The sequence below is a fragment of the Bacillus sp. FSL K6-0268 genome (assembly GCF_038005425.1).
Lineage (GTDB): Bacteria > Bacillota > Bacilli > Bacillales > Bacillaceae_G > Bacillus_A > Bacillus_A thuringiensis_S.
The window spans coordinates 4431639-4546981 of the sequence record NZ_JBBOTF010000001.1; the positions used below are offsets into that span (position 1 = coordinate 4431639).

The following is a 115343-nucleotide window of genomic DNA, read 5'->3' on the forward strand; positions in this document are numbered from 1 at the left end:
TCAGCTTAATTGATAATGGTCATGGTATTAAGCAAGAAAACTTAGCCCGTGTTACAGAGGCCTTTTATACAACGAAACAAGATAAAATTGGTCTGGGTCTTACAGTAGCGAATCGAATTGTCGCCGAGCACCTTGGTGAGTTACATATTTCAAGTGAAAGAAATACTGGAACGAGAATAGACATTATTCTGCCAAGGAAGTGTGGAAATACTGAAATTCAAGTGGAAGAAAAGCTAGGAGTTACCATATGAATAAAGGCTATATATTTAAAAATGAAGAAATAAAGGCGTTGAAAGTATTTTTAAGTTTATTTTTTATTATATTTTTTGTGTATGATCTTGCCTATGAATTTATCGTACCTTTAATCGCGGGAGAGCAAGAAGGCGTAGGAAAGTTTGAAGGTAACTACTCAGCTTAGTTAAACAAAAAAGCATGCCAAATACATGTTTCCTGTTCGAAAACATGAAAAAGAACACACTCCGATAAGAGAAAGAATCTATATGAAATAGAAACATTCTCTTACGAAAGAGTGGTATTCCAAGGAACCGTTCCGGTTTTTAACACCTGACTTATCGCTTGTAATACTGATTGATTTTGTTTTTTCATGGTGCTCATAAAACTACGTATGTGGCAAAATGATTCTGCACCTTCCTTACTTCGAAACGTCCCAGACACTTTTTGTTTGACTTTCGTCATCCGAATATCTCGCTCCGCTTGATTGTTATCAAATGGAATATCTGGACTTTCTAAGAACGCTAGAATTCTGTCCGCATACTTAGCAAAGCGATTCCATAAATTTTGAGAAGGCGTCTGTTTTCTTTTCTTTTTTTGTTCTGCAGAAGGCACCTGTTTGCCTTTCAATATGGCCTGGTATGCGGCAAACAGATTCTTTTTCTCTATTTCTGGAATATTTCCCTTGTATTGCTTTTTTATTGTCAAAGCTTGTGTAAGGAATTCTTTCATTTGTTGTGCCCATGTTTCTCCGGTACTATCTATAATCCCTTGCAAATCTCGCAAGAGATGGGCATTACATAAAACATGACGACAATCTGTATACACATCATACGGTTTCCACCCATCATGCATAGCAATTCCAGAAAAAGAAGGCAAGATTTCACCTGCATCCATCGCTTCTTTTCCGCGTTTTTCATGAATATGTTGAAATGTCACCTCCGGTGTACTCGCAGTATGTAACCATTGTGTTTTATTTTCTACTCGCATACCGGTTTCATCAAAATGGACAACAGAAGACTGCAGAATCTGTTCTTTTACTTCTTCGAGAAACGGCCGCAATTGAGCAGAAAAAGCATGGGTATGATTGACTAACGTCCCTTCGCTTATCGAATGTCCAAAACAATCTTGAAAGAATTCTTTTGTTCGTTTCAAAGAAAGGCATTGATAATGTGTTAAATAAGGAATCAGTGTTTTTATATTTGGACCATATTGAACAGGACGAGAGACAGTAGAGGGAAACTGGGATTCTTGGATAGAATGGCAATGTGGGCACTCTTTTTGTTCCACTTTATGTTCTGTGACTTCTATCAGGATAGGTGGTAAATCATACACTTGGCGAATGCGGTATCCTTTTACAGGTTCATGTTTTAAGGACGTGTGACAACAAATACAATGCGTAGGAGAATAGGTAATCATATTGTCAGGAGTCGTTGTCAAATGAAGTGTATGTCCTTTGTGGCCCAACTGGCCACCGGTTTGACGCTGGGATGATTTTCGCAAACTTTTTGTAATAGGCTTACGAAAACCATCTGTAGAGGGTGGTTTATGACTATTTGTAGAGTTTTTTTTTGAACGATTTTCTAATTCTTCTATACGCTCTTTTAAATTCTGTATTTGACTTTCTAATTGATGAACAAAATCGTAAATAGCTTGAGGTCCCTTTTGATAGACAGCTAGAATTTCTTGTTTTTTCAACATAAATACCACCTCCTTGTCTGATATATCTAGTATTCACACAAAAAGTACATATCAGACTAGTAAATGAAAAAAGCCTCCGTGAGGAAGCTGAGTAGTTACGTTTGAAGATGGTTTAGGTTTATGGCTTTACTTTTTGATGGTAGTATTGTTTTGCATTGGAATATACTTTATGAAATGGAAGAATGTTTTTGCGGTAAAGTATATTATTCTAATTGGCTATAATGTATTAGATTGTATCCACAACATTATGATTTATTATGGTAGCGATGCGGAATTTGACGGTGGAAATATAGTAGAAGTATTTTTTATTTTGTTTGCACCAATCTTTGTGAATAAAAGATATTTCTGGTTAGTTCCAGCGATACTTGTCGGGAAGTACGCTTTTACAGGAATCATTATTCAATCTTCTCTCGTTTTAATCCCAATGGCATTATATAGTGTATTTACTATTATATGTTGGATTATATTTTTGAGGGTTCAGTCTTACGTTCGTACGCTTGAGATGATGGACAAAGAAATAAAACAAACAGAAAAACTAGCAGCTGTTGGAAAGATGGCAACGGTTATTGGTTATAAGATTAGAAGACCTTTAGCAAACTTAAAAAAACTTGTGAATAAACAAGCAGACAAGCATCCAGAGGATAAAATTTATAGTGATATTATGAAACAAGAAGTAGATCGGATTCATATAATTGCTACAGAACTTAGTGGATTTGAGAAATCTAAATCACTAGAATCAGAAACTCATAACATACAAGAAATTATCTCTTATGTTATTCGAGTTATGGAAAAGCCTGCTTTAAAACAAGGAGTCCACATACAAGGTATTTACAGTAAAGACTTACCATCAATTACATGTGATGAAAAACGATTAAAACAGGTCTTTTTTAATTTAATTAAAAATGCAATTGAAGCAATGTCAGTTGGCGGAACAATTACGATTAAAGTTACTGTAAAAGAAGGAATCATCGTTCAAGTGAAAGATGAGGGATGCGGCATTCCGAAAGATAAAATTCCAAAGTTAAACGAAGCCTTTTATACAACGAAAGAAACAGGAACTGGTCTAGGTTTAGTAGTTACAGAAAAAATTATTAAAGATCACAACGGTAAAATGAGTTTTGAAAGTGAAGTTGGGGTTGGAACGACGGTTGAGGTTATGTTACCACTGCATTAACTACAAAAAACATCACTTATTTGGAAGTGATGTTTTTTTATTTTATCCCGCTATTTGCCGGGCAGCCCGATTGGTGAGGGCTGATTAAAGTTTCACTTTATCTATAAAGAATGTATGATGTGTTTTTAATATCAAAATGTTTTTTGAAAGTTTTCATTATGGATTTTCCGGGGGGAATTTAGACTATAAAAATTAATTATTTTTTTCTAAAAAAACTATTTTCTTTTTTGGGTTTTAATGGTATATTCAAAACACGATAAATAAATTCCTATATTTGGCACACTATTCGAAAGGATAGGTCGCAAAGCTAAGAGTCTAAAGTAATGAAAATTACTATGATAGTCTGGTTGCAGTTTGGATTTTCACACATAGTTGTATGTATGAAAATCGAAGAGGCAACTGGACTTTTTGTTTTCTTAAAAAAAAATAAATGGGCACACTGTTCGAAAGAATAGGTCGCAAAGCTAAGAGTCTAAGGTAATGAAAATTACTATGATAGTCTGGTTGCAGTTTGGATTTTCACACATAGTTGTGTGTATGAAAATCGAAGAGGCAACTGGACTTTTTGTTGTCTCAAAAAAAATAAATAGGCACACTGTTCGAAAGGATAGGTCGCAAAGCTAAGAGTCTAAGGTAATGAAAATTACTATGATAGTCTGGTTGCAGTTTGGATTTTCACACATGTTGTGATATATGAAAATCGAAAAGGCAACCAGGCTTTTTATTTTTTCAGAATACACATTATGATTGTAAATTTAGTCGATTAATACATTTAATGTTCGGAATATTCGGTGCATAAAAAGCGAGGGAGGGAAGTACATTGCAAAATCAAATAGGGAAATTTGGGCGTATACTTCTCGCTGGAGGAATATTATTTACACAAGTTGGTGTGCTAGACTACTCTGCAACGAAAGTTTATGCGGTTACAAATGACGAGCAAGGACGTTTTATCGTTCATATGGATAAACAAGAAATAAAAGTTGATGAAAATGTAGTATTAAAGATTACAAATACAAATAAACAAGATGCTAATATCGAGCTGAAATTATCTAATGAGCAGCTCTTTAATGAAGAAGAAACGAAAAAAATGAATGAAAATAATAAAGCGATTCAAAACATTTCAGTAACAGAAGATCACATTGTAAAAATTGAAAAGAATGAACAAAGTAATTTTATCGGTGACGTATATGTAGTCATTCAAATGAAAAAAGCTGGAGAGTACAAATTTGAACCGATAGTGAAGTTTGAAGGGAATGAAAAGAAAATTGAATCTCCTTCTCTACATGTTGTAGAGAAAAAAGAGGCTTTAAATGTAGCTATTTCTGATGAAAATCCAAAGGCTTCAGAGGAAGTTGTGAAAAAAGAAAAAAATGAAAAAGTAAAAGTATCGGAAGAAAATAAAAAACAAGAAATAAAGCCTACTAATGCTGAAGTTCCAAAAGAAACGAATACTTTAGAGAAAGAAAAGGTTAATGAAGAACTCGTATCAAAGGAAAATGAATTAAAAGAGAGCAATAAGGTAAACGAAAATAATCAGGAATTACCTGCTATTCAAGCTGAGAAGGTATTAAAGAGCCAATCTCTACTAGCTGCTAGTCCTGTTACAAGTATTCTTAGATATCCAAATGTAAAGGTAATAAATAATAGAACAGGTGAAGGGCCTTCTATCCCGGGTAAATATGCTTTTAGATTTGTTTGGAGCCCACAAGTAACATATGAGGTAAAGGGTAGTAGCAATGACAGAACTGGTCAAAGTCAATATACATTTAGAAATTCAAATAGAGAACAGTACGTATTAGTAAAAAAAGCTGGTGAATATCAAGGGAAATGGATTGATGTCCGTATTAATATTCACTCTATGACAGCTTCATCTGTAGATGTTAAAACACCAATAACTAAAGGTGATGCAAAAAACTTTTTACAATTATATGGGAACGGAAGGTCAGGACAAACTTATAATGCTTCCTTTGAATTTTATGAACACGGAACAAGTAAAAAAGTACCATTAACGGCAATGTGGAATTTCAAAAGGATAAATAGTTATAAAAATGTAACGTTACGTAATGATGGTAGTCATTTAACGAATTTATACGTGTATGATACGAGTTCAATTAGGTATCAAGACAAAGGGAATAATAAAATAGAGTTTTCTGGAACAGCAGGCCCAGTAGCTACTCCAGAAGCAGATATGACAATTACATTTGATAATTTAACAGAATTACCGCTAGAAGTTAGATTAAATGCTTCAGGTGTTAATGTATCATACGACCAATTAGCGATTGCACAAATTGAAATTCCAGCTCCAAGTGTAATAGGAGATATCGTGGAAGATAATTCCCGTCAACTTTCTTATAAGGTATATCAAAATATGCCTGCTCAATCGAAAGATATTCACTATGCGAAATCTTTTGTATTAGAAAGTGAAGTGAATAAGGATTTTACTGTGAATGATGTTTCCATTCAAGATGTGGAAAGTGGAGATGATGTAAGTAGCTTCTTTGATATTAGCAGGAAAAACAATAAGGTCACTGCGGTTGCGAAAGCAAATGCGCTAAAAACAGAAGAATTCAACGGGAAAATTTACGAGATGACAATTACAGGTTCTCCTGTAAAAGGTGCTGATGTAATGAAATATTATAAAGATGGTTATCTTGAAATACCGGTGTCAGCTAAAAACTATTTAGATGACGATAAGAATGGGCAAGATAGTAATCGAGATGGAATCGCAAAAATAAGGTATAAAGGTATTCCGACTGGGAAACCAGTCCCACAAAAAGTAGTGCAAGGAACAGATTTAACAAAAATGGATATTTCTAAATTTGTGACAGATTTATCTGTAGATACGAATTTGGATGTAGATAAACCAATATCAGTAATGAAGTTAATCAATATTCCGGATACAAAAACAATAGGGAATCATACTGTAACGGTTGTAATTGAAACGAAGCAAGGTGTACAAGCGGAGATTCAAGTACCGGTTACTGTCGTTGATGGGACTTTAAAGTTAGTAGACGTACCAAAAGAAATTACCTTTGGAGATGTAACAATTCCATCGAAAACAACGACATACACACCGAAGGCGATTTCAAATTCTTTAAAGGTAACCGATAATCGTGTTAAAAAGCAAAAATGGAGTGTATATGTAAAGGAAATTACACCATTAACTTCAGCGCAAAATGACACATTGACGGGAGCATTGATTTACAAACGAAATGGAAAGGATACACCTTTAAGTAATTCTAGTATAGAAGCATTCTCGTATACTTCTAAAAACGACGAGGAGGTTTCATTAAATTGGAAGGAAAACGAGGGAATTCATTTACAAGTAAAACCAGGGCCGAATGTCAAAGCAAATACAAAATATGCTGGACAGCTAGAATGGACATTAACCGATGCTCCTCTCTAAAAATATATGAAATATATAAATTTTAGAAAGGAGAGAGTAATGAAAAAAATAGTTGGTATTATCGTTTCCACAGTTATATGTGTGCCGTTTCTTATGGCAAATGTAGTAACGGCTACAAGTACGAATTCAAAAGCGGGTATTACATTTTCGAATAGCTATACACCAAATACATCAACTGATCCGACAAAGATAAATACAAAAAAAGAGACATTTGATAAAAATAAAAATGGAGATAAATATTTACCGAAAACAGGAGGCCAGACACGGGACTTCAAACAATATATAGGATTGTTTTCGATTGTTTTATCTCTATATGTATTCAAAAGAATTAGGGGAAAGCAAGTGTATTCAAAATAAAAAATAGATGAAAACAGAGAAAAGGGGAAGGTACATATGAAACTAGCAAAATTAGCATTAATCGGTGCAGTATCATTAACATCAGTTGCAGCAGTAGGAACTTCAGCATTTGCGGAAGAGAAAGCAAATATGAAATCAAAAACCGATGTAACGTTTATTGAAGATACAAGCACAACAGATCCAAACAATCCAGAAAATCCAAATGAAAAAGTTACACCAGAGAACCCTGATGACCATGAAAAAGGAACAAAAGGTCCATTAAGTATTAACTACGTTTCTAACTTACACTTCGGCGAGCAAGTTATCTCTGGTAATGATCAAACGTACTTTGCAAAATTGGATAAAGTGAAACAAGGGAGCAAAACAGTTGAAGTACCTAACTTCGTATCTGTAACAGATAACCGTGGTACAAATGCAGGATGGAAATTGAAAGTAAAGCAAAATGCACAATTTAAAAGTGGTAATAGTGAGTTAACAAATGCAGCTTTAAGCTTAAGTAACCCAGCTGTAAATTCTGTAACTGATGCACAATATGCACCTACAACATTTAAAAATAAAGTAACGCTAGCTCCAGGTGGAGATGCGGTGGAAATTACTACTGCCGCAAAGAATAAAGGTATGGGTGATTGGACGACTGCATTTGGTAAAGGAACAGAACAAGGTAAACAGAGTGTGAGCTTATTCGTACCAGGTACGACGGCGAAAGAAAAAGGTGCGAAATATTCAGCTGAGTTAACTTGGACTTTAGAAGATACACCAAACTAAGCTTATACAAGATTGAAAATTAAGAATGACTGAATTTTAAAAAATGATTATAAAGGGGTATAAAACTATGAAACTAGCAAAAATAGCATTAATTGGAGCGGTAACATTATCATCAGTATCAGTAGGGACGTCTGCATTTGCAGCTGAGAAAGATGGCGGGAAATTAGACTCAAAAGCATTTATTAAATTCGAGAAAAATACAGATAAAATTGATGTTGTTAATCCAGAGAATCCAGATGAAACTGTAGATCCAGTTGATCCAGATAAAAAAGGTACAGATGGTCCACTAAGTATTGATTATGTATCTAACTTCAACTTTAAAACACAAAAAGCATCAGGGAATAACGAAATCTACTTTGCAGAATTAGATAAAGTAAAGAAAAAAGTAGACGGTTCTGTAATTGACGTGCCGAACTACGTTCAAGTAACAGATAATCGTGGTACAAATGCTGGATGGCATTTAACAGTAAAACAAAATGGTCAATTCAAAACTGCAGATGATAAAGCGTTGGATGGTGCAGCATTAACATTAAAAAATTCAGCTTTGAAATCAAACGCAGGTAGCGACGCACCAACAGCAGAACAATCTATCACATTAAATCCAAGTGGTGCAGCATCTGATTTAATCGATGCAAAAGAAAACCAAGGTATGGGTACATGGGTAAATACGTTTGGTAAAGATGCAACAGAAGCGAAACAAAGCGTAGAGTTATCTGTACCAGGTAAAACGAAAAAAGAACAAACACAATATACAACTTCACTAACTTGGGAACTAACAGACGCTCCTATGTAAGTAAGAGGAATTTTAAGATAAAAGAGGAAAATGAGAAGAGATAAGGGAATGGCTTTAACCTTATCTCTTTCTTGTCTATAAAATGGATATGAAGGGGACTACATAAGAGATGGTAAAAAAACTATTTACTAGCTTACTATTAATTACATTCTTCATGGTAAACGCTTTTTCAGTATATGCGGCTGAAATGAAATTCGCTGTGACAGCAGTTATACCAGAAAATCAAATTGATAAAAATCAAACGTATTTTGATTTGAAAATGCAACCTGGACAAAAGCAAACAATTCAAGTCCAAATGAAAAATGATACGAATAAAGAAGTTGTGGTAGAATCGTTTGCTAATACAGCAATTACGAATAGCAATGGTATTACAGATTATAGTACAGTAGAACCAAAAACGGATTCTACTTTGAAATATCCGTTTTCTAAAATTGCTAAAATGCCAAAAGAAACGAAAGTCCCAGCTAACAGCATAGTGACAGTTGATATAAACTTGGAAATGCCAAGTGAGTCGTTTGATGGTGTTATTTTAGGTGGTTTATACTTTAAAGAAAAAGAAGATGAGAATGCAAAGAAAAAAGATGAAGGTGTGCAAATTGAAAATAAATATGCATACGCAATTGGCGTTGTTTTAAAAGAGACGGATGCTGAAGTAAAACCAGACATGAAATTAAACGAAGTAAAGCCAACACAAATTAACGGGCGTAACGTTGTTACTGCAAATTTACAAAACGTAAAGCCAGCAATGTTAAAAAATTTAAGTGTTGATGCAAAGGTATATAAAGAAAAAGGTACAGACGTTTTATTTGAAGCGAAAAAAGAAAATTTAAGAATGGCGCCAAACTCAAACTTTGATTACGCTATTAGCTGGGAAAACAAAGCGTTTGATCCAGGAATGTACCGAGTAGAAGTGAAAGCCACTGATGGCGATCAAAAGTGGGAATGGACGAAGAAATTTACAATTGAAGGAAAGACAGCCGATAAGTTAAATGATACAGCGGTAGAAGCGAAAAAAGACTACACGCTATATTACATTATCGGCGGAGTACTACTGGTAATTATATTATTAGTTCTTGTGTTCTTCTTAGGTAGACGTTCTAAAAAAGAGGACGATAACGAAAAATAATATATTGATAGTGTAAAAAGAAAATAATGGATGTTTTACTATGAAAAATATATAATGGCTTTGTCTGTTATTTGTTGTAGTTCATTTATATTTCTATTTGTTGACCCGAATCTCGGGTCTTTTTTTATGGAATGAATTGCTATATATCAGTAATGAGAAAAACAGAGTATACAGCACTTGCAGTAATTCCAGGGGTAATATAAAGGGATATAGCATCTCCTCTGACAATTGGGTTTCCAGTTGTAATACTAGTCCAAGTTACAGTAGCGGGACCTACTGCTGGAGTAGGATTAAATACTTGAATTTGTCCTGCTCCGCTATCCGTTGGTTTAATAGAAAATACCATAGTTCCGGTAATTTTGTCAGTAGTAGTTAAGGTAATAGTAGATAGGATGTAGCTAGAAGTAGGGGATGTGAGGTTTGTTGGGACATTTCTGCAAATATTAATCGTATAAACAGCAGCAGGTAAATTATTTATATTTATAGACGCAGAAAAGCCAACTATACTACCGGCTCCAGCAGTGACATATGGGATAACATTGGAGTCAATTCCAGGAGAACCCGCTATACGTTGAAAACCAGCATTTGTTCCCTGAAAAACAATACTTTTTGCTGAAGCACTACCGGCAGATCCCATGGGTCCGGTGTTCCCCGTAGGTCCGGTACTACCGGTAGGTCCACTTTCTACTAATATGATATAATCCGGAGATACATTTGGAAATCCTTGAGGTGCATCCTTTTTTACAACATAGCCACTGCCCGTATAAGTGACAACTTGTCCTTTTTTATAGTTGGGGGCCGCTGCTAGACTGAAGGTGGTAGTACTTTGGAAACCAGCTCCAGAAGGTCCAGCACTACCAGTAGGTCCGGTAGCCCCAGTAGGCCCGGAAGGTCCAGTACTTCCGGTAGCCCCGGTGCTACCAGTGGGCCCAGTGTTTCCGTTAGAACCACCACTATTGCGTCTGCCATCGCAACTAAAACAATTACGTTGATACATGTACGTTCTCCTTTCTATATTTTGAAAATCTAGTTTTAAAAATAGAACTACTATATGTATATTACGGATTCTATATTTTTGTGTGGCTGATCGTATTTTGTGTCTAGATTTCAAAAATAGCGGTAGGAGAATTAAGTAGTGTTAGAGCCACCATTTCTCCTGCGGAAGTAAAATAACATCCACATCAAAATTCTCTTTAAACCAATCATACATCAATGTCTCTTTCACTAAATATTCAGAGGCAGAGTGTGACACCCCAATTAGAGACATATTCGTTTCTTTTACATAATCCATAATGAGCGAGTATTTATGTCGCCCGTAATCATTGTCGATATGGCAATGGATTTCTCCTGTAATATATGCTTCGGCACCTTTTTTTTCTGCTTCCTTCATTAAAGATACAACATCGCCACATCCAGCGATAATTGCGATTTTTTTGATGGAATCATGTCGTTTACCTTCGAAGTCTGTGTAAGGGATCTGGAAGAGTTGTTTTAGATGTTTTTGGAGTGCTTCTGTTGATGTTTCATCTATTTCACAAATAAGGCCAACTGGTTCTTGTTCTGGACCTCCATATGCAAAGTCGTCCACTACAGTAGCGTTTAATGCTTTTGCAATTGAAATACTCGTTCCATGCGTTTGATGAAAATCCATTGGTACGTGACATGTATATATAGAAAGTTGTTTTTCTTTTATTCCTTGCAAATATTTTTCAGGAATTGGTATGAAACCGCGGCCTGATCTTCCAATTGGATCACCGCACTCCATTACAAGGGGATGGTGCATAAAGAGTAAATCACCGGGTGTGGATTGTGAAATGAATGTTTCAAGAACGTCATCTGTAGGGAATACAGCTAAAAATACTTTGTTTACATTTTCAGATCCGTGCATCATAAGGCCGTTAAATAAATCTACAAAATTTGCTTCGAAAAATTGTTGCCAAGGAAATTTGATAGGATCATATACGGCTGGGATAAATCGACTAAAGGCACTATCTTTTCCGTATTTTTCAATTTGAAATAAGTGATCGAGTGATTGCTCTATTTTTTTTAAGGCTGGCATGTTTAATAATCCTCCTTAAGATGATTCTTGCTTTATGAGTTGTTTGTATTCTTCGTAGCGAAATAAGAAGCGATAGGAAACAAATAAAGCCTAGAATCCAGCCGATAGAAGGAGAATAGGGAAGTACATGCTGTAATAGCATTTCGCTAGAAATGAAGAAACTACCAAATAGACTTAATAAAATAGGATATCGTTGTAGTTTGAACACGGATAGCAAACCTCCTTTCTCCTGTATGAACTACTCATAAAAGCTCGATTGCTGAAACTTTATCACATACATTGTATATTAGTCTTAATTTTCTGTATATAAATTTTAAGAAAAATGGTGATACAATATATGAATGATAAGAGAAGAGAGGATGAAGATTAACATATGTACGTTACTGTAACAGAAGCAGCATATAAAAAGATTATGGATACGATTCCAAGTGAAGCGAAATATATAAAGTTATTTTACGATAATGAGGGTTGCGGTTGTGTCATGAGCGGAATCATCGATTTAGTAGCTGTAGCAGAGAAAGATGAGCGCGATGTGGATATTGAATCAAGCACAATGAATTTTATCGCTGATCGTACAAAGCTTGTATTTATGGACGATAAGTTAACGGTTGATTGGCATGAAGGTGGAGGAACTTTTCAGTTGAAGAGCCCAAGCCAGTTTTATAATCCAAATATGAAATTACACGTTCGAGTATAGTAAAGGAAAGGTGATTCCAAAATGTATTTTGGAATCACCTTTTTTTATTTTATAAGTCGATATATTTGGGAAGTCGCCGATATAAATGGAGTTGCGCCAATATAATTTCATTTACCAAAACGTTTCATATTATAAAAAGTTTTTTCACATAATGAAATGTACACATGATTGAATTTTCTGTATAATTTTCTTTGCGGAGGGGATACGCATGAGAAGATGGGGAATTGAGTTATTAATTTTAAGTGTTGTTATTATTTGGGGGATTAACTATACAATTGCGAAGTATGGACTTTTAGAATTTACAACAATTGAGTTTACCGCACTTCGTATGATGGCGGCGGCACCGCTCCTGTTACTTCTTACTTTTTTTATTGAAAAGTCGGTTTATATGGAGCGAAAGGATATACCTAGATTAATCATCGTTAGCGTTGTAGGTATTGTACTGTATCAAACGTTATTTATGGAAACTGTCAAATATACATCCGCTACAAATGCCTCTTTACTCATTTCTATTTCACCTATTTTTACAACTGTATTTGCGATTTTTCTGAAACAAGAAAAGTTTTCTTCTCGAAAGCTCATAGGTTCTATCATTGCCTTTAGTGGTGCAGCATTAGTTTTAGTAGCAGGACATTCACTTGCTAGTTCTTTTTATGGCAATGGAATTGGACTTATTACATCAATATGCTGGGGGCTTTATCCTGTTTTAGCAGGACCATTAATTAAAAAATATTCAGCACTACGTGTTACCGCATGGTCAGCCTTAGTTGGCGCGATTCCGCTTTTATTGTTAAGTGGACCATATGTATTTATAATGCCATTTCACATTACACACGGAATGACACTATTCGCCTTACTATATTCCATTTTCTTTGTAACAGTATTCGGCTTAGTCATGTGGTATGTTGGTGTTCAAAAAATTGGGGCGTCACATACGATGGTATATATGTATATAACGCCGCTTGTAGCTGTTTTATTTGCAGCTGTCTGGGCAAATGAATATGTATCGTTTCAACAAATCATCGGTGGAATTATCATTTTTGTCGGTTTATGGTTTGTGAAATCGGAGAAAGTAAAAGTTCATTCTATTGCAGGGGAACCTATATCAAAATAGGAAAACAGATCACCTATGATCTGCTTTCCTATTTTTTTATTTTTGGTAAGAAGATGAGAAATAAGATAGCAGTAATAAGTGGAATTAAGTTTAAAAATGGAATACGGAAGAGTGTAATAAGAATAATACCTGGAAGAAGAACACCGAGGACAGCGTAAAAAATGCTATGGTTTTTCGTGTACCAATACAATGAAAGTCCGATAAGTGCAGGGATAATGAGGTGAATGAGAGCCATTAAAAAATAAATCATTAGACGCCCCCTTTATTTGTGTGCTTATTACATCATATCCGTATGTTCATAGATTGATATCATTTTTTTCATAAATGGACGAAAAAAGTTTGGAAAACCGTCACAAAATATGAGAATATGATGTTCGAAATCTTGTATAATATTATTTCCTAAAAACATTTAAACAACATAAACATACGGTTTATGTTGTTTTTAATTTGAGTGAAATGGATGTAAGGAATATGAATTTGAAAGAAATTTTTTGTTGAATAGATAAGAACGAATGAAGAGAGGTACAGCATGATTAGTATGTCACTAAGATCATTTAAAATCCAATCGTATTATATACTAGGTATTTTGTTACTAGGTTGGATGTTAACACCGTTTTCAGCACACTTTTTAGGCGCTGGAATTGGGCTTATTGTAAGTATGTATTGCGTTTGGCTTTTAGGGAGAAGAATTGAGAAGCTTGGAGATAGTATTGTAAAGAAGACGAAAGCACCGACACTCGGTATGTTTAACCGTTTTGCAGCTGCCATTTTGGGTGCTATTATTATGTACGAAATTGAGCACCACATGGTTATGTGGGCATTTGCAGTAGGGATTATGGGTGGTTATTTCTTAATCGTTGTGAATTTAGGATACTATAGCATGAAAGATGAGAAAGAATTAACGAAGAGCTAAAAAAGATAAAAAGATAAAAAACCTCTTTTGGATGGAATAGAGGATCCAGCGAGGGATAGAAGCGGTCAGAGCCTCTTTTAGCCTCATGCGATGTGAAACCAGAGAGATGTAATGAGTAGGGATATAATTTATATGTTCGAAACCGTGATTTGTCCCTGTGGAAATAGGTTTACTCTGGGATAAGTGATTCAGTGATGGATAGTACAACAGGAAGCGAAACTTTGCCTGAAATGCAGGTTTCTGCTTCTAATAAGTTAACATGAAATCACGTATTAGTAGGACTTTTATGTTCTTTAAAAAATTTGGATATAATACAACAAATTATTCCGATAATTAGAATAATATATTTTATCGTTTCACTTGTATGCTCAAATAAATTAACGTTAAGCATTACAAGTCCCCAAAAAATTTGGATCGCTCCGTAAATGAATAAAATTTTTCCTGCACGAGAAAAATTTTTCATAGGCTTCACCCTTTCCTGTATATGTAAATTGTATCATAAAAAACTAAAAATGAATGAGTATAAAATGAATTTTCTGTAATTTATTGAACTAAGTCACAGATGAAGAGATTAACGTTTCACTTTATATAAGATATAAAAAGAAGCTTACGTAAAAACGTAAGCTTCTTTTTTATGTAAGTGTGTGTAACCGTTAAGCCGCATTGGGTTTTGTCGGTGAGTACGCGAAACTTTACGGTTACACGACACTTATTCATATGAGTAAAGGGTTATTCCAACAGAAAGTGTTAATTTAAGCGATTGGGCCGCCTAAGTTAATAATATCTTCAGAAACGCTTTCGAACTTTTTGAAGTTCTCTTTGAATTCATTTGCAAGCTCGATTGCTTTTGCTTTGTAAGCAGCTTTATCAGCCCAAGTTTGTTCAGGCATTAACACTTCGTCAGGTACACCTGGTACGTGAAGTGGAACTTCAAGACCGAAGATGTCATGTTTAGCTGTTTCAGTTTTTGCAAGTTCACCGCTTAATGCTGCTTGAATCATTGCACGAGTATAACCTAAGTTCATACGTTTACCAACGCCGTATTCGCCGCCAGTCCAGCCAGTGTTTACTAGGAATACTTTCGCATCGTGTTTCTCGATTTTTTCACCAAGCATTTCAGCGTAGCGAGATGCATCAAGTGGTAAGAATGGTGAACCGAAGCAAGTTGAGAATGTAGCTTGCGGAGATGTAACACCGCGCTCTGTTCCTGCTAGTTTACTAGTGTAACCACTTAAGAAATGATACATAGCTTGCTCTTTTGATAACTTACTGATTGGAGGCAATACGCCAGATGCATCAGCAGTTAAGAAAATAATAGTATTTGGGTGTCCAGCAACACTTGGCAGTACGATATTGTCGATCGCATGCATAGGGTATGCAGCACGAGTATTTTCTGTTAAAGTAGTATCGTTGTAGTCTGCGATACGCGTTTGGTTATTAATGATAACGTTTTCTAAAACGGATCCGAATTTGATTGCATCGAAAATTTGTGGTTCTTTCTCGTGAGAAAGGTTTACACATTTTGCATAGCAACCGCCTTCAATATTGAATACACCGTTATCAGACCAACCGTGCTCATCATCACCGATTAATTTACGGTTTGGATCAGCAGATAAAGTTGTTTTACCTGTTCCAGATAAACCGAAGAATAGTGCTACGTCACCTTCTTCACCTACGTTTGCAGAGCAATGCATAGAAAGAATATCTTGTTCAGGTAGTAAGAAGTTCATAATAGAGAAGATTGATTTTTTCATTTCTCCAGCGTATTCTGTACCACCAATTAGTACAATACGTTTTTCGAATGAAACCATAATGAATGCTTCAGAGTTTGTACCGTCAACAGCTGGATCAGCTTTGAAATTCGGTGCAGAAACAATTGTGAACCCTGACTCATGAGTTGTTAATTCTTCTTCAGTTGGACGAATGAATAATTGATGTACAAATAAATTGTGCCATGCATATTCATTAATAACTTGAATTGGTAGGCGGTAATTGCGGTCAGCGCCTGCAAATCCTTTGAAGACGAATAACTCTTCTTTTTCTTTTAAGTATTCTAAAACTTTAGTATATAATTTATTAAAATGTTCTTCAGAAATCGGTTGGTTCACAGCTCCCCAAGCAATTTTGTCAGCAACCGATGCTTCTTTCACAATAAATTTATCTTTAGGAGAACGTCCTGTATATTTTCCTGTTGAAGCAGAAACGGCACCAGTAGAAGTTAATTTCCCTTCATTTCGCATTAATACTTTTTCCACTAATTGCGGAACACTTAGTTGAATCTGTGCATTGCTTCCGTTCAATAATTCGTGTAAACCAATTTGGACATTCACAGTACTCATATTTATATACCATCCTTTTCATTTAATGAAATATTTCTCGTAATCCCCAACAAGAGTATAACACAATTATATAAATAATGTATACTATTTATTTCTTTTTGTTTGTGTGAATGTATTATTTCCCTATTAATATTTCATTTTAGGCGTATTGAGAAAAACTTTCAGGAAAATGTGAATATTAATTGACAAATGAATATCATTTCTTTAGTATAGGTTGGGACGGATACTCTCTTATCCCGAGCTGGCGGAGGGACAGGCCCGATGAAGCCCAGCAACCTCACTTGTATTGATAAATGCAGGTGAATAGGTGCTAAAACCTGTGCGAGGCTACAGGTCTCGAACGATAAGAGCGAAGGGCAAAAAGCAGTATGCAAGTAGCAAATTAAACCTTTCCTCTATGTAAAGTAGGAAAGGTTTTTCTGTATGCTTGTGTGGGAGAATAAATGTATGTCGCAGTTTGTGGCAAATTAAGGATGAGTTCCGTACAATATATACAATTACTGTAGGGAGGTTTACCACATGACAAAAAAACGTCATCTGTTCACATCTGAGTCTGTAACTGAAGGACATCCAGATAAAATTTGTGACCAAATTTCTGATTCAATTTTAGATGCGATCTTATCAAAAGACGCAAATGCACGTGTAGCTTGTGAAACAACTGTAACAACTGGTTTAGTATTGGTAGCGGGGGAAATTACGACTTCTACTTACGTAGATATTCCGAAAATCGTTCGTGAAACAATTCAAGGCATTGGTTACACACGCGCAAAATACGGATTCGATGCAGAAACTTGTGCTGTTTTAACATCTATCGATGAGCAGTCTGCTGACATCGCTATGGGTGTTGACCAAGCGCTAGAAGCACGCGAAGGTCAAATGACTGACGCTGAGATTGAGGCAATTGGTGCAGGAGACCAAGGTTTAATGTTTGGTTTTGCATGTAATGAAACACAAGAATTAATGCCACTTCCAATCTCGCTTGCTCACAAATTAGCTCGCCGTTTAACTGAAGTACGTAAAGATGATACATTATCATACTTACGTCCAGATGGAAAAACGCAAGTTACAGTTGAGTATGATGAAAATGGTAAACCAGTACGTGTTGATACTATCGTAATTTCTACACAACATCACCCAGATGTTACATGGGAAGAAATCGATCGCGACTTAAAAGAGCACGTAATTAAAGCTGTAGTACCAGCAGAATTAATGGATGGAGAAACGAAATTCTTCATTAATCCAACTGGTCGCTTCGTAATTGGTGGACCACAAGGTGATGCTGGCTTAACAGGACGTAAAATCATCGTTGATACTTACGGTGGATACGCTCGCCACGGTGGCGGTGCATTCTCTGGTAAAGATGCAACAAAAGTTGACCGTTCTGCAGCATATGCAGCTCGTTATGTTGCGAAAAACATCGTAGCAGCTGGTCTTGCTGACAAAGCAGAAGTACAACTTGCATACGCAATCGGTGTAGCACAACCAGTATCAATTTCAGTTGATACATTCGGCACAGGTAAAGTATCTGAAGACGTACTAGTAGAACTAGTTCGTAACAACTTCGATCTTCGCCCAGCTGGTATTATTAAAATGCTAGACTTACGTCGCCCAATTTACAAACAAACAGCAGCTTACGGCCACTTCGGACGTACTGATGTAGATCTTTCATGGGAACGTACAGACAAAGCTGCAGCTTTAAAAGAGCAAGCTGGTCTATAATATATGAAAAAAAGCTTTGCGCGGTGAGCGCAAAGCTTTTTTTATTTCGTTTTACTTACAATTTGAATACATGAACTACAATATACTTCTCCATCTAGCTCAATATACTTTTTCATATTAGTCATGCCACTTGCTGGAAATGGCATATGAATCAAGCCTTTTCATACGTTTGTATTTCCTTTTTACATGATTTACAAAGGGTGGGTTTCTTCTGGAACATATGTAATCAACCGTTCATTTGACGTGCTTTACCTGCGCAAAAGGCACTGCTTAGTAAAAATAGTGTCGCGAATATAATGCTTACTAATGTAGCGTATGGAATTGCGCCTTTTAAGGAAAAGCCGACAGTGATTGAAGCGATGAATAAGAGGATAAATGTTGTTGTTAATTTTTTATATAGTTCCATAATATGTAGACCTCCAATTTATTTTTTAGTACAAGTTTTAAAATTGAATTCTATTATGTAGAAAATATAAGGAGTAGCTAAAGATGTGTAGTCTAGGAGTATAAGAAAGTGCACTTTCCTTTTTGTGGATTAGTATACTTATATTGTATCATGTCGCATGAGTGGCTTCATACATAATTGTGTAAAGATATGTATGATAAAATGAAGAAAAGTCTTTAAGAAAGGAAAGATAAAAAATGAGTGTAACTGAACATAAAAAACAAGCCCCAAAAGAAGTGCGTTGCAAGATTGTTACGATTTCCGATACACGTACGGAAGAAACGGATAAGAGCGGACAACTATTACATGAATTGTTAAAAGAAGCGGGCCATACAGTAACCTCTTATGAAATTGTAAAAGATGATAAAGAAAGTATTCAGCAAGCAGTGTTAGCTGGTTATCATAAGGAAGATGTAGATGTTGTATTAACAAATGGCGGTACTGGTATTACGAAGCGTGATGTAACAATTGAAGCAGTGTCAGCTCTATTAGATAAAGAGATTGTGGGGTTTGGTGAGTTGTTCCGCATGATTAGTTATTTAGAAGATATCGGGAGCAGCGCAATGTTAAGTAGAGCGATTGGGGGTACAATTGGGCGCAAAGTAGTTTTCTCGATGCCAGGATCGAGCGGGGCGGTTCGCCTTGCGATGAATAAATTAATTTTACCGGAATTAGGCCATATTACATTTGAGCTACATCGCCAATGAGTAGGTGGGCTGGAATTGTATTAGCGGGCGGTATGTCGAGTAGATTTGGTGAGCCGAAAGCGTTAGCGAGCTGGCAAGGTAGTACTTTTATTGAGCATATTTTGAAAGAGATGACAAGTGCGCTCCAAGAAGTTGTAGTCATTAGTCATTCTGATATAAAAGAGCGAGTAGAGCAATTCGTACAAGTTCCTGTTATAGAAGATATCCCGCACTATAAAGGGAATGGACCGCTGGCCGGTATTGTATCAGGAATGGAATACATAGAAGCAGATTGGTATGCTATTATGCCTTGCGATGCGCCAAATGTTTCGCATGAATGGTTTACCATTTTACTGGAGCAAACGAGCAATGAATATGATGCAGTTGTACCTATTATTAATGGAAGAAAACAGCCGCTACTTGCAGCGTATCATAACCGCGTGAAAGAAAAGATTTATGCTTTACTTCAGGAAGAGAAAAGAAGTATGGGGCAGCTTTTATCACAATGTAATGTGAAGTATGTTGCTGGAGAAGATGTACAAGCGAATACAGATTGGTTTATAAATGTAAATACAAAAGAAGAATATGTGCAGGCTCAAAAAGACCTTTCAAATGAATGAAAGGTTTTTTGATATACAGAATTGGGGAACAATTGCTGTATAAAGGTATGTGAGTAAGTTGATTTTAAGGGGAATTCTTAAAATCATTATACAGCAAAAACACTGTATAACCATATATTAATTTTTATGGGTTTTTATTACAAGTCTGTTTAGTTATGTTTATTTTTGCTATAATGAATATGGAAATAAATGATATTTCACCTTATGTATCATTCATTCAACTAAAATTTACAAGTGTGTAATAAACTCCCTTCGTTTTTTGAAGGGAGTTTTTCTGTTCAAGCAAGTAACTCTGATGCGGTATGCTGAAGGACTTCTTCATACTGGTTAAGTAAGCCGCGAAAGATCTCATCCCAGCTTTTTGATTTTGCAAAAGATGAAGCTGCTATTCCCATCTGCTCAAGTTTTTCTTCATTTTGCAATAAAGAATAAATGGATGATAGAAATGCATCCTCATTTTTAGGGGGACAAAGAATTCCCGTTTTTCCATCTGTAATAATATTTTTAACCCCGCCACTATTTGCACGAATGACAGGTGTGCCACATGCGAGTGATTCAAGTACGACATTTCCGAATGTTTCAGTAGCTGATGGAAATACCATTATGTTAGAACAAGCATATGCTTCAGCTAAATCTGCACTTTGTAAATAGCCAGTAAAAGTGACATTTGTTTGTGGAACAGCTTCACGCAAATTTGTTGCTAGAGGTCCGTCTCCTGCGATGAGCCAATGAATGTCGTTTCGAGTATGCGATGTTTTAACGATAAGGTTTTGCAACGTATCAATATCTTTTTCAGGAGCAATTCGTCCTACATAGGAAAGAACGTACTTCGCTGTAATATTATATTTTTTTCGGAATAGGTCTGTATTGTAAGCTGGATGAAAGAGTGTGCAATCTACACCACGTCCCCAAATGGAGAGGGCCTGAAAGCCTTTATTTTTTAATTGATGTAATGTTTCAGAGGAGGGAACAAAATTTTTTTGCATATGACTATGAAACCATTTTAAATAGTTCCAAAGCATATTGGAGAGAAATTCAATTTTGTAATAGCGTAAATACGCATCGAAATCAGTATGATAAGAACCGACAACTGGGATGTTTAACTTTTTGGCGTAATACAGTCCACAAAGTCCCATGTTGAAAGGTGTGGCAATGTGAATAATGTCAGGTTTAAAGGAATGAAGTTCCCGTTTAATACGCGGAGTAGGAAAAGAAAAGCGACATTCTGGATATAATATTGTTAACGGGATACTTCTCATCTTGTTCACATTAGCTACGAAATTATCTTCAGCTGTATGCTGAGGGGCGAAAACAGAATAGGCGATCTGTTCTTTCTGAAAGTAACTTGTTAATCGTTCTAACGTTTTCGCAACCCCGTTAACTTGTGGCGTAAAAGTATCGGTAAAAATGGCGACTCTCATCATATCACTCCTTTATGTGAAAAGTGGGATGAATTGATAAAAAGAGATGATGCCAGAGCAAGTGCCAAGGCACATGCCGACGAACACATCTGACGGATAGTGAAGTCCTAAATAAATACGTGAAATACCGACGCATAATGCTAACGGTAATAGGAAAGCAAGTAAGCTTGGATTATAGCAAATAAATGGAATGAAGACAGAGAAAACGGCTGTTGTATGACCAGACGGGAAAGAGTGGTCTTTTAATGGATGGACTGGATATTTCGCATCCTGAATTGTTAAATAAGGACGTTTTCGTGGATACCACCTTTTTAATATTTGTACAGGAATATGGCTAATTGCTAAAGAAATAGCAGTAGCGATTGCTGCTTGGTGTAAAGTCCCTTTTGCAAAAATTAAAAAGAAAAGTGTAAGTGCAATGGAGAAAGTAGCACCACCGATATGGGTAATATTGCTGAAAAAGATGTTTAATGTTTTTTGATCAAAGTAGCGATTAATTCCTTTAAAAATGTAACATTCTATTTTATATAATCCACTGACCTTCATGAAAATTCTCCTCCCTCGTTTACATATATATGGAGATATTAGCTTTTATTTTAATAAGATTTTGTTGAGGGAGTAATAATGTTTTGTAAAGAAAAAGTTAGATTTTATATAAAAAAAGCTGCCAATCTTATGGCAGCGGAAATTTACTTCTGTAATGATTTATAATATTGACCTTTTTCAACGTATTGCGTACGAATACGCTCCATATCTTTACGGTCTTCTTCTGTTAATTCACGAATGACTTTCGCGGGACGACCGAAAGCTAACGTGTTTGGTGGAATTTTCTTTCCTTGTGAAACGAGGCTTCCGGCACCGATAAAAGCTCCTTCGCCAATTTCAGCACCATCTAATATAATGGATCCCATTCCAATTAAAGCATCCTTTTTAATATGACAGCTATGTAAAATAACTTGATGCCCAACTGTAACATCATCTTCTAAAATAAGAGGATACTGAGGGCTTTGGTGGAGTGTACATTGGTCTTGTACATTTACTCGGTCTCCAATGATTGTTGCTGACACATCACCACGGATGACTGTATTAAACCAAATACTTGATTCCTCGCCAACGGAAACATCGCCTGTAATCGTAACATAGTCAGCGATAAAAGCACTACTCGCAATTTTCGGATTTTTTTCTTTGTAAGGATATATCATGTAAAGTCTTCCTTTCCTAGAGACTAGTTTTAGTGTATCAAATTATGAGAAAGAGTGAAATGGAGGAGGTCCATATGTGGAATTATGAAGCAGAGGAAGCGAAAGCTGTCATTGTTATCGTGCACGGCGCAATGGAATATCACGGACGTTACGAAGCCGTTGCGGAAATGTGGAATCATCTCGGCTACCACGTCGTGATGGGGGACCTTCCGTCACATGGAACGACTTCAAGAAATAGAGGACATATTGATTCGTTTGATGAATACATAGAGGAAGTTAAATTATGGGTGAAAGAAGCAAGAAAGTATAGGTTACCTATTTTTCTATTCGGTCATAGTATGGGTGGTCTTATTGTCATTCGTATGATGCAAGAAACGAAGAGAGAAGATGTAGATGGTATTATTTTGAGTTCGCCTTGTTTAGGGGTAGTGACTGGGCCCTCTGCTCCGCTTCAATTTGCTGCAAAAATATTAAATGTTGTGGCTCCAAAATTGCAATTTGCAACGAATCTTACGGTGGAAATGTCAACAAGGAATCATGAAGTGAGAGATGCAATGGAGAATGATTCATTGTTCTTGCGCAAAGTATCAGTGCGTTGGTATAGTGAATTGATTAAGTCTATTGAAATTGCTCATAAGAAAATAGATGCTTTTCCAGATGTTCCGCTCTTGCTAATGCAAGCATGTGAGGATAAACTTGTAGATAAAACACGTGTCCGCATGTGGTTTGATAATGTTAAAATAAGTGATAAGGCATATAAAGAATGGCCGAATTGTTATCATGAGTTATTAAATGAGTATGAGCGTGATGAAATTTTGAATTATATTCAGTCATTTACTGAAATGCATGTCAATAATATAGTAAAAACAAACAAATAAATCATTATTTGTACATTTAATAGAGGAGATGAAGGAAGAAGTGAACGTACCGAGTAATCCCATAACGCTCATGGCGAAAGTATACCGTGATGTGTTTCCGGTTGTACACCATGAGCTAGCGATGTGGAAAGAGCGTGCCTACCATATTCCGAATGATGAGCTTCATAGTCAGGCAATCGCAAGTATTGAGCATAAAACGTTTCATTGTGAGGGTGGTGGCATTTTATCGCTGCTAGCAAATGAACACCGAGAGGAATGTATTCGTTTTATCGTAGCGTATCAAACAATCAGTGACTATTTAGATAATTTATGTGATCGCAGTACATCACTTGATCCGAATGATTTTGCCGCTCTACATGAATCAATGTTAATGGCACTATCACCTGAAGTGGAAGGTGGCGGTAATTATTATCGTTATCGTGATGATCAAGATGATGGTGGTTATTTAGATGAACTTGTTGAAACGTGCCAAGATGTTTTAAAGAAAACGAAGCACTATGAAAAAATTGCTCCTGTTCTGCATGAACTTGCTTGTTATTATTGTGATTTGCAAATTCATAAACACGTGAAGTTAGAAGAAAGAGAGCCGCGCCTGAAAACTTGGTTTGAAGCACATAAAGAAAACTTACCTGAGATGAGTTGGTTTGAGTTTTCAGCATGTGCCGGTTCTACACTTGGAATTTTCTGTCTTGTAGCATATGCATTTCATGATGAATTACATGATGAAGATATTGCGAAAATTAGACAAGGGTACTTCCCTTACGTACAAGGACTTCATATCTTACTTGATTATTTCATCGATCAAGAAGAAGACCGTATAGGCGGGGATTTGAATTTCTGTAGTTATTATGAAAACGAGCAAGCTATATTAGATCGTATGAAACACTTTGTAGAAGAAGCAGAGAAGAGCATTGGTGATTTGCCTCATGCGAAGTTTCATCGTCTTATAAGCCGAGGATTACTTGGTATTTATTTATCAGATCAAAAAGTATCAGCACAAAAGAATATGCACAAAATGGCACGGCGCATTGTAAAGTACGGAGGCCTCACTTCACGATTCTTCTATTGGAACGGGAAGATGTACCGAAAGAAAATGGCGCAGTGATGAAGAAAACCACTCATGTAGAGTGGTTTTCTTTTTATTATGATCGTATTTTTGAAAATACATATATGAGAAGTTCAATCGTAAAAATAACTAAAACAGATAGTCCGAATAAAGGCATGAAAGCGCCTAATATAACCATCATGATAAAGAAAACGAGTACGCTTTTCTTATCTCTTTGCTTTGGAGGTGCTGCTAATTTTCCTTTTGGCTTTCTTGCTAACCACATTTTTACTCCGTAATAAATAAGAAGTAATAGAGATAATGTCGTTAGTAAGCATAATATTTTATTTGGCCATCCGAATAAATGTCCTTCGTGAAGTGGGATACCGTAAGTGAACCATTGTGCAAGTAATCCATAATCACGATAGTCCGTTTTTGAAATGAGTTCCCCGCTATATTGATCAAAGTAAGCTGTTATCTCTTCACTTGGTGCAACATGCATCCCTGTAATACCAGAACCGCTCGATTTCGAAACAGTAAATACACCTTTCGGATCAGCTGGTAGTGAAATAACATATGGCTTCTTTATTTCAATTCCTTTTTGTAATTCATCGACAGAAATTGCTTTCGGTTCATTTGAATTCGATTCAGGAGGAGCTTCTTTTCTTGTTGCCCACGGCAATTCTTTTACCTTTGATTCAGGCGGTGCCATGTACAATTTTGGATATCCGAGTGATTCATTAGAAGATGCAATTTTATAAATTTGGTTCCCCATAAATCCTGACCATGGCAATCCAGATGCGATTAGCAGAAAGAGAGGAATTGTAAATATAATACCGATAATAGAATGACGTCTTTTTGCCTTTTCTCGCTTATTGGATGATGGTGTGTTTTTGAATTGGCGTATACTCATGTACAATCCGGTTACAATTAAAAAGATTGTCCAGCATGCCGCAAGTTCTACAGTATAGTTGACGACAGTGCCACCAACTAAAAGAGAACTATGTAATTCCCGCATGATATTGGCAAACGTTTCACTTGCGTTTTGATCCCCAACAATTTGATTATTACTATCTAAATACACATATTTTTGTTGCCCAGTATACTCATTTGCAATCGTAAGTCTCGTATTATAATCCCCATTAAACTCACTAATTTTCGCCACGCTATAATGTGGATATTTTTTCTCTGTTAAGGAAATAGAATCAGCCATCGAAATAGATTCTGTTTGAGCGCTCTTTCCAAAATATAAATCTTTATAGATGAAATCTTCAACTTCCTCCCGAAATAAATACCCAATTCCGCTCAGTGACAAAGTAATAAGAAGCGGCGTAATAAAAAGTCCAGCATAAAAATGCCAACGCCAAAAAATGTAATGAAGCGAACGATTTACTTTCATACTTTCAGTTCCCCTAACCTTCCCTATATGAATAACTACTTATTTAATATAGCGAGATTAAGTGTGATTACTTTGAAAGAATTGTGAAGAAAGTTAAAAGTTTTTAGGGGTTTCAACGTTTATAAATGTTTCTTCTTATTTGATAAATACATTTCAACAACAGCATCAGCAAGACATTGAGAGGAATCAACAAAATCCTCACTAGCCACTACATTCAAATCAGTGCATGCGATAATTGCAGTATCTATTTCATCTCTCAGTTGTAAAACGAGCGTATTCCACAATTCGCGAGCTTCTTCAATCTCTCCAGATTTAATGCAAGTAATAATTTGATTAATGCTTTCCTGCCATTTTTCATGATGAATGTATTATATATTACGCTTTGCAATCCCATCTTGGTAAATCCTAGCTTGAACAGTTGCTTCTGTTGCGAGAAGAGCGACTCTTTTTGTATTTTCAGGAATTGCTTGTAACGTTTCATCGACTATATTTAAAATCGGGATAGAAAGCGAACGCTGTAATTCTTCAAAATAAAGATGCGCCGTATTACACGGCATGGCAATAAAGCTTACGCCAGTACTTTCAAGTTTTTGTGCTCCGTCAATAATCGCTTTTTTCATCGCTCCGTGATCAATAGGGCGATCCATGTAAAACGGTGTTGGACACGAATAAATCATCATATGAGGAAAGTCCATATCATGCTTTGCTCCGTATATTGTTTGGCACCTTGCTACAACTGTATCGACGAATGGTCCAGTTGATTTTGGCCCCATTCCTGCTAGTATTCCGATCATTGGTTTATCTCCTTTAAGATTGTATATATCCATTATATAGGAGGATAACAAAAAAACGTGCAGTGAATGCACGTCTTTTTTTGTTATGTTTTGTCGAACAATCGATATATCCGAGAAATCGTTGATATATTGTAAGTTATGATAGATATATCGAAAAAATCGTTGATATATCCCGAGTTACGATAGATATAATTGAAAAATCGTTGATATATTCCCCCGCATTAACGGGCAGTAAAACTCCCACCTTAAAATTCGCCTGGAGCAAAGAGGTTAGGTGGGAGATAAACTGCCCATAAATGCCCGATTGGTTCAACTAATAATCAGTGGGGATGCCCCCACTGATTAAAGTTTCACTTTATCGCTTTTCAATCGCCACAATAAATGGCGGGTTATTTTGCTGGTTAATGAAGCCATATCGTAGTACGTGAGCTTGTTTTTGGTCTAGTTTTTCAGCAAATGTAAGTACAGCGTCGCGTTCTACTTGTCCTTCTGGATGTCCGTGGTAAATGACAAGAACGATGATACCTTCAGGTGCCATTACTTCTAATAGTTGTTCGATCGCTGAGATTGTTGAGTTCGGTTTTGTAACGATATGCTTGTCTCCGCCTGGAAGGTAACCTAAGTTGAAAATTGCGCCTGTTACTTTTCCTTTTGCATCTTCTGGTAATACGGATAGAAGAGTATCGTGACTATCGTGAACTAAAACAGTACGTTCAAAAAGTTCTTTTTCTTTTAGATGAGTTGTTGAGCTTTCGATTGCCTCTTTTTGAATATCAAATCCAAATACTTTTCCGCTATCTCCAACGATTTCAGCTAGGAAGCAAGTGTCATGGCCGTTTCCTAAAGTTGCATCTACAGCGTAATCGCCTTCTTTTACTGCCGTTTGCAGAAGCGAGCGAGCAAACGGTAATACACGTTCTAATTTCATTTTTGTTTCTCCTCATTTGCATATTTTCCTTGCCAGCTTCCGCGGCGTACAAATTCTGCATCGATGGAATTTAATACTTCCCATTTATTTAAGCTCCACATTGGGCCAATCATTAAATCAGGCGGACCGTCACCTGTGATGCGGTGCACAATTACGTCTTCTGGAATCATTTCAAGTTGGTCAACAACGAGACTTACGTAATCTTCAAGAGAAAGGAACTCGAGTTGTCCTTTTTCATATTGCTTCACCATTGGCGTTCCTTTTAATAAGTGAAGTAAATGAATTTTAATTCCTTGTACGTCAAGCTTTGCTACTTCACGAGCTGTTTCCATCATCATGTCGTAATCTTCAAGTGGAAGACCATTAATAATATGAGAGCAAACTCTAATGCCATGCTTACGTAATTTATTTACACCTTCCACGTAAGATGGGTAATCATGAGCGCGATTAATAAGGTTTGCAGTTCGTTCGTGAACAGTTTGTAAACCGAGTTCAACCCAAAGGTATGTGCGTTTATTTAAGTCCGCTAAATATTCAACGACATCGTCTGGTAAGCAATCTGGACGAGTCGCGATAGAAAGACCGACAACGTCTTTTTCTGCTAGAAGCGGTTCGAATTTTTCTTTTAAAACTTCAAGTGGTGCATGTGTATTTGTGTACGCTTGGAAATAAGCGATACATTTTCCGTCTTTCCACTTTGAGCGCATTTTTTCTTTCATTTCATGATATTGCGTTATAACATCATCGCGGCGATCACCAGCGAAGTCACCAGATCCGGCAGCACTGCAAAATGTACAACCGCCGTAAGCAACTGTACCGTCCCGGTTCGGGCAATCGAAGCCAGCATCTAATGAAACTTTAAAGATTTTTTCACCAAATTCATTTCGTAAATGGTAATTCCATGTATGATAACGTTTATTGTCGTTTGTATATGGAAAAGGGTTTTGAACCTTCATTACTTTCCCTCCTAAGCCGAGTCAAAATGAAACAAAATCCATTATAACATACTCATAAGGTAGAGATGGAAGGGACACACTAAAGGGGAATTGAAGCAAGGAGGGACAATTATGGCAGAGCGTCAATCACTTGAATCGTATATTACACAAGCGGAACAAGCGGTGGAATATGCGAAAGAACAATTAGACCAAGGTATGAGACAAGAGCATTACAATACGATGGAGTATTCGGATGCGCAGTTACAATTAGAACAAGCATATAACGATTTACAAACGATGCAACAACATGCGAATGATGAGCAACGTGAGCAGTTAAATAGAGCACGTATGGCAATTCGCCAATTGCAACATCAAATGATTATTACACCGCACTAATAAGGAGTGAATGTAATGGCGAAACGTTCAGATCAAAATAATCCAGAGCAAAAAACGCAAAATGGACATAACGCTGAATTTTCGAATGAGCTTGATCCGATTGTTCAAGTAAAACAGCGTAATAGTAAAAAAGGACAACCGCAAAAATCGAAACAATCAGAGTAAACCAGGTCGAAATATGACCTGGTTTTATTTTGTTATATGACAATAATGTAAGATTACTGTAAGGTTTGTCGATAGTTGTGAGCAACTTTCTCCAGTAGAGTAAGGAAGGATTAAATTTTATACAAGGAGTTGCTTTATGGGGAACAATATTACAAACAAGCGAATTGATGAGTTAGATTACATTCGTGGCTTTGCACTACTAGGGATTATTTTAGTAAATATTCTCGCACTACTTAACATTAAAATTCCAGATCCTAATACAGTGGATGCTAGCTATCAAAGATTTTTATATTTATTTGTAGAAGGTCGTTTCTTCTCAATCTTCTCATTCTTATTTGGAGTGGGATTCTATATCTTTATTTCAAGAGCGATTGCGAAAGGGAAAAATGGCTATGTTTTATTTTTACGTCGCTTAGTAGCATTATTTATTTTTGGTTTAATTCATCACATGTTTCAGCCTGGAGAAGCATTAGCGTTATACGCAATTTGCGGGTTAATCGTTTTACCGTTTTATAAAGCGAAAAAAGAAGTGAACTTAGTACTAGGACTTATTTTGACAATTACCTTCAGTGTAATGGGAGTTAAAGAGTTATTACCACTTGGCTTAATTTTATTAGGGCTTGCTGCAGGACAATATCGTGTATTTGAAAATCTCACGCAAAATATAAAGAAAGTCGCTATTTTTACAGGTGTTATGTTTGTTTTAAGTGTCGTAGCTGTATGGTATCAATACGGGCACGTTCCTGCTGAACCATTTATAAATATGATACTTGAGAATGATGATGGAACAATGAATGCTGCAGGCCAATTTTTAAAAATTGGTGTTACAGTAGGACCTATTATTTCAGCTTTCTATGTTGGAGCTTTAATTTTATTACTTCAATTAAAACCGGTTCAAACATTGTTAGCACCACTGAAATATTATGGACGAATGGCTTTAACAAATTATATTGGACAAACTGCAATGATTTTAATTGCGGGCAGTGTATTTAACTTTGCAGAAAACTTAACGTACATGCAGACGTTATATGTGTGTATTGCAATTTATGCAATTCAAATTTTGTTTAGCGTAATTTGGATGAAGGTCTTTAAAATGGGTCCACTAGAATGGATTTGGCGAGTTGTTACTTACTGGACGGTAACACCTTTAAAGAAATAAAGAGAGAAGTGGGTTGTTCCTTTTGTGGAACAGCCCATTTTTATTGTCATCTTTTTCGGTAAGTCGATATTACTTGTCGAATCGCTAATAAAATTTTCATTTATCAACGAACCTTACACACTCATCTTTTTTATATTACAAAAGTGTAAGGTAAATGTAATGTTAACAAATAGCAGTTCACTTCCAAAAAGCGCAAAATAGGTAATGGAAAAACAAGCGTAGGAGGATATATATGACGAAACCAGTTGTAGACGTGAAAAACGTCCAAAAAGTGTACGGTAAAAAAGGTGAGAACCAATCACATGCGTTAAAAGGTGTTTCATTCTCAATTCAAGAGGGTGAGTTTGTTGGAATTATGGGGCCATCTGGTTCTGGTAAAACGACATTGTTAAATGTAATTTCAACGCTTGATAAAGCAACGGGCGGCGTTGTTGAAATTGCGGGTACGGACATTACGAAAATGAAGCAAGGTGAACTTTCTGATTTTCGTTCACAAAAGTTAGGATTCATTTTCCAAGACTTCAACTTATTAGAGAACTTATCTATTTATGAAAACATTGCACTTCCACTTTCTCTTCAAGGTGTTTCATCACGTAACATTGGACCAAAAGTAGAAAAAGTAGCGGGTATGCTAGGGATTACAGAAATTCTTCAAAAGTATCCATCTGAAGTATCTGGTGGGCAGAAACAACGTTCAGCAGCAGCGCGCGCACTTGTGCATGAGCCAGCAATTATTTTAGGGGACGAGCCAACAGGAGCACTTGATTCTAAAAATGCAGCGAGTTTACTTGATGCGATGACAAACTTAAATGAAGAACAAGGCGTATCTATTATGATGGTTACACATGATCCGTATAGTGCAAGTTATTGTCAGCGAATTTTATTCATTCAAGATGGTGAGCTGTATAAAGAAATTCATCGCGGTGGTACGCGTGAAGAGTTCTACAAAGAAATTTTAGATGTACTTGCAGATTTAGGTACACAAAAAGCGTAAGAAAGGAGGTTCCAGTATGTTATTTAAACTTTCCATGTCGGGGCTGAAAAGTAAGCTGAAAGATTATATCGTCTTACTTGTCGGTCTTGTCATGTCGATTTCAATTTTTTACATGTTCCAAACGTTAGCGCTGAATAAAGCGTTTATCGAATCTAACTCAGTTATTCAATCAATTGGATTCGTATTCCAAGCAGGTTCATTTTTACTAGCTATTATAACGTTCTTCTATATTTTATATGCGAACTCTTTCTTATTATCTCTTCGTCAAAAAGAGTTCGGTATGTATATGATGCTAGGAGCAAAAAAGCATAAAGTTACATTACTTATGTTTATTGAAACGATCGTATTAGGCGCTGCGTCTCTTGCCATTGGTATTACAGTTGGTGTAGGACTTGCAGAGGGTATCGGACAATTATTAATGAAACAATTAGAATTTGCTGGTGAAGGCTATAAAGCATTTTACCTGCCATCTATGACTGTTACTTGCATCTTCTTCTTTGCGCTATTTGTATTATCAGCAATTATGAACAGTATTAAATTATCACGTATTTCTGTACTGCAACTTGTACATGCAGATGCACAAACAGAACGTGTTGTGGTAAAAGGAAAAATGACAGGTTTAGTTGCATTCCTAGCGGTTATTTTATTAGGTATTGGTTATGCAGCTATGATTAATATGGAAACATTAAGAGAAATGGGAATCCTTATTGCATTAGTTACAACAACAGCAGGTACTTATATGCTATTTGGATCACTCCTTCCAGTTATTATTAAAAAGTTAAAGAGTAATAAAAAGCGTAGTGAAAAAGGACTTAATGCTTTTACATTTGCACAATTAAATTTCCGTATTAATAGCTTAACAAAGGTACTTGCAACAGTAGCGATGTTAGTTGCTCTTGGAGCTGGTGCAATTTCAGGTGGTATGGCATTTAAAAATAACGTTATAAAAACGGTTGATGGATTTGAAATTTACGATTCAATTGTTCATAATCCTACAGCTGAAGAGAAGAAAATTTTAGATGGTATATCATTTAAAAATAAAGCTGAGTACCGTTATAAAGTAGACGACAAATATATTTATTATGTAAAAGAAGATTTAGAGAAACATAAGCCATTTATTCGAGATGGTGTAGGTAAAGAAAGTTTCGGTAAATATAAAGAAGTTTCAGGAGAAGCTCCAGTAGGTACAGTAGCAGGAGTGAGGTCAGAACAAGATAAAAATGAAAAAACAATGCCGGAAGAATGGGATGAGGCATTTAGAACAATCCAACCATATTATATATACCAAGATCGTGCCATTAAAGTTGTAGATCAAAAAATGTACGATACTGTAAATGGTAAAGAAGGAATCGTATTTACTGGAAAAACAGACGATTTCGTAGCATACACAAAAGAATGGGAAAAAATTGACGAGTTGCAGCTAGCTAAATATAAAAATGTAAAAGCTGAGCAAATGAGTAGTAAATATCAAGTGTATGACATGTTCTACGGTGTTGCGAGCGGAACAGTGTTTATGGGCTTCTTCCTTGGAATTGCTTTCTTAGCAATGATGGCAAGCTGTCTTATGTTCAAAATTCTTTCTGGTGCATCAAAAGATATTACGCGTTATCAAATGCTTCGTAAAATCGGTGTACGCCGTGAATTATTAACGAAATCAATTTATAAAGAGTTATTCTTAGTATTCTTATTCCCAGCAATTGTGGGTATCGCTCACGTATTAGTTGGTATGAATATTTTCGGATTTATTTTAGTCGATCCGTACTTCCGTATTTGGATACCAATCGTAATTTTCGTAGTTATTTACACGATTTATTACCTTATTACAGTTCAATTGTATAAAGGAATTGTTCTTCCGAAAGAAGATTAATAAAAAACCGAGCGAAATTGCTCGGTTTTTATTGTTTTCAGAAAAAATACTTTAATGTTACTGAAATATATAATATAATGTAAATAAGTAACGTAATATAAAAGTAGAAGCAGCTGGATAAGGAAAGGAGGAATCCAATCTATAGAAAGAAGCTGAACTTTTATCCCCTATTTCTTTTCTAACCACAACGTATTTGTACAATCGTAAATTTCCAAATTGAAAATTGCTTGGATCACAAAAGTATATTGTGAAAATAATGGATAATACATGGAAATCTCATAGCATGATAAGGTAAAATGGACAACATGATGAGAAAATTACCGTTCATAAGATGAGGAGAATACATGTATGGAAGTTGTAGAGGCATTAAAAGATATAAGCCAAATTGAGGCTATGAAAAAATATTTAAAAGAGCACTCCCAGCGAGACTATCTTTTATTTGTTATTGGAATTAACACAGGATTAAAAATTACAGAACTACTTGGCATGAAATTTGAAGATGTATTAAATGAAGACGGGACTGTTAAAGAGTTTTATTCTCTTCCTGTGAAAGATGAAAAATTTAAACAAGATATTTATTTAAATACAAAAGTAAAAGAAGCGCTTTTAGATTACGTACAATCTATTGGCGTTAAAAGAGAAAATTACGTATTTCAATCTAATAAAACGCCAAATTCAATTACGCGCCAACAAGCGTATCGTGTAATTCATAATGCTGCAGAAGCAGTTGGAGTTGTTGGTAAGATCGGAACGAATTCAATGCGAAAAACGTTTGGATTTCATGCGTACAAAAGAGGGATAGCGATTGCGCTATTGCAAAAACATTTTCATCACGCGACTCCATCAGAGACGCTAAAGTATTTAGGTATCTCAAAGGATGAGACCTTTAAAACGGAGATTGATGTCGATTTATAAAAGCCGTAACTAAAAAAATTAGGAGGCGGAAAATATGAATATTAGAGAGAGTGAACTGCCAGGTATTGGATGTAAGTTTGAAGTGATTACAAAAGGTAATGAAAAGATGGTTATCGTTATTCATGATGATGGCCGAAGAGAAATGTACCATTTTGATGCTGATCATGAGGAGAGTATTTCAAGCGTCTCTCTTCGTGATTCTGAAGCGAGACAAATTGCAGCTATATTGGGCGGAATGGTGTATAGGCCACAAGCTTTAGATACGATTGAAATGGCCTTTGAAGGATTATCAATTGAGTGGTTTAAGGTGGAAAATAATGCACCAGTCGTACAAAAAACAATTGGTAGTTTACATGTCCGAAACACATATAATGTAACGATTATTGCCATTTTGAAAAAGAATATGAAGAAGTTCTTTAATCCAGGCCCAGATTCTATCATTGAAGCTGGCGATATGCTTGTATTATCAGGTGAAAGACATGAAGTAAAAAGAATTATTAATGAGTTGCTTTCAGTAGGAGGGGATTCATAATCGATGGATACTTTAATCTTTGAAGTTGGGACTGCGTTAGTATTAGTCGCTTTTGCAGCTATTCTCGCTGCAAAGTTAAAGTTCTCGATTATTCCGTTTCTCATTATACTCGGTATGCTAGTGGGGCCTCATGCCCCAGATTTAGGGCTTATCGATTTAAGATTTATTGAAAGCGGAGAAGTTATTTCCTTCCTTGGCCGTGTTGGCGTTATATTCCTCTTATTCTATTTAGGCTTAGAATTCTCAATTAAAAAATTAATTAAATCAGGAAAATCAATTGCTTTTGGGGGAACTGTTCATATATCGCTTAATTTTATATTAGGTTTACTTTACGGATATATAATGGGTTTCCCCTTATTAGAAACATTAATTATTGCTGGGATCATAACAATTTCATCGAGTGCAATTGTTGCGAAAGTAATTGTTGATTTAAGAAGATCTGGTAATAAAGAGACGGAACTAATTTTAGGAATCATTATGTTTGACGATATCTTTTTAGCGGTATATTTATCAGTCGTTTCAGGATTAGTACTCGGAGGGGCAACGTCATTTGTAGGTGCTCTCACATCCATTTTAATCGCAGTAGGGTATATGTTACTATTCTTTGTAGTTGCTAGAAAAGCTACAAGGTTTTTAAATAAAATGTTAGATATTTCGTCCAATGAAATTTTTATTATTGTAATATTCGCTATTTTGTTCTTTGTAGCAGGATTTTCAGAAACGATTCATGTTGCAGAGGCGATTGGAGCATTATTACTAGGACTCGTCTTTTCAGAAACGGAGCATAGTGATCGAATTGAACAGCTCGTTGTTCCGTTTCGTGATTTCTTTGGAGCTATATTCTTTTTCAGCTTCGGTTTAAGTATAGATCCATTTTCACTTGGAGGAGCAGTGTGGTTGGCATTAGGAGCAGTTTTTATTACTCTTATCGGTAATTTTACCGCTGGAATGGTTGCGGGGCGTAAAGCGGGATTATCGCATAAGGCTTCTACGAATATTGGTTTAACACTTGTATCACGCGGAGAGTTTTCCATTATCGTCGCGAATATTGGAATTGCGGGCGGCTTAATGGCAACGATTAAACCATTCTCAGCCCTGTATGTTTTAATATTGGCATCGTTAGGACCTTTGTTAACGAAAGAATCTGGGAGAATATATTCCGTATTAGATAAAATATTTAAATGGAGCGCTAAAGAACGTGCGAAGCGAGAAAAAGAAGTTGGATAATATAAATAAGGGGAGACTGTATGAACTTCATACAGTCTCCCCTTATTTATATATTGTTACTGATGTCGTTTTTGTCGGTAAGTCAATATATTTTCAAACAGGGATCAGTATAATTTCATTTACCGATGAACCATTATCTGAATTTCATCAACTATTAATCAGTTGCCTTCCTATTTAAAAACGACTACAATTTTACTGTTATATATATGAACGAAAAAAATAGAATAGGAGGGGAAACTATGCCAAGGAAAGTATGGCTATTAGTAGCTGGGATGATTATTAATGTCACGGGTGCTTCTTTTTTATGGCCTTTTAATACAATTTATTTGCATGATCACCTAGGAAAATCTTTATCTGTGGCCGGAATGGTATTAATGATCAACTCGCTTACTGGTGTAATCGGAAACTTGCTCGGCGGTGTTTTATTTGATAAATGGGGCGGTTATAAATCAACTTTAGTAGGAATTGTTATTACACTTGTATCAATTTTAGGTCTTGTGTTCTTCCACGGTTGGCCGTTATATGTTGTGTGGCTAGCGTTAATCGGCTTCGGTTCTGGAATGGTCTTCCCATCGATGTATGCGATGGTTGGTACGGTTTGGCCAGAGGGCGGAAGACGGGCATTTAATGCGATGTACGTTGGACAAAATGTTGGTATTGCGATTGGAACAGCGTGTGGTGGATTAGTTGCATCATATCGTTTTGATTATATTTTCTTAGCGAATTTTATTTTATATTTTGTTTTCTTCTTAATTGCTTTTATTGGATTCCGTGGTATGGAAGACAAGAAAGAGCCAGGAGTGCAAAAGGAAATCGAAACGAAAAAAGGTTGGTCACTTACACCTGGATTTAAAGCACTTCTGATCGTGTGTGTAGCATATGCTTTATGCTGGGTTACATACGTACAGTGGCAAGGAGCGATTGCAACACATATGCAAGAATTGAATATTAGCCTTCGTCATTATAGTTTATTATGGACGATAAATGGAGCTATGATTGTTTGTGCGCAGCCACTTGTTAGTATGCTAATTCGCTGGATGAAGCGTTCTTTAAAACAGCAAATTATGATTGGAATCTTCATTTTTGCGGCGTCATTCATTGTGTTAAGTCAAGCGCAGCAATTTACGATGTTCCTCGTTGCGATGGTAACATTAACAATCGGTGAATTATTTGTGTGGCCAGCAGTTCCGACGATTGCAAATATACTTGCACCAAAAGATAAACTAGGTTTTTATCAAGGTGTTGTAAATAGCGCGGCGACTGTAGGGAAAATGTTCGGGCCGGTCGTTGGCGGAGCGATTGTTGATTTATACAATATGGAAGTATTGTTTATAGCAATCATGGTAATGCTTGTAGTAGCGCTTATAGCAACGAGCATGTATGATAAACGAGTAAAAGTAGAAGAAACAGTTGAAGAAAAAATTGCAGTTTAGTTTGACGGAACATGTAACATGTTTTAGAATATATTTAAATAAAACAACCTTTAGAACAAGGGAGATAGCTCGGCTGTCTTAAGACGAATTCGTTAGTTATTAAAAGTAACGATTAACCGAGAAGCCCCGCTTTAAGTAAGCTTTTTAGAGATACTAAGTGGAGGGTAGTTCACATTAACTCATATGTGTAATAACAGTGAGAAGGAGTAGTAGTAATAGAAGCTGGTTTAGAGAGTTGACGGTCGGTGCAAGTCAATCCACGTTTCGTTATGAACTCGCCTTTGAGTTGCAGTTGTGAAACTAATAGTAGCAATTGCCGTTAATCCACGTTACGGATCTAAGCGAATGTATATTTTTACATTAATTTAGGGTGGTACCGCGGGAATCTATAACCTCTCGTCCCTTTCTAGGGATGAGAGGTTTTTTGTATTTTGGGCGGTGAAAATAAATAGAATTTCAAGGAGGGTATCTCATGAGCTTTAATCATCAAGATATTGAGAAGAAGTGGCAAGGGTACTGGGAAGAGAATAAAACATTCCGTACGCCAGATGAGACAGAAAAACCAAAATTTTATGCACTAGATATGTTCCCATATCCATCAGGTGCAGGCCTACACGTAGGACATCCAGAAGGTTATACAGCGACAGATATTTTATCTCGTATGAAGCGTATGCAAGGGTATAACGTTCTTCATCCAATGGGATGGGATGCATTTGGTCTTCCAGCAGAGCAATATGCACTTGATACTGGAAATAGCCCAGCTGAATTTACAGAGCATAATATTAATACGTTCCGTAACCAAATTAAATCACTAGGTTTCTCTTATGATTGGGACCGTGAAGTAAATACAACAGATCCAAACTACTATAAGTGGACACAATGGATCTTCTTAAAACTATTTGAAAAAGGCTTAGCTTACGTTGATGAAGTACCTGTAAACTGGTGTCCAGCACTTGGTACAGTACTTGCAAATGAAGAAATCATTGACGGTAAGAGTGAGCGTGGTGGGCATCCAGTTGAGCGTCGTCCGATGAGACAGTGGATGTTAAAAATTACAGCTTACGGAGATCGTCTATTAGAAGATCTAGATGAGCTTGATTGGCCAGAAAGCTTAAAAGATATGCAACGTAACTGGATCGGTCGTTCTGAAGGTGCAGAAGTACACTTCAATATCGATGGTACAGACGAGAAGTTCACAGTATTCACAACGCGCCCTGATACACTATTTGGTGCAACATACTGTGTACTAGCTCCGGAACATGCACTTGTTGCAGAAATTACAACAGCAGAACAAAAAGAAGCGGTAGAAGCTTACATTAACGCTGTAAAAATGAAGAGTGACCTAGAGCGTACAGAACTTGCGAAAGAGAAAACTGGTGTATTCACTGGTGCTTACGCAGTTAACCCAGTAAACGGTGAGAAATTACCAATCTGGATTGCTGACTATGTTCTTGCAACTTACGGAACAGGTGCCGTAATGGCAGTTCCAGCTCATGATGAGCGTGACTATGAATTCGCATCAGTATTCAATCTTCCGATGAAGGAAGTTGTAAAAGGCGGAGATATTACGAAAGAAGTGTACACAGGTGATGGTGCACACGTAAACTCAGCATTCCTTGATGGATTAAATAAAGAAGAAGCAATCGCAAAAATGATTGAATGGCTTGAAGTAACGAGCGCAGGAAATCAAAAAGTAACATACCGTCTGCGTGACTGGTTATTCAGCCGTCAACGTTACTGGGGTGAGCCAATTCCGGTAATTCACTGGGAAGATGGGACAATGACAGCTGTGAAGGAAGAAGAATTACCATTAGTTCTTCCGAAAACAGAAAACATCCGTCCTTCAGGTACAGGTGAATCACCACTTGCTAACATTGACGAGTGGGTAAATGTTGTTGATCCTGAGACTGGTAAAAAAGGTCGTCGTGAAACAAATACAATGCCACAATGGGCTGGTAGCTGCTGGTATTACCTACGTTACATCGATCCAAACAATAGCGAAGCACTTGTAGATCCTGAAAAAGTAAAACAATGGCTTCCAGTTGATATTTATATCGGCGGAGCAGAGCATGCTGTACTTCACCTACTATATGCTCGTTTCTGGCATAAAGTATTATACGATATCGGTGTAGTTCCAACGAAAGAGCCGTTCCAACAATTATTCAACCAAGGTATGATTTTAGGTGAAAACAACGAGAAAATGAGTAAATCAAAAGGTAACGTTGTAAACCCTGATGATATCGTAGCAAGCCACGGTGCAGATACACTTCGTCTATACGAAATGTTCATGGGACCATTAGATGCTTCAATCGCTTGGTCTGAAAATGGTCTTGACGGAGCTCGTCGTTTCCTAGACCGCGTATGGCGTCTATTCGTTCAAGATAACGGTGAATTAAGTGAGAAAATTACTGACGCACCAAATAAAGAGCTTGAAAAAGCTTACCACCAAACAGTGAAGAAAGTAACAGAAGACTATGCAGAGCTTCGCTTCAACACAGCGATTTCTCAAATGATGGTATTCATCAATGATGCATACAAAGCTGAAACACTTCCGAAAGAATATGTAGAAGGTTTCGTAAAAATGATCGCACCAGTTGCACCTCACATCGGGGAAGAGCTATGGAGCAAACTTGGATATAATGAAACAATCACATATGCAAGCTGGCCAATATTTGATGAGTCTAAACTTGTAGAAGATGAAGTTGAAATCGTTGTTCAAGTTATGGGTAAAGTTCGCGCAAAACTAACAATGAGTAAAGACGCATCAAAAGAAGAAATGGAACAACTTGCACTTGAAGCAATTCAAGACCAAATTGAAGGGAAAACAGTTCGTAAAGTAATTGTTGTTCCTGGAAAACTTGTTAACGTTGTTGCAAACTAATTCATTCTAAATAAAAGCTCAGAGCATTTATGCTCTGAGCTTTTTTGTGTAGAAAATAATCTCTGGATCACTTTAGTCTAAGTTTTCAATTATTCCACTACGTATAAATAAAAGAGCGGAATTCCCATACAGACAAACACCTATTTTTCTATAGGAAATATGATAAAAAAGGTAGGCTAAATTGAGTAGAAGAGGTGAAAGGAATGAAAGGGATGGACAATAATGCACCACATGGCTTCTTCGGAGGTGAATCGGATAGTTATGAACAAATGATGTTAATGGGAGGGGCTGGCCAACAAGGATACGGTGGAATTCCGAGCTGGATGGGTGGAGCAGCAGGAGGGTTCCAAACATCGGTAGCTGGCATGCAAACTGGAATGCCTACATCAATGGGGGGCTTTTCGACATCAGGGGGTGGAATGCCTACAGTAACAGGAGGATTTCCGACATCAGTAGCTGGCGTACAGACAGGATTTCCAGTAGGAGCACCAACTACATTTCCTTCTTTCGTTGGAGGAGTGCAGACAGGATTCCCGGTACCGGGAGTGGGTGTTGTAGCTGGAGGAATAGGTGGGTATCCGCAAGTTGTTCACGGTCATCATGGACATCACCATCATCAAGGCCAACATGGTCATCATGGACACCCTCATCACCAAGGTCACCACGGTCATCATGGACATCATCATCACCAAGGTCACCACGGTCATCATGGACATCATCATCACCAAGGTCACCACGGTCATCATGGACACCATCATGACCAAGGTCACCACGGTCATCAACAACAAGTACATCACCACGGTCACCACCACATTCATCCGCAAGCTGTTCTTTATCAAACTCACCAAGGCCATCAAGGCCATCAAGGCCATCAAGGCCATCAAGGCCATCAAGGCCATCAAGGCCATCAAGGCCATCAAGGCCATCACGGCCACCAAGGCCACCAAGGCCACCAAGGTCACCAAGGCCACCAAGGTCACCAAGGTCACCAAGGTCACCAAGGTCACCAAGGTCACCACGGTCAACACGGTCATCAAGGCCAACATGGTCAACAGCACCAACAGCACCAACAGCACCAACAATACCAACAATATCAACAGCAACAATCTTCTCCTTGGGCAGGTGGAATTGGAGCAGGAGCAGCAGGGGCAGCGGCAGGAGCAGCTAGCATTAGTGGAGCAGCAGGACACGCGGGACACGTGGGTCATTAATGAATTGCAGAAAAAAGACATAATAAAAAACTGCTAGGAAATCCTAGCAGTTTTTTTTAGCTTCTTTGCGCTGACGTTCGATTTCAGCACGAAGTTGTGGTTCTGGTGCTTGCCAGCCTTCTGGTTTTAGAATTTTGCCATCGCCTTCACGGAATCGGGGTTTTCCATCAGGGAATAGTTTTGCCATGTTTGCGTTATTTACAATTTCAAATCCTTTATCAGGACGTACGCCCATTTCGGCAAACGTTCCGAATGCAAAGTAAATAAGGTCAATCAGTGCATCGTATTGATCTTCAACAGTCGTTGCTTCTAGAAATTCTTCTAGCTCTTCTTGCATAAAACTTGCACGAATTTTTGCACGCTCTTCTGTTAGTTTTGTTGGAGTATTTTTCACAGGATGTCCGAACTCTTCATGCATTTTTGCAACAAGTTCGAATCCTTTATCTAAACCTTTTTCGTTTGCCATGTTGTTTCATCCTTTCTCGTTTTCTGCCGAATTTCATTGTAACATAAGGTGATTATGAAATGAAAAGAACATCTTATCGAAATAAGATGTTCGCTTGTTATTCTTCTTTTTTTATTAAAAGGGATAAAATAAGATCGATGCCAAAAATACCGACGAGTAACATTGGTATAACGACAAGTAAATAACGTGTGAAGGAAACATTTTTTAAGTATGTATGAGCAAATAAAAAGACGCCGAGAAATAAAATACCATTTAAAATAGGCTTTACTAATTTTTTAGACATAAGCTCCCCCATAAATATCTTCTCTCTCTATTTGATAATAAAAAACTCCTCTCTCCGTTGTATCATGCTGGAGAGAGGAGTTCAATCATTTCTCATTCAATTACACCAGAATTTGTAATGTCTACGGTGTATTTTATAGTAACTGGAACATCTTTGTACATTTGTTTCCACTCCTCTAATTTGAATGGGCGATAATGTTGCTTATATTTAGCTCCTAGCCCAAGAGGATCGACATCTAAAGATTTAAACTGCTTAATTAATTTCTTACCTTGTGTCTCCAATTGTTTTTGAACGACCTTCTCAATCTTTTTTGTGTTCTTAGCATTCTCTAAGTTAATCTGTTTCGATACTTCTTGAATACGAGCCTCAAGTTTAACATGAATGGAAAAGGAAGGCTTACCATTTTTTATTTTTATATCGTATGTTGGAATAGAACGAATATTATTAATCATTACGTACCCAGGATCTGCTTTAAATTCATGTGAATCTAACTTATGTTTTTCTAAAAGTCCTTTGAATATAAACATATCTTTTTCCGCGATTTTACCAACATATTTATCCTTTTTAAAAAGACCAATTCCCGTGATTTTTATTTTATCACCATGTTGCTTTAAAATTGGAATATAGTAGTCTTGCCCTTCTTGATAATAACGGAAAGCTCCTACATGCAGATTATCTGTTGGTAAAGGACCGGTCTCCATATTATGTTCTAGCATTTTTTTTATATAAATTGCAACGTTGGATGAAGTCGTGTACTTTCCTTTTAAGAGTTCAGTACCATTACCTTCAAGTAAAGCAACATATAAGGCATTCCCAATGTTTACATCACGAATTAATGTATCGAAGGAAGCAACCATTCCTTTCTTAGCAATTCGGGTGGTAAATAGAGCAACCCGCATTTGTCCGCTCGCAAATGGTTGAGAAGACTCTAAAGATGTGTCAGCTTTTACTTGTTTTACCGCATTTGCTGTTCCTTCAAAAACTTGAACTTTGTTCCCTTTTTGCTGAATAGGACAAACAAATGTTACCTTTATTTTATTATCTTTTGCTACATCGAAGACAGTTCCTTGGATAAGGTGTACGTCATCGATAATATTTTTTTGTAAACATCCAGTTAGACTAAAGAGTGTTATACAAGAGATAAGTATTAATTTATTTTTGATTTTTTCCATTTTCTTTTCACCCACACAATAATAAATAGAATTGGGATGTATACATAAATGAGCCAAAAGCTTCCTTTTGATGCATTACTAATAAAATTATTAATATCGTGTCTGTTTGTTAAAAGTTGTGAAACAATGAGGGTGATAAACATAAAAGCGATTAAAACACCTCTTTGTTTTACACGGAATATTTCGTGCGTTGCTCTCGTTGCCGCCCACAAAGGTAGAATGAAACTTGTAATAATAACGAGGGCATAAGCTGAAATTGCGATATATTCTAGCCTTTCTATGAATGGTAATTGAATAACTTGGGTCATAGAAAGTTGGGCCCATATCGTTTTTAATAATTGTTTTTCACTAAAAAACGAAAAGGCTAAAAGGGTGCTAAATAAATATAGAAGGTTTGAAAATAGTGCCCCATATTGAGCAAATTTATGAGATTGTTTAGGGTTTTTCACAAATGGATAAACCATGAGGTAAATCTCAAAACCAGTCATACTGTAGATTGACAGTTGAGCGGATTTTAAAATATCTGAAAAAGAATGTGTGAAAATAGGTAGTAAATTCTCCCAATGTGAGTATTTCAAAACAAATAAGCTTAGAAATAAATACCCTAGCGTACCACCAACAGAGATGACGCAAATGCCAGTAATGACACGAAATCCAGAAGAAATGATGTAATAGCTAACTAGGCATAAAAAGAGTGTTAACATAAAGGTGGAGGCAGTTGGGAACATCCATACTTGAATAATTTCAACGTATGTTCGAATAACCGAAATACTGACGATTAAAAAATAAGTTGCAAAGATGATATTAAAGACGTTTCCTATCCACTTTCCAAAGGTTTGTCGTTGTAAATCAATTAAATTCCCGTTTGTTTCTTTTAATAAAAAATACATCATCCATATAAGAATTTGGATACAGAGTCCTGTGATTAGAACGCCCATCCAGCCGTCGTATCCAGCGGCCTTTGCGGTGATTCGAGCAAATCCGAGAACGCCAGCTCCAAACTGTGCACCGTGAATTAAGAAGAAAACAAAGGTAGGAGATATTTGATATTTTTCTTGAACTTTACTCATCAATGCACCTCATCTCTTAATCATCAAAGTCTGATCTATGTTTTGTTGAAATTCCTTTAGCAGCTTTTTTTACATGTTGTGGTCTTGCCTGCACATCTCTTGTATCAATCATTGTTAATGGGAAACGAATCCAAGAATCTTTAACCGATTGTTGTCTTGTCGGATAAAACAAAGCGTACGGCTTGCGTAAGGAAGTAAGTCTAAATAGATGAGTAAATAAAAAGATAAATCCAAGAGAAATACCGAAAAGTCCACCTATTTCTGCAAATATGAGAAACGGGAAGCGTAGTAATCGAACAGCATTACCCATTTTATAAATAGGTGTAATAAAGGAAGCAAGTGCTGATAAGGCAACGATAATTAATAAAATGTTACTCGTTAAACCAGCTTGTACAGATGCTTGTCCGATTACGATACCGCCTACAATACCGAGCGTTTGACCAACTTTCATCGGTAACCTCGCGCCAGCCTCTCTTAATAAATCGATTGCGAGTTCTAAAAAGAGTGCTTCAATTAAAGGTGGGAATGGTACTTGCGCCCTTGATAAAATCAAAGTTTCAAGTAAATCACTTGGAATAAGTTCATAATGATAATTTAAAACTGCAACGTATAACGGTGTAGCACAGATAGAAAATAGAACAGCGATAAGGCGTAAAATGCGTGAAAATGTAGCGTATAACCAAGAGACGTTATAGTCTTCTGGTGAAATGAAAAAATCGAAATAGGATACAGGTGTTAGTAAAACACTTGGAGAACCATCCACAAAAATAGCAATTTTCCCATCAATGAGTGCTTTTGTCACCCTATCAGTACGTTCTGTATTGATATAGAGAGGGAAAATCGACTTTTCACCCATAAGTTCTTGTATATAAGCGCTATCATTAATTTGATCATATTCAAGAGCACGTAATGACTCCTCGAGAAAATCTATATTATCTTTTTCGGCGAGGTTGTCTAAATACATCATGACAACTTTCGTTTTGGAAAATTCGCCGACAATCATTTCTTTTGTTTGTAAATCTAAAACAGGAAGGCGTTTTCGTACTAAATTAATATTCGTATCAATAGCTTCTACAAAGCCTTCTTGTGGACCGATAACTGTTGATTCATTTAATGGAGGGCTTGGTGCCCGGTAAGTATCAATTGCAATGTTTGCAAGCATACACTTTTGATCTTGCTGATTCAATTGAATAATCGCATGTCCCTTTAAAACCATGTCCTCAATTTTTTGTAAGTCGTTCGTAATTGTAATGCCGCTCATCGGAATATGTTCTTTTAGTTGTTCTAGAGAAGCACAGGGTTTCTCTAAAAGAGTGGGCATTAAATATTTCTGTAATTTCTCTCCATCAAGTGAAGGGCGATAGTAAGAAATCCAATAAGGCATCGTTTCATCGTCAGATGTATGGTAATTAATAAAATCACTAGACTTTTTAAGTTTCTCTATTAAATCTTGTAGAGAATGAATACGGTCTTTTTCTGGTTTGGTAAAGTCATAAATACTATTACCTCCAGAGCTTTGTTGCTTACTTTGAGAAGAATCACCTTGTTTAGCACTTTGTTGCTTATCCCGAGAAGAATCATCTTGCTTAGAGTTTTGTTGTTTCTCTTGAGAAGAGTCATCTTGCTTAGAGTTTTGCTGTTTCTCTTGAGAAGAGTCATCTTGCTTAGAGTTTTGCTGTTTCTCTTGAGAAGAGTCATCTTGCTTAGAGTTTTGTTGTTTCTCCTGAGAAGAGTCATCTTGCTTAGAGTTTTGCTGTTTCTCTTGAGAAGAGTCATCTTGCTCGTTATTTTTACCTTTAGTATGTTTCATACTTCTAGTCTGTTCTTTGTTATCGTCATCTGGATTGTTAGACTGCTGCTCCCAGTTATCGGCTTCTTTTGCCTCTGTTGTATTTGATTTTTTTTTCTTACGAAACCAATTCCAAATCATATGTATGCCCTCTTTAATTGTGTAATATAGTGCTATTTTGTGGCTAATTTTGTATATTATTCATTTATTTATGAAAAGAAGGAGGAGATTGGTTTACATAGAAAAAAACCTTTAGTAAGCATTTCATACTATAACGGGGAGAGGGAGAGTCTGTGCAAATTGTAAAAAAGGAGAAGTTTGTTTTAAAAGAATTTACGTTTGAAAATGGTAGGGAAATTCCTGTTCAAATGGGGTACGAGACATATGGTACGTTAAATAGAGAAAGGTCAAATGCAATTTTGATTTGTCATTACTTTAGTGCAACAAGTCACGCAGCGGGGAAATATACAGTGCATGATGAGGAGCTTGGTTGGTGGGATGGGCTCATCGGACCTGGAAAATCAATTGATACAAATAAGTATTTTGTTATATGTACAGATAATCTTTGTAATGTGCAGGTGAAGAATCCATATGTGATTACAACGGGACCGAAATCAATTAATACAGAAACTGGAGAAGAATATGCAATGGATTTTCCGGTTTTTACATTTCTTGATGTAGCTCGTATGCAATATGAGTTAATAAAAGATATGGGAATCGTAAGGCTACACGCTGTAATGGGACCTTCAGCAGGAGGAATGATTGCGCAGCAATGGGCTATTCACTATCCTCATATGGTAGAGCGGATGATTGGTGTTATTACGAATCCACAAAATCCAATTATCACCTCAGTAAATGTAGCGCAAAATGCGATTGAAGCAATTCAACTAGATCCAAGTTGGAAAGATGGAAAATATGGAGAAGAGCAGCCGATAAAGGGGCTTTATTTAGCAAATAGAATGATGTTTATGAACGCGTTTGATGAGCATTTTTATGAAATGACATTTCCTCGTAATAGTATAGAGATAGAACCTTATGAAAAGTTTTCTACATTAACATCATTTGAAAAAGAGATAAATAAAGCGACATATAGAAGTATAGAGTTAGTAGATGCAAATTCATGGATGTATACTGCGAAGGCAGTTTTATTGCATGATATTGCACATGGGTTTTCTTCACTAGAAGAATCTCTTTCTAACATAGAAGCGAATGTACTTATGATTCCGTGCAAACAAGATTTGCTTCAGCCGCCACGTTATAATTATAAAATGGTAGACATTTTGCAAAAACAAGGAAAATATGCGGAAGTGTATGAGATAGAAAGTATAAATGGGCATATGGCAGGAGCATTTGATATTCATTTATTTGAAAAGAAAGTTTATGAATTTTTAAATCGGAAAGTATCTAGTTTTGTGTAGGAAATAAATTATGTGAAAAAGGTGCAATATGTGTAGTAGGCACCTTTTTTTACATGATTTGTAGACGGAATATATATGTAGCGATTGCTATGCCGAAGAACGCTATACTAAGTAATAGAAATAAGAATGACATTTCTTGGGGAGATTTTATCTTTTTATTATTTTGCATACTAAGTGCAATAATTGCAGCGATTAAGAACACAATGCCCATAATGAAAAGAAAAAGCGACATTTTAATCGACTCCTTTCATAAAACAAGTATATTGAGGATACAATGTGCTAGTTATGTTTGTAAAGAATAAGTTTTGCGAGAAAATTGAGAAATAGCTTTTCGATTCTTTGCGTTCTTTCTTTTGCATGCTAAAATTGGTAGAGAATGTTTGTGGAAAAGAAACTAAAGGTTTTATTGTATATAAGGAGGAACTACATATGACAGAAGTTAAAACAATTACTACAGAAGAGGTACAAGTGCGTTTAGAAAATGGAGAAACGTTATTTCTAGTAGACGTAAGAGAAGATGAAGAAGTAGCGGCAGGAAAGATTCCAGAAGCTGTACATATTAAAATGGGCGATATCCCACATAAAGTAGACTTCTTTAATAAAGAGAATGAATATATCTTTATTTGTCGTTCAGGAATGCGCAGTGAAAATGTATGTCATTATTTAAATGAGCAAGGATTTAAAACAGTGAACATGGTTGGCGGTATGCTTCAATATGAAGGTGAAACGAAATAGTTAATAGTTAAAAACTTGAAACGAGTCTGTTTCAAGTTTTTTTCTTTTGCATACAGTATAAAAAAGGAGGAGGAGTAAATGGGGGTTAATTTGCGTAAAGTAAAAATTATTAATAATACAGGAGCTGTTAATGTTGGTGACTGTTATGATATCTCGCCTTTAGCTGTGGCGAAAGTATATGCAGGAGCTGGAGGATCGAGTGCGGCTATTTTTTTAAATGGAAAAAGACAGCCAGAAGCGGTGATTAGAACATCGGTATTTCTTCCGCCTTTGGCAACGAGTACACGTACGTTAGGTTCATAAAGGAAAGGTAGAGTGTAATTATGCCTGCGCATATAAAAGAGTTTGTTATTGTTAATAATACTGGGAATATATTTACAGGTGATAATTTGAGTGATACTTCATTTACTGCTACGAAATCGTATAGTGGTTCAATGGGGTGTACTTGGATTGATGTTGTTACAGTAATAGGGACAGAAACGAAGCTTTGTTTACAGCCGGGAGATTCGGTGACGACGACATATACAAGGGGCACCCCTGCTGGTACTGTAACAGGAACAAATATGGGGCAAAGTGTAAATACATCGGGTATAGCGCAAGCTGTCCCTAATACAGATAATATGGATTCAATTGCAGGACTCCCTTAAGGAATTAAGGGAGTTTTATTTATTTGAAATAAAAATAGTCTTGGAGATTATTTTTGTAAATAGATTAAGAAGAGGTTTATTTATTATGAAAAAGACGGTTTGTAGGTGGTGAAAGTGTGAAGAATCGTGATAATAAAGGGAAACAACAATCTAATTTTAGAATTCCACCAGAACTTATTGGTCCTACTTTTCCTCCTGTTCCAACTGGATTTACGGGTATAGGGATTACTGGTCCAACAGGTCCACAAGGTCCGACTGGACCGCAAGGACCGAGAGGATTTCAAGGTCCAATGGGAGAGATGGGTCCGACTGGACCTCAAGGTGTGCAAGGGATTCAAGGTCCAGTTGGACCAATAGGTGCAACTGGACCAGAAGGGCAGCAGGGAGCACAAGGATTGAGAGGACCACAAGGAGAAACTGGAGCGACAGGACCTCAAGGTGTGCAAGGGTTACAAGGTCCGATTGGTCCAACGGGAGCGACTGGGGCACAAGGTATACAAGGGATACAGGGATTGCAAGGGCCAATTGGAGCGACAGGACCTGAGGGACCTCAAGGAATTCAAGGCGTCCAAGGGTTACCGGGTGCAACTGGTCCACAAGGAATACAAGGAGCACAAGGGATACAAGGAACACAAGGACCGAGTGGAAATACAGGTGCAACCGGAGCAACGGGTCAGGGGCTAACAGGTCCGACTGGAATAACAGGCCCAACTGGGATAACTGGACCATCTGGAGGACCTCCTGGCCCGACGGGGCCAACTGGTGCGACAGGTCCGGGTGGCGGACCGAGTGGGAGTACAGGTGCGACTGGAGCAACGGGGGATACTGGGACTACAGGAAGTACAGGTGTAACAGGAGCAACGGGAACTACAGGTCCGACTGGAAGTACGGGAGCACAGGGCTTGCAAGGAATACAAGGTATTCAAGGGCCAATTGGCCCAACAGGTCCAGAAGGACCGCAGGGGATTCAAGGTATTCCTGGTCCGACAGGAATAACTGGTGAACAAGGAATCCAAGGGGTTCAGGGGATTCAAGGAGTAACAGGAGCAACAGGAGATCAAGGTCCACAAGGTATACAGGGGACTATAGGACCTCAAGGAGCGACAGGGGCAACAGGAGATCAAGGTCCACAAGGTATTCAAGGAGTACCAGGTCCATCAGGAGCAACAGGACCACAAGGTGTTCAAGGGATACAAGGTCCGATGGGTGATATAGGACCAACAGGTCCAGAAGGCCCAGAGGGACTTCAGGGCCCGCAAGGAATACAAGGAGTGCCAGGACCAGTTGGAGCAACGGGTCCAGAGGGTCCTCAGGGGATACAAGGTATTCAAGGACCGGTAGGAACAACAGGCCCACAAGGTCCACAAGGAATACAGGGAATACAAGGTGTGCAAGGGATAACGGGAGCAACTGGAGTACAAGGAGCAACTGGAATTCAAGGGATACAAGGGGAAATAGGAGCAACGGGTCCAGAGGGTCCCCAAGGAGTGCAAGGTGCTCAAGGGGAGATTGGTCCAACAGGTCCGATGGGTCCCCAAGGTGTGCAAGGAGTACAAGGAATTCAAGGAGCGACGGGCGCACAAGGAGTGCAAGGTCCACAGGGAATTCAAGGAATCCAAGGTCCGACGGGGGCAACAGGAGATACAGGAGCAACAGGTGCGACAGGGGAAGGAACTACAGGCCCAACTGGAATAACGGGAGCAACAGGGGTAACGGGACCTTCTGGAGGACCAGCAGGACCGTCCGGCCCAACAGGGCCATCAGGTCCGACGGGAGTAACTGGTCCATCGGGTGGACCACCTGGCCCGACAGGAGCAACTGGTGCGACAGGAGTAACAGGGGATACTGGTGCGACAGGCTCAACTGGAGTGACAGGAGCGACAGGAGAAACGGGAGCAACCGGAGTGACAGGGTTACAAGGTCCTCAAGGAATACAAGGTGTGCAAGGAGATATTGGTCCAACTGGTCCGCAAGGGATACAAGGTCCGCAAGGGATACAAGGAGTAACTGGTGCGACAGGAGATCAAGGACCACAGGGAATCCAAGGCCCGCAAGGAATCCAAGGTCCAACCGGTCCCCAAGGAATTCAAGGGGAACAAGGCCCTCAAGGGATTCAAGGAGCAACCGGAGCCACGGGAGCACAAGGCCCACAGGGGATTCAAGGAATTCAAGGGATCCAAGGTCCGACCGGTCCTCAAGGCCCAACAGGAATACAAGGGGTACAAGGAGAGATAGGTCCAACCGGTCCTCAAGGTGTGCAAGGATTGCAAGGTCCTACAGGGGACACAGGGGCAACGGGAGCGCAAGGTCCCCAAGGAGTTCAAGGGATACAAGGCCCAACGGGAGCTACAGGAGCAACAGGAGCGACAGGTCCACAAGGAATTCAAGGCCCGCAAGGAATCCAAGGCCCAACAGGGGCTACAGGAGCAACAGGTTCCCAAGGACCAACTGGAAATACAGGTCCAACAGGTTCACAAGGAATACAAGGTCCAACTGGTCCAACAGGAGCTGGAGCAACCGGAGCAACAGGAGCGACCGGGGCGACTGGAGTCAGTACAACTGCAACATATGCATTTGCGAATAATACATCAGGAAGTATTATTTCTGTTTTGTTAGGTGGCACGAATATTCCGTTACCAAACAATCAAAATATTGGACCAGGAATAACCGTTAGTGGTGGAAATACTGTATTTACAGTTGCGAATGCAGGAAACTATTATATAGCCTATACAATTAATTTAACGGCAGGATTACTTGTAAGTTCCCGTATAACTGTAAATGGCAGTCCGCTTGCGGGAACGATAAACTCTCCGGCAGTGGCTGCAGGTTCATTTAGTGCAACAATAATCGCTAACTTGCCTGCTGGAGCTGCAGTTAGTTTACAATTATTTGGAGTAATTGCGTTGGCTACATTATCTACGGCAACGCCAGGGGCTACTCTAACTATTATTAGATTAAGTTAATAAGAAGAAAACCTTGGGGCTTTTATGCTTCAAGGTTTTTTATCTCGTTATTTGTACGTAATCTAATTGGTTAGGAAAGTTTCACTTTATTCCCTTGAGCAAAAACATCGCAGTTCGAAAATATATTATAATAGAATGAAAAGAAAGAAATTTGGCAGAAAGGGAGGGTGGCGATGCAGGAGATGGTTAAAGATTTTTTTGGACGCCCACTTCAAGATTTACGTATATCTGTCATTGATCGTTGCAATTTTAGATGTACATATTGTATGCCGGCGGAAATATTTGGGCCAGATTATGCTTTTTTGAAAGATGAGTTTTTACTAACTTTTGATGAAATTGAGCGTTTGGCAAAATTATTTGTTAACATCGGTGTACGAAAAATTAGAATTACTGGCGGTGAGCCACTGCTTCGTAAAGATTTAACAAAACTGATTGCACGTCTCGTGAAAATTGATGGGCTAATAGATATAGGGTTAACGACAAATGCTATCCATTTAACGAAACAAGCGAAGGCATTAAAAGAAGCTGGATTACATAGAGTGAATGTTAGTTTAGATGCGATAGATGACGACATATTTAGGAATATTAATGGTCGAAATATTAATACGAAACCGGTGATTAAGGGAATTATAGCATCTAAAGAGGCGGGGCTGGAAGTAAAGGTAAATATGGTTGTGAAAAAAGGGATGAACGATCATCAAGTACTTCCGATGGCTGCGTATTTTAAAGAGCAAGGAATCACGCTTAGGTTTATTGAGTTTATGGATGTTGGTAGTACAAATGGGTGGAATTTTGATCAAGTGGTTACAAAACGAGAATTGATTGAGATGATTCATAAGGTGTATCCGCTTGAGCCAGCTGAAGTCCATTACTTTGGTGAAGTTGCGAAGCGATATCGGTACGTTGGAACAAATGTTGAAGTTGGTTTTATTACATCTGTTTCTGAGTCATTTTGTGCCTCTTGTACGAGGGCAAGAATTTCGGCAGATGGAAAGTTTTATACGTGCTTATTTGCGACAGAGGGTTTGAATGTAAGAGAACTTCTTAGAGGAAATCTTTCGGATGAGGAGTTATTAAGTGTTATACAAGATGTATGGATGAATAGAAAAGATAGGTATTCGGATGAACGGACAGAAGAAAGTGCAAAAAATCGTCCGAAAATCGAAATGTCTTATATAGGAGGATAAGAAAGGGGGCTATCGCATGCAGGAGCGATATTCAAGACAAATATTATTTTCTGGTGTTAGAGAAGAAGGACAGAGAAAAATAAGAGAGAAGCATGTGCTTATTATTGGTGCTGGTGCTCTCGGTGCGGCAAATGCAGAAGCGATTGTTAGAGCAGGTGTTGGAAAAGTAACGATTGCTGATCGTGATTATGTAGAATGGAGTAATTTACAAAGACAACAACTATATACGGAAGAAGATGCAAAGCAGTATAAACCGAAGGCGATAGCGGCTGCAGAACATTTACAAGCGATTAATTCTGAGGTGGAAATAAATCCAGTTGTGACGGATGTAACGGTGCAAGAAATGGAAGAGCTAGTGCGTGATGTAGATTTAATATTAGATGCGACAGATAATTTTGAAACGCGTCTTCTTATTAATGATATTTCACAAAAGTATAATATTCCGTGGATATATGGTGGGTGTGTCGGAAGTTACGGAGTAACGTATACAATTTTACCAGGGAAAACACCGTGTTTTCGCTGTTTAATGGAGCATCCGGCGAGCGGAGCAACATGTGACACAGCTGGTATTATACAACCGGCAGTACAATTAGTAGTTGCGCATCAAATTACGGAAGCGCTGAAAATATTAGTAGAAGACTTTGGGGCGCTTCGTGAAACGATGTTATCATTTGATCTTTGGAATAATCAACAGATGGCATTTAAAGTGAATAGGCAGAAAAAAGATACTTGTTTATCTTGCGGAAGGTTACGTACATATCCGAGTTTAACATTTGAAGCACAAACAAAAACAGAAGTGTTATGTGGGCGAAATACAGTACAAATTCGCCCGGGTGTGCGGAAGAATTTTAATTTAGAAGAAATTAAAAAGCGCTTACAAAGAAGTGTAGAGATAAAGGCGACACCTTATCTATTATCATTTCCGGTAGAAGAATATCGTTTTGTTTTATTTACAGATGGCAGGGCGTTCATTCATGGGACGAATGATATGAATGTAGCGAAAAGTTTATATGCAAGATATATAGGCTGAACCTAAAGGAAATCCTTTAGGTTCAACGGAGAGAGGATTATGAATTCCTCGTATAATCTCCACTTTTTCCACCTGTTTTTTCAAGTAAGTATGTTTCGCCGATAATCATACCTTTATCGACAGCTTTACACATATCATACACAGTAAGAGCGGTAGCGGAAGCAGCTGTTAAAGCTTCCATTTCAACACCGGTGCTACCTTCTGTTTTAACTTTTACTTCAATGAGTAAACGATATTGTTCTTCTGATTGTTTCCAATCAAAAGAAACGTCAACACCTTTTAATAATAAAGGATGGCACATTGGGATAATATCAGAAGTTCGTTTCGCAGCCATAATGCCTGCGATTTGCGCAACTGCTAATACGTCACCTTTCCCAATTTCATTGTGAGAGATTTTATCGTAAATTTCTTTCGTAACGACAATGCTAGAGCACGCAATTGCTGTTCGAACGGTTGCTTTTTTGTCGCTTATATCAACCATTTTTGCGCGTCCTTGGTCATTAAAATGTGTAAATGAAGACATGGAATTCCTCCTTGAAGTAATTTCTATTGAATACATAAAGTTTAATCGAGATAAAAAAAATTGCAAATATGAGGTGAGAAACGATGGTAGAAAAACGAATTCCAATTCAAGTTGCTGAAGCAGTAGAACGGGTAATGAAATATGCGAAGCATGGTGAAGTAGAAGAAATTTCTATTACGGAAAGTTACGGGAGAATTCTCGGGGAAGATGTTGTCTCAGATCATGACGTTCCTCATTTTGATCGTTCCCCTTACGACGGTTTCGCCATTCGAGCAGAAGATACGAAAGGAGCAACCCAAGAGAATCCAGTTGAATTTGAAGTAATAGGAGAGATCGGGGCGGGTTCTGTTTTTTTAGAAGAAGTAGGAGATTTTGAAGCGATTCGAATTATGACAGGAGCAGCTATTCCAGAAGATTGCAATGCAGTTGTAATGCTAGAGCTGACAGAAGGATTTGAGAAGAACGGAAAAACATATATGAAGTTAAAACGCCCTTTTAATAACGGTGACAATGTGTCGTTTAAAGGAGAAGATATAAAACAAAATCAAGTTCTCGTTAAGAAAGGTGTGGCAATTAATCCAGGAGTTGCGGCCTTACTAGCAACGTTTGGATATAGCACTGTGAAAGTTATAAAACAGCCTGTTGTCGGTATTGTAACGACAGGGAGTGAATTATTAGAAGTACATGAGCCGTTAGAACCGGGGAAAATTAGAAATAGTAACTCGTATATGATCGCAGCTCAAATTATGAAAGCTGGCGGGAAAGTTCGTTATTATGGTCAACTCGCGGATGAGTTAGATGCATGTTTTACAGCTATTCAATTAGCGATGGATGAGGTCGACATTTTAATTACAACTGGCGGTGTATCGGTAGGAGATTATGACTACTTACCAGCTATTTATGAAAGGTTACAGGCGAATGTACTCTTTAATAAAATAGCCATGAGACCTGGAAGTGTAACGACAGTAGCTGAATTTGATGGGAAGTTACTTTTCGGTTTATCAGGAAATCCGTCTGCTTGTTATGTAGGCTTTGAATTATTTGTGCAACCAATTATAAAAACGTATTTGTATGCGAAGGAACCTCACGTATATAGAGCGGATGCTATTTTACAAAAAGATTTTCCAAAGCCAAATCCATTTACTCGTTTCGTAAGAGCAAACGTAACGATTGTGGACGGGGCGTTACAAGCGATGCCGGTCGGTTTAGATAAATCGAGTGCAGTATCTTCACTTGCAGATGCGAATGCTTTTATTGTGTTACCTGGAGGAACGAGAGGATTTGAGACCGGGATGAAAGTATCTGTATTATTGTTAGAGCACTCTGAGGGATGTGATTGGCCATGGGCAAAGCCACTTCAATCTTACAAATAGTAGGATATCAAAATAGCGGAAAAACAACGCTTGTGGAGAAAATAGTGCATGCATTAGCTGAACGGGAAATGAAGGTTGCTACCATTAAACATCACGGGCACGGAGGTTTTCCAGAAGTAGCGCAAAAAGATAGCGAAAGACACCGTAAAGCTGGTGCTGTCGTAAGTAGTGTAGAAGGTGCTGGATTGCTTTCACTTTCTTCACTAAGAAAGAAATGGTCCTTGCAAGAAATTATTCGCTTATATGAGTTTTTTGAAGTGGATACAATTTTAATAGAGGGCTATAAAAAAGAGAACTACCCGAAAGTAGTGTTACTTCGTTCTGCGGAAGACGTTGAGCTTTTACATAAAGTAGAAAATATAGTAGCGATTATTACGTGGTATGATGCCCCGGCAAATATACGAGAAGAATATAAAGTATTTCATATAACAGAAGAAGAGTTGTACATAGACTGGTTTTTACAAACGGTTAGGAGTGCGAAATGACAAATACATATTATGAAGTAATTAATACAGAAATCTTGATTGAAGAGGTAACGAAGAAAGTGATTCGACGTGAATGCGGTGCTGTTACAACATTTATTGGAACCGTTAGAGAGTTTACGAAAGGGCGTCGTACATTATACTTAGAGTATGTTGCTTATAAGACGATGGCAGAAAAGATGCTAGAGAAAATTGGCCTGGAAGTGAAAGAGAAATGGCCGGATACATATGTTGCGATTACACATCGCATCGGTACGTTGCAAATTTCTGATATAGCGGTTGTTGTTGCTGTTTCAACACCACACCGTAAAGCGGCTTATGAAGCGAACGAATATATTATGGAACGCATAAAACAAATTGTTCCGATTTGGAAAAAGGAGTTTTGGGAAGATGGTGACTCATGGATTGGTGATCAATTAGAAAAAACACCATATCCGGCGGGAGAGCCTGGGAAGGAGCTATAAGTATGATTCGAGTATTGTTATTTGCGCACTTGCAAGAAGAAGCAGGGACAAGTGAATTACAAATAGAGAAAGAAAATATTACGGTTGCAGAGTTAAAAGATGTTGTTGCGAAAGAATATAATGTACCAGTTTCAGAGCCAATTATGGTTGCGATTAATGAAGAATACGCAAATGAAGATGACAGGGTCCAATCTGGTGATGTTGTTGCACTAATTCCACCAGTGAGTGGTGGTTAATATTGGATTCATTAAAACGACTTTCCTAAGTAGGGGAAGTCGTTTTTTTATGGCGTTTTTGAGAACACTAACTTATAGGATAAGGAGGACGTTATGAAAAAAATATGTGTAATTATTACAGTGATATGTTCTATCTTTTTCTCTTCTCCAAGTGATTCTTTCGCGAAAGAATCAAGGGAACAGCTTTTAGAGAGTGCTTTATTGAATAGGTACTATTCGGTTATTAGACAAGTGACAAAAGATCAATATGAATGTGATTCAGTTATAAATATAAAGCGTCTCGGCAGGAAAGATGAATTTGTTCCTAGATTTGAAGTGACGCTACAATTTCTTACTTTTCAAGGGGCGCATAATCCCCCAAATGACAAAGTTACACTTACTTTGGAGGATTATTTAGATCATATAAAGGTAAAAAATGTGGAGCGAGAAAAGAATGTTTCTAATGATGTTGTAGAAAAGATTTGTGCTCGCAAAAAAGAAAAAATGAAAGCTCATTCTAATGATTGAGAGTGGTAACTTATTCCGCTATTTTGCGGGATGATTAAAGTTTCAATTTATGACATTTTACAGAGAAAGGTAATGGGCGATGGATATATTTTTAGCAATTTTACCAGCTATATTTTGGGGAAGTATTGTGCTATTTAATGTAAAACGGGGCGGGGGACCGTATAGTCAAACGCTCGGAACAACGTTTGGAGCACTTATTTTCTCAATTGTTGTTTATATTTTTATGAAGCCAGTATTAACACCTACCGTTATTGGAGTTGGAGTTGTTTCAGGTTTATTTTGGGCGCTTGGTCAGGCGAATCAATTAAAAAGTATTGATTTAATGGGTGTTTCGAGGACGATGCCAATTTCAACAGGACTTCAATTAGTTGCGACGACTTTATTTGGCGTTATCGTATTTCATGAATGGTCCACGACAATATCGGTCGTCCTTGGGATTTTAGCGCTCGTTTGTATTATTATCGGTGTTATTTTAACATCGCTTCAAAGTGAAGAAGAAAAAAATGCAGAGCAAGCAGCAAACTTTAAAAGAGGTATCGTAATTTTATTAATTTCAACAGTCGGTTATTTAGTTTACGTTGTAGTGATTAGACTATTTAACGTAGATGGTTGGTCAGCTTTGTTGCCACAAGCAGTTGGTATGGTGTTAGGTGGGATTTTGCTTACCTTTAAACATCAGCCATTTAATAAATATGCAATCCGAAATATTATTCCAGGATTAATTTGGGCAGCTGGAAATATGTTTTTATTCATTTCGCAGCCGCGTGTTGGAGTCGCAACAAGTTTCTCGCTATCGCAAATGGGAATTATTATTTCCACGCTTGGTGGGATTCTTATATTAGGTGAAAAGAAAACGAAACGCCAATTAACGGGTATCGTTGTCGGTATCGTTTTTATTATTGCAGCCGGAATTATGTTAGGTATAGCCAAAAGTTAAAGGAGGTATAGAAATGTATAGTGATTTAGCAGGGAAAGTTGTCGTTATTACAGGATCAGCAACTGGTCTCGGAAGAGCGATGGGAGTGAGGTTTGCTAAGGAAAAAGCGAAAGTGGTTATTAATTATCGCTCACGAGAATCAGAAGCAAATGGTGTGTTAGAAGAAATTAAAAAGGTAGGCGGCGAAGCGATTGCTGTAAAAGGTGATGTAACGGTCGAATCAGATGTTGTGAATCTCATTCAATCTGCTGTGAAAGAGTTTGGTACGCTTGACGTTATGATTAATAATGCAGGGATAGAAAACGCGGTACCGTCGCATGAAATGCCGCTTGAAGATTGGAATAGGGTAATTAATACAAATTTAACAGGTGCTTTTTTAGGAAGTCGTGAAGCGATTAAATATTTTGTAGAACATGATATTAAAGGGTCTGTCATTAATATGTCTAGTGTTCATGAGAAAATTCCATGGCCACTATTTGTGCACTATGCAGCAAGTAAGGGTGGTATTAAACTGATGACAGAAACGTTAGCGCTAGAATATGCGTCAAAAGGTATTCGAGTAAATAATATTGGGCCAGGTGCAATTAATACGCCGATAAATGCAGAAAAATTTGCTGATCCAAAGCAGCGTGCTGACGTAGAAAGTATGATACCGATGGGCTATATTGGAAAACCTGAAGAAATTGCAGCAGTAGCAACTTGGCTTGCTTCTTCAGAGGCGAGTTATGTAACGGGAATTACGCTATTTGCAGATGGTGGAATGACGTTATATCCATCGTTTCAAGCTGGGCGTGGGTAATATGAAAAGGACAAAGAGTTTTATCTCTTTGTCCTTTTTACAAAAAAAATAGCGTTCAGCTATTTTAAATTTAATGATTAATTGTATCTTGAAGAAATTCTGTTGCTTGATGTTCAGTAACATTTTGTACGAGCGCGACTTCGCTAATCATCATTTTTCGGGCATTATCTAGCATTTGTTTTTCGCTCGCATTTAATGTTCTCTCTTTATTACGGCGAAGTAAATCCCGAACCACTTCTGCGCTATCTTGTAAATTGCCATTTTTCATTTTTTCCATATTCATTGTATATCTTTGTTTCCATGAGAGTGATGGGTCTGACTCCCCGTTTTGAAATTCAAGAAGTATATCATCTAACGTACCTCGATCAACGATATAACGAATACCTGATTTTTTTAATTGTTCCATCGGAAGCATTACTTGCATATCTTTACTAATGATGCGTATCACACAATATTGACGTGAAGTACCTAATATTTCTTTCTCTTCAATTGCTTCGATAATTCCTGCACCGTGCATTGGATAAACGATTTTATCACCAATTTGAAACAAATCATCCACCTCCATATGTGGTAACCACTTTTAATGATAGCATACGTATGTAAAAATGTCAAATTTTATATAATAACATAATATTTATATTCGAGTCAATAAGGTAAAGTGCTTTTTTTATGTTTTTTTGGGGATTTTATTTATAGTGATTTTTTTAGAAAAATAGTACAGGTGAAGAAAGAAGGCATATCCACTTATTTTTAAGCATAAAATGTAAAAGCGCTAATACAATATACCTAAATCCGTTCTTTGCAAAGGAGGGAGAGAAGGTGGGGCGCACAATAAAAATTGATATTACAAATAAAGTTGTAGCTAAATTTAGACCAAATTATTTGGAATTATATACGAGTAAATTTATGATAGGTAAGTTTTATGTCTATACTGAAGATAAAAAATATGTGTTAGAAGACGGATATATATATGAGAATGGAAAGTTTTATCGCATCATAGATACGCACCGTGGCAATAATCAAGCGGCGGAGGGCTGCGATCTAGGATGGTGTTAACATGATTCGTGTGAAAGTGTTTGATGAAAGTCACGAAAAAGACTTAGAAGACGCTGTGAATGTTTTTTTGGAAAAGATTGATGATAGCAACTTTGTAGATATTAAGTACCAAGTTGGTGTTTCCATTAACGACGATGAAAACCAAATTTATTGTTTTTCAGCAATGATCGTTTATAAAGCATAAAAAAGAGCTGGCTCATCCAGCTCTTTTTTATGTTTTATGTTGGGACAACATGTGTCGGTAATACGTTCATAATAGATTGGGTTGTGCCTGATTTCTTTGTCGTTAAAAGAGGCTCCCCTGTTTCATGGTTTTGGGCATCTTTACACATACCAAGGTGATAACGATCACCTAAAAATGGATCAATATAAAAACCGTTTTTGAATACTTTATCATTCGGATGTTTTTCATGATGAATATCAGAGCAGTTAATGCAATAGAACATAGCGTTCAACCCCTTTTTATTTTGTTTGAAAAAAGTGAGTCGGTAGTCATTTCGCTCCTAAGGAAATGTTGAGGAGAAGAGAAATAACTACCTACTCAAATGGTGGGCATATTCCTTCTGATTTGTCATATCTCGCGTATTGTCCCTGAGGGAAGGAGGAGAGACGAAGTACGCATGATATAAGTAAGGCACTTCTTTCAATATGAATGATGGAGTTTCATGTTGAGAGAAGTTTTTATTTTGTATTGCCTTTGTGAGTATATTATGAGGAAATGCTAAGAGGGTGTTTGTCCTGTTGAAAAAATGTTGAGAATTTCTCAACAGTAAAAGAATTAGCGTTGACATGAAACCAAAAGGTGTTATATCATCAAAGTACAACCAAAAGGTGTTATGTTATAACGCGGAGTAAAGGAGAATGAAAATGGAACAACAAAATACATTAAATGATATTAAACAAACAATCGTTTTTAACGCGTCTATTCAAAAGGTATGGAGTGTAGTATCAACTGCAGAAGGGATTGCGTCATGGTTTATGCCAAATGATTTTGTATTAGAGGTAGGACATGAATTTCATGTGCAATCACCATTTGGGCCATCACCATGTAAAGTGTTAGAAATTGATGAGCCAAACCATTTATCTTTCTCATGGGATACAGATGGCTGGATTGTTTCATTTAATTTGAAAGACTTAGGAGATAACAAAACAGAATTTACGTTAATTCACGGCGGCTGGAAACATCCTGATGAAATTCTTCCGAAAGCAAATGCGAAGAGCTCTATTATTCGCGATAGAATGAGCGGTGGTTGGGTAGCGATTGTAAATGAAAAACTGAAAAAGGTTGTCGAAGGCTAAGTGTCCTCGTCAGCAGCGAAATATGATGTATTTCAAGCAATTGCTGATCCAACCCGCCGAGAAGTAATACGGTTATTAAGTGACAAAGAGTTACCGATTTCCAAAATAACGGATCATTTCCCGATGAGTCGTACTGCGGTTGTAAAGCACCTTCATATTCTTTCGGAAGCGAATTTAGTAAGTGGAAGAAAAAGCGGAAGAGAGAAGATATATCGTTTGCATCCAGAACCATTAGAAGAATTACAACAGTGGCTCTCGTATTATGAGCGTTTTTGGGATAATAAATTATCCATGCTGAAACATATTGTGGAGAATGAAGAGTAGATGTTATGTAAAAAGGATGACCAAAATGGTCATCCTTTTTATTGTTGCTCACTTGTTTGTGTAGCTGGCTTTAATAAAATCCAAGCGATAATTAATGTACATACTGCTAATACGAAAGTGCTCATATAAATGACGTGTACGCTTGATGCTAATGCGGATTGTGATTCGGTTACTACGTTTGCTGTAGTACCGCCATGTCCACCAGATACAAGATCAAGATTTTTAATACCACGTGCGTGAATCATCGTATTGAAGATTGTACCGAATATTGCAGCACCTAACGTTTGACTAAATGTATTAATAAATGTGTTTAAACCAACAGCTGTTCCGCGTGTATGAGCTGGGACTGCTGCTTGAATTGTTACCATGTAAATCGGTGTCACAAGCCCCATTCCTAAGCCGAATAATCCAACTGCTACATAAATAAGGAACGATGGTGAATTGGTTGATAGTGTAAATAATAAGAACGTAGCGACTGATAAAATGCTAGCCCCAAGTAAAATGATTTGTTTCGTTTTTAATTTGCCTACTAAGTTACCAGAGAAAATAGCGCCAAATGTCCACATAACAGGGATTGGCATTAAAATAAGTCCAGCTTCTGTAGCGTTTTTTCCTAATACACCTTGGCTCCAGATTGGTAGGTACATTGTAATACTAATAATCATTGCGCCAGCAATAAGAGTTAATATATTTATCGTAGATAATGTACGGTTAGAGAAAAGTGTTAAAGGAATTAATGGTTCCGGAGATTTTTTCTCGATGAACAAGAAAATAATGAATGAAATAGCGGCAAAGATTAATAGGCCGATAATTGTCATGTCTCCCCAGTTTTGCTTACTGCTACCTGTTAATAATGCATATAGTAGAGCGATTGTACTTAATGAAAAAACTGTTGCACCAAGATAATCGATATGGTGTTTAGCGGGCTTAATAGATTCTTTGTAGTAAATTGCAATCATTAAGCAAGCGATAATTCCAAATGGAACGTTTAAGAAGAAAATATAGCGCCAAGAAAGGGAATCAACTAAAAATCCACCTACTAACGGTCCGATAACACCGGATACACCCCAAACGGCACTCATCCAACCTTGTGCTTTCGCGCGGTCTTTCGCTTCGCTATATAAGTCTCCAATTATCGTCATTGTGATTGGCATAACAGCACCAGCACCGATACCTTGAAGAGCGCGGAAGAAAATTAATTGTTCCATCGATGTAACGACTCCGCAAAGTGCAGAACCGACTAAAAAGATTGTAGCTCCGATCAGTAAAACTTTTTTACGGCCGAATAAATCAGCGAGCTTTCCGTATATTGGAGTCGAAACAGCTGTTGCAAGCATATAAATTGCATATACCCAACTAACAAGTTCGACGCCTGACAAATCACTCGTTATACGAGGGATTGCTGTACTAACAATCGTTCCTTCTACCGCAGAAAGAAACGTCATTAACATTAAAGACATCATGACTTTTTTTCTCATTTGTTTTCCCCTTACCCTTTTTTAAATATTCAACAATATAAAATATAAAGGTACTAAGGTATATAAAGCAACAAAAAAGCAATGGAAAGTTACATGGAGCAGATGTTTGTCGCTTCTTGTCGGTAAGTCGATATATTTGAGAAATCGCCGATATAAGTTGTAGAATCGCCGATAATGATTTCATGGCAATATTAAAAAAAGAAACAGGAATCCCTGTTTCTTTTTTAATATTGCATTTTCGCGTTTTCTCCAGCTGTCGTTCCAGCAATTCTACCAGTAACGAGGGCTGATGTAATGTTATAACCACCAGTATAACCGTGAATATCAAGAACTTCTCCACAGAAATATAAGCCGTTCGTGAATTTAGAAGACATTTCTTTCGGATTAATTTCTTTCACGGATACACCTCCGCCAGTAACGAATGCTTTTTCAATTGATTGCGTACCATTTACATTCACAGTAAACTCTTTAAAGTCTTTCACAAGTGCACGAATCTTTTCGTGAGAAACTTGTCCAGCTTGTTCACTACCGTCAATTTCATTTTTTTCTAATAAGAATAGGAAGTAACGTTCAGGGACATAACCTTTTAAAACGTTTTTAATTCCTTTTTTCGGATCTTCTTTCATTTGTTTCAGCATGCGCTGAAATAGTTGCTCACTATTTTCCTCTGGCAATGCATCAATACTCATTTGTATTGTGTTCGTTTTAAACTTTTTCAGTGCTTTCACGACGAATTGACTACAGCGAAGAGCAGCAGGACCAGATAGGCCGAAATGAGTGAAGAGCATGTCCATTTTGTGAGAAATGATAGCTTTTCCTTTCGGGTTTAATACGCTTAAGTTTATATCACGTAAAGCAAGACCTTGTAATGAGCGATCACGTATAAACGGCTCGTTTGACAGGATAGGTACTTCTGTTGGGAATAATTCTGTAATTGTATGACCTGCTTTTTCAGCCCAAGCGTATCCGTCTCCAGTGGAACCAGTTTGAGGAACGGATTTTCCGCCAACAGCGATAACGACATGATTTGTTTCTAACACTTCGCCTGTTTGCAGTACAACTGCCTTCGTTTGACCATTTTCATATTCAATCGTTTCAACAGGCGTATTTGTACGGATTTTTACACCTAAGTCTTTTAATCGTGTTAAAAGTGCATCTACAACAGATTGCGCTTTGTTTGACACGGGGAACATGCGACCGTGGTCTTCTTCTTTCAATTTAACACCAAGATTTTCGAAGAATGTAATAATATCTTCATTATTAAAAAGAGAAAAAGCGCTGTATAAGAAGCGACCGTTTCCTGGTATATGTTTAACAATTTCATCAAGTGGTAGACGGTTCGTTACGTTACAGCGTCCGCCACCAGAAATCGCAAGTTTACGCCCAAGTTTATTTCCTTTATCAAGAAGCAGGACATTTGCGCCTTCTTCTGCAGCACCAATTGCAGCCATTAGCCCAGAAGGACCGCCGCCGATGACAATAACATCATAATGCATAATATATCGACCTCATTTTCTACATTTCCTGCCTAAAAGAATAGCATGTTTTCCGTTAAAAGAAAAATAGAGTGAAGTACTGCTTAATGAGAGAATTGTGGTACAATACAAAAGTTAGAGTTCAGCACTATCCTGCTATTTGTAGGCGATAAGACTAAAACCTCAAGATTTAGGAGAAGTAAATAGGGAGTCTGTTAGCCTGTAAATGCTCGAATGGTTCAACTAATAATCAGTGGAGAAGAACACCCCACTGATTAAAGTTTCATTTTATGTAGATGTAGGAGGATTTTTGTATGTCCGATTCGAAATTTCTGCGCGGAACGCTTATTGTTACGCTAGGGACATTTTTAGTAAAGTTCTTAGGCATGATTTACGTCTTCCCGTTTCATGCATTAGTAGGTACAGAAGGCGGAACGCTCTATACATATGGATACATTCCATATACGATCTTTTTAAGTATCGCAACGGCAGGTGTGCCGCTTGCTGTTTCAAAATTTGTTTCCAAATATAATGCGCTTGGCGATTATAAAACGAGCCGGAGAATGTTCCGCTCGGGAATGGTTATGATGATAGTAACAGGAGTTCTTTCGTTCCTAGTACTGTACATGACGGCACCGTTGTTTGCAGAAGCGATGCTTGGTAAACAAAGTATACACAATAATGTAGGAGAAGTTACGACGATCATTCGTCTTGTAAGTTTCGCACTTATTGTTGTACCAGCAGCGAGTTTAATTCGTGGTTATTTCCAAGGTCACCAGTCTATGGGACCAACTACCGTTTCACAAATTATTGAACAAATTATTCGTATCGTCTTTTTATTAGCAGGTAGTTTTATCGTTATTAAAGTACTTGGCGGTACAGTTGCAACAGCAGTTGGAGTAGCGACATTTGCTGCGTTCGTTTCAGCGGTTGGAGCACTCGGTGTGTTAATTTGGTACTGGTTAAAACGTAAAAAATATTTGGATCAATATTTAATTGAACAAACTGTACCAGAATCAACAGTAAGTACTGTTCAATTGTTTAAAGAGTTATTCGCATATGCGATTCCTTACGTTGTAATTGGGTTAACAATTCCTTTATATCAACAAATTGATACATTGACATTTAACTCAATTATGCAGGCGATTGGTCAAGGTGATATCGCAGAGCGAGCGCTGGGTATTTTCACAATGTGGACGCATAAGTTAATTATGATTCCTGTATCACTTGCAACAGCGTTTAGTTTAACGCTTGTACCAGCAATTACAAAATCATTTACTGAAAAACAATACCGCTATTTGAAATTACAAATTACACAAACATTCCAGGCAAATATGTTTTTAACATTGCCAGCAGTTATCGGTATTTCAACACTTGCATATCCAATTTACACGGCTTTCTATGACTCAGATCCATTAGGTGGACAAGTATTAATGTGGTATGCACCAGTTGCATTGTTATTTGCTTTATTTACAGTAACAGCGGCAATTCTTCAAGGGATTAATCAGCAAAAGCATGCAATTGTCGCGCTTATTATGGGTGTTATTTTGAAATTTGTATGTAACGTAATCTTTATTCGTTATTTCGGTACAGTAGGAGCAATTCTAGCGACCGCAGTTGGTTTCTTAGCTTCTGTTTGGTATACAAATCGACAAATTAAAAAATACGCACACTATTCATTCGGTGTTGTATATAAAAGAACATTCCAAATTGCAGTACTGACACTTATAATGGTCGTTGCTGTAAAACTATCACAATGGCTTCTATCCTTCATGATTTCGCCTGATGGCCGTATTGGTGCTCTTATAACAGTTGCGATTTGTGCAGGTATTGGTGGTCTTGTTTACGGATTGTTAGCAATTCGCACAGGAGTACTTGAAAGAGTATTTGGCGGAGAAGCATTAGATAAAATTCAACGTAAACTTGGTAGTAGATTTAAAATAAAGTTGAAATCAAGAGGGGCGTAATTACGTCCCCTTTTCTATGATAAATAAAGAAGGTGAAAAGCGTGAGATTAGATAAATTATTAGCGAATATGGGATATGGAAGTAGAAAAGAAGTAAAGAAATTATTGAAAGATGGCGTTGTGAAAATTGATGGAACGCCAGTAAAAGATGCGAAAGTTCATGTAAATGTAGAAGAGCAAGAAGTTATGATTCACGGTGAAGTTGTGGAATACAAAGAGTTTGTTTACTTAATGATGCATAAACCACAAGGTGTTATTTCAGCGACGGAAGATGATAATCATGAAACAGTAATAGATTTATTAGAATTAGAAGATGCAATCTTTGATCCGTTCCCAGTTGGACGACTTGATATCGATACGGAAGGTTTCTTATTGATAACAAATGATGGGAAGTTATCACATCAATTATTATCTCCGAAAAAGCATGTGCCGAAAAAATATTATGCACACGTTGCAGGAGTAGTAACAGAAGAGGATGTAAAAGAGTTTGCTAAAGGTGTTATCTTAGACGATGGCTATGAAACAAAACCAGGTACGCTTACAATATTGAAAAGCGATGATATTTCCGAAATTGAGCTTGTGATTACAGAAGGGAAATTCCATCAAGTGAAGCGTATGTTTGAAGCGGTAGGGAAAAAAGTAGTCTACCTAAAGAGAACGGAGATGGGTCCGTTAGTATTAGATGAAGAACTAGAACTTGGACAATACCGAGAGCTAACAGATGAAGAAGTAGAAATGTTAAAAACATATCAAGTAGATACTGAAAAGTAGTACCTTTATAGGTACAGAAAAAACCCCTTTCTAATAGTTAGAAAGGGGTATGTATTTATTTACATACAATTATTTTTTGTTATGAGGTCATTCTCACTTTCTTTCCTGTTGTTGTCCACTTACCGCGGCAAGGGCTATACACGAGTTCATTAAACTGCAACACATTTAGATCACGTTGTATCGTTCGCGGTGTGATCCCGAACTCATCTACAAGGTCTTTCGTCGTTACCGTTCCGTTTTCATTGATGTACATATAAATTGATTTAATGCGTGTTAGCATACGAGTAGTTGTAGGTTTCAAGAGAAAACCACTCCTCTACTAGTTTTTTTGACCCCATTCAGGAAAGAAGGTCGTTACTACCATTGTACTCTACATGATAAAATTCATGCTTTAATCTACTTAAATTTTACAAAAGTTTAACAAAAATTCATATAGAAAAATATTGGTAGTTGACATTGTATATATGGTCAGTCAACTAACACATAAAATTCTACGTAAAACGCCAAATTCCTGCAAATTTTTTTGAAAAAATAAAAGAAAAACTAATAAGAAATGTCTGAAATATTACAATTGTTCGGTATTTAGTTTTCGTGTATGGCATAAGGGATTTCGGTTTGCTATGATGAAAGAGATAATATAGTGAAGGATGGATGCGTGATGTCAGCGATTAATTGGACAGAAGAAGTTGCAAAACGAAAAGATGATTTAATTCGTGATACACAACAATTTTTACAAATTAAAAGTGTATGGGAAGAAGAATCGGCGAAAGAGGGCGCACCATTCGGTGAAGGGGTAGAAAAAGCGCTATCTTTCATGTTACATAAAGGAGAAGCTGAAGGTTTTGCTTCTAAAAATTTAGAAGGATATGCAGGTCATCTTGAAATGGGACAAGGAGAAGAATTAGTAGGTATTCTTTGTCACGTTGATGTTGTACCAGAAGGAGATGGCTGGACGACTCCCGCATATAGTGCGGATATTCGCGATGGAAAGATTTTTGCACGTGGTGCAATTGACGATAAAGGCCCAACGATGGCAGCATATTATGCGATGAAAATTGTGAAAGAATTAGGCTTACCTCTTTCAAAACGTGTTCGTATGATTATAGGAACAGATGAAGAAAGCAATTGGAAATGTGTAGATCACTACTTTAAAAACGAAGAAATGCCAACAATCGGTTTTGCACCAGATGCAGATTTTCCAATTATTAATGCAGAAAAAGGAATTTCTGATATACAAGTTGTGCAAAATGGTAGTGAAGAGAAAAAAGGTACATATGAACTTGTTTCATTTGATTCAGGGCGACGTTTAAATATGGTTCCTGATTTTGCAGAAGCGGTTATTACAGGAGAAGATGTAAATGCACTTACAGTAGCATATGAAGAGTATTTACAAACTGCTAAAAAAATAGGGGAATCGACTATAGAAGGTAATACAGTGACGTTGCAAATAAAAGGAATTTCAGCGCACGGATCTACTCCTGAAAAAGGAGAAAATGCAGGTTTATTATTAGCAAACTTCTTGACTACAGTTTCACTTGATGGAAAAGCAACTGCATTTGCGACATTTGCAACAGAAACATTTACTGGTGATATTTTGGGTGAAAAAGCTACTATTGCTTATAAAGATGAAATTAGCGGTCCGTTAACAGTGAATGTTGGTCGCCTTTCTTATACGAAAGAAAACGGTGGTAACTTAGGGCTAAACGTACGTTACCCAGTTACAACTAACTTTGAAGAAACAATTGCGAAGTTGAAAGAGTATGTTGGTACGCATGGATTTGAAGTAGCTGACTATTCTAATTCACGCCCGCATCACGTTGATAAAGACCACGTATTAATTCGTACGTTACAACGTGTATATGAAGAACAAACAGGTGAAAAAGCAGAACTATTAGCAATTGGCGGAGGTACTTATGCTCGTTCATTAAAAGCTGGTGTGGCATTTGGACCGCTATTCCCTGGAAAGGAAGAACTTGCGCATCAAAAAGATGAGTACATTGAAATTGAAGACTTATTAAAAGCAACAGCAATTTATGCGCAAGCAATTCATGAATTAGCGAAGTAAAGTGAAACTTTAATCGCCGATATATGAATAATGACCGCTCTCTACTTTAGAGGGCGGCTTCTTTTTAATTGAATGAGATAAGAAAGAAAAGCAACAATAGAAAGAAGGAGACGGTGTACATGGATAGGCATTATTTTGTCGCAATTACGTTACCAAATCATATAAAAGAAGTGCTGTCTAACTATAAAGAGGATACGAATGAGAAATTACCATTTCGCTCGTGGGTACATAAGGAAGATTATCATATTACCCTTTCCTTTTTAGGAGGTGCGACAGAAGAACAGTTAAAAGGGATAAAGAATGGATTACAAACACTTATAAAAACAAAAGAACTATCGTTCACGTTACAAGGTTTTTCAACGTTTGGTAGGGAAGATCAGCCCCGTATTCTTTGGGCGAAGGTAAGTGAGAATCATGATTTGTTTCAGTTACAAAAGCAAGTACATGCCATTTGTGAAGAAAATGGTTTTTCTCTAGAAACACGCCCGTATCATCCACATATTACTGTTGCTCGTAAATGGATAGGAGAAGAAAAGTTTCATTTAGAAAGTATAAAAGAAGTGCCTGAAATATCATTTCAAGCAGATACAATTACTTTATACGAATCCCACGTGAAAGAAACCCCGAAGTATAAATCGATTGCTGAAATAAAATTACAAAAATAGAATGTTGAAAACGTTTTTTATGCAGGTGAATATACTATAGAGAAGAATGGAGTTACTGTATAGAGTCTTGTTGATAAGAAAAGCCTTATCATTTGCAGCTCATTTTATCTCGCCTGATTGGTGAAGGCTAATAATAAGTGAGGATGGGAAAATTTTCTCGCTCATTAAAGTTTCACTTTATTTTAACTTTGAGAATGATGGTGATTTTTTTATGTTGAAAGTAAAACGTCCATTTGATGCCTATTTAGATGAAATGAATAAAATTACAATTTTGCTCCCACATGCGTATGGAACAAGTCGGACATTTCGTTTGCAAGAAGGAAGTAATGTGAAAGATTTACCGATTGCTCATACTATTGCACTTCCAGATGCAACGAAGTATGAGTGCTTTATAGAAGAGCCGCTAGATGTGGGGAAGTATTATACAGTACGAGATGAACGGAATGAAGAAACGGATTTACAAATAGGTGCTGTTATTCGAACAACAATTTTCGATGAAAAGTATTATTACGAAGGTACAGATTTAGGTGCTGTGTATCAAAAAGAAGAAACGACATTTAAAGTATGGGCTCCAACCGCAAGGCTTGCGAAAGTAAGAATTTATAAGAGTGATAAAGAATATACCGATCATGAAATGTACAGAGAAGAAAACGGAGTTTGGATTCAAACATTACAAGGGGATTTAGACGGAGCATGCTATACATTTCTTGTTTGTATTAATTTAATATGGAACGAAGCTGTGGATCCTTATGCAAAGTCGGTGACGGTAAACGGCAAACACGGTGTTGTTATCGATTTAGAAAAAACGAGTGTAACAAGACGAGAGGGATTACCACCATTACAATCAATGACAGATGCCATATTGTATGAACTGCATATTCGTGATGCGACTATACATCAAAATAGTGGAGTGAGTCAAAAGGGAACATATAAAGGATTGATGGAAGAGGGAACAACGGGACGGAACGGGACGTTAACAGGGTTGTCTCATATAAAAGATTTAGGTGTTACACATGTTGAACTATTACCTTTATATTGTTTCGGTGGTGTAGATGAGGCGAATCCTTCGTCCGCCTATAATTGGGGGTATAATCCATTATATTACAATGCACCAACAGGATTTTATGCTACAAATCCCTCTGATCCGTATAACAGGATAGTTGAGTGCAAACAACTAATTGAAACATTTCATGAACAAGGTATTAGGGTGATCATAGATGTTGTATATAATCATGTTTATGAAAGAGAGCTATCATCATTTGAAAAGCTTGTTCCAGGCTATTATTTTCGTCATGGTGAAGATGGTATGCCTTCTAATGGGACGGGAGTCGGAAATGATATAGCGTCTGAACGGAAAATGATGAGGAAATTCATTGTAGAGTCTATTTTATATTGGCTTACTGAATACAATGTCGATGGATTCCGATTCGACTTAATGGGAATTTTAGATGTTGATACAATGAATGTGATAGAAAAAGAAGTACGAAACATAAAACGAGATGCTTTATTATTAGGAGAAGGATGGGATTTACAAACACCACTTCCTGCCAAAGAAAAAGCAACGTTAAATAATGCGAAGAACATGCCGCATATTGCGCAGTTTAATGATCAATTTCGTGATGGGATAAAAGGGAGTACATTTCATATAAACAAGCGTGGTTTTGCATTTGGTGGGTCTGTAGACTGTAATCATTTGCAGTATATTGCAGCAGGAAGTCTTTTAAGTATGAAAGAAACAGGGCTGTTTCTAGAGCCGGCGCAAAGCATTAATTATGTAGAATGTCATGATAATATGACGATGTGGGATAAACTAGTGCGCAGTAATGAAGAATCAGAAGCGATTTTGAAAAAACGTCACCTGCTAGCGAGCGCAATGGTTATTCTTTCACAAGGCATTCCTTTCTTACATGCAGGACAAGAGTTTTATCGTACGAAGAAAGGAAATGAAAATAGTTATAATGCAAATGATGAGATCAATCAATTAGATTGGGATCAAAAAGAGAAAGAGATAGAGACTGTTAACTATATAAAAGGTTTAATTGCGATTCGTAAAGAGCATGGGGCATTCCGATTACAAAACGCAGACCTTATAAAAAAACATATGACTTTTTTACAAACATCTACAGAAGTACTTGCATACCACCTGCAAAATGTAAAATCGTTTGGACCGTGGAAAGAGATTGTCGTTTTATTTAATAGCGGTTTAGAAGCTAAAACGGTGCAACTTCCGAAAGAAGAAACGTGGCATGTGTTAGTAAACGAAAACGAAGCGAAAATAGATCCAATTTCTTCATTTAGAGGAAAGGAACTTAGGCTCGCTCCAATTAGCACGTATATATTGACGATAATGTGACAAATCGCTACTTGACGATGAGAATGTAATAAATGTAGAATTGACAAAGGTGACGATTTTGATAAGTTGTCATTCTATGACAGGTTTTGTAAAATAAAATAGAGGATTTTTGGCCTAGGCTAATTTTTCTTTTCATTTACAGTAAAATATATGAATCCACAACATGTGTAGAAATGTTGCGGTTTTTCTTTTCATAACTATAAAAGATAAGGATTTGTTAACGGGTAATGAATATGGAATGGTTGGAACAATTATTAGGAAAAGAGTGGAGTCTTGTACCGGCTGGTGGAGTAACGGGCGATGCATATATTGCGCAAAACGGACAACAGAAGTTATTTTTAAAGCGGAATACATCGCCCTTTTTAGCGGTATTGTCAGCAGAAGGAATTGTTCCAAAATTACTTTGGACAAGAAGGGTAACGAATGGTGATGTAATTTCTGCTCAAAAATGGCTTCCGGGACAGAAGCTAGAGCCAGAGGATATGAAACTAGAACGTGTTGCGAAACTTTTGAAGAAAATACACTCCTCTAAAGCGCTTGTACAGATGATTCAAAGACTTGGGAAGCAGCCGCTTCACGCACAAGAGTTATTACAACAACTGCAACTCGTTTTAAGAGGAGATATAAGGGATGATGCAACAATTCAGCAAGGCCTTCAATATTTAATGGGTTCATTAAAAGCTATTGAATACAATGAATTTGTTGTATGCCATTGTGATGTAAACCATAACAATTGGATATTGTCGGATGAAGATGAGTTGTTTTTAATTGATTGGGATGGAGCTGTAATTGCTGACCCGGCTCTAGACCTTGGTATGTTATTATATTGGTACATTCCGCGCCAGGAGTGGAGTGAGTGGCTCGGTTTTTATGATATTGAAATGGATGAATCGCTGCTTAGGCGTATGAGATGGTATGTGATAGCACAAACGATTTTGTCTATTCAATGGCATACAACAAAAAAACAGCAAGCAGAAGCTGAATATTGGCATCAATATTTACAGCAACTACTTGCTTCAGAATAATACTTAAGAAAAATTGTCCATTCCAGCAATCCACTGAGTAAGTTGTTCTTGATTATTGGAAATATGGTTGTCCAAATTAGAGGAAGATTTACCCGATTGACTATAAGAATATACATCGTTTAGCATTGTTTTAGCGTCACTACTTATATTATCGTTTGCGAGTAACGATTGAATGAGGCGCTCTAATTGCTCGCATTCTGAAACTGTCCCGCAGCAATCACTTTGGTGGTTGACTAAAATATCTTTCAGCACTTCTAATTGATGTTGTTGATTAATTGGCATGAACGGATCATCCTTTCGATTGTTTTTCTCTTCAAATGTAAGAGAAAAAGCTGTTTCGTCATGGAATGTTTAATGCTGTATGTAGTTTTTATCAAAATGGTACATCTTATACTTGAAAGAAACGGACCGAGTGCTCGTACGTACTTGGTTTTTTGTTTGGTAGATTAATTAAAAAAAGAAAGAAGGAATTATTCCTTTAAAATAGTTTTGTAAAGAGAGGGAGACATCTATGCGTTTAAGACATAAACCATATGCAATGGATCGAATTAACGAGTATTCACATATCGTAATCGGAAACCCAGAGGAGCGCGCTGGTAACTGGAAAGAAGTATTTGGAAATGAACAACCAATTCATATTGAAGTAGGTACAGGTCGTGGCCGCTTTATGTATGATATGGCAAAAGCGAATCCACATATTAATTATATTGGAATTGAAAAATTCACAAGTGTTGTTGTAGATGCACTTGATAAATTAATTGAAGAAGAAGTGCCGAACTTAAAGTTAATTAATAAAGATGCTGAAGATTTAACAGTTTTCTTTGCAAAAGGTGAGATTGATCGCGTTTATTTAAACTTCTCAGATCCATGGCCAAAGAAGCGTCATACGAAGCGTCGTTTAACGTATAAAACGTTTTTACGTAATTATGAAGAAGTGTTAGTAGAAGGCGGAGAAATTCATTTTAAAACAGATAACCAAGGTTTATTTGAATATTCTCTTATGAGTATGGCTGAGTATGGTATGTTACTAACGTACTTAAGCTTAGATCTTCATAACAGCGACTTTGAAGGTAACATCATGACTGAATACGAAGAGAAATTCTCTAGTAAGGGTCATCGTATTTACCGAGTTGAAGCAAAATATCGTACAGAGCCTATGCAGTAATGCATAGGTTTTTTTATGCCTAAAATAATCAGAATTTTATGTTAAGATTAATTAAAAGACCTGCGGTAGTATGTCAACTGAAAAATAATATATTTTGAAGTTATCAAAGGACAAATTGCTTAAAAAAGACATCACGAAACTAGACCAGCACCGCATGTAAAATACTGGAATTGATTGAAAGGTAGCGATGACAAGTTTTATGTCACACTTTCACACACCTTTCAGGCGTAAAGAGTTGGTGATTACGTAGTAGCGCATCCACCAATCGCACAAATTTTCTTGCGGTTAGAACGAGTGCACGTTTGTGTTGATGTTTTGGTACTTCATTATACTTTTTTGCGTAATATTCTTGGTATTCCAATACATGCTTTCTTACAGAGTTGGCGGCTTCAACTAAGTAATACCGCAAGTAATGATTCCCATTACGAGATAATGAAGTATTTTCAGCGGTGAACCGGCCAGACTGGTATGTACGCCAATATAACCCGGCATATTTTGCGATTTTGGTTTCATCGTCAAATCTTTCGATTTGGCCAATTTCAGCGATAATACCAGCGGCATATATAGGCCCGATTCCAGGAATGGATTCTAATGTTTGCGTTAATCCAGCCATGATCCGCTTAATAGATTTTTCTAGTTCTTTAATTTGTCTTTGATAGGTACGAATGATTTCGATTGATGTTCCTAAAAGAATATCGATTGAGTCTTCTACCACCTTATCTAAACGGTACGACGTGCGAACAGCCTTTTGAATGGTTGATGCGACACATTTCGGGTCACCAAATCGATTTTTACTCTTTTCCTGTAGGAACTCAGCGAGTTCCTCTAAAGGCATGTCAGCTAGCTCTTCTAGACTGAATTTTTCAAGGAACAATTCCATCATGGCGTTACCAAATATAGAAGAATCGACTTCTTGTGAGAACGTATTACATTTATAACTTAGGTGTTGTAGAAAATGTTGTTTCTCCTTTGTCAACATTCTAACGAGTTGATAACGAGCTCTTGTTAATTGCTGTAATGCCACGTATTGACTTTCTTTCACGATGGACATTTGATTTCGCCCAAATCGTAAATAATCAGCGATGACAAAGGCATCAATTTCGTCAGTCTTATTCATGTCTGAATAACTTTTCTTGAAGTTTGCGACTTGTTTTGGATTTAGAAGAAATACCTTTGTGCCAAATCTTTTTAAGTCTTCGTCATGATGGAGAAACATGGATGGGTGAAAACTGTAAACAGATGTAGATTCTAAGCCGATTTTTAAAGTTTCAACCTCTTGATTGGTTGTGCACTGTAATAATCGTTCTTTAAGTACCTGTGCACCTGGTAAGTCATTACTGACTGAAAAAGAATCTAGCTTTTCTCCTTCACCATTTAAAAAGCAAACTTTCATATCAAACGAACTTACATCTAGACCAACAAATAATCTCACGTAAGAGACCTCCTTTCGATTTAGAATCATTGCTTGGACGTCTCGAGATATCTCTAGTGTGTACGCCGACCAACAACCTCGTGTATAAGAGCTAGTCCTGAATCGAAAGCCGCCCTAGAGCTACTAACATCTAGGTTCGAGGATCAGGCTGCTCAGCCTGCGAGTAGGGAGCCCCGCGCGTTCACTGAGAAACACTCTTTTCGTGTGGTAAATCCACAGGGGAATACAGAATTGTCCCAAATGATCCTAAGACCATTATCTAGAAATATCTTGAGACGTCCAAGTATTTTCTTTATTACTGGACTCTTATTAGAGAGAAAAACTAAGCCTGAGATAGGGCTTAAATATTAATATACGAGGGGGATGTGTAATGGAACAGTTACAAATTGGAGATATAAAAGTAACGTGGTTAAAAGGCGGAAATACACATTTAGATGGAGGCGCAATGTTTGGTGTTGTGCCGAAAGTACTTTGGTCACGTAAATATAAACATAATGACACAAATCATATTTACTTACGAACAGATCCGTTACTTTTACAAACGAAAGATGGAAATATGCTCATTGATTCAGGAATAGGAAACGGTAAGTTGAATGAGAAGATGAAACGAAATCAAGGTGTAACAGAAGAATCATCGGTTTATGAATCGTTAGAAAAACAGGGATTAAAGCCTGAAGATATTCAATATGTTTTAATGACACACCTTCATTTTGATCATGCATCTGGTCTAACAAAATGGGAAGATGATCACCTTGTACCGGCATTTCCAAATGCGAAAGTTTACGTAAGTGAAACAGAGTGGAATGAAATGAGGAATCCAAACATTAGATCACGTAATACATATTGGAAGGAAAATTGGGAGCCAATTGTAGATCAAGTTGTTACGTTCCAGCAAGAAATAGAAATTACAGATGAAATCAAGATGACGCATACCGGTGGTCATAGCGATGGACATGCAGTTATCGCTTTGGAGAGTCAAGGAGAAACGATGCTACATTTAGCAGACCTATTGCCGACACACGCGCATCAAAATGTATTATGGGTAATGGCATACGATGATTATCCGATGACTTCGATTGAAAATAAGCAAAAGTGGATGAAGTATGGTGCTGAAAAAGAGGCGTGGTTTACGTTTTATCATGACGCATATTATCGTGCTGTGAAGTGGAATGAGGAAGGACATATTGTAGAAAAAATAGAACGGAAAACGAGTATAGAAGCTTAAAAAGAGGAGATTGTTCCATCATATTTGTTGGAGCAGCTTCTTTTTTATTATCGGATTTTGTCGGTAAGTCGATATATTCGGAAAATCGCTGATATAATTTTAATCAATACCCACAATTTCAAAAAAATAAGAGGTTCACCTAATGGGAACCCTCCTTTTTATGCTGCTATAACTTCTAAAACAGTACCTGTTTTAGCATCAACTAAAAATTCAAATCGTTCTTGTATATCATCTAACATTGTTGTAAGACCGCCGCGATAAACTTCATATGCGACATCATATTTTTCAAATGTCTCTGGAACCATATGTACCCAAGAGCCAGTAATTTCACCTTTATGACTTAATGCTTGTTTCACCATTTTCAATGCTTTTTCTGAAGAAATATGGGATTGTTCTTGTACTTTGTTTGCAACGAGATAACCAGCTGCGAACCCAACGCCAAGACCTGCTACTAAACCTTTCCAACTCATATATTCACCTCAATTCTATAAAATAAAAATAGTGTACCAATAATAATTATAAAGCAAATACAGTTAAAAAAGAAGAAACTAGAAACATTTCGAAAATTTCGTTACAATAAAAGAGGTATTCTACTAAGGTTTGAAAGAAGGGGACTTCGTGAATAAAGAGACATTACAATTATTTCGTACGTTAACAGAATTACAGGGGGCATCAGGTTTTGAACATGATGTACGCCGTTTTATGAAACAAGAATTAAGCAAATATGCGGATGAAATTGTACAAGACGGTTTAGGTAGCGTATTTGGTCTGAAAAAAGGGGACGAAACTGGCCCGCGTGTTCTTGTAGCAGGTCATATGGATGAAGTAGGTTTCATGGTTACGCAAATTACGAAAAACGGAATGCTTCGTTTTCAAACGTTAGGCGGCTGGTGGAGCCAAGTTTTATTAGCACAGCGTGTACAAGTTATGACGAAGAATGGTCCTGTTATTGGGGTTGTTGGTTCTATTCCTCCTCATTTATTAAGTGACGCGCAACGTGCAAAACCGATGGATATAAAAAATATGTTAATTGATATAGGTGCAGATAGTTATGAAGATGCGATTGAAATTGGTGTAAAACCAGGACAACAAATCGTGCCGATTTGCCCATTCACACCGATGGCAAATGAGAAGAAAATTATGGCGAAAGCTTGGGACAATCGTTACGGATGTGGTCTTGCAATCGAATTGTTAAAAGAATTAAAAGATGAAACATTACCAAATACATTATATTCTGGTGCTACTGTACAAGAAGAAGTAGGCCTTCGCGGAGCGCAAACAGCTGCAAATATGATTCAACCAGACATTTTCTATGCGCTTGATGCAAGTCCAGCAAACGATGCATCTGGTGACAAAACGCAGTTCGGTCAATTAGGAAAAGGTGCTCTTCTTCGTATTTACGATCGCACGATGGTAACACATAGAGGAATGCGCGAATTCATTTTAGATACAGCAGAAACAAACAATATTCCGTACCAATACTTTATTTCACAAGGTGGTACAGATGCGGGCCGTGTACATACAAGTAACTCTGGTATCCCATCAGCAGTAATTGGTGTTTGTGCACGCTACATTCATACACATGCTTCAATTTTACATGTTGATGATTATGCAGCGGCGAAAGAATTAATTACGAAGCTTGTAAGAACAACAGATAAAACGACGTTAGAGACAATTAAGAATAACGCGTAGAGAAGAAGGGCGAAAAACCCTTCTTTTTTTAGGTTGAATAGATGACCCAGCGATGATTGGGAGCGGTCAGTGCTTAATTGGTGTTCGAATGATGTATGAAGACTCCAAGTAGGAAGTGAGAGGAAGGCTGTTTTTGTTTTCGAAGACGGTAATGTTGCTAGAAAAAACCTTCTTTTTTAGGCTGAATAGATGACTTGGTGATATGTGGTAGTGGTTGATACTTAATTCGTATCTGATGCGGATATTAGAATAGAATGATGAATTTTTATAGAGGTGAACGAAATGAAAGTAGTAGTTGGATCGAAGAATAAAACGAAAGTTGGTGCTGTGGAGAAGGTTTGGAAAGATGCTACAATTACATCTCTCTCTGTTCCTTCAGGAGTAGCAAATCAGCCGTTTTCAGATGAAGAGACGATGCAAGGAGCGATTAATAGAGCGAAGCGAGCGCTAGAGGAAGGAGAAGCTCCAATTGGTATTGGGCTAGAAGGCGGTGTGATGAAAACGGAGCACGGTTTATTTATGTGTAACTGGGGCGCGCTAGCAACAAGTGATGGGAAAGTATTTGTGGCCGGAGGAGCGCGTATTACGTTACCAGACGATTTTTTAGCACCTCTTGAAGATGGTAAAGAATTAAGCGAAGTGATGGAAGAGTTTGTACATAGAAAAGATATTCGTAGTCACGAAGGAGCGATTGGTATTTTTACAGATGATTATGTCGACCGCACGGAATTATTTGTACACGTTGTTAAGTTACTTGTTGGGCAATATAAGTATGACAAAAAGCAAGCATAAACCTTGCACCATGCGCGATGTATGGTAGTATAAAAGAAAGATTATAACATGAAAAATGCACTCGTTAGAGGAGGAAATATAGATGAAGTCATTAGAAAGCATGGAGCAATTCCAACAATTAAAAAATGAAGAGAATGTAGTCTTTATGTTCTCAGCAGAATGGTGCCCAGACTGCCGTTTTGTAGACCCATTTATGCCAGAAGTAGAAGAGAAATATAGTGATTTCTCATTTTACTATGTAGATCGTGATGAGTTTATTGATCTATGTGTAAAATTAGACGTATTTGGCATTCCGAGCTTTGTAGCGTACAATAAAGGTGAAGAAACTGGTCGCTATGTAAACAAAGATCGTAAAACACAAGAACAAATCGAAGAGTTCATTGAAGGTTTAAAATAAGGCAATTTGCCAATTGAATTGTAAAACAACCTCTACCTTCGCGGGGGAGGTTATTTTTTTGGAAGGGAGGAAAAAGAGATGAAGATGACAAGTAAAAAGATGAAAGACGAGTTAATGAAGAAATTATCTCGTCCAGAGTGGGACTTTCAGTATGATAGCGAGAAAGAGGTTCTACGTATAGAACAGAAAGACTCGAAAAAAGGTATTAACGTATCACTTCCAGGAGTTGTAGCAAAATGGGAAGTGAACAAAGAAAAGGCAATTGAAGAAGTTGCTTATTACGTACAAGAAGCGCTAATTGCGATGCATAAAGAAGAAAATAGCGGAGCAAAAATTTTACCTGTTATTCGTTCTACTTCTTTCCCGAAACAAGCAGAAGAAGGAAATCCGTTTATTATGACGGATCATACGGCGGAAACACGTATTTACTATGCGTTAGATTCGAATAAAACGTATCGACTAATTGATGAACGTCTGTTACAAAAATTAGAACTTACAGAACAGCAAGTGCGTGAAATGGCATTATTCAACGCACGCTCATTAGGTTATGAATTTAAACAAGACACAGTAGCGGGTAATACATTCTACTTTTTAAACACAAATGATGGGTATGACGCGACTCGTATTTTAAACGAATCGTTACTACAATCGATGCGTGAAAAGATTTCTGGTGACATGGTTGTTGCTGTTCCTCACCAAGATGTATTAATTATTGCTGATATCGTCAACGAAATCGGTTATGATATTATTGCACAAATGACAATGAAATTTTTTGCCGAAGGGCATGTTCCGATTACATCACTTTCATTCGTATATGAAGATGGAGAATTTGAACCAATCTTTATTTTAGCGAAAAATCGGAAGAAGACAGATGGAAAAGAGAAAGGATGAACGAAGTGAACGTTTTTTACAACCTTGAAGGAATTGGTGACACTTTAATTGTTGCCTTACAAGATATTACTTTAGAGAACCGTACTTTTGATCGCAAAGGAGATGTTGCACGCGTATACGATCGTGAAAGCAATATAACAGCAGGATTCAACATCTTTAATGCATCTTCTTATTTAGAAGTAACAGAAACAGGAAACCTTACATTAACGAAAGAGCTTGTAGAGAAAATCAACGAAGTTTTAGCGAAGAATGGCTTTGAAGAAACAGTAGAAGCAGATCTTTCTCCGAAATTTGTTGTAGGCTATGTAGCTGAAAAAGAGAAACATCCAAATGCTGATAAGCTAAACATCTGTAAAGTAGAAATCGGTACAGAAACATTACAAATCGTATGTGGTGCACCAAACGTTGATGCAGGACAAAAAGTTGTCGTTGCGAAAATCGGCGCTGTAATGCCAAGCGGTATGTTAATTAAACCGGCTGAACTTCGCGGTGTTCCTTCTTCTGGAATGATCTGCTCTGCACGTGAATTAGAGCTTCCAGACGCTCCACAAGAAAAAGGTATTCTTGTATTAGAAGATAGCTTTGAAGTTGGACAAGAGTTTAAATTTTAATTGATATAAGAAAAGAGAGGTTGTCCTTTTGGACAGCCTCTCTTTTCTTTTTGTCATTCTTTATCGGTAAGTCGAAATTTCTTGTTGAATCGTTGATATATTGAGAGTTGTGATAGATATACTCAAAAAATCGTAAATATGATAAGAATGTCACCTTTTTTCTTAAAATCTATATTGTATTTTATAAACAAACTAGTTAAAATTTAGAAAAATAGAAGGGGATAGACGTATGAAACAACAACCAAAAATCGCAGAACTTCTAAAACGAATTGAAACTTCAAAACAGCAAGATGTTGAGCTAGGTACTTATGAAATATATGTGTTTAGTGAAAGTGAATTAGAAAAAGGACAAATCGGTTACCGATATGATAAACATAAAAATTCATTAATAAGTGAAGAAAACGGAAAGTGGCAAGAAGGATGGATTGCAATTGGATATGAAACGGATATGGGTGATCCAGTTTTCGTAAATATAGATGATAACGCTTATCCGGTTTATACTGCAGAGCGTGGTACAGAAACGTGGCATCCTGTTTATATTGGAAATATGGATGAGATTATAGGGCAATTATAAGAAAAACTTTGAATCCGGTGCAAAGTGATGGGAGAGAAGTATGAAGTATATAAAAATAATGAGCATGATTGCATTCATTGGAATATATATGGCTGGTTGTTCACAAGAGCAGCCGAAAAAAGAAACTACATCTTCTATACAAGAGAAAAGAAAAGATACCAAAGAAGACGCACCGGTAGAAAAGCAGCAAGAACAAGAAAAGAACGAAGAATCGCAAGCAATTAAAACGAATGAGCAAGTGGAGCATAAGCAGGAGGAAGTGCCGACTGAAGAAAAGATAGAGGAAACTACACCGGTGCTGCCAACTGAGCAACCAATGCAAAATAATGAACAAAAAGTAGAGAGTAATGAAAAACAAGAGAAGTTTCTCGTCGTTATTGATCCAGGGCATCAACAAAAAGCGAATTTAAATTTAGAGCCGATTGGGCCAGGGGCAACAACACAAAAATATAAAGTCACAGATGGTACAACTGGTGTTGTGACGAAAAAAAGAGAGGCCGTACTTGTATTAGAAATGGCTTTCGTATTAAAAGAAAAGTTAGAAGCGAAGGGAATGCAAGTATTAATGACGAGAACGTCACAAGACGTTGATATAAGTAATAAAGAACGGGCGACATTCGCAAACAATCATAAGGCAAATTTATTTTTACGTCTTCATGCAGATGGTTCTGAAAATCCAAACCAAAGTGGATTTGCTGTATTGACGCCAGCAGAAGACAGTCCGCATACGAAAGAGATTTATGCGGAAAGCCTTCAAATCTCTCAAATGATTGTAAATAAAATGAGGGAGAACCAGCAAGTGAAAGTAAATGGAATTAAATTCAGGGATGATCTTTCTGGATTTAATTGGTCCAAAGTACCTGGTGTACTATTAGAACTTGGGTTTATGTCAAATCTTGAAGAAGATAAAAAATTATCTGACCCGCAGTATGTAAATTCTTTATTGCAAAGTGTAACGGATAGTATAGATGCATATCGGAAGCGTAAAGCTTAAGCGCAGTCTTACATGAAAGGCTGCGTTTTTCCATATGAAACACTCGTAAATTAGAATATTGTGGATAAATATGACATGCTTAATTTTACCTGCACTTTTTGCCGAATGCTGATACAATAAAGGATGTTACTATTTAGTAGAAAGAGTGGTAAGCATGTTAGATTGGATGAAAAAGTTGTTTAACAAAGAGGAAGAACAAACAGCGTTGAATAAAGAAGTACAAAAGCAAATTGAAAGTCAGCCGAAAATTCCTCGTGTAAACCACTACACTGAAGCAAGAGAAGCACAAATGGCAAGTAGGAATGCAGGTAAATGCCGTTTTCCTTTAGTACCGGATAATGGGTTCGATGAAGAGGATGAAAGAGAAGTAGATCACTTCGAAGAACAACCTGTTCAAGGAGTAACATATGAAGAACCGACTGCTCAAAGAGGAATACAGGTGGAAAGAAGCAGACGACCGTATGTGGAAAAGGTAGTTTCTACATATGAAGAACCGGAAGTACAATATGAACCGGTGCGAGAGGCTGTCGTTAAAAAGGCATCTGCACCTTCGCAAGAGAGTAACCGTAGACCATTTCGTCCAACAGAAATGATTTCGCCAATTTATGGATATAATCGTCCTTCAGTAGAGAAAAAGGTTGAAAAGCAGGAGGAAGTAAAAGAAAGAGAAGATCTTGAAATATCTGTAGAGGGCAAAGCAGTTGTTGATGCATGGTTAGAGAAAAAAGGATATACATTATCAGATTTCTCAGAAGGGCAAGCAACGTCTTCTTCGCCTAGTCATGAATCGGTTGGTCAACAGGATAAAAAGCAAGAAAAATCAGTTGTTGATCAATGGCTAGAGAAAAACGGTTATGAAATCGAACGCCAAGAGCCTTTAGTAGAAGAAAAAGAAGTGATTCAAGGAATGAGTACACCGCAGGAAGTTTCAGCGGATGAATTACTTCATAAAACAGTAGCTGAGCAGATGGAAAGTGCTAAGCTAGAAAAAGATGTAGTGGTGTTAAACGAAAACAATCTACAAGAAGAATTAGTGGCTTCTAAAGTAGAGCACGAGGATACAATATTATCAGAAGAAATTAAACGTAATACAGAAATAAAACAACCTACTATTGAAGTGGAAAAGCAAGCTCCAGAAGAATCAGTGATTGTCAAAGCAGAAGAAAAACTTGCAGAAACAATCATTGTGGAAATACCAGAAGAGCCAGAAGAAGTGGAAGTAATTACAGAAACAGAAGAGCCAGAAGAAGTGGAAGTAATTACAGAAACAGAAGAGCCAGAAGAAGTGGAAGTAATTACAGAAACAGAAGAGCCAGAAGAAGTGGAAGTAATTACAGAAACAGAAGAGCCAGAAGAAGTGGAAGTAATTACAGAAACAGAAGAGCTAGAAGAAGTAGAAGTAATTACAGAAACAGAAGAGCTAGAAGAAGTAGAAGTGATTGCAGAATCAGAAGAAGTGGAAGTAATTGCAGAAGCAGAAGAGTCAGAAGAAGTAGAAGTAATCGCAGAAGCAGAAGAGTCAGAAGAAGTGGAAGTAATTACAGAAACAGAAGAGCTAGAAGAAGTGGAAGTAATTGCAGAAGCGGAAGAGTCAGAAGAAGTAGAAGTAATTGCGGAAACAGAAGAGCTAGAAGAAGTGGAAGTAATTGCAGAAACAGAAGAGCCAGAAGAAGTGGAAGTAATTGCGGAAACAGAAGAGCTAGAAGAAGTAGAAGTAATTGCAGAAGCAGAAGAGCTAGAAGAAGTAGAAGTAATTGCAGAAACAGAAGCACAAGAAGAAGTGGAAGTAATTGCAGAAACAGAAGAGCCAGAAGAAGTGGAAGTAATTGCGGAAACAGAAGAGCTAGAAGAAGTGGAAGTAATTGCAGAAGCAGAAGAGCTAGAAGAAGTAGAAGTAATTGCAGAAACAGAAGCACAAGAAGAAGTGGAAGTAATTGCAGAAACAGAAGAGCCAGAAGAAGTGGAAGTAATTGCGGAAACAGAAGAGCTAGAAGAAGTGGAAGTAATTGCAGAAATAAAAGCGCCTGTAGTAGAGACATTTGTAGCACTTGAGGAAATTCAGCAAGAAGATGAAGCGATTGAACAAAAGAGTGAATTCATACATGTAGCTGAGGCTGATGAACAGACAAAGAACGACGTTCAAAGCTTTGCGAATGTTTTACTTGCAGAAACAGAAGAAAATAAACGAGTTGTAGAAGAAGCGCCAGTCGCAGAAGAACAACGAGTTGTAGAAGAAACACCAGTCGCAGAAGAACAACGAGTTGTAGAAGAAGCGCCAGTCGCAGAAGAACAACGAGTTGTAGAAGAAGCGCCGGTCGCAGAAGAACAACCAGTTGTAAAAAAAGAAGAACCAAAACGTGAGAAAAAGCGTCATGTACCATTTAATGTTGTTATGTTGAAACAAGATAGAACACGATTAATGGAAAGACATGCAGCTAGGGCAAATGCAATGCAGCATTCTGTTAATGTACGAGTAGAGAATAGACCAGTGCAACAAGTAGTAGCAGAACCACAAGTGGAAGAACAACCAATGCAGCAGGTGGTAGCAGAACCACAAGTGGAAGAACAACCAATGCAGCAGGTGGTAGCAGAACCACAAGTGGAAGAACAACCAATGCAGCAGGTGGTAGCAGAACCACAAGTGGAAGAACAACCAATGCAGCAGGTGGTAGTAGAATCACAAGTGGAAGAACAACCAATGCAGCAGGTGGTAGTAGAATCACAAGTGGAAGAACAATCAGTGCAGCAAGTAGTAGCAGAGCCACAAATGGAAGAACGCCCAGTGCAGCAAGTAGTGGAAGAGCAAGTACAAAAGCCAATTTCAAGTACGGAAGTACAAGAGAAAGCATATGTTGTAAATCAAAGAGAGAACGATATGCGAAATGTATTGCACACACCACCGACATACACTGTTCCGCCATTAGCGCTGTTGTCGATTCCGCAGCAATCAGCGCTAGATAATACAGAATGGTTAGATGAGCAAAAAGAATTATTAGATACAACGTTTAATAATTTTTATGTTGGAGCACATGTTATTAATGTATCGCAAGGGCCAGCAGTAACTCGTTTTGAAGTGCAACCAGACCCAGGCGTGAAAGTAAATAAAATTACCAATTTAAGTGATGATATTAAGTTAAGTTTAGCTGCGAAAGATATTCGTATTGAAGCGCCGATTCCAGGGAAGAGTGCGATTGGAATTGAGGTTCCAAATAAAGAAAGTAAGCCAGTATTTCTTCGTGAAATTTTAAGAAGTCCTGTATTCACAAAGAGTGAATCACCGCTTACTGTTGCGCTTGGACTTGATATTTCAGGTGATCCAATTGTAACAGATATTCGAAAAATGCCGCACGGACTTATTGCGGGTGCAACGGGTTCAGGTAAAAGTGTGTGTATTAACGCGATTTTAACGAGTATTTTATATAAAGCGAAACCGCATGAAGTGAAGTTAATGTTAATTGATCCGAAGATGGTTGAGCTTGCACCATACAATTCTGTTCCACATCTTGTAGCACCTGTTATTACGGATGTAAAAGCAGCGACAGCGGCTTTAAAGTGGGCAGTCGAAGAGATGGAACGCCGTTATGAATTGTTTGCGCACGCTGGTGCTCGTGATTTAACTCGTTACAATACGATTGTAAGTGAGCGAGAAATTCCAGGAGAAACATTACCTTATATCGTTATTGTCATTGACGAGTTAGCCGACTTAATGATGGTAGCACCTGGTGATGTTGAGGAAGCGATTTGTCGTATTGCGCAAAAAGCACGTGCTTGTGGTATTCATTTATTAGTAGCGACGCAGCGTCCATCTGTAGATGTTATTACAGGTTTAATTAAGTCAAACATTCCAACGCGTATTGCGTTTACTGTATCATCTCAAGTTGATTCGCGTACGATTATTGATATTGGAGGCGCGGAGAAATTACTTGGCCGTGGTGATATGTTATTTTTAGGGAACGGTACATCTAAGCCAGTTCGTGTACAAGGTGTATATGTATCGGATGATGAGATCGAAAAGACAGTTGATCATGTGAGAAAGCAAATGAAGCCGAATTACTTATTTAAGCAAGAGGATTTATTAGCGAAAACAGAACAGGCTGAGTCGGAAGACGAATTGTTCTTTGAAGCATGTCAATTTGTTGTAGAACAAGGGGGAGCGTCCACATCTTCTGTACAGCGAAAATTCCGCATCGGTTATAATCGCGCGGCACGTCTCATTGAGGAGATGCAATCGCAAGGAATTATTTCTGAAGCAAGAGGGACGAAGCCAAGAGATGTCCTTATTTCTGAGGATGAATTCGCTGCTATGCAGGAAACGAATGTATAGTCCACGGTTTTGCTGTATACTAATAGAAAATGTTGGATAGTAAAGTAGGGAGTAAAGCGACATGAAAGAAATTGAATTAAAATTAAAAGGTGAAATAAATCGACTAACAAATAAAACATTTAAATTTGACGAACGAGTTGGAGAAGGTTGGTTCTCCGCGGTTTACTTTTTAAAAACTAGAGAAATTATTGAAGAATTTCGCCCGAAAAGTGTTGTAACGATGCAATTTTTCCAAAAAGAAAATGCAGTTCTTTGCGGAACAGATGAAGTAATTGCATTGCTACAAACATTCGCTAAAAATCCTGAGGAACTTGAAATTAACTCTTTAAAAGATGGCGATAAAATTAGTCCATTTGAAACAGTGTTAACAATTCATGGTCCTTATGAGAATTTCGGATTTTTAGAAGGTGTTATTGATGGGATTTTAGCTCGTCGTACATCGGTTGCAACAAACGTATATAATGTTGTCCAAGCTGCGCGTAGTGTAGATAAAGAAAAACCAGTTATTTTCATGGGAGATCGTGACGATCATTATACACAACAAGCTGGTGACGGTTATGCAGCATACATCGGAGGTATGAGCGCACAAGCGACGCATGCAATGAATGAATGGTGGGGCAGAAGTGGTATGGGAACAATGCCTCACGCATTAATTCAAATGTTTAATGGTGATGTTGTAGAAGCGGCAAAAGCATATCATAAGAAATTTCCAGAAGATGAATTAGTTGTACTAATTGATTACAATAATGATGTTATTACAGATGCACTTCGTGTAGCGCGTGAATTTGGATCAACATTAAAAGGTGTGCGTGTAGATACGTCTCGCACAATGATTGATCAATACTTTATTCGCCACCCAGAAGTACTTGGAACATTTGATCCACGTGGTGTAAATCCATCTCTTGTATTTGCACTTCGCAAGGCGCTTGATGAAGAAGGATTCCAGCATGTAGACATCGTTGTAACTGGTGGATTTGATGAAAAGCGTATTCGTGAATTTGAAGCTCAAAAGGTACCTGTTGACATATATGGGGTAGGGAGTAGCTTGTTAAAAATGAATATTGGCTTTACTGGTGATAATGTAGAATTAAATGGGAAACCAGAAGCAAAAGCTGGTCGTAAATATCGTCCAAACCCACGTTTAGAGCGTGTTCAATTAGAAAAAAGAGAAGATATGTAAAAGAGAGAAAAACTGATAGGTGATTGACCCTATCAGTTTTTCTGTTATCATAGTATAGCGGCTTCTTTTTTGCTATAATGGACTTGTTATGGACATATAAAGAAGTACGTACGAGTTTATCCTGATAAGTGAAGGGAAAGAATAACCTCACTACATCAAAAATGTATGATGATTACCAAAATAAGAAAAGATTCATATACTGTCTTATAGATAGGCCGTTGTATTAGTTCGAAATGTTGGAGGTTCTTTAAGATGACAGTTTACCATTTTGTAGGAATTAAAGGAACAGGAATGAGTTCATTAGCGCAAATTCTTCATGATATGAAGCATACTGTTCAAGGGTCTGATTATGAAAAGCGTTTCTTTACACAAACAGCGTTAGAAAAGCGTAGTATCTCGATCCTTCCTTTTGATAAGAATAATGTAGAAGAAGGACAAGTGATTATTGCAGGAAATGCATTTCCTGATACGCATGAAGAAATCGTAGCAGCAAAAGAATTAAACATCCCAGTACATCGTTACCATCACTTCTTAGGTGACCTTATGAGCCAATACACAAGTGTTGCTGTAACTGGTGCACACGGAAAGACATCAACAACAGGTTTGTTAGCCCATGTAATGCAAGGTGCACATCCTACATCTTACCTTATTGGAGATGGAACAGGGCATGGGGTAGAAAATAGTAAGTATTTTGTATTTGAAGCTTGTGAGTATCGTCGTCATTTCTTGTCTTACAATCCAGACTATGCAATTATGACGAATATTGATTTTGATCATCCAGATTATTTTGCAGACATCAATGATGTATTCAGTGCATTCCAAGAGATGGCATTGCAAGTGAAAAAAGGCATTATTGCATGTGGAGATGATGAAGAACTTCAAAAAATTCAAGCGAAAGTACCTGTTATTTTCTATGGATTTGGAGAAGATAATGATTTCCAAGCACGTAACATCCAAAAGAGAACAGATGGCACGATATTCGATGTATTCGTTCGTAATACGTACTATGACACGTTCAAAATTACAGGATACGGCAATCACAGCGTATTAAATGCGTTAGCAGTAATCGCACTTTGCCATTATGAAAACGTTGATGTAGAAGCAGTAAAACATCAATTAACAACTTTTGAAGGCGTAAAACGTCGCTTTAATGAAAAGCCGATGGGAGAGCAAGTTATTATCGATGACTACGCACACCATCCGACAGAAATTAATGCAACGATTGAAGCAGCTCGTCAAAAACATCCAGAGCGTGAAGTTGTCGCTGTATTCCAGCCGCATACATTCTCACGTACAGAAAAGTTCTTAGATGAGTTCGCTGAAAGCTTAAGCAAAGCTGATCAAGTATACTTATGTGATATTTTCGGATCAGCACGCGAAAACAAAGGTGAATTAACAATTGAAGATCTGCAAAAGCGTATTGATGGTGCAGAACTAATTACAGATACAACAACGGATGTATTAAAGAAACATAAAAACGGCGTTCTAATTTTCATGGGCGCAGGTGACATCCAAAAATTCGAAGCAGCTTACGTAAAAGAAGTTCAAGTTGCAGAGAAATAATAGAAAAGACGCATAGCTGTGGCTGTGCGTCTTTTTTTGTTGTGTTCAACTTTTATCCCGCATTAACGTGCAATAAGACCCCCACTGATTAAAGTTTCACTTTATTTATGTATTGACCTAGAGCTAACTCTAGGTTGTAAGATGAAAGTGTAAAAACAAGGGGGAGAGAACATGTATAAAATCGGCGAAGTAGCAGAATTAACAGGGATGAGCATTCACACTTTGCGCTACTATGAGAAATTAGGTTTATTACCACCACCAACGCGAAATAGCGGTATTCGTCAATATACAGAAGGCGATGTATGTTTATTAAAATTTTTATATTCATTAAAACAAACTGGGATGTCATTAGAAGAGATAGCTGAGTTTGCAAGTGATGGGTGCATTATAGAGGAAATTAGGCAGAAGAAAGAGGAAGTACCAGCGAAAGTAAAAAAGAGAATTTCCATTTTAACAACTCACTTGGAGCGATTAAAAGAACAGCAGGAACAATTGCAAAAAGTTGTTCAGCTAACGGAGGAGAAGTTAGAAATTTATTACGGTTTTCTAGAAGAAAAAGACTTGGAGGCCGGCAATGAAAAATAAAGTATATACGCAGTTATTAGGTTTTGCGATATTTACTGGTGGGACATTTAATGCTTCGAAATATGCGGTGCAGTATTTCGAAGCAATTCATATAGCAGCATGGCGTTTTGGGATTGCTGCATTTGTGATGTTATGTTTGTTAAAAATACGAAAAGATTTTGATTTGGAAGTATGGATGCAGAATAGGACCTATTATCTTTTGCTAGGTATTGTTGGTGTATTCGGCTTTAACTTCTTTTTCTTTTTAGGAATGAAATATACAGAAGCTGTTAATGGTGCACTTATTATGGCGACAAATCCTCTCGTTACGACGCTGTTAGCAAGTGTCATTTTACGAGAGAAAATTGTGAAGCGTCAAGCAATTGGAATGTTACTTGCACTAATTGGCGTTGTTTTTGTACTTACACAAGGTTCGTTTACAATACTACAACATTTATCATTTTCAAAAGGGGATTTTTATATTTTATTAGGGAATATTTGCTGGGCGTTATACGGCGTGCTAGGCAGAAGGTTTATTAAAACTGGTAATCCAATACAAACGACGACATATACGATGACTATTGGTGCACTTACCTTTATTATCATATCTTCTACACAAAAAAGTATAGTACCAGTTTTAGAAATTCCTTGGTTGGCATGGGGAGCGATTCTCTTTATGGCAATTGGAATGAGTGTGCTTGGTTACTTATGGTGGAATAATGGAATTGCTCAAATTGGGGCAGCAAGGACATCTTTATTTTTTAATCTAGTGCCTGTTGTTACAATACTTATTTCTTTTATTGAAGGAGTCAATATAACATCTGCACAATCTGTAGGAATGATATTAGTTATTACGGGAATATTGTATTCTTCTGGTTTTATACAAAGAAAATCAAAAGAAAGTGTTAATATTTAACTTTTTATATCTAAAAATGTTAGAATAATAAGAAAAATAAAAAGGAGACTAAAAAACATGTTCACACTTCGAGTAGATGACGAAATTGAACTACAATTACTAGAAAAACATCATAAAGAAGAATTATATCAATTAATAGACCAAAACCGTAATCATTTACGAAAATGGCTTCCTTGGGTAGATGGGACAAAATCTGCTGATGCTTATGATGAGATTTTTCCGATGTGGTTAAAGAAATTTGCAGAGGGAGACGGTTTTGAAAGTGGTATACGTTACAAAGGAAAGCTTGTTGGGATGGTAGGTATTCATCCAGTGAGCTGGGGGAAGAGAGCGGCGAGTCTTGGGTATTACCTTGCAGAAGATGCTGGAGGAAAAGGCGTTATGACACGTAGCGTAAAGGCTGTGCTTCACTATGCATTTGAGAATTTAAAATTAAATAAAATGGAAATTAGATGCGGTGTTGAAAATGTGAAAAGCCGCGCTATTCCAGAGCGTTTAGGGTTTAAATTAGATGGTATTTTAAGAGATGAAGAATGGTTATATGATCATTTTCATGATATCGCTGTATATAGTTTATTAGCTTCAGAATGGAAAGATATTCGATGAACGAGAAGATTCGTATTATTCCGTATGAAAGTACGTTTCAAGAGGAAGTAGTAGATCTTATCGTTCATATTCAGCAAAAAGAGTATAATGTTCCCATTACGAAAGAAGAGCAACCTGATTTACTTGAAATAGAAACATTCTATCAAAAGGATCACGGAAACTTTTGGGTAGCACTTTATGATGGGAAAGTAGTTGGAACAGTAGCTTTATTAGATATTGAGAATCATCAAGTAGCGCTAAGAAAAATGTTCGTACAAAAAGAGTTTCGTGGAAAAGAATGTGGCGCGTCATATATGTTGCTTCAAACAGCAATTTCATGGGCTGAGGATAAAAAGTTGAAAGATATTTATTTAGGAACAACAGTAAAATTTTTAGCGGCACATCGCTTTTATGAAAAGAATGGTTTTCAAAGTGTGAGTATAGATGAGTTGCCGAAAAACTTTCCAGTGTTACAGGTAGATAAGAAATTTTATAGGTACATTGTGAAAAAGGTCATCTAGAAATGGCCTTTTTCTATGAACCAAAATGGAAATAGTGGTATAATTTGGATTAGGGGGTGTAGGTATGAACTTTCCAATTCAAAGAAGTAAGTCAGTAGTCATTTTCGTTTGTCTTACGTTAGCTTTTATGTGTATATATCCAATTGTCATGCTTTTCACTAATAAAGCGCATTGGATGTCAGCGTTGATTGGGATGGGTTTATGCTTCATTGTAAATGTACCACTCGTTTGGGAAGTATTTATTAAAAAACATAAAGTAGAAAATGGCGTATTAAAGTACGGTATTCTAAATGATGATGTTGTATTAAAAGATATAAGAGTTGTTCGTCAAGTTGGAAAGTATCTTGAAATTACGACGAATGCATATAAAGTACATATGGTTGCGATGCCGCAAGATATGAATGAATTTTTGGCGCTTATCGAGAAAGAAAATCCACATGTGAAAATAGAAATGGTAGGGAAGAAATAAAAAAACGCTCGGAGAAAATTCCGAGCGTTTTTATTATTATTTTAAGTTCTCTGGATTTAAAGCTTCTAATTCAGGTACAACGAAGCGTCCGTCTTTACGGATTAGTACGTCGTCGAAGTAAATTTCACCGCCGCCGTATTCAGGGCGTTGGATGCATACTAAGTCCCAATGGATGTTCGAGTTGTTACCGTTCCATGCATCGTCGTAAGCTTGTCCAGGAGTGAAGTGGAAGCTGCCATCGATTTTTTCATCGAATAGGATGTCTCCCATTGGATGTAAGATGTATGGGTTTACGCCGATTGCGAACTCACCAACGTAGCGTGCGCCTTCGTCTGTATCAAAGATTTTGTTAATGCGTTCTGAATCGTTTGCAGTTGCTTCAACGATTTGACCGTTCTCGAACTTAAGTTGTACATTTTCAAATGTATAACCGTTGTAAGGAGATGGTGTGTTGTAAGAAACTGTACCGTTAACAGAATCACGAACTGGTGCAGAGTATACTTCACCGTCTGGAATGTTTAAATGACCTGAGCACTTAATAGCTGGAATGTCTTTAATAGAGAATGTTAAGTCAGTTCCAGGACCAGTTAAACGAACTTTATCTGTTTTATTCATTAATGTAACAAGGCTATCCATCGCCTTATCCATTTTACCGTAGTCTAAGTTACAAACTTCGAAGTAGAAGTCTTCGAAAGCTTCTGTGCTCATTTTAGCAAGCTGTGCCATAGAAGCATTTGGGTAGCGAAGAACAACCCAACGTGTTTTTGGAACGCGAATATCTCTATGAACTTTTTTCCCAACTGTTTGGCCATGAACTTTCATGCGCTCACTTGGAACGTCAGCCTGTTCATTAATATTATCGCCAGAGCGAAGACCGATATAAGCGTCCATGTCTTTCATTACGCTTGCTTCATATGCAGCGATTTGTTCGAAATGTTCTTCAGTAGCACCCATTAATAAAGAGCGATCTACTTGATGATCTTTTAAAGAGACGAATGGGAAACCACCAGCTGCATATGCTTCTTTTACAAGTGCAGTTACAAGTTCTTTTTGTAAGCCAAAGTTTTCAATTAATACTTTTTCGCCTTTTTGTAAGCAAATAGAGTAGTTAATTAAATTGTATGCTAACTTTTCAATACGTGGATCTTTCATATGTAAAGCCTCCCTACTAATTATGTATCCTCTCCTATTGTAACCTACTTAGTGGAATTTGTTGAATGATTTATGTTACAGTTAACGAATAAGTATGAAAATTCTAATGATGAGATAGGGATTAGAATGAAACGGAAAATGATTGTATAATAGGGGAAAGTATGAAAAAGATAAAGGAAGTGATGAAATGCAAGTTCTTTTATATGTAAGTGCGGCTATTATCGCGGTTGCTTTCGCAGTATTAGTTGTGTATGTATGCAGAACGTTGTTATCGGTTCAGAAGACGTTAGAAAACGTTGCAAGCACGTTAGAAGGTTTAGAAAAACAAATGCAAGGAATTAGCGTAGAGACAGAGCAATTATTACATAAAACGAATGCGTTAGCTGATGATATTCAACAGAAGTCACAGTCATTAAATAAAGTGGTAGCGGGTGTAGATGGGATTGGAACGACAATCCAATCTTTAAATACGAAGCTTCGTAATGTATCAGACTCTGTAACGGACGAAATTGAAAATAACGCTGATAAAGTAGCGCAAGTTGTACAGTGGAGCAGTGCGGCGATTGAAGTATACAATCATTACCGTGCGTCGAGACAAGAGAAGAAGGTTGAAAAAGAAGAGCGTAAATTAGAAAGAATTGAGAAAAACGCTGAAAAGAAAGAGAAGCGCTCTAGATTTCGTATGAGAGGTGAATCGTGATGAATATGACAAAGCTTGAAACAATTGAAGAGCTTGAAGTCTTAGTAGAAAAGAATGAGCCGTATGTTCTTTTTAAACATAGTACGACATGCCCGATTAGTCACGGTGCATACACAGAATTTCAAGCGTATTGCAGTGAAGAAAGAGAAGTGCCAGCGTATTACTTATACGTACAAGATGCGAGAGATGTGTCAAATCGTGTTGCAGAACAATACAGTATTAGACATGAATCACCGCAAGTGTTATACATAAAAGATGGGATGGTAGTATGGAATACATCTCATTGGAATATTAAAAAAGATGCTTTAGAAGAGAATATAAAGTAAAAAGAAGCAAGCTAAAGGTGCTTGCTTCTTTTTTTTTGTTTTTGTTGAAATATATTTAGTGGTACACTATTAATAGTTCAAACTAAATAACTAGATTGTTGAAAGTAGGTTTTAAGTAATGAAGAAAATGGCATTATCCTTCGCAGTCGTAAGTTTATTACTGGGAGCTTGTAGTAACAATAGTAATACGATTAGTAAGAAGGATGAAGTTATACAAAAAGATACAAAAGAAAAAAGTATGATTCCGAGAACTGCTGTTTCTAAAGATTATTATAGAACTGTTATTCCTTTAAAAGAACAAAAGGTTATTAATACAGCTAATATAAAAACAAATTCTAAATTAGATTTAGCAGAGTATGAAAATGGTTTAATAAATATTGCAACGCAGCAATTTGATACAGAGAGTCACGTACTGCAATTAAATCAGTATATTCCAGAGAAACTAGTTGATGAACTAGTTGCGAAAGTAGAAGCGCCAGTTTTGACGAATATTATAGAACAAGACTATTTTGGAAAACAGAATTCAAATGAATTAAGTTTATCTGGTGTTATGATTGGCTTAGCTATGTCTTCAAGTGTATCGAATGAAGAAGCTATGTCTAAAGGGTCTGAAGTTGCTAAACAACTTATTGAAGCTATTAACAAAAATGATAAATATAACAAATCTCCAATTACGTTTGCTATCTTTAAGCAAGAAAGTACAAGTTCTTTAAAAAATGGTACGTATATTGCTAGTGCTACTGTTCAAAAGAATGATATGAACCTTGGAAATTGGAGTACAATTGATGAAAAGTCGTATTCATATCCTTCTGATGAATTTACACAAGCACATGGAGAAGATAATACAAAAATAAATAACTTTGCTAAGGAAATAAAAGGTTTTTCTAATGGAGATTTTATTCCAGTCAATGCAAAAGTTTCTTATAAGAAAGATCAAATGGATACATTAAATATGAATATTGTTATTAAATATAACGGTAAAACAGAATTAATGGCTCTTACCCAATTGGCTGCTCAAGGTATGTTAGACAAATTGCCTAAAGATGCGAAAGTACAATTACAGATCAAGTCCGAGAGTAAAATTGAGGCCGTTATTATAAAAGAGAAAAACAGTGATAAACCGTTTGTTTCCTTCTTGTAAAAAAGACAGTATGTAAACTGTCTTTTTTTATTTTAAATGAAAATATAAAAGGTTTTTTGATGGTAATTCATTGCTGTATATCGTGTGACAATCGTATATGTATCAACTATAATAAGTTATCTTAAAAAAGTAATATACAGGGATTTGAAAGAGATGGCTTTCTTATGGCATCACAACAATTAGGTCGTTTACGTTCTGAAATTGATCAACTTAATTTACAAATATTAGAGTTACTAAACGAAAGAGGTCGTCTCGTACAAGAAGTTGGTAATTTAAAAGAAGTATAAGGTGTGAAACGTTTTGATCCTGTACGTGAAAGTAATATACTGGATTTAATTGCAGAGAATAATAATGGTCCATTTGAAACTTCGACTTTATAACATATTTTCAAACAAATTTTTCAAGTTGGTTTAAAGTTACAAGAAGAGGATCATCGTAAAGCACTACTTGTTTCTTGTAAGAAAAAAACAGAAGATACGATTGTTGAAATTAATGGTGAAAAAATTGGTAACGGAAATTAGCATTTTATTATGGGACCGTGTGCAGTGGAAAGTTATGAACAAGTACGTCAAGTTGCTGAAGCAATGAAAGAGCAACGCGTAATACGCTTGATATTTCCGCTGTACCGATTTTAAAGAAAGAGACACATTTACCTTTCGTTTTTGATGTAACGCATTCTACAGAGAGACGTGACCTTCTCTTACTAACTGCAAAAGCAGCGATGGCAATTGGTGCAAACGCAATTATGGCTGAAGTACATCCAAATCCAGCTGTAGCTTTATCAGATGCGGCGCAGCAAATGAATATCCCGCAGTTCAATGATTTTATGAATGAATTAAAATCATTTGGAAGTAAATTATAAAAACTTTTAATGAGCTGTTCCAAAAAGGCATTTTGGGACAGCTGTATAGCGACTGTCATTGTCGATTTTTGTTGGGAAGTTGGTATATTAAAAAAATCGCTGATATAATTAGAGTTGTGGTCGATATATTTGGGAAATCGCCGATATATTTCGAGTTACGGTTCATATATTCGAAAAATCGCCGATATAAATTTCATTTACTATCGTACTGCTTAAAATAAGATTTCTACTTAGGAAATATCTATTTTTTTACAAAAAATGCCCTTTTTTCATAAAAAATACGAAAATACGAGAAAAGAAGCGAATTTTTTCGAAACTTTTGCGGGAAAATATTGTATGAGCCTGCGTTTATATCGTATCATTAGTAAAAGGAAGAACTCGGGACGATTGGTGGCATCTGCAAATAGAGTTGATGTCTTTTTTTCATTCAAGTAACCGATACATAAAAATAGATAACAAAAATAGAAGGAGTGTGCGATGAGATGAACGTAACAATCTATGATGTAGCGCGCGAAGCGAACGTTTCAATGGCTACCGTATCACGCGTTGTGAACGGTAACCCAAATGTAAAGCCTACAACAAGAAAGAAAGTATTAGAAGCAATTGATCGTTTAGGATACCGTCCAAATGCGGTAGCACGTGGACTAGCAAGTAAGAAGACAACTACGGTAGGTGTTATTATTCCTGATATCTCAAATACGTTTTATGCAGAACTTGCACGTGGAATTGAAGATATCGCAACAATGTACAAATATAACATCATTTTAAGTAACTCTGATCAAAACAAAGAGAAAGAGTTCCATCTATTAAATACGATGCTTGGAAAACAAGTGGACGGAATTGTTTTCATGGGTGAAGATATTACAGACATTCACATTGAAGAATTTAAAAAATCTCCAGTACCAATTGTATTAGCAGCGTCATTTGATGAGCAAAATGAAACGCCATCAGTAAATATTGATTATACACAAGCAGCTTACGATGCAATGAAGCACTTTATCGAGCAAGGACATAAGCGTATCGGTTTCGTCTCTGGTCCATTCATTGATAAAGCGGGAAGCGCGAAGAAGTTACAAGGTTATAAAAAAGCTTTAGAAGAAGAAGGTATTTCATATGATGAAAATCTTGTAATCGATGGAGATTACACATATGACTCAGGTATCGAAGCATTCGAAAAGCTTTGGAGCAATGATGAAAAGCCAACAGCAATCTTCGTGTCTTCTGATGAAATGGCACTAGGTGTAATCCATGCAGCACAAGATGCTGGATTAAACGTACCAACTGACGTAGAAGTACTTGGTTTCGATAATACACGCCTTGCATTAATGGTTCGTCCGCAGCTTTCAACAGTTGTACAACCGATGTATGATATCGGTGCAGTAGCAATGCGTCTATTAACAAAGTATATGAACAAAGAAAAAGTGGAAGATCACACTGTTATCTTACCTCACCGTATCCAATTTAGAGATTCAACGAAATAAGTATAAAAAAGCTCACAGCGATTGCTGTGAGCTTTTATTCATATTCAGGATAATATTTTTCAATTACTGTATCTACAGTTTCATTTTTCTTAACGTGTAAAAATCTTGCGTACAATTCTTTTCCAGTTTCAAATGGCGTATCGTCTAATTCAAACACATGTAACACTTTTCGGAACGTCCATGTGATTTGCTCATCATACATATTATCGTATGTGTGCTCCGATTGTATAGCTATCTTTTCACCTAGTTCATGAGCTTCTTCTAAACTGTTTGCTTTAACAAGAATAATACTTTCTTCAAAAAGTGTATCGTGATTCTCTTCATAATGCTCATCCATTTTCATAGGATGAGGCTCACCAGAATGAACAGACTCAAACAATAATTTTACAGCGTACATATTATGCTGCATGTTTCACCTTATAAATAATACTTGCGACAAGCGAAGCAGGTATTGTAAATACGTTACTTTGATAATGGTAATGCACTTGGGATTCTTCATAAGACATGTTGTCATATAGTTCGTTTTGTGAGACACTCATTTTTTTCTGTTTTTCTTTGAGTATTTTAATGTAGTTGTACTGTATTGGGACGAGAATGATGAAATAAGCTAATACGATTAGTGAAATCCAAATCATTATGAACACTCCCTTACAAAGAATATTTGTATATGGTAATTATATCAATTTATATGAGGGATATCCATATTTTTCTATTGGTCAATTTCTTTTCCAAAATGCAAAAAGTTCTTCAGCGCTTCGTAAATTATGTTCAAGGCATGTTTGTGCAGTGCGTTTAAAATTTTGTATTAAATCCTCTAGCCTAGAAGAATCATAGTGCTTTGCTTTTCCATCTACAATCGTTTTATCTTTTTTTTAAGTTAAGTGATATTTTTAGCAAAGTTACATTTGTTTCTATTTGTACAACTTCCATGTAAAAAAAATTTTGTCTAAGTCGATTGTAATATAATCAAATCGCTCTACTTGTTTAAAATATCCTACAATATCATCTTCCAATTGAAATCCTCCCTAGTATATAGCTTACCTGGAAGAGTTCTCTATAGATTGTATGATTCCTTGTTATATGTCACATAAGTGTAAAAATAACTATTATAGGGCAATGTCATGTATAATAGAAAGAAAAGGCTTGTGAGGGGGGAAAAGAGATGATCGTTCTTTGGATAATTACGCTTTGTATGACTGCTATTTTTGCATATATGACGTTAAAACAAAATGGTTTAAAGCGATTTGTTCCAGGAAGTATTCTTGCAGGAATTGCCCTTATCACGTATGTAATTTCTATTTTTATTGAAAGTGTATCAGTAGATATGAGCAAAAGTTTAATGTTTATTGGTATTACACTATTTGCAGGTAGCATTATGGTACTTATGGTTGCTGGTATTATTTTATTTATTCATATGAATTCGGAAACGTTATAGCATATAGAAAAGGCATGTCCCGAGGGACATGCCTTTTTATCCGTTCAATTATGCTCTATCTTTAGAAGAATTTTGTTGTTTTAATAAGTCGCGAATTTCGCCAAGAAGAACTTCTTCTTTTGTTGGTTCTGGAATTTCTTCCTCTTTTTCGTCTTCTTTTTTAGATGTTAGTTTGTTGAAAACTTTAATAAACATAAAGATAGAAGCTGCGATAATTAAGAAATCAAAAATTGTTTGGATGAAGTTACCATACATAACAGCTGATTTACCGTATCCAAAGTGCAAATCTGTAAAGTTAACGCCACCTAATACCATACCAAGTAATGGTGTAATAATGTCTTTTACTAAAGAACTAACGATTTTACCGAATGCAGCACCGATTACAACCCCGACAGCTAAATCAACGACATTCCCTTTGAAAGCGAACTTTTTAAACTCGTTCCACATGTGTCAATCCCATCCTTTCCACGATTCATTATGAAATTTATAATTCCTATCAACATATTTTATAGAAATTTACGAGAGAAATAAAGGGGAAATGGGAATGAAAGTAAATTCTGAAAAATGTATCCGTTTTAATTTTTGTTTACATCATCTAGTAAAGATTGTAGCATTTGCTGCGTTTTTAATCCTTCTAATCCATCTACAACAGGCTTTGTATCTCCGTGTACACATTCAATAAAATGATGAACAGCATCTTCAAAACCACGTTGTTTTAACGTCGTATCCCATGATGGAGAACCGCTTTGTGAAACTGAGTTTTCCTGTTCAATTTCAAATGTATTCATATTTTTTACGCGAATGATTTTCCCTGGCGTTACAAGTTCAATTTGTTCTAAATTTGTACCGGCATGGCGATGCATTGCAGTAGAAAGTAACAGTCCACTTGGAGTTGTATATGTATGATGTCCGTAAAGAAGTTCATTCTTTTCATTGATTTGCATCATATTGTGAACGACGTTAAGGTCATCATTAGCGAACCAGCGAGCAGTATCTACAATGTGTAAATAATCATCTAACATAGTGAAGTCGTACGTATATGGCCCGACTTTATTTGTGCGATGCTTTTCAATTCGAATCCATGAAATATCATGAGCCTGTTCTTTGGCAGCAACATACATAGGAACGAATCTGCGATTAAATCCGACCATTAACTTTCGGTTATACTTCTCGCTCAACTCGACTAGTTGCTCAGCTTGTTCCACAGTAGCTGCTAACGGCTTATCAACATAAACGTCGATTCCTTTTTTCAAAAGCTCAGAAACGATTTCATAATGCGATGCAGTTGAACTATGAACGAAGATTGCATCACATTCCGAAGCTAACGTTTCAATAGAATGAAAGTCTTGAATTCGGTATTGCTGGCAAACTTGTTTTCTTTTCTCTGCGTTAGGTGTAAACGCCCCGACAAAGTTCCAATCTGTTTCTTTTGTAAGTGTTGGAAGATAGGCCTTTTGCGCAATGCTACCAAGTCCAATCATCCCAATTTTAGGTTTATTCATATGTATTCCCACCCTATTAATATTGATGTAACGGCTTAAATGTAGCATAGGATGGGGGAGGAAGGCAAAGATAAGCTTTTTACTTATTTCCTTCTAACAAAATTTTCTCTATCTCTGCAAAATTATGAGCGCGAGCATGCTCTAACGGGGTAACACCATCATTATCTGGAATATTTACATCTGCACCGTGCTCAATAAGAAGGCGAATGACTTGTTGCTGTGTTTCGTTTCCGTTACTTAGTACGATAGCTTCCATTAAAGCTGTCCATCCTAGGTTATTTACATGATTTACATCAATATTTGTTCGAGTGAGGAGTTCTTTTATAACGTCAATATAGCCATGTTCTGAGGCTGGGATAAGAGCTGTTCCGCCGTAACGATTTGTAATCGTAGGATCTGCACCAGCATTAATTGTTAGCTTTAAAATGTCTAAGTAACCTTCCGCACCGGCGTATAGAAAGGGATTGTTTTTCATGTCATCTTGGATATTTACGTCAGCACCAGCTTTGATAAGTGCTTTTGCGGTTTTTACATCATTTTTGTATGTAGCAATCATAAGAGGGGTACGTCCTTGATTATCCGTCGCATTTATATTTGCACCTTGTTTTAGTAAAGATATAACAGTATTCGTTTCATTTTTTTCAGTAGCTGCTAGTAGTGCAGTCTCCATGTTTGTCATCTCCTTTTTGACTTCTTGTTCTTGCGAGCATCCTTGTAAAAAAATTACGCAACATATCATACTGAATGTTTTTTTGAACATGGAATTTCAACCTCCTAATTTCAACTGTAAAATAGGAACATTAAATTTTTATAAACTGACGCTAAAATTACTATAAAATCGCTTGAGTATTTGAACATATATTTTTATGCTTATGAATATGAAGGATGGGTAAAGTGAGGATGTAACATATGTCTATTAAAACAAGGTTTTTATTTTCTTATATTGCTGTAATTCTCGTTTCTATTACGCTCATATTAGTCGCGGGATTTTTAATTGTTTTTTCAATAACAGGTGATTTGGAAGCAGTGAAAAATTTCTATAAAAGTTCTTACATTCAAAAGCCGCTTACACCAGAAGAAGAAAATGCCTATCTTGAATTAAAATTAGCGGCAAAGCAACATCAATCTCAATTATTAGATAAATCGTTCGTTTCATCAATTGAAAAAGAAGGTGTGAAAATAATTGTAAGAAAGGGAGAAAACATTTCTTATGCTAATAAGGGATTTGAAAGTTCGACTTTAACAGAAGCCCTTCCGAAATTTGAAGCGGCAAATATTAATAGTCGTGGTACAACGGAACTAGGCGAGACATTTTATCGATATGTAAAGTTTGATTTTTATTTTCCAGAGAAAGAAGAAGGGAGTATATTTGTACTAAAAAAGCAAAGTTCATTTGTAGATCTTACACAAAAATTATTTCCAATCTTATTCGTATCGCTTTTACTATTAGCCATTTTACTCATTGGTTTATTAAGTTATCTTGTTTCAAGAAGTGTAATAAAACCAATTTTTGTATTGAAAGGTGCAACGGAGAAAATTAAAGAAGGAAATTTAGATTTTCAAATGCCAGTTACATCGCACGATGAAATAGGTCAATTAAATCAAGGATTTGAGGAAATGAGGAAGAAGTTAAAGGAATCGATTGAAGTACAAACGCAGTATGAAGAAAATCGAAAAGAACTTATTTCAAACATATCGCATGATTTAAAAACACCGATTACATCTATTATCGGATATGTAGAAGGAATAAAGGACGGGGTAGCAAATACGCCAGAAAAAATGGATAAGTATTTAACGACAATTCATACGAAGGCAAAACATATGGACACACTCATTGATGAACTCTTTTTGTTTTCGAAGCTCGATTTAAATCGAGTTCCATTCCAATTTGAGACAGTTGAATTAAATACGTTTATGCAAGAATTAATAGAAGAGATGCAGATGGATTTAAGTGAAGAAGGTATAGAAATTAACTTACAATTACATTCATCGCCATTATATGTAACGGCTGATTGCGAAAAGATAAATAGAGTTATATCAAATTTAATTCATAATAGTGTGAAGTACATGGATAAAGAAGAGAAGAAAATTACCGTAACAGTATCGAGTGATAACAATAAAGTTATTGTGAAGGTGATAGACAATGGATCAGGTATAGAATCTGATACGCTACCGTATATCTTTGAACGTTTTTATCGTGCAGAACAATCGCGAAATTCTAGCACAGGTGGAAGTGGACTTGGTTTAGCAATAGCGAAGCAAATTGTTGAAGAACATGGCGGGGAAATTTGGGCGGAAAGCGAGCTTGGTAAAGGCACAAGCATTTTCTTCTCATTGGAAAAAGTAGAGGAATGTGGTGAGTAAATTGAAAAGAATTTTACTAATAGAAGATGAAGTAAGTATTGCAGAATTACAGCGAGATTATTTAGAAATTAATGATTTCCAAGTTGATGTAGAGCATTCAGGAGAAACAGGTTTACAAATAGCCCTGCAAGAAGACTATGATTTAATTATTTTAGATATTATGCTTCCGAAAATGAACGGATTCGAAATTTGTAAACAAATACGTGCTGTAAAAGATATTCCGATTCTACTTGTTTCAGCAAAAAAAGAAGATATAGATAAAATTCGCGGGCTCGGATTAGGAGCGGATGATTATATAACGAAACCATTTAGCCCAAGCGAATTAGTCGCAAGAGTAAAAGCGCATATTGCTCGTTATGAAAGATTATCAGGAAATGTAAGTAAGCAACGTGATACGCTATACATTCACGGAATTTCTATCGATCAACGAGCGAGGAAAGTTTTTATAAACAATGAAGAAGTGGCATTTACAACGAAGGAATTTGATTTATTAACATTCTTTGTCACACATCCAAACCAAGTATTAAATAAAGAACAGTTATTTGAACGCATTTGGGGATTAGATTCCGCTGGTGATTTAGCCACTGTTGTCGTCCACATTAGAAAGCTACGTGAAAAAATTGAAAGAGATCCTGCCCACCCGCAATATATTGAAACAGTATGGGGAGCTGGTTATCGTTTTAATGTGTAATATACCTGCCGAGTAATTGGCAGGTTTTTTTGTATGTTATTCAAATGGAAAGGAAGGAATAGGTAATTTATGTTAAAATGTAAAGAGAAACAAAACAGAGGAGAGCATGAGGGGTGTGCTACATTTTGGGAGATACATTACAAGATAATAAATCAAACAAGGTCTTAAGGATTGGAACTAATATTATAATTATTTTATTAATTATTGGTGCAATACAAATGTTTTATGATAAAGATTATACAAATGATCATTTCGGTTGGTTATTTTTAGTATTAGGTTGGATAGTTAGAAGTATTTTTAATATTACGATAGGTTTAAAAGGAGGGGATACAAAGTCAGTATTGCTTGATGTAGGTTTAGTACTCTTTTCCTTTTATCTTTTATTTTTATATAGTACGAAATATTTCTTCTGAAAATTTAGCTCATAGTCTTATAGAGACTGTGAGCTTTCCTTAATAATAACGGTACTGGCGTAACGATTTATAAAATATTTGAGTAGTAGAAGTAAACAGGGGCGCTTCTTCTAAAAAAGGATAATGGTTGCTCTCCTCAAATGTCACAAAAGTAGAATCGCATATACCCTCATGTATCTCGATGGAATATTGAACTGGACACTGCACATCATATCTTCCGCATATAATAAGTGTCCTTGTTTGGATGGAAGGTAAATTCTCTCTTAAATCAAATGAAGGATATTCATTGGCGAAAGCATGCATCCGGCTAATGGACATTGTTTTATTGATTGGTTTACAAAAATAAGAGTTGTAGTTTTCTGGTTTATACAATGATAATTTTGTTCTCTTAGTAGATAGTTCTTTCCGTTCTTCATTTGTAAGGTGAGGGCTTTTTAAGTTTTCGATGAGCTCTTGCATATAATGAAACTGTGGATGTGCTGGGTGATAAATGCAGAATGGTGTTTCGGTATAGTTACTTGCTGCAGCTCCTGCTACGACTAATGATTGTAAGGAATTTGGATATGTAATCGCATATAAAAGTCCAAGCATACCACCTGTTGAATGACCAGCGAAATGCCATGTTGGAAGTTGTAATGCTTCTCGTATGGCTTCCAAGTCGTGGATTGTTTCAATCATACTTAATTCGTTTTCTGACTGGGCGGTTACAGAGCTACCAGCATCTCGTAAATTAATGAGAAATACACGATGCGTAGCAGTGAAAACATCTGCAAAGTAATCACCAGTTTCATTAAATTGTGAATAGTGATGTGTAATACAAAGCGGTTCGCCATTTCCTTTTGTAAAGAGTTCAAATGTGCCGCGTTTTGTGGGGATCATTTGTTGTGTCCACATAATATCACGTCCTTTTTTCATAAAAGTTGGACCGGTTAATTATTAAATAAAATATATCGGCGCAACTCGAAACATATCGACTTACCGACAGTAGTCGACAATAAATAAAAGGAGGCTATTCAAAAACGAGCCTCCTTTTCGTTTAGTACAAAGATTTTGTCATATTATTCCGAATAATTTCAAGGGATTTCGCTACAGTTAATGCATTCTTTTCTTCAATTTCTGGTTTACGGGGGATAGGTTTATACATGTTGTCTGGATCTTCCCATGTGAGGGGAAGTTCTGTTTCGGCTTGTCCTTTCCAAGCGTCAATCCATTCTGGAGGGAGATAACCCGAGATGTTTTGGATGTTGTTCATTTCGAGCCAAATAAGTGCCCAAGCTCTTGGTACGACGCGCCAATGGTCATAGCCACCGCCGCCGACAGCGATCCAGCGACCGTCGCAATATTCATTAGCAATTTCACGAGCGAGCTTCGGTATTTCGCGGTAAATATTCATGGTTGCACAAAGGTGTGTAAGTGGGTCGTAGTAATGTGCGTCGGCACCATTTTGCGTTAAAATAATATCCGGTTTAAAGTACGCTGCAACTTCTTTTACAACTGTTCGATATGATTTTAGAAAGGATTCATCTTCTGTAAAAGCATCCAGTGGAACGTTAAAAGAATAACTATAACCATTACCTTGTCCACGTTCGTTTACAGCGCCAGTTCCAGGGAATAAATAGCGACCAGTTTCATGTAATGAAATGGTGCATACGTTAGGATCATCATAAAACGACCACTGCACGCCATCACCGTGATGAGCGTCTGTATCAATATATAAGACGCGTAAACCGTATTTCTTCTGAATATACTTCATTGCGATGGAGCTATCGTTATAAATACAAAAACCAGATGCCTTGCCACGGAAGCCGTGATGTAAGCCTCCACCTAAGTTAAGTGCGTGTTTTACTTTTCCGGAAAGAACAGCATCGACAGCTGTTAACGTACCGCCAACGAGCAATGCGCTTGCTTCGTGCATATTTGGGAACATCGGTGTATCTTCTGTTCCTAGTCCATATGTCATCGCAATTGATTTTTCTAACTTTCCTTCTCCAGCACGTTTTACCGCATTTATGTACTCCTCTGTATGAACGTAGGCAATCTCTTCATCTGTAGCCATCCGTGGTGAGATGATTTGAGAGGGAGAGATGAAACCACCCTTTTGTAATAAATCATACGTAAGTGTGACGCGCAGTTGGTTAAAAGGATGATCAGGGCTAAATGAATAGCCCCGAAAGTCATCCGAATAAATAAACGCGCTACTCATGCTTGCATCCCCATGATGTTCGGCCATAATACGCGATAGCCTTCTGCTTCAAGTGCATCAATCACTTTTAGAGGATTCATCGTTTGAATGCGGAAAACAAGTACTTTATCATTCTCATCTTTTGCTGGGTAGACGAGAACGCTCACGATATTTATTTGTAAATCACTAAAAATAGCAACGACTTTTCCAAGAATACCAGGTTCATTTTTTACTTGAATTTCAATTTGTGAACTCGGTTGATGTGCTCCTGTTAATTTTACTAACGTGTGCAGTACTGTAGATTCTGAGATTATTCCAACTAACTTCCCAGCTTTTGTAACAGGAAGACAGCCAATTTTATTTTCAAAAAATAAAGTAGCAATTTCCTCAACGAAATCGAGAGGGTGGCAAGTCATTACAGGATGTTTCATAATAAGTTCAAGCGGTTGCTGTAGCATATCGAGTGAAACTTGTTCATCTAGAATAGACGGACTTGCATCTCTTACATCCCGATCAGAAATAATGCCTACGACGTGATTATTTTGATCGACAATTGGAATGTGCCGAATTCCTTTCGTGCGAATCGTTCGGATTGCTGTTTCGATTGTATCGTTTGGATGTAGTGTAACTACATTTTGATTCATAATTTCTTCTACAATCATTCCAGTTGCCCCCTTTATTAATACATAAAACGATTGTGAAAACGTAGACGATCAAAAGCTTGAATAGAATCCGTATCAACGCGTTTACCGATGCGGACCATTAAACAGTTGGCGGGATGTGAACAAATTTCAGGATCGTCTGTAGCCATCCATTGTAACCCGCCGGCATTCATCATCTTTTCCATTACTTTTCGGTATTCCCAAACATTTAATCCTGTTTGTTTCAAATCCCAGTGCCAATAATATTCAGTCGTCAATATAATGTAATCTTCCATATAATCGTCCATCATAGAAACCTCTAGTAAGTTCTTTCCGACAGAACTCCCGCGGAAGGCTGGAACTACTTCAATTGCCCCAAGCTCAATTAAGTTTTCTATTTTTCCTTCTGACCATCGTTCAAGTGGATCAGGATATAAATATGTAACATATCCAACAATCATCTGGTCATGTCTAGCAATAATGAGTCGAGCTTCTGGTAATTTAGAAATTTCGACAATTGCTTTATATTGCTGTTCAGCAGGACGAAATGCAACTAAATCTGGATGAAATTCATACATTTCAAGATTATGTGTAGAGACAGGACCTTCAATAATTAAAGTGCCTTTCGCTGTTTTTAAGTTTCTAGCATTGTATATTTTTTTATGAATCAATGTATTGCTCACCACCTTGAGGGTTTGTGAATCTATTAATATCGTACTTTATAATATATGCGATGTGAATCGAATTTTGTCATTAAAAATTTGTCTAAAAACCAACAAATATACTGAAAATTTTAAATAATATCATTATAATAGATAATAGAATACATAGGAGGGGGATGTAAAGTATGAAAGTAGAAACGCTTCCTGTCATTAAAGGAGAAAATAATTTGCCGAATTATGATGAGGCATACGCGAATTTTAACTGGGAAGAGGTTAATAAAAACTTTACTTGGAATGAAACAGGCCGAGTAAATATGGCGTATGAGGCAATTGATAAGCATGCGAAATCCGATCGAAAGAATAAAGTAGCTCTTTATTATCAAGATGGATCGCGAAAAGAGAAATATACATTTAAGGAAATGAAGGATTTTTCTAATAAAGCAGGAAATGTCCTGAAAAATTATGGCGATGTAGAAAAAGGCGATCGCGTTTTTATTTTTATGCCACGTTCTCCAGAATTATATTTCGCACTTTTAGGTGCAGTGAAATTAGGAGCAATTGTTGGACCGTTATTTGAAGCATTTATGGAAGGTGCGGTTCGCGATCGTTTAGAAGATAGTGAAGCGAAGGTGTTAATTACAACGCCTGAGTTATTAGAGCGTGTACCATTAAATGATTTACCTGCTTTAAAAACAGTTTTTCTTGTTGGAGATAATGTAGAAGAAGGCGGTAAAACGGTAGCGTTCAATCCTTTATTTGAACAAGCTTCAAAAGAATTACATATTGAATGGTTAGGCCGTGAAGATGGTTTAATTCTTCACTATACGTCTGGTTCTACTGGTAAGCCAAAAGGTGTGCTTCATGCGCAAAATGCAATGGTTCAGCACTATCAAACGGCGAAATGGGTATTAGATTTAAAAGAAGACGATGTATATTGGTGCACAGCTGATCCAGGCTGGGTAACGGGAACTGCTTACGGTATTTTCGCACCGTGGTTAGTTGGAGCGTCAAATGTTATTTTAGGTGGGCGATTTAGTCCGGAAGCTTGGTATGAAGCACTGCAAGATTACGGTGTAACAGTTTGGTATAGTGCACCGACAGCGTTCCGTATGTTAATGGGAGCTGGACAAGACGCAATTAAAAAATATGACTTATCACAAGTTCGTCACGTATTAAGCGTTGGTGAGCCGTTAAATCCAGAAGTAATTCGCTGGGGTATGAATGCATTTGGACTTCGTATTCATGATACGTGGTGGATGACAGAAACAGGTGGACAAGTTATTTGTAACTACCCTTGTATGGAAATCCGTCCAGGTTCAATGGGTAAACCCATTCCAGGTGTAAAAGCAGCGATTGTTGATAATGAAGGAAATGAAGTTCCTCCATACACAATGGGTAACTTAGCAATTGCGAAAGGTTGGCCATCTATGATGCGCGGGATCTGGAATAACCAGCAAAAGTATGAATCTTATTTCATGCCGGGAGATTGGTACGTATCAGGTGACTCTGCCTATATGGATGAAGATGGATACTTCTGGTTCCAAGGACGTATTGACGATGTAATTATGACGTCAGGTGAGCGCGTTGGTCCGTTTGAAGTAGAAAGTAAATTAATCGAGCATGCTGCTGTTGCAGAAGCAGGTGTAATTGGTATTCCTGATCCAGTGCGTGGCGAAATTATTAAAGCATTTATCGCACTTCGAGCAGGATACGAACCATCTGATGAATTAAAAGAAGAAATTCGTCAATTTGTAAAGAAAGGCCTAGCAGCTCATGCAGCGCCACGACAAATTGAATTTAGAGATAAATTACCGAAAACGAGAAGTGGTAAAATTATGCGCCGCGTATTAAAAGCGTGGGAGCTGAATTTACCAACAGGTGACTTATCAACGATGGAAGATTAAGAGAGGAAGGTCTGAACGAAAAAATGTTCAGGCCTTTTTTATGTTATTGTTAACTTATATATATAAGTTAACGGGGGTAGTATGATGAAAACAGAAAAAGAAAAGATGATACTAGGAGAAATGTATATACCGGCTGATCCAGTTTTAGTACAAGAAAGAGAGCAAGCACGTATATTAACGAGAAAATTAAATGATACGCCAGAAGAGCAATTGAAAGAGCGTAGCGAAATCATAAAAGAATTATTCGGAACGACAGGAGATAATATTCATCTTGAATCTTCTTTTAGATGTGATTACGGCTATAACATTCACGTTGGCGAAAAGTTTTACGCGAACTTTGACTGTACAATTTTAGACGTATGCCCGGTGACGATCGGAGTGAATTGTATGTTAGCTCCAGGTGTTCACATTTATACAGCAACGCACCCGCTTGATCCAATTGAGCGTATAAGCGGATCAGAATACGGAAAACCAGTTACAATTGGCGATAACGTATGGATTGGCGGAAGAGCAATTATTAATCCAGGTGTAACAATTGGAGACAATGCGGTGATCGCATCTGGTGCTGTCGTAACGAAAGATGTGCCTAATAATGTAGTAGTTGGCGGGAATCCTGCAAAGATTATAAAAAAACTAAAATAATATTTGAACGAAGTGCCTTCCTCGTCTGTATACATTTATGAAAGAATAGATGAGGGAGGCTTTTATATGTCTAATAAATTACTTCTTGCTTTTGCTTTAATTGGAATTATAGTTGTATTTTCTTGTGGTCTTTTCTTACCGATACCAATTGGATATAGAGTATCAATGCTTACAGCTGGAGTTATAATGGGTGTTCTGTTTTCAATCATTATTCCATTTGATAGAAAACATATAGTACGGAAAAATGGATATAAAATTGATTTTACAAAAACAAAAGTGTATTTTCGCTGGAATGTATTTGACACTATTTCTGTCTGCCTTGCGTTGTATGCATGCATATGTGTGCAAGCGTTAAATACTTTAGTTGCAATGGGATTTACGATTCAAAACCCATATGTGCAATTTTTTACAAATCAATCACAATTGTGGATTTTTATTGCGATTGCATATTTAATTTCCCGTATTTCATTAACGTTAAAAGGAATAAAGGAGATCAAAAATCATGGCGCAGATTGGGATTGAGGAGGAGCTCATGCTTGCGTATCAAAGTGGAGATAAACAAGCGGGAGAAAGACTATATATTTTAATCAAACCAGCGCTATACACATTTTTATATCGATTTAACCGAGATGAACAATTAAGTATCGATCTTGTGCAAGATACGTTTTTGACGCTAGAGCGTAAGAAACATATGTATGAAATTGAAAAAGGTAAAATAAAAACGTATTTATTTCAAATTGGTTATCGTCTTATGATTAATAAATTAAATAGGAGAAAAAAGTGGCGTACGCTTTTGCCATTTTTAGTGCCGATTCCGGAAAAAGAATTTTCTCACGAAGATCGGCTCACAGTAAGAGAAGCAATTTTGAAAGTTCCAGAAGAGCAAAGAGCGGTCCTAATCCTTTCTTATTATCATGATATGCAGCAAAAAGAAATTGCAGAAATATTAAACATTCCGATTGGAACAGTGAAATCGAGACTTCATAATGGAATAAAGAAATTGAAACAATTGCTGGAGGTGGACGAAATTGAGCGAAAATCCCTTTAAGAGTGAATATAAGTTAAAGCAACATTTAGATAGTGATCATGTAGAAATACCAGACTTTCCAAAAACGGTAAGTCGATTCGATCGATTAATCGGGTTTCTTGGTTCCCCGGCGAAAGATCCTGTGGAGGCGACCATTGGGAATGATTTATCGGTTGTGTTTCATGTATCGTTGTTAGTTGGGGTTCCAATTCTTTCTCTTATTACGATACTCTTTGTGACGTTGTAAAGGATTGGAAAGAAGAGAAATTCCACCTCTATTTGACACGCCTATATAAATGATGGTATAAAGAAAAGTATATGAATAATTGAGCGTGGAAAGGGAGAAGTAGTGATCATTTCCCTGTTTTAGAGAGCTGATGGTCGGTGGAAATCAGCACATAGATGATCGCGAATTACGCCCCTAGAGCATCTTTTTTCGATTGAATTGTATTCAAAAGGGAAAAGACGGTGCTAAGCCGTTATGTAAATAAGGTGGTAGGCTTTTTGGCCTGCAACTAGGGTGGTAACGCGATAATCAAAATCGTCCCTTATTTGAAGGGGCGATTTTTTTATGTTTTCAACCTTCACGCCAGTAATGAACTTAAAGGAGAGTATGTAGGATATGGGTATTTTACAAGATCTTGAATTTCGCGGTCTAATTAATCAGCAAACAGATGCTGAGGGCCTTGAGCAATTATTAGAAAAAGAAAGCGTTAAATTATACTGTGGTTTCGACCCGACAGCGGATAGTTTACATATTGGTCATATGTTACCAGTATTAATGTTACGTCGTTTCCAATTAGCTGGCCACCAACCAATCGCACTTGTTGGCGGTGGTACTGGTATGATCGGTGACCCGAGTGGTAAAAAAGCAGAACGTACATTAAATACGAAAGATACAGTTGCTTACTACACAGAAAGCATTAAAAACCAACTTTCAAACTTCTTAGAGTTTGAAAACGTGGACAACCCAGCAACGATGGCTAACAACTATGACTGGCTTGGTAGCTTAGATGTAATTTCATTCTTACGCGATATCGGTAAAAACTTCGGTTTAAACTATATGTTAGCAAAAGATACAGTAGCATCTCGTTTAGAAACTGGTATTTCATTCACTGAGTTCAGTTACATGATTTTACAATCATACGACTTCTTAAACTTATACCAACAACATAATTGCCGTCTGCAAATCGGTGGTAGTGACCAATGGGGTAACATTACAGCTGGTCTTGAATTAATTCGTAAATCAGAGGAAGATGCGAAAGCATTCGGTTTAACAATTCCACTTGTTACAAAATCTGACGGTACGAAGTTTGGTAAAACAGAAGGCGGCGCAATTTGGTTAGACCCAGAGAAAACAACTCCTTACGAGTTCTACCAATTCTGGATTAACACAGATGACCGCGACGTTGTTAAATACTTAAAATACTTCACATTCTTATCTCATGAAGAAATTCTTGAGCTTGAAAAGCAAGTAGCTGAAGCACCAGAAAAACGTGCAGCACAAAAAGCATTAGGTTCTGAAATGACAAAACTTGTTCACGGCGAAGAAGCATTAGAGCAAGCGATTAAAATTTCAGCTGCACTATTCAGCGGTTCTGTAGCAGAACTAACTGCAAGCGAAATTGAACAAGGATTCAAAGACGTACCATCTGTAGAACGTACTGCAGAAGATACAGTATTAATCGACTTACTTGTAGAAAGCAAAATCTCTCCATCAAAACGTCAAGCACGTGAAGATGTAACGAACGGCGCAATCTACGTAAACGGTGAGCGTACACAAGCGTTAGACTACGTTGTAACAGAAAACGACCGCATCGAAGGTAAATTTACAATCATTCGCCGCGGTAAAAAGAAATATTTCTTAATTCGTTACTAATAAATAAAAAGCTTTGGGGAAATTCCTCAAAGCTTTTTTTGTTTTAATCTCCTTTTCGAGTTCATACGGAAATCACATGTAAGCGGTATGATAAACGTATAACAATTAGAAAGGAGTGGTAAAACGAAATGTCACTAGAAGCGTTGATTATTTTTTCTTTGCTAAACGCGGGTCAACTTGCAGAGAATTCGAAGGTTGATATACATAAAGAGCAGAAAGATGCTTATGTATATGTTCAAAAAAAGGAAAATAAATAACTTTATTTTATATATAAACTTCAAAAGCCAATCCATTGGATTGGCTTTTTGTCAGGTTGTTGGAAAAAGAGCGTACATTTTTCTCTTTTAAACATTAGCTAA

General features: G+C 37.0%; 120 protein-coding genes, 5 pseudogenes, 4 riboswitches and 2 other annotated features (2 of these 131 cut by a window edge). Of the genes and pseudogenes, 84 read left to right on the plus strand and 41 right to left on the minus strand.

From position 1 onward, the window contains the following. Together MHI28_RS23090 and MHI28_RS23095 are read left to right on the plus strand one after the other, a co-directional pair. Positions 1 to 251, plus strand: the 3' portion of a protein-coding gene (locus tag MHI28_RS23090) for an ATP-binding protein (protein ID WP_000664884.1). It extends 1003 nt beyond the left edge of the window; only the last 251 of its 1254 coding nucleotides appear in the window; its start codon lies off the left edge, out of view; it ends in the stop codon at positions 249 to 251. Further along, positions 248 to 400: pseudogene (locus MHI28_RS23095) on the plus strand (ATP-binding protein); the annotation flags it as partial. The gene MHI28_RS23090 and the pseudogene MHI28_RS23095, both read left to right, overlap by 4 nt. Before the next feature lie 119 nt (positions 401 to 519). On the opposite strand, the gene tnpC reads toward MHI28_RS23095, so the two are convergent. Next, positions 520 to 1932 carry an IS66 family transposase gene (gene tnpC, locus MHI28_RS23100; protein WP_197233369.1) on the minus strand — a complete coding sequence of 471 codons (1413 nt, stop codon included), beginning with the start codon at positions 1930 to 1932 and terminating at the stop codon, positions 520 to 522. Between the two features lie 100 nt (positions 1933 to 2032). Here tnpC and MHI28_RS23105 point away from each other — a divergent pair. The 6 genes and pseudogenes from MHI28_RS23105 to MHI28_RS23130 form a co-directional block, all read left to right on the plus strand. Beyond that, positions 2033 to 3106: pseudogene (locus tag MHI28_RS23105) on the plus strand (ATP-binding protein); the annotation flags it as partial. A gap of 266 nt (positions 3107 to 3372) precedes the next feature. Then, positions 3373 to 3461, plus strand: a riboswitch (cyclic di-GMP riboswitch). Between the two features lie 68 nt (positions 3462 to 3529). After that, positions 3530 to 3618: riboswitch (cyclic di-GMP riboswitch) on the plus strand. Between the two features lie 67 nt (positions 3619 to 3685). Beyond that, positions 3686 to 3774, plus strand: a riboswitch (cyclic di-GMP riboswitch). 152 nt (positions 3775 to 3926) lie between these two features. Then, positions 3927 to 6512 carry a WxL domain-containing protein gene (locus MHI28_RS23110; RefSeq protein WP_001180906.1) on the plus strand — a complete coding sequence of 862 codons (2586 nt, stop codon included), beginning with the start codon at positions 3927 to 3929 and terminating at the stop codon, positions 6510 to 6512. Positions 6513 to 6551: 39 nt separating this feature from the next. Then, on the plus strand, positions 6552 to 6869 hold the full coding sequence (locus tag MHI28_RS23115) for a hypothetical protein (RefSeq protein WP_000724869.1): 318 nt from the start codon (positions 6552 to 6554) through the stop codon (positions 6867 to 6869). Between the two features lie 36 nt (positions 6870 to 6905). Then, on the plus strand, positions 6906 to 7634 hold the full coding sequence (locus MHI28_RS23120; RefSeq protein WP_000761529.1) for a WxL domain-containing protein: 729 nt from the start codon (positions 6906 to 6908) through the stop codon (positions 7632 to 7634). A gap of 67 nt (positions 7635 to 7701) precedes the next feature. After that, positions 7702 to 8427, plus strand: coding sequence for a WxL domain-containing protein (locus tag MHI28_RS23125; RefSeq protein ID WP_000761506.1), 726 nt, complete (start codon positions 7702 to 7704; stop codon positions 8425 to 8427). Between the two features lie 109 nt (positions 8428 to 8536). Further along, entirely contained in the window at positions 8537 to 9553 is a 1017-nt protein-coding gene (locus MHI28_RS23130) for a DUF916 and DUF3324 domain-containing protein (RefSeq protein WP_000239426.1), read from the plus strand. Positions 9554 to 9692: 139 nt separating this feature from the next. Here MHI28_RS23130 and MHI28_RS23135 read toward each other — a convergent pair whose 3' ends face one another. Together MHI28_RS23135 and MHI28_RS23140 are read right to left on the minus strand one after the other, a co-directional pair. Beyond that, the gene (locus tag MHI28_RS23135; RefSeq protein ID WP_000284871.1) at positions 9693 to 10550 is read right to left on the minus strand and encodes a collagen-like protein; all 858 of its coding nucleotides are present in this window, start codon (positions 10548 to 10550) and stop codon (positions 9693 to 9695) included. Positions 10551 to 10691: 141 nt separating this feature from the next. Beyond that, positions 10692 to 11612 carry a Nif3-like dinuclear metal center hexameric protein gene (locus MHI28_RS23140; RefSeq protein ID WP_001111119.1) on the minus strand — a complete coding sequence of 307 codons (921 nt, stop codon included), beginning with the start codon at positions 11610 to 11612 and terminating at the stop codon, positions 10692 to 10694. A gap of 373 nt (positions 11613 to 11985) precedes the next feature. On the opposite strand from MHI28_RS23140, the gene MHI28_RS23145 reads away from it, so the two are divergent. Together MHI28_RS23145 and MHI28_RS23150 are read left to right on the plus strand one after the other, a co-directional pair. Next, entirely contained in the window at positions 11986 to 12309 is a 324-nt protein-coding gene (locus MHI28_RS23145; RefSeq protein ID WP_000289570.1) for an iron-sulfur cluster biosynthesis family protein, read from the plus strand. A 208-nt stretch (positions 12310 to 12517) separates the two neighbouring features. After that, the gene (locus tag MHI28_RS23150) at positions 12518 to 13423 is read left to right on the plus strand and encodes a DMT family transporter (protein ID WP_001255422.1); all 906 of its coding nucleotides are present in this window, start codon (positions 12518 to 12520) and stop codon (positions 13421 to 13423) included. A 28-nt stretch (positions 13424 to 13451) separates the two neighbouring features. On the opposite strand, the gene MHI28_RS23155 is transcribed toward MHI28_RS23150, so the two are convergent. Continuing rightward, positions 13452 to 13673 (minus strand): hypothetical protein, encoded by a 222-nt coding sequence (locus MHI28_RS23155; RefSeq protein ID WP_000639042.1) that lies wholly within the window; start codon positions 13671 to 13673, stop codon positions 13452 to 13454. Between the two features lie 279 nt (positions 13674 to 13952). On the opposite strand from MHI28_RS23155, the gene MHI28_RS23160 reads away from it, so the two are divergent. Further along, positions 13953 to 14336 carry an ATP synthase subunit I gene (locus MHI28_RS23160; RefSeq protein ID WP_000624926.1) on the plus strand — a complete coding sequence of 128 codons (384 nt, stop codon included), beginning with the start codon at positions 13953 to 13955 and terminating at the stop codon, positions 14334 to 14336. Between the two features lie 265 nt (positions 14337 to 14601). Here MHI28_RS23160 and MHI28_RS23165 read toward each other — a convergent pair whose 3' ends face one another. Then, complete coding sequence (locus MHI28_RS23165) at positions 14602 to 14799, minus strand: hypothetical protein (protein ID WP_000788101.1); 198 nt, start codon at positions 14797 to 14799, stop codon at positions 14602 to 14604. Positions 14800 to 15088: 289 nt separating this feature from the next. Next, the gene (gene pckA, locus MHI28_RS23170) at positions 15089 to 16675 is read right to left on the minus strand and encodes a phosphoenolpyruvate carboxykinase (ATP) (protein ID WP_000108813.1); all 1587 of its coding nucleotides are present in this window, start codon (positions 16673 to 16675) and stop codon (positions 15089 to 15091) included. A gap of 228 nt (positions 16676 to 16903) precedes the next feature. Next, positions 16904 to 17025, plus strand: a riboswitch (SAM riboswitch). A gap of 169 nt (positions 17026 to 17194) precedes the next feature. Between pckA and metK the strand changes: the two genes are divergently transcribed. Further along, complete coding sequence (gene metK, locus MHI28_RS23175; RefSeq protein ID WP_000163117.1) at positions 17195 to 18394, plus strand: methionine adenosyltransferase; 1200 nt, start codon at positions 17195 to 17197, stop codon at positions 18392 to 18394. Between the two features lie 226 nt (positions 18395 to 18620). Here the strand turns inward: metK and MHI28_RS23180 are convergent, their stop codons facing one another. Next, on the minus strand, positions 18621 to 18800 hold the full coding sequence (locus MHI28_RS23180) for a hypothetical protein (RefSeq protein WP_000424798.1): 180 nt from the start codon (positions 18798 to 18800) through the stop codon (positions 18621 to 18623). Between the two features lie 236 nt (positions 18801 to 19036). Between MHI28_RS23180 and MHI28_RS23185 the strand changes: the two genes are divergently transcribed. Both MHI28_RS23185 and MHI28_RS23190 read left to right on the plus strand, forming a co-directional pair. After that, entirely contained in the window at positions 19037 to 19546 is a 510-nt protein-coding gene (locus MHI28_RS23185) for a MogA/MoaB family molybdenum cofactor biosynthesis protein (protein ID WP_000117130.1), read from the plus strand. After that, entirely contained in the window at positions 19543 to 20145 is a 603-nt protein-coding gene (locus MHI28_RS23190; protein WP_000092360.1) for a molybdenum cofactor guanylyltransferase, read from the plus strand. Before MHI28_RS23185 ends, MHI28_RS23190 begins: the two co-directional genes overlap by 4 nt. Before the next feature lie 278 nt (positions 20146 to 20423). Here MHI28_RS23190 and MHI28_RS23195 read toward each other — a convergent pair whose 3' ends face one another. The 3 genes from MHI28_RS23195 to MHI28_RS23205 form a co-directional block, all read right to left on the minus strand. After that, complete coding sequence (locus tag MHI28_RS23195; RefSeq protein ID WP_340828304.1) at positions 20424 to 21566, minus strand: glycosyltransferase family 4 protein; 1143 nt, start codon at positions 21564 to 21566, stop codon at positions 20424 to 20426. A 12-nt stretch (positions 21567 to 21578) separates the two neighbouring features. Beyond that, on the minus strand, positions 21579 to 22112 hold the full coding sequence (locus tag MHI28_RS23200; RefSeq protein WP_000868582.1) for a phosphatase PAP2 family protein: 534 nt from the start codon (positions 22110 to 22112) through the stop codon (positions 21579 to 21581). 143 nt (positions 22113 to 22255) lie between these two features. Beyond that, complete coding sequence (locus MHI28_RS23205) at positions 22256 to 22768, minus strand: gamma carbonic anhydrase (RefSeq protein WP_000640205.1); 513 nt, start codon at positions 22766 to 22768, stop codon at positions 22256 to 22258. Between the two features lie 74 nt (positions 22769 to 22842). Here MHI28_RS23205 and MHI28_RS23210 point away from each other — a divergent pair, with 74 nt between their 5' ends. Next, positions 22843 to 23646 carry an alpha/beta hydrolase gene (locus MHI28_RS23210; protein WP_000267427.1) on the plus strand — a complete coding sequence of 268 codons (804 nt, stop codon included), beginning with the start codon at positions 22843 to 22845 and terminating at the stop codon, positions 23644 to 23646. Between the two features lie 40 nt (positions 23647 to 23686). Next, on the plus strand, positions 23687 to 24751 hold the full coding sequence (locus tag MHI28_RS23215) for a tetraprenyl-beta-curcumene synthase family protein (protein ID WP_001102476.1): 1065 nt from the start codon (positions 23687 to 23689) through the stop codon (positions 24749 to 24751). 37 nt (positions 24752 to 24788) lie between these two features. Here MHI28_RS23215 and MHI28_RS23220 read toward each other — a convergent pair whose 3' ends face one another. From MHI28_RS23220 to MHI28_RS23235, 4 genes and pseudogenes are all read right to left on the minus strand, one after another. Next, entirely contained in the window at positions 24789 to 26090 is a 1302-nt protein-coding gene (locus MHI28_RS23220) for a PepSY-associated TM helix domain-containing protein (protein ID WP_340828305.1), read from the minus strand. Positions 26091 to 26209: 119 nt separating this feature from the next. Beyond that, positions 26210 to 26884: pseudogene (locus tag MHI28_RS23225) on the minus strand (aspartate/glutamate racemase family protein). Positions 26885 to 27239: 355 nt separating this feature from the next. Next, positions 27240 to 27812 carry a class I SAM-dependent methyltransferase gene (locus MHI28_RS23230; protein ID WP_000764475.1) on the minus strand — a complete coding sequence of 191 codons (573 nt, stop codon included), beginning with the start codon at positions 27810 to 27812 and terminating at the stop codon, positions 27240 to 27242. Further along, a complete protein-coding gene (locus MHI28_RS23235; RefSeq protein ID WP_000868035.1) occupies positions 27809 to 28768 on the minus strand; it encodes a TIGR01212 family radical SAM protein in 960 nt (319 codons plus the stop codon). The genes MHI28_RS23230 and MHI28_RS23235 overlap by 4 nt, the downstream gene beginning before the upstream one ends. A gap of 111 nt (positions 28769 to 28879) precedes the next feature. On the opposite strand from MHI28_RS23235, the gene MHI28_RS23240 reads away from it, so the two are divergent. From MHI28_RS23240 to MHI28_RS23290, 11 genes are all read left to right on the plus strand, one after another. Next, positions 28880 to 29143: a YtzC family protein gene (locus tag MHI28_RS23240; RefSeq protein WP_000840869.1), complete on the plus strand. Its 264-nt coding sequence runs from the start codon at positions 28880 to 28882 to the stop codon at positions 29141 to 29143. Positions 29144 to 29158: 15 nt separating this feature from the next. Next, positions 29159 to 29308, plus strand: a complete 150-nt coding sequence (locus tag MHI28_RS23245; RefSeq protein WP_001129340.1) for a hypothetical protein — start codon at positions 29159 to 29161, stop codon at positions 29306 to 29308. Between the two features lie 136 nt (positions 29309 to 29444). Further along, positions 29445 to 30467 carry a DUF418 domain-containing protein gene (locus tag MHI28_RS23250; RefSeq protein ID WP_000527711.1) on the plus strand — a complete coding sequence of 341 codons (1023 nt, stop codon included), beginning with the start codon at positions 29445 to 29447 and terminating at the stop codon, positions 30465 to 30467. A 232-nt stretch (positions 30468 to 30699) separates the two neighbouring features. Beyond that, positions 30700 to 31461 (plus strand): ABC transporter ATP-binding protein, encoded by a 762-nt coding sequence (locus tag MHI28_RS23255; RefSeq protein ID WP_000165855.1) that lies wholly within the window; start codon positions 30700 to 30702, stop codon positions 31459 to 31461. A 16-nt stretch (positions 31462 to 31477) separates the two neighbouring features. Next, positions 31478 to 33328, plus strand: coding sequence for an FtsX-like permease family protein (locus MHI28_RS23260; RefSeq protein WP_000897785.1), 1851 nt, complete (start codon positions 31478 to 31480; stop codon positions 33326 to 33328). Positions 33329 to 33676: 348 nt separating this feature from the next. Further along, positions 33677 to 34243, plus strand: a complete 567-nt coding sequence (locus tag MHI28_RS23265) for a tyrosine-type recombinase/integrase (protein ID WP_000454200.1) — start codon at positions 33677 to 33679, stop codon at positions 34241 to 34243. A 34-nt stretch (positions 34244 to 34277) separates the two neighbouring features. Beyond that, the gene (locus MHI28_RS23270; protein ID WP_001026053.1) at positions 34278 to 34775 is read left to right on the plus strand and encodes a cation:proton antiporter regulatory subunit; all 498 of its coding nucleotides are present in this window, start codon (positions 34278 to 34280) and stop codon (positions 34773 to 34775) included. A gap of 3 nt (positions 34776 to 34778) precedes the next feature. Then, complete coding sequence (locus MHI28_RS23275; RefSeq protein WP_000380177.1) at positions 34779 to 36002, plus strand: cation:proton antiporter; 1224 nt, start codon at positions 34779 to 34781, stop codon at positions 36000 to 36002. 239 nt (positions 36003 to 36241) lie between these two features. Then, positions 36242 to 37435 carry an MDR family MFS transporter gene (locus MHI28_RS23280; RefSeq protein ID WP_001137549.1) on the plus strand — a complete coding sequence of 398 codons (1194 nt, stop codon included), beginning with the start codon at positions 36242 to 36244 and terminating at the stop codon, positions 37433 to 37435. A gap of 187 nt (positions 37436 to 37622) precedes the next feature. Continuing rightward, positions 37623 to 37842: a binding site (T-box leader), on the plus strand. 65 nt (positions 37843 to 37907) lie between these two features. After that, a complete protein-coding gene (leuS, locus tag MHI28_RS23285) occupies positions 37908 to 40316 on the plus strand; it encodes a leucine--tRNA ligase (RefSeq protein WP_000009441.1) in 2409 nt (802 codons plus the stop codon). Positions 40317 to 40519: 203 nt separating this feature from the next. Further along, positions 40520 to 41527: a hypothetical protein gene (locus MHI28_RS23290; RefSeq protein ID WP_340828306.1), complete on the plus strand. Its 1008-nt coding sequence runs from the start codon at positions 40520 to 40522 to the stop codon at positions 41525 to 41527. Between the two features lie 43 nt (positions 41528 to 41570). Here MHI28_RS23290 and MHI28_RS23295 read toward each other — a convergent pair whose 3' ends face one another. The 5 genes from MHI28_RS23295 to MHI28_RS23315 form a co-directional block, all read right to left on the minus strand. Then, on the minus strand, positions 41571 to 41993 hold the full coding sequence (locus tag MHI28_RS23295) for a hypothetical protein (protein ID WP_001262633.1): 423 nt from the start codon (positions 41991 to 41993) through the stop codon (positions 41571 to 41573). A gap of 97 nt (positions 41994 to 42090) precedes the next feature. Next, positions 42091 to 42276 (minus strand): hypothetical protein, encoded by a 186-nt coding sequence (locus MHI28_RS23300; RefSeq protein ID WP_000038780.1) that lies wholly within the window; start codon positions 42274 to 42276, stop codon positions 42091 to 42093. 92 nt (positions 42277 to 42368) lie between these two features. Continuing rightward, the gene (locus tag MHI28_RS23305) at positions 42369 to 43448 is read right to left on the minus strand and encodes a Ger(x)C family spore germination protein (protein ID WP_340828307.1); all 1080 of its coding nucleotides are present in this window, start codon (positions 43446 to 43448) and stop codon (positions 42369 to 42371) included. Further along, the gene (locus tag MHI28_RS23310; protein WP_000049080.1) at positions 43424 to 44518 is read right to left on the minus strand and encodes a spore germination protein; all 1095 of its coding nucleotides are present in this window, start codon (positions 44516 to 44518) and stop codon (positions 43424 to 43426) included. The genes MHI28_RS23305 and MHI28_RS23310 overlap by 25 nt, the downstream gene beginning before the upstream one ends. Positions 44519 to 44534: 16 nt before the next feature. Beyond that, positions 44535 to 46448 carry a spore germination protein gene (locus MHI28_RS23315; RefSeq protein ID WP_326271540.1) on the minus strand — a complete coding sequence of 638 codons (1914 nt, stop codon included), beginning with the start codon at positions 46446 to 46448 and terminating at the stop codon, positions 44535 to 44537. 152 nt (positions 46449 to 46600) lie between these two features. Between MHI28_RS23315 and MHI28_RS23320 the strand changes: the two genes are divergently transcribed. Continuing rightward, positions 46601 to 47725, plus strand: a complete 1125-nt coding sequence (locus tag MHI28_RS23320; protein WP_001167619.1) for an alpha/beta fold hydrolase — start codon at positions 46601 to 46603, stop codon at positions 47723 to 47725. A gap of 49 nt (positions 47726 to 47774) precedes the next feature. Here MHI28_RS23320 and MHI28_RS23325 read toward each other — a convergent pair whose 3' ends face one another. Next, positions 47775 to 47957, minus strand: coding sequence for a hypothetical protein (locus MHI28_RS23325; protein ID WP_000051780.1), 183 nt, complete (start codon positions 47955 to 47957; stop codon positions 47775 to 47777). 197 nt (positions 47958 to 48154) lie between these two features. Here MHI28_RS23325 and MHI28_RS23330 point away from each other — a divergent pair, with 197 nt between their 5' ends. The 6 genes from MHI28_RS23330 (at position 48155) to MHI28_RS23355 (ending at position 54287) form a co-directional block, all read left to right on the plus strand. Further along, on the plus strand, positions 48155 to 48460 hold the full coding sequence (locus tag MHI28_RS23330; RefSeq protein WP_000141224.1) for a rhodanese-like domain-containing protein: 306 nt from the start codon (positions 48155 to 48157) through the stop codon (positions 48458 to 48460). Positions 48461 to 48538: 78 nt separating this feature from the next. After that, on the plus strand, positions 48539 to 48763 hold the full coding sequence (locus tag MHI28_RS23335; RefSeq protein WP_000538719.1) for a spore germination protein: 225 nt from the start codon (positions 48539 to 48541) through the stop codon (positions 48761 to 48763). Positions 48764 to 48783: 20 nt separating this feature from the next. After that, a complete protein-coding gene (locus tag MHI28_RS23340) occupies positions 48784 to 49107 on the plus strand; it encodes a hypothetical protein (RefSeq protein ID WP_001110864.1) in 324 nt (107 codons plus the stop codon). Positions 49108 to 49223: 116 nt separating this feature from the next. Then, on the plus strand, positions 49224 to 52070 hold the full coding sequence (locus MHI28_RS23345; RefSeq protein WP_000796062.1) for a BclA-related collagen-like exosporium protein: 2847 nt from the start codon (positions 49224 to 49226) through the stop codon (positions 52068 to 52070). A 173-nt stretch (positions 52071 to 52243) separates the two neighbouring features. Continuing rightward, on the plus strand, positions 52244 to 53257 hold the full coding sequence (moaA, locus tag MHI28_RS23350) for a GTP 3',8-cyclase MoaA (protein ID WP_340828308.1): 1014 nt from the start codon (positions 52244 to 52246) through the stop codon (positions 53255 to 53257). Between the two features lie 16 nt (positions 53258 to 53273). Further along, a complete protein-coding gene (locus tag MHI28_RS23355; protein WP_001158115.1) occupies positions 53274 to 54287 on the plus strand; it encodes a molybdopterin-synthase adenylyltransferase MoeB in 1014 nt (337 codons plus the stop codon). Positions 54288 to 54324: 37 nt separating this feature from the next. Here MHI28_RS23355 and moaC read toward each other — a convergent pair whose 3' ends face one another. Then, positions 54325 to 54810, minus strand: a complete 486-nt coding sequence (moaC, locus tag MHI28_RS23360) for a cyclic pyranopterin monophosphate synthase MoaC (RefSeq protein ID WP_000094146.1) — start codon at positions 54808 to 54810, stop codon at positions 54325 to 54327. An 83-nt stretch (positions 54811 to 54893) separates the two neighbouring features. On the opposite strand from moaC, the gene MHI28_RS23365 reads away from it, so the two are divergent. The 7 genes from MHI28_RS23365 to MHI28_RS23395 all read left to right on the plus strand — a co-directional run bounded on the left by MHI28_RS23365 (position 54894) and on the right by MHI28_RS23395 (position 59608). After that, positions 54894 to 56183, plus strand: coding sequence for a molybdopterin molybdotransferase MoeA (locus MHI28_RS23365; protein WP_000229703.1), 1290 nt, complete (start codon positions 54894 to 54896; stop codon positions 56181 to 56183). Further along, a complete protein-coding gene (gene mobB, locus MHI28_RS23370) occupies positions 56147 to 56668 on the plus strand; it encodes a molybdopterin-guanine dinucleotide biosynthesis protein B (protein WP_002081993.1) in 522 nt (173 codons plus the stop codon). The genes MHI28_RS23365 and mobB overlap by 37 nt, the downstream gene beginning before the upstream one ends. Then, positions 56665 to 57129, plus strand: a complete 465-nt coding sequence (gene moaE, locus MHI28_RS23375; RefSeq protein ID WP_000185946.1) for a molybdopterin synthase catalytic subunit MoaE — start codon at positions 56665 to 56667, stop codon at positions 57127 to 57129. The genes mobB and moaE overlap by 4 nt, the downstream gene beginning before the upstream one ends. 2 nt (positions 57130 to 57131) lie before the next feature. After that, on the plus strand, positions 57132 to 57365 hold the full coding sequence (gene moaD / locus MHI28_RS23380; protein WP_000621773.1) for a molybdopterin converting factor subunit 1: 234 nt from the start codon (positions 57132 to 57134) through the stop codon (positions 57363 to 57365). A gap of 93 nt (positions 57366 to 57458) precedes the next feature. Beyond that, positions 57459 to 57872 carry a DUF3888 domain-containing protein gene (locus MHI28_RS23385; RefSeq protein ID WP_000717657.1) on the plus strand — a complete coding sequence of 138 codons (414 nt, stop codon included), beginning with the start codon at positions 57459 to 57461 and terminating at the stop codon, positions 57870 to 57872. 79 nt (positions 57873 to 57951) lie between these two features. Then, positions 57952 to 58809, plus strand: a complete 858-nt coding sequence (gene glcU, locus MHI28_RS23390; protein ID WP_340828309.1) for a glucose uptake protein GlcU — start codon at positions 57952 to 57954, stop codon at positions 58807 to 58809. Positions 58810 to 58822: 13 nt separating this feature from the next. Further along, complete coding sequence (locus tag MHI28_RS23395; protein ID WP_000286680.1) at positions 58823 to 59608, plus strand: glucose 1-dehydrogenase; 786 nt, start codon at positions 58823 to 58825, stop codon at positions 59606 to 59608. A 70-nt stretch (positions 59609 to 59678) separates the two neighbouring features. Here the strand turns inward: MHI28_RS23395 and MHI28_RS23400 are convergent, their stop codons facing one another. Further along, complete coding sequence (locus MHI28_RS23400) at positions 59679 to 60173, minus strand: CarD family transcriptional regulator (RefSeq protein ID WP_000451446.1); 495 nt, start codon at positions 60171 to 60173, stop codon at positions 59679 to 59681. A gap of 254 nt (positions 60174 to 60427) precedes the next feature. Between MHI28_RS23400 and MHI28_RS23405 the strand changes: the two genes are divergently transcribed. Both MHI28_RS23405 and MHI28_RS23410 read left to right on the plus strand, forming a co-directional pair. Further along, positions 60428 to 60664 carry a DUF2553 family protein gene (locus tag MHI28_RS23405; protein WP_000533804.1) on the plus strand — a complete coding sequence of 79 codons (237 nt, stop codon included), beginning with the start codon at positions 60428 to 60430 and terminating at the stop codon, positions 60662 to 60664. A 1-nt stretch (position 60665) separates the two neighbouring features. Continuing rightward, positions 60666 to 60848: a sporulation protein Cse60 gene (locus MHI28_RS23410; RefSeq protein ID WP_340828310.1), complete on the plus strand. Its 183-nt coding sequence runs from the start codon at positions 60666 to 60668 to the stop codon at positions 60846 to 60848. Between the two features lie 34 nt (positions 60849 to 60882). Here MHI28_RS23410 and MHI28_RS23415 read toward each other — a convergent pair whose 3' ends face one another. Beyond that, complete coding sequence (locus MHI28_RS23415; protein ID WP_000498990.1) at positions 60883 to 61110, minus strand: DUF3973 domain-containing protein; 228 nt, start codon at positions 61108 to 61110, stop codon at positions 60883 to 60885. A 421-nt stretch (positions 61111 to 61531) separates the two neighbouring features. Between MHI28_RS23415 and MHI28_RS23420 the strand changes: the two genes are divergently transcribed. Next, a complete protein-coding gene (locus MHI28_RS23420) occupies positions 61532 to 61963 on the plus strand; it encodes an SRPBCC family protein (protein ID WP_000437764.1) in 432 nt (143 codons plus the stop codon). After that, positions 61964 to 62287: an ArsR/SmtB family transcription factor gene (locus MHI28_RS23425; RefSeq protein WP_000098837.1), complete on the plus strand. Its 324-nt coding sequence runs from the start codon at positions 61964 to 61966 to the stop codon at positions 62285 to 62287. It begins immediately after the preceding gene. Between the two features lie 38 nt (positions 62288 to 62325). On the opposite strand, the gene MHI28_RS23430 is transcribed toward MHI28_RS23425, so the two are convergent. Both MHI28_RS23430 and MHI28_RS23435 read right to left on the minus strand, forming a co-directional pair. Next, entirely contained in the window at positions 62326 to 63765 is a 1440-nt protein-coding gene (locus tag MHI28_RS23430; RefSeq protein ID WP_001228024.1) for an MDR family MFS transporter, read from the minus strand. A 224-nt stretch (positions 63766 to 63989) separates the two neighbouring features. Further along, a complete protein-coding gene (locus MHI28_RS23435) occupies positions 63990 to 65261 on the minus strand; it encodes a BaiN/RdsA family NAD(P)/FAD-dependent oxidoreductase (RefSeq protein ID WP_000558871.1) in 1272 nt (423 codons plus the stop codon). Between the two features lie 293 nt (positions 65262 to 65554). On the opposite strand from MHI28_RS23435, the gene MHI28_RS23440 reads away from it, so the two are divergent. Further along, a complete protein-coding gene (locus MHI28_RS23440) occupies positions 65555 to 67207 on the plus strand; it encodes a putative polysaccharide biosynthesis protein (RefSeq protein ID WP_001284026.1) in 1653 nt (550 codons plus the stop codon). A 41-nt stretch (positions 67208 to 67248) separates the two neighbouring features. Continuing rightward, a complete protein-coding gene (locus MHI28_RS23445; protein ID WP_001234949.1) occupies positions 67249 to 67977 on the plus strand; it encodes a pseudouridine synthase in 729 nt (242 codons plus the stop codon). A 79-nt stretch (positions 67978 to 68056) separates the two neighbouring features. On the opposite strand, the gene MHI28_RS23450 is transcribed toward MHI28_RS23445, so the two are convergent. Next, on the minus strand, positions 68057 to 68278 hold the full coding sequence (locus MHI28_RS23450; RefSeq protein ID WP_000805512.1) for a DeoR family transcriptional regulator: 222 nt from the start codon (positions 68276 to 68278) through the stop codon (positions 68057 to 68059). A gap of 357 nt (positions 68279 to 68635) precedes the next feature. Between MHI28_RS23450 and pepV the strand changes: the two genes are divergently transcribed. The 4 genes from pepV (at position 68636) to MHI28_RS23470 (ending at position 74085) form a co-directional block, all read left to right on the plus strand. After that, on the plus strand, positions 68636 to 70042 hold the full coding sequence (gene pepV / locus MHI28_RS23455; RefSeq protein ID WP_001274235.1) for a dipeptidase PepV: 1407 nt from the start codon (positions 68636 to 68638) through the stop codon (positions 70040 to 70042). A 119-nt stretch (positions 70043 to 70161) separates the two neighbouring features. After that, complete coding sequence (gene thpR, locus MHI28_RS23460) at positions 70162 to 70707, plus strand: RNA 2',3'-cyclic phosphodiesterase (RefSeq protein ID WP_000373845.1); 546 nt, start codon at positions 70162 to 70164, stop codon at positions 70705 to 70707. A gap of 211 nt (positions 70708 to 70918) precedes the next feature. Next, a complete protein-coding gene (gene pulA / locus MHI28_RS23465; protein ID WP_000921762.1) occupies positions 70919 to 73060 on the plus strand; it encodes a type I pullulanase in 2142 nt (713 codons plus the stop codon). Between the two features lie 227 nt (positions 73061 to 73287). After that, positions 73288 to 74085: a phosphotransferase family protein gene (locus tag MHI28_RS23470; protein WP_002162466.1), complete on the plus strand. Its 798-nt coding sequence runs from the start codon at positions 73288 to 73290 to the stop codon at positions 74083 to 74085. Between the two features lie 3 nt (positions 74086 to 74088). On the opposite strand, the gene MHI28_RS23475 is transcribed toward MHI28_RS23470, so the two are convergent. Beyond that, entirely contained in the window at positions 74089 to 74367 is a 279-nt protein-coding gene (locus tag MHI28_RS23475) for a YtzH-like family protein (RefSeq protein WP_001122235.1), read from the minus strand. Between the two features lie 229 nt (positions 74368 to 74596). Here MHI28_RS23475 and trmB point away from each other — a divergent pair, with 229 nt between their 5' ends. Beyond that, positions 74597 to 75250 (plus strand): tRNA (guanosine(46)-N7)-methyltransferase TrmB, encoded by a 654-nt coding sequence (trmB, locus tag MHI28_RS23480; protein WP_001239383.1) that lies wholly within the window; start codon positions 74597 to 74599, stop codon positions 75248 to 75250. Between the two features lie 202 nt (positions 75251 to 75452). On the opposite strand, the gene MHI28_RS23485 is transcribed toward trmB, so the two are convergent. After that, positions 75453 to 76682 (minus strand): IS110 family transposase, encoded by a 1230-nt coding sequence (locus MHI28_RS23485; protein WP_100909797.1) that lies wholly within the window; start codon positions 76680 to 76682, stop codon positions 75453 to 75455. Between the two features lie 370 nt (positions 76683 to 77052). On the opposite strand from MHI28_RS23485, the gene MHI28_RS23490 reads away from it, so the two are divergent. Next, a complete protein-coding gene (locus tag MHI28_RS23490) occupies positions 77053 to 77907 on the plus strand; it encodes a YtnP family quorum-quenching lactonase (protein WP_000436873.1) in 855 nt (284 codons plus the stop codon). A gap of 158 nt (positions 77908 to 78065) precedes the next feature. Here MHI28_RS23490 and MHI28_RS23495 read toward each other — a convergent pair whose 3' ends face one another. Beyond that, positions 78066 to 78377, minus strand: coding sequence for a PepSY domain-containing protein (locus MHI28_RS23495; protein WP_000118541.1), 312 nt, complete (start codon positions 78375 to 78377; stop codon positions 78066 to 78068). A 148-nt stretch (positions 78378 to 78525) separates the two neighbouring features. Between MHI28_RS23495 and MHI28_RS23500 the strand changes: the two genes are divergently transcribed. The 15 genes from MHI28_RS23500 (at position 78526) to MHI28_RS23570 (ending at position 93980) form a co-directional block, all read left to right on the plus strand. Further along, entirely contained in the window at positions 78526 to 79599 is a 1074-nt protein-coding gene (locus tag MHI28_RS23500; RefSeq protein WP_001031517.1) for a M42 family metallopeptidase, read from the plus strand. Between the two features lie 282 nt (positions 79600 to 79881). Further along, entirely contained in the window at positions 79882 to 80391 is a 510-nt protein-coding gene (locus MHI28_RS23505; protein ID WP_000869954.1) for a DUF84 family protein, read from the plus strand. An 82-nt stretch (positions 80392 to 80473) separates the two neighbouring features. Beyond that, entirely contained in the window at positions 80474 to 80788 is a 315-nt protein-coding gene (locus MHI28_RS23510; RefSeq protein ID WP_000838193.1) for a thioredoxin family protein, read from the plus strand. A gap of 78 nt (positions 80789 to 80866) precedes the next feature. After that, positions 80867 to 81679 (plus strand): DUF1444 domain-containing protein, encoded by an 813-nt coding sequence (locus MHI28_RS23515; RefSeq protein WP_000784606.1) that lies wholly within the window; start codon positions 80867 to 80869, stop codon positions 81677 to 81679. Continuing rightward, complete coding sequence (gene ytpR / locus MHI28_RS23520; protein ID WP_001006765.1) at positions 81676 to 82290, plus strand: YtpR family tRNA-binding protein; 615 nt, start codon at positions 81676 to 81678, stop codon at positions 82288 to 82290. The genes MHI28_RS23515 and ytpR overlap by 4 nt, the downstream gene beginning before the upstream one ends. 229 nt (positions 82291 to 82519) lie before the next feature. Further along, positions 82520 to 82864: a hypothetical protein gene (locus tag MHI28_RS23525; RefSeq protein WP_000813351.1), complete on the plus strand. Its 345-nt coding sequence runs from the start codon at positions 82520 to 82522 to the stop codon at positions 82862 to 82864. Positions 82865 to 82904: 40 nt separating this feature from the next. After that, positions 82905 to 83858 (plus strand): N-acetylmuramoyl-L-alanine amidase, encoded by a 954-nt coding sequence (locus MHI28_RS23530; protein WP_000874053.1) that lies wholly within the window; start codon positions 82905 to 82907, stop codon positions 83856 to 83858. 154 nt (positions 83859 to 84012) lie between these two features. Continuing rightward, positions 84013 to 88182 carry a DNA translocase FtsK gene (locus MHI28_RS23535; RefSeq protein WP_340828311.1) on the plus strand — a complete coding sequence of 1390 codons (4170 nt, stop codon included), beginning with the start codon at positions 84013 to 84015 and terminating at the stop codon, positions 88180 to 88182. Positions 88183 to 88243: 61 nt separating this feature from the next. Further along, entirely contained in the window at positions 88244 to 89362 is a 1119-nt protein-coding gene (locus MHI28_RS23540) for a nicotinate phosphoribosyltransferase (protein ID WP_000658372.1), read from the plus strand. 252 nt (positions 89363 to 89614) lie between these two features. Beyond that, the gene (gene murC / locus MHI28_RS23545; protein ID WP_000219469.1) at positions 89615 to 90925 is read left to right on the plus strand and encodes a UDP-N-acetylmuramate--L-alanine ligase; all 1311 of its coding nucleotides are present in this window, start codon (positions 89615 to 89617) and stop codon (positions 90923 to 90925) included. Positions 90926 to 91096: 171 nt separating this feature from the next. After that, positions 91097 to 91510: a MerR family transcriptional regulator gene (locus tag MHI28_RS23550; RefSeq protein WP_000276607.1), complete on the plus strand. Its 414-nt coding sequence runs from the start codon at positions 91097 to 91099 to the stop codon at positions 91508 to 91510. Further along, entirely contained in the window at positions 91500 to 92405 is a 906-nt protein-coding gene (locus tag MHI28_RS23555; protein WP_000792472.1) for a DMT family transporter, read from the plus strand. The genes MHI28_RS23550 and MHI28_RS23555 overlap by 11 nt, the downstream gene beginning before the upstream one ends. Positions 92406 to 92462: 57 nt before the next feature. Continuing rightward, on the plus strand, positions 92463 to 93011 hold the full coding sequence (locus MHI28_RS23560; RefSeq protein WP_000494654.1) for a GNAT family N-acetyltransferase: 549 nt from the start codon (positions 92463 to 92465) through the stop codon (positions 93009 to 93011). After that, positions 93008 to 93511 carry a GNAT family N-acetyltransferase gene (locus tag MHI28_RS23565; RefSeq protein WP_001003146.1) on the plus strand — a complete coding sequence of 168 codons (504 nt, stop codon included), beginning with the start codon at positions 93008 to 93010 and terminating at the stop codon, positions 93509 to 93511. The genes MHI28_RS23560 and MHI28_RS23565 overlap by 4 nt, the downstream gene beginning before the upstream one ends. Before the next feature lie 64 nt (positions 93512 to 93575). Continuing rightward, positions 93576 to 93980 carry a PH domain-containing protein gene (locus MHI28_RS23570; RefSeq protein ID WP_001010622.1) on the plus strand — a complete coding sequence of 135 codons (405 nt, stop codon included), beginning with the start codon at positions 93576 to 93578 and terminating at the stop codon, positions 93978 to 93980. 36 nt (positions 93981 to 94016) lie between these two features. On the opposite strand, the gene MHI28_RS23575 is transcribed toward MHI28_RS23570, so the two are convergent. Beyond that, positions 94017 to 95132, minus strand: coding sequence for an aminopeptidase (locus tag MHI28_RS23575; protein WP_000654720.1), 1116 nt, complete (start codon positions 95130 to 95132; stop codon positions 94017 to 94019). Positions 95133 to 95319: 187 nt separating this feature from the next. Here MHI28_RS23575 and MHI28_RS23580 point away from each other — a divergent pair, with 187 nt between their 5' ends. The 5 genes and pseudogenes from MHI28_RS23580 to ccpA all read left to right on the plus strand — a co-directional run bounded on the left by MHI28_RS23580 (position 95320) and on the right by ccpA (position 99642). After that, positions 95320 to 95832: a DUF948 domain-containing protein gene (locus MHI28_RS23580; RefSeq protein ID WP_001197721.1), complete on the plus strand. Its 513-nt coding sequence runs from the start codon at positions 95320 to 95322 to the stop codon at positions 95830 to 95832. Further along, positions 95832 to 96158: a bacillithiol system redox-active protein YtxJ gene (ytxJ, locus tag MHI28_RS23585; protein WP_001057469.1), complete on the plus strand. Its 327-nt coding sequence runs from the start codon at positions 95832 to 95834 to the stop codon at positions 96156 to 96158. Before MHI28_RS23580 ends, ytxJ begins: the two co-directional genes overlap by 1 nt. 118 nt (positions 96159 to 96276) lie before the next feature. Next, positions 96277 to 97299: a CamS family sex pheromone protein gene (locus tag MHI28_RS23590; RefSeq protein WP_000738027.1), complete on the plus strand. Its 1023-nt coding sequence runs from the start codon at positions 96277 to 96279 to the stop codon at positions 97297 to 97299. Between the two features lie 164 nt (positions 97300 to 97463). Then, positions 97464 to 98161, plus strand: a pseudogene (gene aroA, locus MHI28_RS36205) (chorismate mutase). Between the two features lie 482 nt (positions 98162 to 98643). After that, positions 98644 to 99642, plus strand: coding sequence for a catabolite control protein A (gene ccpA / locus MHI28_RS23605; RefSeq protein WP_001103303.1), 999 nt, complete (start codon positions 98644 to 98646; stop codon positions 99640 to 99642). A gap of 34 nt (positions 99643 to 99676) precedes the next feature. Here the strand turns inward: ccpA and MHI28_RS23610 are convergent, their stop codons facing one another. The 3 genes and pseudogenes from MHI28_RS23610 to dhp61 all read right to left on the minus strand — a co-directional run bounded on the left by MHI28_RS23610 (position 99677) and on the right by dhp61 (position 100655). Continuing rightward, a complete protein-coding gene (locus MHI28_RS23610) occupies positions 99677 to 100039 on the minus strand; it encodes a DUF4288 domain-containing protein (RefSeq protein WP_043311718.1) in 363 nt (120 codons plus the stop codon). Position 100040: 1 nt separating this feature from the next. After that, positions 100041 to 100277 carry a DUF3949 domain-containing protein gene (locus MHI28_RS23615; protein WP_000637885.1) on the minus strand — a complete coding sequence of 79 codons (237 nt, stop codon included), beginning with the start codon at positions 100275 to 100277 and terminating at the stop codon, positions 100041 to 100043. 81 nt (positions 100278 to 100358) lie between these two features. Further along, positions 100359 to 100655: pseudogene (gene dhp61 / locus MHI28_RS23620) on the minus strand (protein Dhp61). A 149-nt stretch (positions 100656 to 100804) separates the two neighbouring features. Between dhp61 and MHI28_RS23625 the strand changes: the two are divergent. Next, positions 100805 to 101077, plus strand: coding sequence for a DUF3917 domain-containing protein (locus tag MHI28_RS23625; protein ID WP_000636586.1), 273 nt, complete (start codon positions 100805 to 100807; stop codon positions 101075 to 101077). Between the two features lie 48 nt (positions 101078 to 101125). Here the strand turns inward: MHI28_RS23625 and mscL are convergent, their stop codons facing one another. The 3 genes from mscL to MHI28_RS23640 form a co-directional block, all read right to left on the minus strand. Beyond that, the gene (gene mscL, locus MHI28_RS23630; RefSeq protein ID WP_000267015.1) at positions 101126 to 101524 is read right to left on the minus strand and encodes a large conductance mechanosensitive channel protein MscL; all 399 of its coding nucleotides are present in this window, start codon (positions 101522 to 101524) and stop codon (positions 101126 to 101128) included. Between the two features lie 128 nt (positions 101525 to 101652). Beyond that, positions 101653 to 102579, minus strand: a complete 927-nt coding sequence (locus MHI28_RS23635) for a Gfo/Idh/MocA family protein (protein ID WP_001039702.1) — start codon at positions 102577 to 102579, stop codon at positions 101653 to 101655. Positions 102580 to 102658: 79 nt separating this feature from the next. Beyond that, the gene (locus tag MHI28_RS23640) at positions 102659 to 103339 is read right to left on the minus strand and encodes an ankyrin repeat domain-containing protein (protein ID WP_000475120.1); all 681 of its coding nucleotides are present in this window, start codon (positions 103337 to 103339) and stop codon (positions 102659 to 102661) included. 149 nt (positions 103340 to 103488) lie between these two features. Here MHI28_RS23640 and MHI28_RS23645 point away from each other — a divergent pair, with 149 nt between their 5' ends. The 3 genes from MHI28_RS23645 (at position 103489) to MHI28_RS23655 (ending at position 106047) form a co-directional block, all read left to right on the plus strand. After that, positions 103489 to 104943 carry a HAMP domain-containing sensor histidine kinase gene (locus tag MHI28_RS23645; protein WP_000023861.1) on the plus strand — a complete coding sequence of 485 codons (1455 nt, stop codon included), beginning with the start codon at positions 103489 to 103491 and terminating at the stop codon, positions 104941 to 104943. A 1-nt stretch (position 104944) separates the two neighbouring features. Next, positions 104945 to 105634 (plus strand): response regulator transcription factor, encoded by a 690-nt coding sequence (locus MHI28_RS23650; protein WP_003280338.1) that lies wholly within the window; start codon positions 104945 to 104947, stop codon positions 105632 to 105634. A gap of 125 nt (positions 105635 to 105759) precedes the next feature. Further along, a complete protein-coding gene (locus MHI28_RS23655) occupies positions 105760 to 106047 on the plus strand; it encodes a hypothetical protein (RefSeq protein ID WP_000502935.1) in 288 nt (95 codons plus the stop codon). Between the two features lie 39 nt (positions 106048 to 106086). Here the strand turns inward: MHI28_RS23655 and MHI28_RS23660 are convergent, their stop codons facing one another. The 4 genes from MHI28_RS23660 to acuA form a co-directional block, all read right to left on the minus strand. Beyond that, entirely contained in the window at positions 106087 to 106962 is an 876-nt protein-coding gene (locus MHI28_RS23660) for an alpha/beta fold hydrolase (RefSeq protein WP_142287198.1), read from the minus strand. A 121-nt stretch (positions 106963 to 107083) separates the two neighbouring features. Further along, positions 107084 to 108250 carry an acetoin utilization protein AcuC gene (gene acuC / locus MHI28_RS23665; RefSeq protein WP_000092825.1) on the minus strand — a complete coding sequence of 389 codons (1167 nt, stop codon included), beginning with the start codon at positions 108248 to 108250 and terminating at the stop codon, positions 107084 to 107086. After that, positions 108247 to 108891, minus strand: coding sequence for an acetoin utilization AcuB family protein (locus tag MHI28_RS23670; RefSeq protein ID WP_000634583.1), 645 nt, complete (start codon positions 108889 to 108891; stop codon positions 108247 to 108249). Before MHI28_RS23670 ends, acuC begins: the two co-directional genes overlap by 4 nt. 17 nt (positions 108892 to 108908) lie before the next feature. After that, positions 108909 to 109541 (minus strand): acetoin utilization protein acetyltransferase AcuA, encoded by a 633-nt coding sequence (gene acuA / locus MHI28_RS23675; protein ID WP_000581392.1) that lies wholly within the window; start codon positions 109539 to 109541, stop codon positions 108909 to 108911. 176 nt (positions 109542 to 109717) lie between these two features. Here acuA and acsA point away from each other — a divergent pair, with 176 nt between their 5' ends. From acsA to MHI28_RS23710, 7 genes are all read left to right on the plus strand, one after another. Then, complete coding sequence (gene acsA / locus MHI28_RS23680) at positions 109718 to 111436, plus strand: acetate--CoA ligase (protein ID WP_000862049.1); 1719 nt, start codon at positions 109718 to 109720, stop codon at positions 111434 to 111436. Between the two features lie 81 nt (positions 111437 to 111517). Continuing rightward, positions 111518 to 112078 carry a maltose acetyltransferase domain-containing protein gene (locus tag MHI28_RS23685; protein ID WP_043311202.1) on the plus strand — a complete coding sequence of 187 codons (561 nt, stop codon included), beginning with the start codon at positions 111518 to 111520 and terminating at the stop codon, positions 112076 to 112078. 66 nt (positions 112079 to 112144) lie between these two features. Beyond that, on the plus strand, positions 112145 to 112600 hold the full coding sequence (locus MHI28_RS23690; protein WP_000066429.1) for a hypothetical protein: 456 nt from the start codon (positions 112145 to 112147) through the stop codon (positions 112598 to 112600). Beyond that, positions 112581 to 113126, plus strand: a complete 546-nt coding sequence (locus tag MHI28_RS23695; protein WP_000057198.1) for an RNA polymerase sigma factor — start codon at positions 112581 to 112583, stop codon at positions 113124 to 113126. Before MHI28_RS23690 ends, MHI28_RS23695 begins: the two co-directional genes overlap by 20 nt. Next, the gene (locus MHI28_RS23700; RefSeq protein WP_001293784.1) at positions 113107 to 113352 is read left to right on the plus strand and encodes a hypothetical protein; all 246 of its coding nucleotides are present in this window, start codon (positions 113107 to 113109) and stop codon (positions 113350 to 113352) included. Before MHI28_RS23695 ends, MHI28_RS23700 begins: the two co-directional genes overlap by 20 nt. Positions 113353 to 113429: 77 nt before the next feature. After that, positions 113430 to 113657 (plus strand) — a binding site (T-box leader). Between the two features lie 70 nt (positions 113658 to 113727). After that, positions 113728 to 114984: a tyrosine--tRNA ligase gene (gene tyrS, locus MHI28_RS23705; RefSeq protein WP_000512092.1), complete on the plus strand. Its 1257-nt coding sequence runs from the start codon at positions 113728 to 113730 to the stop codon at positions 114982 to 114984. A gap of 128 nt (positions 114985 to 115112) precedes the next feature. Beyond that, positions 115113 to 115241 (plus strand): hypothetical protein, encoded by a 129-nt coding sequence (locus MHI28_RS23710; protein WP_000050941.1) that lies wholly within the window; start codon positions 115113 to 115115, stop codon positions 115239 to 115241. 87 nt (positions 115242 to 115328) lie between these two features. Here the strand turns inward: MHI28_RS23710 and MHI28_RS23715 are convergent, their stop codons facing one another. Next, on the minus strand, positions 115329 to 115343 hold the end of the coding sequence (locus MHI28_RS23715; RefSeq protein WP_000395711.1) for a type I restriction endonuclease. It continues 1134 nt past the right edge of the window; 15 of the gene's 1149 nt are visible here — the last part of the coding sequence; the start codon falls outside the window, past its right edge; it ends in the stop codon at positions 115329 to 115331.

What these genes read in the sequence shown, in the direction of transcription:
- MHI28_RS23300 (WP_000038780.1), bottom strand. Translation starts at nt 42,276, where the DNA reads ATGTCTAAAAAATTAGTAAAGCCTATTTTAAATGGTATTTTATTTCTC.
- MHI28_RS23195 (WP_340828304.1), bottom strand. Translation starts at nt 21,566, where the DNA reads ATGAGAGTCGCCATTTTTACCGATACTTTTACGCCACAAGTTAACGGG.
- MHI28_RS23160 (WP_000624926.1), top strand. Translation starts at nt 13,953, where the DNA reads ATGATTAGTATGTCACTAAGATCATTTAAAATCCAATCGTATTATATA.
- tnpC (WP_197233369.1), bottom strand. Translation starts at nt 1,932, where the DNA reads ATGTTGAAAAAACAAGAAATTCTAGCTGTCTATCAAAAGGGACCTCAA.
- MHI28_RS23165 (WP_000788101.1), bottom strand. Translation starts at nt 14,799, where the DNA reads ATGAAAAATTTTTCTCGTGCAGGAAAAATTTTATTCATTTACGGAGCG.
- MHI28_RS23210 (WP_000267427.1), top strand. Translation starts at nt 22,843, where the DNA reads ATGTGGAATTATGAAGCAGAGGAAGCGAAAGCTGTCATTGTTATCGTG.
- MHI28_RS23265 (WP_000454200.1), top strand. Translation starts at nt 33,677, where the DNA reads ATGGAAGTTGTAGAGGCATTAAAAGATATAAGCCAAATTGAGGCTATG.
- moaD (WP_000621773.1), top strand. Translation starts at nt 57,132, where the DNA reads ATGATTCGAGTATTGTTATTTGCGCACTTGCAAGAAGAAGCAGGGACA.
- pckA (WP_000108813.1), bottom strand. Translation starts at nt 16,675, where the DNA reads ATGAGTACTGTGAATGTCCAAATTGGTTTACACGAATTATTGAACGGA.
- moaC (WP_000094146.1), bottom strand. Translation starts at nt 54,810, where the DNA reads ATGTCTTCATTTACACATTTTAATGACCAAGGACGCGCAAAAATGGTT.
- MHI28_RS23510 (WP_000838193.1), top strand. Translation starts at nt 80,474, where the DNA reads ATGAAGTCATTAGAAAGCATGGAGCAATTCCAACAATTAAAAAATGAA.
- pulA (WP_000921762.1), top strand. Translation starts at nt 70,919, where the DNA reads ATGTTGAAAGTAAAACGTCCATTTGATGCCTATTTAGATGAAATGAAT.
- MHI28_RS23435 (WP_000558871.1), bottom strand. Translation starts at nt 65,261, where the DNA reads ATGCATTATGATGTTATTGTCATCGGCGGCGGTCCTTCTGGGCTAATG.
- MHI28_RS23495 (WP_000118541.1), bottom strand. Translation starts at nt 78,377, where the DNA reads ATGAGTTGGAAAGGTTTAGTAGCAGGTCTTGGCGTTGGGTTCGCAGCT.
- MHI28_RS23685 (WP_043311202.1), top strand. Translation starts at nt 111,518, where the DNA reads ATGATGAAAACAGAAAAAGAAAAGATGATACTAGGAGAAATGTATATA.
- MHI28_RS23640 (WP_000475120.1), bottom strand. Translation starts at nt 103,339, where the DNA reads ATGTTCAAAAAAACATTCAGTATGATATGTTGCGTAATTTTTTTACAA.
- MHI28_RS23145 (WP_000289570.1), top strand. Translation starts at nt 11,986, where the DNA reads ATGTACGTTACTGTAACAGAAGCAGCATATAAAAAGATTATGGATACG.
- MHI28_RS23610 (WP_043311718.1), bottom strand. Translation starts at nt 100,039, where the DNA reads ATGTACGCTGTAAAATTATTGTTTGAGTCTGTTCATTCTGGTGAGCCT.
- MHI28_RS23635 (WP_001039702.1), bottom strand. Translation starts at nt 102,579, where the DNA reads ATGAATAAACCTAAAATTGGGATGATTGGACTTGGTAGCATTGCGCAA.
- MHI28_RS23255 (WP_000165855.1), top strand. Translation starts at nt 30,700, where the DNA reads ATGACGAAACCAGTTGTAGACGTGAAAAACGTCCAAAAAGTGTACGGT.
- ccpA (WP_001103303.1), top strand. Translation starts at nt 98,644, where the DNA reads ATGAACGTAACAATCTATGATGTAGCGCGCGAAGCGAACGTTTCAATG.
- moaA (WP_340828308.1), top strand. Translation starts at nt 52,244, where the DNA reads ATGCAGGAGATGGTTAAAGATTTTTTTGGACGCCCACTTCAAGATTTA.
- MHI28_RS23395 (WP_000286680.1), top strand. Translation starts at nt 58,823, where the DNA reads ATGTATAGTGATTTAGCAGGGAAAGTTGTCGTTATTACAGGATCAGCA.
- MHI28_RS23315 (WP_326271540.1), bottom strand. Translation starts at nt 46,448, where the DNA reads ATGATTTGGAATTGGTTTCGTAAGAAAAAAAAATCAAATACAACAGAG.
- ytxJ (WP_001057469.1), top strand. Translation starts at nt 95,832, where the DNA reads ATGAATATGACAAAGCTTGAAACAATTGAAGAGCTTGAAGTCTTAGTA.
- MHI28_RS23355 (WP_001158115.1), top strand. Translation starts at nt 53,274, where the DNA reads ATGCAGGAGCGATATTCAAGACAAATATTATTTTCTGGTGTTAGAGAA.
- MHI28_RS23270 (WP_001026053.1), top strand. Translation starts at nt 34,278, where the DNA reads ATGAATATTAGAGAGAGTGAACTGCCAGGTATTGGATGTAAGTTTGAA.
- MHI28_RS23290 (WP_340828306.1), top strand. Translation starts at nt 40,520, where the DNA reads ATGAAAGGGATGGACAATAATGCACCACATGGCTTCTTCGGAGGTGAA.
- MHI28_RS23645 (WP_000023861.1), top strand. Translation starts at nt 103,489, where the DNA reads ATGTCTATTAAAACAAGGTTTTTATTTTCTTATATTGCTGTAATTCTC.
- MHI28_RS23115 (WP_000724869.1), top strand. Translation starts at nt 6,552, where the DNA reads ATGAAAAAAATAGTTGGTATTATCGTTTCCACAGTTATATGTGTGCCG.
- MHI28_RS23470 (WP_002162466.1), top strand. Translation starts at nt 73,288, where the DNA reads ATGAATATGGAATGGTTGGAACAATTATTAGGAAAAGAGTGGAGTCTT.
- leuS (WP_000009441.1), top strand. Translation starts at nt 37,908, where the DNA reads ATGAGCTTTAATCATCAAGATATTGAGAAGAAGTGGCAAGGGTACTGG.
- murC (WP_000219469.1), top strand. Translation starts at nt 89,615, where the DNA reads ATGACAGTTTACCATTTTGTAGGAATTAAAGGAACAGGAATGAGTTCA.
- MHI28_RS23420 (WP_000437764.1), top strand. Translation starts at nt 61,532, where the DNA reads ATGGAACAACAAAATACATTAAATGATATTAAACAAACAATCGTTTTT.
- MHI28_RS23135 (WP_000284871.1), bottom strand. Translation starts at nt 10,550, where the DNA reads ATGTATCAACGTAATTGTTTTAGTTGCGATGGCAGACGCAATAGTGGT.
- MHI28_RS23330 (WP_000141224.1), top strand. Translation starts at nt 48,155, where the DNA reads ATGACAGAAGTTAAAACAATTACTACAGAAGAGGTACAAGTGCGTTTA.
- MHI28_RS23505 (WP_000869954.1), top strand. Translation starts at nt 79,882, where the DNA reads ATGAAAGTAGTAGTTGGATCGAAGAATAAAACGAAAGTTGGTGCTGTG.
- glcU (WP_340828309.1), top strand. Translation starts at nt 57,952, where the DNA reads ATGGATATATTTTTAGCAATTTTACCAGCTATATTTTGGGGAAGTATT.
- MHI28_RS23185 (WP_000117130.1), top strand. Translation starts at nt 19,037, where the DNA reads ATGAGTGTAACTGAACATAAAAAACAAGCCCCAAAAGAAGTGCGTTGC.
- MHI28_RS23180 (WP_000424798.1), bottom strand. Translation starts at nt 18,800, where the DNA reads ATGGAACTATATAAAAAATTAACAACAACATTTATCCTCTTATTCATC.
- MHI28_RS23690 (WP_000066429.1), top strand. Translation starts at nt 112,145, where the DNA reads ATGTCTAATAAATTACTTCTTGCTTTTGCTTTAATTGGAATTATAGTT.
- MHI28_RS23190 (WP_000092360.1), top strand. Translation starts at nt 19,543, where the DNA reads ATGAGTAGGTGGGCTGGAATTGTATTAGCGGGCGGTATGTCGAGTAGA.
- MHI28_RS23155 (WP_000639042.1), bottom strand. Translation starts at nt 13,673, where the DNA reads ATGATTTATTTTTTAATGGCTCTCATTCACCTCATTATCCCTGCACTT.
- MHI28_RS23660 (WP_142287198.1), bottom strand. Translation starts at nt 106,962, where the DNA reads ATGAAAAAAGGACGTGATATTATGTGGACACAACAAATGATCCCCACA.
- MHI28_RS23430 (WP_001228024.1), bottom strand. Translation starts at nt 63,765, where the DNA reads ATGAGAAAAAAAGTCATGATGTCTTTAATGTTAATGACGTTTCTTTCT.
- MHI28_RS23590 (WP_000738027.1), top strand. Translation starts at nt 96,277, where the DNA reads ATGAAGAAAATGGCATTATCCTTCGCAGTCGTAAGTTTATTACTGGGA.
- MHI28_RS23525 (WP_000813351.1), top strand. Translation starts at nt 82,520, where the DNA reads ATGAAACAACAACCAAAAATCGCAGAACTTCTAAAACGAATTGAAACT.
- thpR (WP_000373845.1), top strand. Translation starts at nt 70,162, where the DNA reads ATGGATAGGCATTATTTTGTCGCAATTACGTTACCAAATCATATAAAA.
- MHI28_RS23260 (WP_000897785.1), top strand. Translation starts at nt 31,478, where the DNA reads ATGTTATTTAAACTTTCCATGTCGGGGCTGAAAAGTAAGCTGAAAGAT.
- MHI28_RS23475 (WP_001122235.1), bottom strand. Translation starts at nt 74,367, where the DNA reads ATGCCAATTAATCAACAACATCAATTAGAAGTGCTGAAAGATATTTTA.
- MHI28_RS23580 (WP_001197721.1), top strand. Translation starts at nt 95,320, where the DNA reads ATGCAAGTTCTTTTATATGTAAGTGCGGCTATTATCGCGGTTGCTTTC.
- MHI28_RS23200 (WP_000868582.1), bottom strand. Translation starts at nt 22,112, where the DNA reads ATGAAGGTCAGTGGATTATATAAAATAGAATGTTACATTTTTAAAGGA.
- MHI28_RS23570 (WP_001010622.1), top strand. Translation starts at nt 93,576, where the DNA reads ATGAACTTTCCAATTCAAAGAAGTAAGTCAGTAGTCATTTTCGTTTGT.
- pepV (WP_001274235.1), top strand. Translation starts at nt 68,636, where the DNA reads ATGTCAGCGATTAATTGGACAGAAGAAGTTGCAAAACGAAAAGATGAT.
- MHI28_RS23280 (WP_001137549.1), top strand. Translation starts at nt 36,242, where the DNA reads ATGCCAAGGAAAGTATGGCTATTAGTAGCTGGGATGATTATTAATGTC.
- MHI28_RS23230 (WP_000764475.1), bottom strand. Translation starts at nt 27,812, where the DNA reads ATGAAATTAGAACGTGTATTACCGTTTGCTCGCTCGCTTCTGCAAACG.
- MHI28_RS23140 (WP_001111119.1), bottom strand. Translation starts at nt 11,612, where the DNA reads ATGCCAGCCTTAAAAAAAATAGAGCAATCACTCGATCACTTATTTCAA.
- MHI28_RS23415 (WP_000498990.1), bottom strand. Translation starts at nt 61,110, where the DNA reads ATGTTCTATTGCATTAACTGCTCTGATATTCATCATGAAAAACATCCG.
- acsA (WP_000862049.1), top strand. Translation starts at nt 109,718, where the DNA reads ATGAAAGTAGAAACGCTTCCTGTCATTAAAGGAGAAAATAATTTGCCG.
- MHI28_RS23220 (WP_340828305.1), bottom strand. Translation starts at nt 26,090, where the DNA reads ATGAAAGTAAATCGTTCGCTTCATTACATTTTTTGGCGTTGGCATTTT.
- MHI28_RS23535 (WP_340828311.1), top strand. Translation starts at nt 84,013, where the DNA reads ATGTTAGATTGGATGAAAAAGTTGTTTAACAAAGAGGAAGAACAAACA.
- MHI28_RS23120 (WP_000761529.1), top strand. Translation starts at nt 6,906, where the DNA reads ATGAAACTAGCAAAATTAGCATTAATCGGTGCAGTATCATTAACATCA.
- MHI28_RS23400 (WP_000451446.1), bottom strand. Translation starts at nt 60,173, where the DNA reads ATGGAGGTGGATGATTTGTTTCAAATTGGTGATAAAATCGTTTATCCA.
- MHI28_RS23540 (WP_000658372.1), top strand. Translation starts at nt 88,244, where the DNA reads ATGAAAGAAATTGAATTAAAATTAAAAGGTGAAATAAATCGACTAACA.
- MHI28_RS23385 (WP_000717657.1), top strand. Translation starts at nt 57,459, where the DNA reads ATGAAAAAAATATGTGTAATTATTACAGTGATATGTTCTATCTTTTTC.
- MHI28_RS23340 (WP_001110864.1), top strand. Translation starts at nt 48,784, where the DNA reads ATGCCTGCGCATATAAAAGAGTTTGTTATTGTTAATAATACTGGGAAT.
- MHI28_RS23565 (WP_001003146.1), top strand. Translation starts at nt 93,008, where the DNA reads ATGAACGAGAAGATTCGTATTATTCCGTATGAAAGTACGTTTCAAGAG.
- MHI28_RS23275 (WP_000380177.1), top strand. Translation starts at nt 34,779, where the DNA reads ATGGATACTTTAATCTTTGAAGTTGGGACTGCGTTAGTATTAGTCGCT.
- MHI28_RS23440 (WP_001284026.1), top strand. Translation starts at nt 65,555, where the DNA reads ATGTCCGATTCGAAATTTCTGCGCGGAACGCTTATTGTTACGCTAGGG.
- MHI28_RS23615 (WP_000637885.1), bottom strand. Translation starts at nt 100,277, where the DNA reads ATGATTTGGATTTCACTAATCGTATTAGCTTATTTCATCATTCTCGTC.
- MHI28_RS23130 (WP_000239426.1), top strand. Translation starts at nt 8,537, where the DNA reads ATGGTAAAAAAACTATTTACTAGCTTACTATTAATTACATTCTTCATG.
- MHI28_RS23305 (WP_340828307.1), bottom strand. Translation starts at nt 43,448, where the DNA reads ATGGAAAAAATCAAAAATAAATTAATACTTATCTCTTGTATAACACTC.
- MHI28_RS23710 (WP_000050941.1), top strand. Translation starts at nt 115,113, where the DNA reads ATGTCACTAGAAGCGTTGATTATTTTTTCTTTGCTAAACGCGGGTCAA.
- MHI28_RS23365 (WP_000229703.1), top strand. Translation starts at nt 54,894, where the DNA reads ATGGTAGAAAAACGAATTCCAATTCAAGTTGCTGAAGCAGTAGAACGG.
- MHI28_RS23150 (WP_001255422.1), top strand. Translation starts at nt 12,518, where the DNA reads ATGAGAAGATGGGGAATTGAGTTATTAATTTTAAGTGTTGTTATTATT.
- metK (WP_000163117.1), top strand. Translation starts at nt 17,195, where the DNA reads ATGACAAAAAAACGTCATCTGTTCACATCTGAGTCTGTAACTGAAGGA.
- MHI28_RS23235 (WP_000868035.1), bottom strand. Translation starts at nt 28,768, where the DNA reads ATGAAGGTTCAAAACCCTTTTCCATATACAAACGACAATAAACGTTAT.
- MHI28_RS23550 (WP_000276607.1), top strand. Translation starts at nt 91,097, where the DNA reads ATGTATAAAATCGGCGAAGTAGCAGAATTAACAGGGATGAGCATTCAC.
- mscL (WP_000267015.1), bottom strand. Translation starts at nt 101,524, where the DNA reads ATGTGGAACGAGTTTAAAAAGTTCGCTTTCAAAGGGAATGTCGTTGAT.
- MHI28_RS23245 (WP_001129340.1), top strand. Translation starts at nt 29,159, where the DNA reads ATGGCGAAACGTTCAGATCAAAATAATCCAGAGCAAAAAACGCAAAAT.
- moaE (WP_000185946.1), top strand. Translation starts at nt 56,665, where the DNA reads ATGACAAATACATATTATGAAGTAATTAATACAGAAATCTTGATTGAA.
- tyrS (WP_000512092.1), top strand. Translation starts at nt 113,728, where the DNA reads ATGGGTATTTTACAAGATCTTGAATTTCGCGGTCTAATTAATCAGCAA.
- MHI28_RS23295 (WP_001262633.1), bottom strand. Translation starts at nt 41,993, where the DNA reads ATGGCAAACGAAAAAGGTTTAGATAAAGGATTCGAACTTGTTGCAAAA.
- MHI28_RS23625 (WP_000636586.1), top strand. Translation starts at nt 100,805, where the DNA reads ATGATCGTTCTTTGGATAATTACGCTTTGTATGACTGCTATTTTTGCA.
- MHI28_RS23410 (WP_340828310.1), top strand. Translation starts at nt 60,666, where the DNA reads ATGATTCGTGTGAAAGTGTTTGATGAAAGTCACGAAAAAGACTTAGAA.
- MHI28_RS23560 (WP_000494654.1), top strand. Translation starts at nt 92,463, where the DNA reads ATGTTCACACTTCGAGTAGATGACGAAATTGAACTACAATTACTAGAA.
- MHI28_RS23205 (WP_000640205.1), bottom strand. Translation starts at nt 22,768, where the DNA reads ATGATATATCCTTACAAAGAAAAAAATCCGAAAATTGCGAGTAGTGCT.
- acuC (WP_000092825.1), bottom strand. Translation starts at nt 108,250, where the DNA reads ATGAGTAGCGCGTTTATTTATTCGGATGACTTTCGGGGCTATTCATTT.
- MHI28_RS23325 (WP_000051780.1), bottom strand. Translation starts at nt 47,957, where the DNA reads ATGTCGCTTTTTCTTTTCATTATGGGCATTGTGTTCTTAATCGCTGCA.
- MHI28_RS23695 (WP_000057198.1), top strand. Translation starts at nt 112,581, where the DNA reads ATGGCGCAGATTGGGATTGAGGAGGAGCTCATGCTTGCGTATCAAAGT.
- MHI28_RS23490 (WP_000436873.1), top strand. Translation starts at nt 77,053, where the DNA reads ATGGAACAGTTACAAATTGGAGATATAAAAGTAACGTGGTTAAAAGGC.
- MHI28_RS23530 (WP_000874053.1), top strand. Translation starts at nt 82,905, where the DNA reads ATGAAGTATATAAAAATAATGAGCATGATTGCATTCATTGGAATATAT.
- MHI28_RS23125 (WP_000761506.1), top strand. Translation starts at nt 7,702, where the DNA reads ATGAAACTAGCAAAAATAGCATTAATTGGAGCGGTAACATTATCATCA.
- MHI28_RS23240 (WP_000840869.1), top strand. Translation starts at nt 28,880, where the DNA reads ATGGCAGAGCGTCAATCACTTGAATCGTATATTACACAAGCGGAACAA.
- trmB (WP_001239383.1), top strand. Translation starts at nt 74,597, where the DNA reads ATGCGTTTAAGACATAAACCATATGCAATGGATCGAATTAACGAGTAT.
- MHI28_RS23335 (WP_000538719.1), top strand. Translation starts at nt 48,539, where the DNA reads ATGGGGGTTAATTTGCGTAAAGTAAAAATTATTAATAATACAGGAGCT.
- ytpR (WP_001006765.1), top strand. Translation starts at nt 81,676, where the DNA reads ATGAACGAAGTGAACGTTTTTTACAACCTTGAAGGAATTGGTGACACT.
- MHI28_RS23670 (WP_000634583.1), bottom strand. Translation starts at nt 108,891, where the DNA reads ATGATTGTAGAAGAAATTATGAATCAAAATGTAGTTACACTACATCCA.
- MHI28_RS23250 (WP_000527711.1), top strand. Translation starts at nt 29,445, where the DNA reads ATGGGGAACAATATTACAAACAAGCGAATTGATGAGTTAGATTACATT.
- MHI28_RS23515 (WP_000784606.1), top strand. Translation starts at nt 80,867, where the DNA reads ATGAAGATGACAAGTAAAAAGATGAAAGACGAGTTAATGAAGAAATTA.
- MHI28_RS23575 (WP_000654720.1), bottom strand. Translation starts at nt 95,132, where the DNA reads ATGAAAGATCCACGTATTGAAAAGTTAGCATACAATTTAATTAACTAC.
- MHI28_RS23555 (WP_000792472.1), top strand. Translation starts at nt 91,500, where the DNA reads ATGAAAAATAAAGTATATACGCAGTTATTAGGTTTTGCGATATTTACT.
- MHI28_RS23310 (WP_000049080.1), bottom strand. Translation starts at nt 44,518, where the DNA reads ATGAGTAAAGTTCAAGAAAAATATCAAATATCTCCTACCTTTGTTTTC.